A 113,895-nucleotide genomic window follows, 5' to 3' on the forward strand; every position below is an offset into this window, starting at 1 on the left:
GGTCGACCTTGATCAGGTAACTCTGAAAGCGCTGGCTGCGTTCATGGAAGGTGATGATCAGCGGATCGTGGCTGTCTTGCAGCTGGCGCAGGTTGCTGGAGATTTCCAGTGGCGTGGTGAGCACCTTTGGAGGCTGCGGAGCATCATCCGCGCTTAGGGTGTTGGACACGGTTCTTCAATCTCCAGACAAAATAAGACGACTGGCCAGTATTTTGCCAGCATGTTGCGCAAGTGGATAGTGCAGGGCCAGCGAATGGCTCATGCCTGGCTGAGCGTTCGCGGCTTGACCGGTTTGGCAAAGGTGCCGCTGGCGTCATACAGCGCTGGCGGCTCGCCGCCGGTGAGGATCTTCAGCTGATTGGCGGTGGTCGCCTGCTGGATCTGGATCGACTGGCCGTTCTTGACGTTGGCAGCCTGGCACTGGGCGATCAGCGCGGTCAGGGCATCGCCCTGGGCCAGCAACTGGTCGCCAATGCTCGACTGGCTGGCCAGTTGCTCAAGACCTGTGCGATCGGTCGGCAGGTTGAGGCTGGCGAGGATTTCGCTGCGCTTGCGGCCATGCTGCTCGAGCAGAATGATCAACGCTTGCTTGGTCGCCAGAATTTCTTCCAGCAACGGCATGTCACGACCATGCAAAGCGAGGGATTCGGTTTGCAATAACTCCAGCAATTGTTGCGCTGGAGCAAAGTCGTCGTTGATCAGTTGCAATAAGTTAGTGTCGTGCATAGCTGGCCTTGGGGTTTAAGCGTCCAAAAGCCTGGCGCCGGCAAAAGCCTAGCGCTGGGCTTCGAAGTTGAGCAGTTTGCTGGCTACACGGTTGCTGTCGACTTTATAGCTGCCATCGGCAATCGCGGCTTTCAACTCGGCCACACGGGCTTTGTCGACAGCAGGCTGATCGCGCAGCTTGTCAGTGACCTTCTGCAACTGTTGAGCCTCATTGCTGAGGTGTACCGACTCCCCGCTTTTGGCGACATTGGCCTGTTCGGCCTGGGTATTCAGCGGCGCGGAGGGGCTGTTTTCAGCGCTTTCCTTGGCGTTGCTGGTACGTGTGCTGCCGGTTAGTGACGAGGAACTGTTCAATCGGTTGAAATCGATAACCATGATAAAAAACCTCTGGGAATTTGGACGCTTGCCATGTTTTCGGCTATCCCCTGAAAAACTTTAGGCCCAATCAACCATAAGCTTGCATGCGCCGTTGCGAGACCTGCTGCGGCACAGTTTAGGGAAGCGACGGGATCGGCGCCAGTTTTCTCCACGAGGCTTTTACATGGCCACTTCGACCTGTCCCGGCGCAATCACCTGCGCCTTGATAACTCTTTGAGAATTAAGGTTTTTTACGCGAATCTGTTCTTTCATGCCGCCATTGGAGAGCGCTTCCCCCGGCATGCGTACGGCAAGGGTGCCGCTGCGCGCAGTGATCACCACCTGGTCACCCTTGCGCACCACTTCGGCCTGTTCCAGATGCACCAGGGTGATGACCTGATCGGCGACCGTTGGTCGGGTAAGTTTCTGCCCGATCGCTTCGTCGACGGAAGTCAGGAAACCCTGGTTGATCGTGCTGACGTCGCGCTCGCGCAAGGTCACATCCTGCGGCTCGATAATGCCGGCGCGTTTCAGCGGACGGGTGGTCGTCACGATCTCGCGAAACAGGCGGACTTGAGCGGGTACGAACACCGTCCAGGGCGAACTGCCTTCGCAGCGAACCTTCACCGTGACGCGGCCCAGCGGGCGTGCCGGGCTCTCCAGTGTGGCTGTCAATTCCTTGTCGCACATGGGCATGCGCATGCGCGGGTCGAGCTGGTTGACTTCGATTTCGTAGCGGCCTTCGGTTTGACTGGAAGCCAAATAGTCTTCTACGGTGAATTCAAGAAAGCCCTGAGTCACGCCGATAAGCATATCAGGCAAGGTAACCGCATCTGCATGGGCAGGACTGCCAGCAAGCAAGCAGCAAACGGCGGACACCGCGCAAAGCCCTTTGCGAAGGGAGGATGTCAGGCGTCGGGAAAATGTCGTTTGAGCGTTCATACGAGTTAAAAAGCAAGCGCCGTGCCGTTTAGCAATGAATGTGCGTCGCAACAACACTTGGCGTTGGTGTAGGAGTCTGGGCATGGCTGGTGTAATGGATTCGGTGAACCAGCGCACGCAACTGGTAGGGCAGAATCGCCTCGAGCTGCTGTTGTTCCGTCTCGACGGGCCGCAGCTCTATGGGATCAACGTGTTCAAGGTACGGGAAGTGTTGCAATGCCCGTCGCTGACGTTGATGCCCAAATCCAGTCCTGTCGTGTGCGGGGTAGCGAATATACGGGGAGCGACCATTCCGATCCTGGATCTGGCAATGGCAACGGGCTCCGGTGCGTTGAAAGACAAGAACAGTCCGTTCGTGATCATCACGGAGTACAACACCAAGACCCAGGGTTTCCTGGTCCGCTCGGTGGAGCGCATCGTCAACATGAACTGGGAAGAGATCCATCCGCCACCCAAGGGTACCGGTCGCGATCACTACCTGACCGCTGTAACCCGGGTCGACAATCAGTTGGTCGAAATCATCGACGTCGAGAAGGTGCTGGCCGAAGTGGCGCCGACGCCGGAAGCGATTTCGGTGGGCGTGGTCGATGTCGAGACGCAGACCAAGGCGTTGTCGCTGCGGGTGCTGACGGTCGATGACTCGTCGGTGGCGCGCAAGCAGGTCACGCGTTGTCTGCAGACCATCGGTGTCGAAGTGGTGGCGCTGAACGACGGCAAGCAGGCGCTGGATTACCTGCGCAAGCTGGTCGACGAGGGCAAGAAGCCGGAAGAAGAGTTCCTGATGATGATTTCCGACATCGAGATGCCGGAGATGGACGGGTACACCCTGACGGCGGAAATCCGCGGCGACGCGCGCATGCAAAAGCTCCATATCATCCTGCATACTTCGTTGTCGGGGGTATTCAATCAGGCGATGGTGAAGAAAGTCGGTGCTGATGACTTTCTGGCCAAATTCCGTCCTGATGACCTCGCATCCCGGGTAGTCGACCGGATCAAAGCAGCAGATATCAGCTAGGGACCTTCTGTCCCTGGCGGTCAACACGATTTAAGAGGCGGCATCATTGTCTACGGGTAATTTGGATTTCGAACAGTTCCGGGTCTTCCTGGAAAAAGCCTGTGGCATTCTGCTCGGTGAAAACAAGCAGTATCTGGTCTCGAGCCGTCTCAACAAACTGATGGAGCAGCAAGGCATCAAGTCCCTGGGTGAGCTGGTACAGCGCATCCAGACCCAGCCGCGCAGCGGTTTGCGCGAGCAGGTGGTCGATGCCATGACGACCAACGAAACCCTGTGGTTTCGCGACACCTATCCGTTTGAAGTCTTGAAGAACAAGGTACTGCCGGAAGCGATCAAGGCCAGCCCCAACCAGCGTCTGCGGATCTGGTCGGCGGCCTGCTCGTCGGGACAGGAACCGTACTCGCTGTCGATGTCGATCGACGAGTTCGAGCGCAGCAACCTGGGTCAGTTGAAGATGGGTGTGCAGATCGTTGCCACCGATCTGTCGGGCCTGATGCTCAACAACTGCAAGACCGGCGAGTACGACAGCCTGGCGATCGGTCGCGGTCTGTCGCCGGAACGCCTGCAACGCTACTTCGACCCGAAAGGGCCGGGGCGCTGGGTGGTCAAGGCGCCGATCAAGAGCCGGGTGGAATTCCGCTCGTTCAACCTGCTCGACAGTTACGCAGCGCTGGGCAAGTTCGACATCGTGTTCTGCCGCAACGTGTTGATCTACTTCTCTGCCGAAGTGAAGAAGGACATCCTGTTGCGCATTCACAGCACGTTGAAGCCGGGCGGGTACCTGTTCCTTGGCGCTTCGGAAGCGCTGAACGGATTGCCGGATCATTACCAGATGGTTCAGTGCAGCCCGGGGATTATCTACAAGGCGAAATAAGCGGTTTGCAGTGATACAAAAAACGGGAGGCCCGCAAAGGCTTCCCGTTTTTTTATGCCCGAATTATTTTCCACGAGCACCACAAACCCCCTGTGGGAGCGAGCCTGCTCGCGATAGCGGTCTGTCCGTAAGACAGTTGGCGCCTGACACGCCGCCTTCGCGAGCAGGCTCGCTCCCACAGGGATCTGCGCTGACCTGGCAAGGACGGCAAGCGGCAGAAAAGCGGCATCCGGCGGTAACCGGTTGCCGCTTTTCTGGCATTGCCGCTTTGCCTGTCAGGCGCAAAGCCCCGGAATACGGGGCTTTGTTCATTTGGCACGGCGCTTGCTAAAGCTCAGATACGAAAAACCGGTCACCTGAAGGTTCCCGACATGAGCATCAGCTTCGACAAAGCGCTGGGCATTCACGAAAAGGCATTGGGCTTCCGCGCTCAGCGTGCCGAAGTGCTGGCCAACAACATCGCCAACGCCGACACCCCGAACTACAAGGCGCGGGATCTGGATTTCTCCAAAGTGCTCGAAGCACAGACCGAGAAGACCAAGACCGGCGGCCACTTTGCCCTGAACATGACCAACAGCCGGCACATCGAGGCTGAAGGGCTGGGCAATGGCGACGAGTCGCTGATGTATCGCACGCCGATGCAGCCTTCGATCGACCAGAACACCGTCGACGCTCAACTGGAACAGTCCAACTACGCGGAAAACGCCGTCGGCTTCCAGGCCAGCTTCACCTTGCTCAACAGCAAATTCAAAGGGCTGGTGTCAGCCCTGCGCGGAGAATAATCCATGTCCCTGTCCAGCGTTTTCAACATTGCCGGCAGCGGCATGAGCGCGCAGACCACACGCCTGAACACCGTGGCTTCGAACATCGCCAACGCCGAAACCGTTTCGTCGAGCATCGACCAGACCTACCGCGCGCGCCATCCGGTATTCGCCACCATGTTCCAGGGCGGCCAGGCCGGCGGCAGCAATTCGCTGTTCCAGAACCAGGACGCGGCCGGGCAGGGCGTGCAGGTGCTCGGCGTCGTCGAAGACCAGAGCAATCTTGAAGCGCGCTACGAGCCGAACCATCCGGCTGCCGACGCCAAGGGCTACGTCTACTACCCGAACGTCAACGTGGTGGAAGAAATGGCTGACATGATTTCTGCGAGCCGCTCGTTCCAGACCAACGCGGAAATGATGAACACCGCCAAAACCATGATGCAGAAGGTACTGACCCTCGGTCAGTAATAAGGGGCGACTGCCATGAGCGTTACGGATACCACCAGCAGCCTGAGCATGAACGACATCCTGGCCAACTCGTCGAAGAAGGCCAGCAGCACTACGTCGGGCGGCATCGCTTCGGCGACCAACAGTGCCACCGGCGGCCAGGCGCTGGGCAAGGATGCTTTCCTGCAATTGCTGGTCACCCAGCTGAAAAACCAGAACCCGCTCGACCCGCAGGACAACAGCGCGTTCGTTGCGCAACTGGCGCAGTTCAGCAGCCTTGAAGGCATCACCACGCTGAACTCCACCGTCAGCGGCCTTGCCGGCAACTACAACTCGTCGCAAGCGCTGCAGGCTTCGTCGCTGGTCGGTCGCAACGTGATCGTGCAGACCAACACCGCGCAGCTCGATGACCCGAGCAAAGGCCTGACCGGTTCTGTCAGCGTGCCGTCGTCGATTGCCGGAGGCACCGTGACCATTACCGACAAGGACGGCAAGACCGTGCGCACCATCGACCTGGGCAGCCGCGCTGCCGGCGATGCCAGTTTCACTTGGGACGGCAAGGACACCGCCGGCACCGTGGTTCCGGTCGGCACTTACACGTTCAAGGCCAGCGCACCGATCAACGGCACCGCGACCGACCTGGCGACCTACCTGCCGGCGACCGTCAACAGCGTGACGATCAGCCAGACCGGTGGCGAGCTGATGCTCAACCTGGCCGGCAAGGGCACCGTTGCCCTGTCCAAAGTACAAACCATTGGTATATAGAGCCGACTAACCCGGCACGAAGGAGTGGAACATGTCTTTTAACATCGGCCTTAGCGGTCTCTATGCCGCCAACAAACAACTCGACGTAACCGGCAACAACATCGCCAACGTCGCCACCGCCGGTTTCAAATCCTCGCGCGCAGAATTCGAAGACGTCTATTCGTCGACTCGTCTGGGCAGCGGCAGCAAAGTGATCGGCAACGGCGTGCGCCTGGCCAACGTTTCCCAGCAGTTCACCCAAGGTGACATCAACAACACTGGCAACGTGCTGGACATGGGCATCAACGGTTCCGGCTTCTTCACCATGAGCAACAACGGCTCGATCTCGTACACCCGTGCCGGTACGTTCAAGGTCGACAACGCCGGTTACATCACCAACACCGACTACACCTCGCGTCTGCAAGGTTACGGTGTGGATGCCAACGGCAAGATCATCAACGGTGTGTTGACTGACCTCAAGATCGATACTTCGAACCTGGCGCCGAAGTCGACTTCGGCGGTGACTTCGAGCATCAACCTGAATTCGTCCGCCACTAAAATCATCGACACGGGCGCCACCCCCGTGGTGTTCGATCCGTCCAAGCCTGAGACTTACACCAAATCGTTCAGCACCCCGATCTATGACACGCAGGGCAACGCGCATGTTATGGATCAGTATGTAGTGAAGACCGGTGATAACGTCTGGAAGGTGTACACCTTGGTTGACGGCCGTAACCCGGATGCTACCGGTAGCGATCCAACCAAGACTCCACCAGTGGCTTCAACACTGACGTTCGACAGTTCCGGCAAGTTGCTTCAGGTCAGTACGCCTAATCCGGCAGACCCGACCAATCCGATTATCAGCAGTGATTTGACCCTGAACAACTGGGTGCCAGGCACCGTGACCAATGGTAATTTCACGCCTAATGGCGCTTCGGCCAACCCGAATGGCGTGACCATTTCGATGGCCAAGACCACGCAGTACAACGCTGATACCTCGCGCACGATTCCGACTCAGGATGGTTACGCCACCGGCCAGATCACCAACCTGACGATCGATGGCACCGGTACGCTGTTCGCCAACTTCAGCAACAACCAGAGCAAGGCGATTGGTCAGGTTGCACTGGCCAGCTTCACCAACGAACAGGGCTTGCAGGCTGTCGGTGGCACTAGCTGGAAAGAGACTTTCGCTTCGGGTATTCCGGGCTACGATGCGCCGAAGACTGGTACGTTGGGTGAGGTGGTGTCCAACTCGCTGGAAGAGTCGAACGTTAACCTGACCAACGAGCTGGTTGACCTGATCAAAGGTCAGAGCAACTATCAGGCGAACGCCAAGACCATTTCGACTCAGAGCACGATTATGCAGACCATTATTCAGATGACCTGATTGATCTATTGGCTCTGCATCACTAAAAACCGACGTCCTGAGGCGTCGGTTTTTTTGTGCGCGCTAGCACGCTGCGCATCGATTTTTTTACCGTTCGTCGTCTGGGGTGGTGTGGAAATTGCTGCGTCTGCGGACTAGAGCAGCCACCGTCAAACTTTCGACCGGTGTTCGTCACGGTGTGGCAGTAGGCTGCGCCGACATGGAGGTCATCAACGCTCTTAGGATGGAGTACCTGTGAACAATCTCAAAGCTGTCCGTGCGCCGATCCAGGTGCTGCAACTGACAAGCCATAGGCCCGCCGAGCAGGCAGAGCCAGTGAATCCTTCCTGCGTAATCAGATTTCGTTGCCTATCGGGCTGGTCGCTGGTGTCGCGTGTACGCACCGTTGCTCGTCGTACCGCATCGAAGGCGCTGCCTTGCCTGCTCAATACAACACGTAACAATGCCCAGTGCATGCTCAGAGAGGGGCGACCCCGAAGCGCCTGGCGTCTTAGCGCAGTTTCCGACACACACACAAGGAAGATGTAATGGCAGTTATATATGGCACCAACGCTGCGGATACCCTGTTGGGTACCGCTGGTGATGATCAGATTCGGGGCTATGCCGGGGATGACGTGTTAAATGGCGGCGCTGGTAACGATGTATTGATGGGTGGGGAAGGGGCCGACCAGATCAACGGCGGTTCGGGAGTTGATATAGCCAGTTATGAGGATGTGACTAATGTCATTTCGGTAACGCTGAATCTCAAGACAGGTGTGCACACCGGCGCCGCCAAGGGCGATACGTTCACCGATATCGAAGTGTTTCGGGGTACGAACTGGGCGGACACTTTCGTCAGTGGTTCCGGAGCCGACACCTTTGATGGTCTTCAGGGAAATGACACGCTTAGCTACGCAACATCTGACCAGGCTATCAATATTTTTTCCTCTGTCGGGGCTGCTGGCACGGGTACCGGTGGGGACGCCCAAGGCGATTCATTCACCAATGTTGAAACCATTGTCGGTTCGGCATTCAACGATACCTTCACCCTCACCGGCGGTGGGCTGACGCTTAACGGCGGGGCCGGCAACGACGTTTACATAATCAACGGCAATACCAACGCCAGCATCATCGAAGCAGCAGGCGGCGGTGACGATGAGGTTCGCACCACGCAAAACACTGCTTATCTGGCGGTAAACGTCGAGCGTCTGACCTTTACCGGCACGGGTAACTTCAAAGGCGTTGGCAACGCCGGCGACAATGTCATCACCGGAGGGGCAGGTGACGATGTCTTGACGGGTGGCGCAGGTGCCGACCAATTGTCGGGAGGGGCCGGTTTCGATATCGCAAGTTATGAAGAAGTGGTCAATGGCGTTCCCGTGACACTGAACCTCAAGACCGGGGTCAACACAGGCATTGCGCTAGGCGACAGTTACTTCGGCATCGAACTCTACAAAGGTACGAATTACGGCGATACCTTTGTCAGTGGCGCGGCAGCCGATAACTTCGACGGTCTGCAGGGCGCGGATACGCTCAGCTATTCGACGTCGGATCAGGCCGTCCACATTCTGTCCTCCGTTGGCGGTGCAGGTACCGGTACTGGCGGAGATGCACAGGGGGACTCGTTCACCAATGTTGAAACGATTGTCGGTTCAGCGTTCAACGATACCTTCACCCTCACCGGCGGCGGACTGACACTTAACGGCGGGGCGGGTAACGATGTTTACATAATCAGCGGCAACACTAACGCTGGCATCATTGAAGTGGCAGGCGGCGGCGACGATGAGGTGCGCACCACACAAAACACCGCATATCTGGCGGCAAATGTCGAACGCCTGACCTTTACGGGGGGCGGGAACTTCAAGGGCACCGGTAACGCTGGTGACAACATCATTACGGGCGGCGCGGGTGACGACGTATTGATCGGGGGGCAGGTGCAGATCAATTGAATGGTGGTGCCGGCTTCGATACCGCCAGCTATGAAGATGTTGTTAATGGCGTCGGTGTGACGCTCAATCTCAAGACCGGCAGTAATACCGGCATTGCCTTGGGAGACAGCTACTCCGGTATCGAACTCTACAAGGGAACGAACTACACAGACACGTTTGTCAGCGGTGCGGCTGCCGATGCCTTCGATGGGCTTCAGGGTAGCGACACCCTGGACTATTCGACCTCTGCCGAGGCCATAAACATTCTTTCGTCCATTGCTGGAGCCGGTACTGGCTCTGGCGGCGATGCCCAAGGTGACTCGTTCACCAATGTCGAAACCATCGTCGGCACGGTATTCAACGATACGTTCACCCTCACCGGCGGTGGACTGGTGCTCAACGGCGGTGCGGGCGACGATGTTTATGTTTTAAACAACAATGCCAACGGCGTCATCATCGAAACAGCTGGCGGTGGTATCGACCAACTCTTCACCAATAAAGTCGACATGACGCTGGCTGCCAACGTTGAACGCCTCACTTACACCGGTACCGGCAACTTCACGGGGCGGGGCAATGCCGGAGATAACGTTATTACCGGCGGCAGCGGCAACGATGTGTTGATCGGCGGAGCAGGGGCAGATCAGCTCATCGGCGGCGCCGGTCTGGACACTGCCAGCTATGAAGATGAAAGGACCGGTGCTGGTGTGACCCTAAATCTGAAGACTGGCGTGCACACGGGCATGGCTCAGGGAGACACTTTCGAGAGCATCGAGGCAATCCGGGGTTCGGCCTATGGCGATACTTTCTTCGCCGGTACTGGAGCCGACACGCTGGATGGCGCGGGTGGTCTGGACAAGCTGGATTACGCGGATTCGTCCCAAGCCATCAGCCTGTCCATTGCCAACGGTGCCGGCACTGGCTCGGGTGGTGACGCGCAAGGCGACCAGTTCAGCAATATGGAGTGGATTGGTGGCTCGGCCTATGCAGACCGGTTCTCAGCGACTGCTGGAACAATCACCGTCAGTGGCGGGGCGGGCGACGACGTTTACGTCGTCGATGCCAGCGGGGTGATCAACGCCATCGAAGTTGCGGGAGGGGGTGATGATGAGATACGTACCAGTCAGGCCAGTGGTGTGCTGGGGGCGGAAATCGAACGATTGACCTATACCGGCAGCGGCAACTTCACCGGGCGGGGCAATGCCAGTGACAACGTCATCACCGGCGGTGCGGGTAACGATGTGCTCATGGGGGGAGCGGGCGCTGACCAGTTCATCGGCGGGAGTGGTATCGACACTGTCAGCTATGAGGATGACCCCACTAAAGCAGGGGTAACCGTCGACCTGAAGAATGGCGTTCATACAGGGATAGCTGCCGGTGATACCTTCTCCGGCATTGAAGGTTTCCGTGGTTCAGCCAATGGCGATACGTTTGTCGCCAGTCTTGCGGTCGATACCCTTGATGGCGCTGGCGGCATCGACAAACTGGATTACTCCAGTTCCGCCCAGGCCATCACCCTGTCCGTTACCAATGGCGGCGGCGTTGGAGTGGGCGGCGATGCTCAGGGCGACGTGTTCAGCAACTTCGAGAACATCATCGGTACAGCTCAGGATGATCAGTTCACCCTCGCAGCGGGCTCGATGACGTTTGCCGGGGGGGCAGGTAACGATGTCTACATCGTTAACGGCACGGGTGCATTGACTGTCATCGAGACCGTCGACGGTGGCTATGATGAAGTGCGCACCAGCCAGGCCAGCGCTACATTAAGCGCTGGCGTAGAGCGCCTGACCTATACCGGAACAGGGACCGGCAACTTCACGGGGAGAGGTAACGCCAGTGATAACGTCATCACTGGCGGTAGCGGCAATGACGTACTCATGGGCGGTGGCGGTGCCGATCAATTGATCGGCGGCGCCGGTAATGACACTGTCAGTTACGAGGATGATTACAGTGGCGTCGGCGTGACGCTGAACTTCAAGACCGGCGTACACACCGGGATTGCCGCCGGAGACACCTTTTCCGGAATCGAGACGTTCCGGGGCTCCTCCTCCAACGACACTTTCGTTGCAAGTGTCCAGGCCGATGTGTTTGACGGCGCGGGCGGCACCGCTGACAAGCTGGACTATTCCGGATCTGCTCAAGGTGTCGTTTTGACGGTCGCCAACAATGCGGGGTCAGGGGTTGGCGGTGATGCGCAAGGCGATGTGTTCAGCAATTTCGAGAACATTGTCGGGACTGCTCTGGATGATCAGTTCACAGTCACTGCCAGTACGATGAACTTTACCGGCGGACAGGGCAATGACGTCTACTTTGCCACGGGCACCGGTTCGGTTCTGGTCACTGAGCTGGCGGGAGAGGGTGATGATGAGGTACGCACCAATCAAGTCAGTTACACCTTGAACGCCGAAGTAGAACGGTTGACCTATACGGGAACGGGCAACTTTACCGGCCACGGCAATGTGGGCGACAACATCATCACCGGAGGGGCAGGCAATGACGTCCTGTTTGGTGGTCTAGGAGCGGATCAATTGATTGGCGGTGCAGGTTTCGACATTGCCAGTTATGCCGATGGCGGCATGGCGATTGTCAGCACTAAAACTGGCGTTGCCAATGGAGGCTCGGCAGCAGGGGATACCTATAGCAGTATTGAGCAGATAAACGGCTCCAATGCCGGCGATATTTTCATCGGCGGCGCGGGTGCGGATCGCTTCGATGGCGGTGCCGGTGTCGACTTCCTCAGCTTTGCCTATGAAACCGAGGGTGTCACCTTCAATCTCGGCGCTCCGCCTTTGACCGGTGTGGGGGCAGGTGACGTGTACACCTCGATCGAGGCTTTCCTGGGTTCCAACTATGCGGACACCTTTACCGGCAGCACTGCAGCAGCTGAAAGCTTCGTAGGTGGAGGCGGTGCGGACGTGCTGTTCGGCGTCGGACGCGGCGATGCGGCCTGGTATGTCAACAGTTCGGCAGCCGTGCAGGTCAACCTGTTGACCGGTGCAGGCATCGGAGGTGATGCCGAGGGGGATGTGTTGAGCAACATCGACAACCTGGTCGGTTCTGCATTCAGCGATACGCTGACAGGTAACGCGCTAGCTAACATGATCGAAGGCGGAGACGGAAACGATATCATTGACGGTGGCGACGGCAACGACATTCTGTACGGCAATAGCTTCACCATCACGGGGGCGTTGACTGGCCAGCCTGCTACCGACAACCAGGCAGACATTATTCATGGTGGCAACGGTAACGACTACATTGCAGGTTACGTACTTGATGCAGGATCGCTTTACTACGGCGACGGCGGTAATGACCGGATTACTGTCGTGTCCGCGATTGCAGACGGTGGCGACGGCGATGACGAGTTAATAGCCATCGGCAATGGTTATGAACTACATGGCGGTGCAGGAAACGACAAACTCTATCTGAGCGCTTCGGGTGATGGCTATGGTGGTGAAGGAAGCGATCAGTATTTCGTCGCCTCGAAGACCATGGTGGCGATTTTCGATGACGGGGTTACCGGTACTGACACTGTTACCCTGAGGAATATTCAGACTTTCAATGATGTTGTACTCAAATCGAATGACTTGGGGGTCTACATTTTCAATCGCGCCGATGTCGAAAGTGGCAATCTCAACTCCGGTGTCTTCCTCAAAGATTGGAATGCCGGCGCCAACAACATTGAAAAGTTCTACACCAACAACGGTGAGTCCTTCACTATTCCTGTCGTAGGGCAGGCAATGACGGAGTCATTCGCAGTTTGACGAAGGCGTTGTAACCCAGATAACGGTGAAGCCTGAACTCAGGTTTCGCCGTTTTTTTCGGCTACGATATTTGCCACGGATAAAGAAAACCCCCAACAAACCAGAAGTCTGTCGGGGGTTTTCTTTTGTCTGAAGATCCCAGGCGTCTCGCAACGCCTGAAATCAGCTCAGCTTATTGGCAAGCTTCGCAATCCGGCTCGTCAATCGCGCAGGCCTTTGGCACTGGCGCAGGACCTGCCGGAGCGGCCAGGACCGAATCGTCGCCGTGGTTGCCGCCGCTAGAAACAGCGTTCAGCTTGCCGGTGTTGATGGTCGACTTCTCGGTGCTGGTCGCGGCCAGGGCACGGAGGTAGTAGGTGGTTTTCAGACCACGGTACCAGGCCATGCGGTAGGTCACGTCGAGCTTCTTGCCCGATGCGCCGGCGATGTACAGGTTCAGCGACTGGGCCTGGTCGATCCACTTCTGACGACGGCTGGCGGCGTCAACGATCCACTTGGTGTCCACTTCGAACGCGGTCGCGTAGAGCTCTTTGAGTTCTTGCGGGATGCGCTCGATCTGCTGCACCGAACCGTCGTAGTACTTCAGGTCGTTGATCATGACCGAGTCCCACAGACCGCGAGCCTTCAGGTCGCGAACCAGGTACGGGTTGATCACGGTGAATTCGCCCGACAGGTTCGATTTCACGTACAGGTTCTGGTAGGTCGGTTCGATCGACTGCGAAACGCCAGTGATGTTGGCGATGGTCGCGGTCGGTGCGATGGCCATGATGTTCGAGTTACGGATGCCTTTCTGTACACGGGCGCGAACCGGTGCCCAGTCGAGGGTTTCCTTCAGGTCGACGTCGATGTACTTCTCGCCACGCTGTTCGATCAGGATCTGTTGCGAATCCAGTGGCAGGATGCCCTTGGACCACAGCGAACCGTTGAATGTCTCGTAGGCGCCGCGCTCGTCGGCCAGGTCGCAGGAAGCCTGGATCGCGTAGTAGCTGACCGCTTCCATCGACTTGTCGGCGAACTCGACGGCAGCGTCGGAGCCGTAGGCGATGTGCTGCAGGTACAGAGCGTCCTGGAAGCCCATGATGCCCAGACCGACCGGACGGTGGCGGAAGTTGGAGTTCTTCGCTTGCGGCACCGAGTAGTAGTTGATGTCGATCACGTTATCGAGCATGCGCACGGCGGTGTTCACGGTGCGTTGCAGCTTGGCGGTATCGAGCTTGCCGTCGACGATGTGGTTCGGCAGGTTGATCGAGCCCAGGTTGCAAACGGCGATTTCGTCCTTGTTGGTGTTCAAGGTGATCTCGGTGCACAGGTTCGAGCTGTGGACCACGCCGACGTGCTGCTGCGGGCTGCGCAGGTTGCACGGGTCTTTGAACGTCAGCCATGGGTGGCCGGTTTCGAAGAGCATGGACAGCATCTTGCGCCACAGGTCTTTGGCCTGGATGGTCTTGAACAGCTTGACCTTGCCCGGGTACTCGGTCAGCGCTTCGTAGTACTCGTAGCGCTCTTCGAAGGCTTTACCGGTCAGGTCGTGCAGGTCCGGTACTTCGGATGGCGAGAACAGGGTCCACTTGCCGTCATCGAAGACACGCTTCATGAACAGGTCAGGGATCCAGTTGGCAGTGTTCATGTCGTGGGTACGACGACGATCGTCACCGGTGTTCTTGCGCAGCTCGATGAACTCTTCGATGTCCATGTGCCAGGTTTCCAGGTAGGCACACACAGCGCCTTTGCGCTTGCCACCCTGGTTCACGGCCACAGCGGTGTCGTTCACCACTTTGAGGAACGGCACCACGCCTTGCGACTTGCCGTTGGTACCCTTGATGTACGAACCCAGCGCACGAACCGGCGTCCAGTCGTTGCCCAGGCCGCCAGCAAATTTCGACAGCATGGCGTTGTCGTGGATCGCGTGATAGATGCCCGACAGGTCATCCGGCACGGTCGTCAGGTAGCAGCTCGACAGCTGTGGACGCAGGGTACCGGCGTTGAACAGGGTCGGGGTCGAAGCCATGTAGTCGAACGAGGACAGCAGGTTGTAGAACTCGATCGCACGGTCTTCTTTCTGCTTCTCTTCGATCGCAAGGCCCATGGCCACGCGCATGAAGAAGATCTGCGGCAGTTCGAAGCGCACGCCATCCTTGTGGATGAAGTAGCGGTCGTACAGGGTCTGCAGGCCCAGGTAGGTGAATTGCTGATCGCGCTCGTGGTTGATCGCCTTGCCCAGTTTTTCCAGGTCGAAGGTAGCCAGCACAGGGTTCAGCAGTTCGAACTCGATACCTTTTGCGATGTAGGCCGGCAGGGCCTTGGCGTACAGGTCGGCCATTTCGTGATGGGTGGCGCTTTCGGCGACTTCGAGGAAGTTCAGGCCTTCGGCACGCAGGGTGTCCATCAGCAGGCGGGCGGTGACGAACGAGTAGTTCGGCTCGCGCTCGACCAGGGTACGGGCGGTCATCACCAGGGCGGTGTTGACGTCGGTCAGGGCCACGCCGTCGTACAGGTTCTTCAGGGTTTCGCGCTGGATCAGGTCGCCATCGACTTCTTCCAGACCTTCGCAGGCCTCGGTGACGATGGTGTTCAGGCGGCCCATGTCCAGCGGCGCGAGGCTGCCGTCGGCGCGGGTGATGCGGATCGACGGGTGCGCGTTGACTGCTGCTTCGGCAGGAGCGTGAGCTGCGCGCTCTTTCGAACGGCCGTCACGGTAGATCACGTAGTCGCGTGCAACTTTCTGCTCGCCGGCACGCATCAGGGCCAGTTCGACCTGGTCCTGGATTTCTTCGATGTGGATGGTGCCGCCCGATGGCATGCGACGCTTGAAGGTCGCGGTGACCTGTTCGGTCAGGCGCGCAACGGTGTCGTGGATTCGCGACGAGGCGGCAGCGGTGCCGCCTTCAACTGCGAGGAACGCTTTGGTGATAGCGACGGTGATCTTGTCATCGGTGTAAGGAACGACAGTGCCATTACGCTTGATCACGCGCAGCTGGCCAGGCGCGGTGGCTGCCAGATCCGAAGTCGAATCGGCGGCCTGCGGCAAGGTGCCCTGCGGGTTCTCGCGAGTTGTGTCGGTTTGCATGGGGGGTGGTCTCCACATTCTCTATGTTTGTTTGGCACCGTCATGGTGCTCACCGTTCTGTACCGAAGCACTGCAACCGACGGGCGTCGGCATTACAAACTTCGGAACAGTAGGAAAAAGGCTGCAACGCCGCATCCTTGCCGAAGTTTTGGTTACGAGCCGAAGCTCGCCACCGGATTCCTTCGCGGGTGGCAGTCATGACTGCAACACCCATACCGTTTTGTCCGTTTCGGACCAAATAAAACGGTGCCATCCGCCAGTGCGGTTTGGGCTTGAAAAAACTCGCTTGTTCTACCGGAAACTGGCCATAAAGCACTTGAGTTTCAGGTCTGAAATGTGGTTGGGCGTTTTAGGTGAAAACCCTATATGTAGGGTCTCTGTTTTCGCCGTGCTACAAGATAATGCGTTTCAGGGGGGGATTGCAACGTACTACCTGTGGATAAGCCTGTGCGTAATTTGTGTAAGAAACAGGGAAAACGCGTGTAGGCCGCGAACCTGCTGAGCCAGACCGTTTGTCACTGTTTTTTTGCCTGGAAAAACGCTTCAGCGGTTTTTTAAGGGCGCGAACCCTATCACAGAATTCGGCCTTGTCCGAACGCATTTACCGACTTGTTTTCCGGGTGAGCGGCGTTTATACAATCGCTGGGTGCATGGGCATTTTTATCCTCCTGAAACATGACAGATGATCGGGAGGTACACGCAGGATTGTGGGAGCGAGCCTGCTCGCGAATCGGTTGACCGCTGAGCATTCAGGTTGGAGCAACAGACGCTTTCGCGAGCAGGCTCGCTCCCACAGGTTTTGTCCGTGTCAGGCGATTGTCTTTCTTCTTTTAATAAAAACAGCAAGCAGAGGTCACCGGTGGAGCAACAAACCTGGCAGGTATTGATCGTCGAGGATGACCAGCGACTGGCCGAGCTCACCCGCGATTACCTGCAAGCCAATGGCCTGCGCGTGGAGATCGAAGGCAACGGTGCGCTGGCGGCGGCGCGGATCATCAAGGAGCAACCGGATCTGGTGATCCTCGATCTGATGCTGCCCGGCGAGGATGGCCTGAGCATCTGCCGCAAGGTGCGCAGCCAGTATGACGGGCCGATCCTGATGCTCACCGCGCGCACCGATGACGCTGATCAGATCCACGGCCTTGACCTCGGTGCCGACGACTATGTGTGCAAACCGGTGCGTCCGCGCTTGTTGCTGGCGCGCATCCAGGCGTTGCTGCGACGCAGTGACACACCGGAGCCGGTCGCGGAAAAATCCCGGCGCTTGCAATTCGGTCCACTGGTGGTCGACAACGCGTTACGCGAAGCCTGGCTGAGCGACAACGGCATCGAGCTGACCAGCGCCGAGTTCGACCTGCTGTGGCTGCTGGTGTCCAACGCCGGGCGGATTCTTTCCCGGGAAGAAATCTTCACTGCATTACGCGGCATCGGCTATGACGGTCAGGACCGCTCGATCGACGTGCGCATCTCGCGTATCCGCCCGAAAATCGGCGACGACCCCGATCATCCGCGCCTGATCAAGACCATTCGCAGCAAAGGCTATCTGTTCGTCCCGGAAGCCTGCGCAGACCTGGCGCTGTGAATTCGATCTTCCTGCGCATCTACGGCGGCATGTGCGCCGCGCTGATTCTGGTGGCGGTGCTCGGCGTGCTGGCGCTGAACCTGCTCAATCAGGTGCGCAGCGAGCAATACCGCGAGCGTCTGGCCCACGGCACCTTCTCGCTGATGGCCGACAATCTGCAACCGATGAACCAGACCGAACGCCATCGCGCGTTGCTGGTGTGGGAGCGGCTGCTTGGTATACCGCTGACACTGAAGAAGTTCGCCGAAACCGACCTCGATCTGGCCCAGCGCACCCGTGTGCTGCGCGGTCAAGCGCTGGTCGAGCAAACCGGGCCACATGCGGCCAAGGTTTATCGGCTGGTCAGCGAAAAAGAGCAAATGATGCTGGTGGGCGAGGTACAGCAAATCAGCGAGCAACTGGCCCGGGCGACTATTTATCTGCTGGCCGATGAACTGGTGCGGGTGCCGGTCGGCGAACAGCCCAAACGTCTGGCACAAATAAAGAAAGAGAAGGGTTTCGGCTTCGACCTGCGGCTGGTCACGGTGAATGACGCCGACATGGACGAGGACCAGAGCCGCCGCGTGGCCGAGGGCGACACGGTGATGGCGCTGGGCAAGGGCGGCGATTCGATCCGCGTCTTCGCTGGCATGGTCGGTACGCCGTGGGTGCTGGAAATCGGCCCGCTGTATCAAATGAATCCGTACCCGCCGGAATGGCTGGTGCTGATTGCTGCGCTCGGTCTGACGCTGATCGGCCTTATCGTTTATCTGTTGGTGCGTCAGCTCGAGCGACGTTTGCGCGGCCTCGAAGCGGCGGCCACGCGGATCGCCAAGGGCAGCCTGGAAACCCGTGTGCCTGCGCGCGGTGCCGACTCGGTCGGGCGGCTGGCGTCGGCGTTCAATGGCATGGCCGAGCACTTGCAACAGTTGCTGGCGATCCAGCGTGAACTGGTGCGCGCGGTGTCTCACGAGCTGCGCACGCCGGTGGCGCGGCTGCGTTTCGGTCTGGAAATGATCGGCACGGCGACCACTCCGCAAGCGCTGGAGAAATACCGCGAAGGCATGGATCACGACATCGAGGACCTCGATAAGCTGGTCGACGAAATGCTCACCTACGCACGACTGGAGCAGGGTTCGCCGGCGCTGACCTTCCAGCGCATCGATCTGGATGCGCTGGTCAATCAGGTGATCGCAGAATTGGCGCCGCTGCGCGCCGAGGTCACGGTACAGCGCGGATTGTGTCTGTCATCGGCCGACAACGACGGCGCCTGGGTCGAGGCCGAGCCGCGTTATTTGCATCGGGCGCTGCAGAATCTGGTGGGCAACGCGATGCGTCATGCGCATTCGCAGGTGACGGTGAGTTATCAGGTCGGCCAGTTGCGTTGCCGGATCGACGTCGAGGACGACGGACCGGGCGTGCCGGAAGTGGCGTGGGAGCGGATCTTCACGCCGTTTCTGCGCTTGGACGATAGCCGCACGCGGGCCTCGGGCGGGCATGGCTTGGGGTTGTCGATTGTGCGGCGGATCATTCACTGGCACGACGGCCGCGCGATCATTGGCAAGAGCAAGAGCCTGGGTGGGGCGTGTTTCAGTCTGAGTTGGCCGAGGAATCAGGAGCGCCGCTGAGATTCGGGATACCGCCTTCGCGAGCAGGCTCGCTCCCACATTTGAAATGCAATCCCCTGGGGGAGCGAGCCATAACAGGCAATGCAAGACTTCAGGCTTGAATGCTGACCAGACTCAACAACTGCCCATCTTGCACTGCAAACTGCGCCTCCAGCTCCGATCCGTTGCGCCATTCGCTGGACAAATCAGTCAGCAACCGCAGCCTGACCTGACCCGCCGCAGTCCATTCCAGCACTTCGGCATGCTCGAAATAAAAACGCTGCTGCACGATCGGGTACAGCGCTTTGAATAAACTCTCTTTCACCGAAAACGTCAGGGTCACCCGCAGCGCCAGTTGCTCCTGAGAACCCGCCGCCATGCGCTGCATTTCCGCCGGGGTGAGAATTTCCCCGGCCAGACGTTCGGCGCGCTCGTGGCTCAACAGGTTTTCCAGATCCATGCCCAAGCCGCGCCAGTGCTGTTTGTTGGCGACAATCGCCGCCGCGCGGCCAGTGCTGTGGGTGATTGAGCCGCAGATGTGCGCCGGCCAAACCGGCGCGCGGTCTTCGCCAATCGGCGGGACGATATTCAGGCCTTCGAGTTGTTGCAGCGCGGCCCGCGCGCAGATGCGTCCAGCGAGAAACTCGGCCTGGCGCTTGGCCACCGAGCGCTGAATGCTCGGCGGCGCCGGCACAGCGCTGCGCTGGAAGTCATCGCCAAGCAGGCGTGTCGGGTCGAAGTGGGTACTGAGCAGCACGGTGTCGGCCAGGACCGTCGGCAACGGCCAGTGGCTGTCGAGCGCAGTGCAGCAGGCGGGCAGGGCGGGGGTGGTATGCATGGCGGGCATTTTGCCGGTTAGTCGGGGCGAGGTCGAGATCGGCGGTGAAGCCTTCGCGAGCAGGCTCGCTCCCACAGGGGATCTTCTGTGCGACAGGGATCCAATGTGGGAGCGAGCCTGCTCGCGAAAGCCGCGCCTCGGCGTTACTGACTCAACCGAAAATTTTCTTGAAGAACGCCTGCATATCCGCCCACGACTTCTCGTCCGCCGCCTTGTTGTAACCAATGTCCGGCCCGCCATGCTCGCCATGGCTCAGGCGATCGGCATCCGGATTGCTGAAACCATGCTTGGCGCCATCCAGACTGACGAACTGGTAGTCCGCCCCGGCCTTGTCCATCTCCGACTTGAACGCGGTGACGTGGTCCTGAGTGACCATGCTGTCCAGCGCACCGTGCTCGACGAGGATTTTCGCCTTCACACTGCCCGGAGTCGCCGGGGTCTTGGTTGCCAGCGCGCCATGGAAACTCACCACACCGGCCAGCGGCACACCCTGACGCGCCGCATTCAGCACCACGGCGCCACCGAAGCAATAACCGATGGCGGCAATCCGGTTCGGGTCGGTCTGCTTTTGCTTCTTCAATAGATCGAGCCCGGCGGCGAAGCGCTTGCTCGCCGCATCGGCGTCCTTGGTCGCTGCCTGCATGAAGGCCATGGCGTCTTTCGGGTGCTCGGTGTTTTTGCCGTCGCCGTACATATCGATGGCCAACGCGCTGTAGCCGAGTTCGGCGAGATCCCGCGCGCGGCGCTTGGCGTAATCGTTCAGCCCCCACCATTCGTGGACCACGACAACGCCGGGGCGTGGGCCTTTGATCGCGTCGTCATAGGCGTAGTAGCCGATCAGTTGGCTGCCGTCGGCGCTTTGGTAGGGAATTTCTGCAGTCTTGATCGCAGCCTGGGTGAAGCTGCTGACTGCCAGCAAAGTGAGGGCGAGGAACAGGCGCATGGTCGGGTCTCCTTATTGAAAGTGGTCAGAACAGCCTAGTCGATCCGGTTCAGGTCAGGTTCAGAGACGGTTCAGGGGCCGTACAGGGGCGGCTCAGTAACCTTGCGCCATACCCAAACAGCACTGTGAAAGAGGAAATACCCATGACTCGTTTAAACAAACTGCTGCTGGCTTTTACCCTGTTAGGCTCCAGCATCGCGGCCAACGCCGACGACACCAGCAACTTCGCCGGCCTGACATTCGGCCAGACCAGCGACAAGATCGACAAGTCCCACGCGCTCAACAACAATCTCGGCAACCCCAACGTCACCGGGGCCATCGACGGCAACAACACCTACGGCATGCGCCTCGGTCAGCAAAACAGCCAGGGCCGCTACTACGCCACCTACGACAACGTTTCCGGCTCGCACAATGGCGTTAAACTGCGCCAGGAAAATCTGCTCGGCAGCTATGACCTGTTCTACCCGGTGGGCGGCAGCACCAAACTGTTCGGTGGCGCCACGGCCGGTCTGACCAAGCTGACGCAGGATTCGCCGGGTTTCAGCCGTGACAGCGACATCGGTTACGCCATCGGTGGCCAGGTGGGTGTGTTGCAGCAAGTTTCGCAGAACACCTCGATAGAACTCGGTTACCGTTACCTGCGCAGCAACGCCAGCACCGAAATGAAAGAGAGCGGCGGCAGCAAACAGGGCTCGCTGGGCTTGACCAGCAGCGCGCAGACCTACCTGTCGGCCAACTACTATTTCTAAGCGGTTGTCGCAGTTTGAAGTGTGGGAGCGAGCCTGCTCGAAAGGGGTGTATCAGCCGACACTTGCTTGGCTGATCCACCGGATTCGCGAGCAGGCTCGCTCCCACAGGTAGTTGCCTGGAGAGTTCAAGTGATAGGGAGAAAGGCATGAAACTGTTGGTCGTCGAAGACGAGGCGCTGTTGCGTCATCACCTGCAAACCCGCCTGACGGAAAGCGGTCATGTGGTCGAGTCCGTGGCCAATGCCGAGGAGGCGCTGTACCAGACCGGCCAGTACAACTTCGATCTGGCGGTGATCGATCTCGGCCTGCCGGGCATGGGCGGCCTCGACCTGATCCGCCAGTTGCGCTCGGGCGGCAAGACCTTCCCGATCCTCATACTCACTGCGCGCGGCAACTGGCAGGACAAGGTTGAAGGACTCGCCGCCGGTGCCGACGATTACGTGGTCAAGCCGTTTCAGTTCGAAGAACTCGACGCACGCCTGAACGCATTGCTGCGCCGCTCCAGCGGTTTCACCCAGTCGACCATCGTCGCCGGGCCGTTGCTGCTCGACCTCAATCGCAAACAGGCCAGCCTCGATGAGCAACCGCTGGCGCTGACCGCTTACGAATACCGCATCCTCGAGTACCTCATGCGCCATCACCAGCAAGTGGTGCCCAAGGATCGCTTGATGGAGCAGTTGTATCCGGATGACGACGAGCGCGATCCGAATGTCATCGAAGTGCTGGTCGGCCGTCTGCGCCGCAAGCTCGAAGGCCCGGCCGGGTTCAAACCGATCGACACCGTGCGCGGCCTCGGTTACCTGTTCAATGAGCGCTGCACTTGATCCGTTCCCTTCGCGTTCGCTTGATGCTCGCCGCCACCACGTTGGCGGTATTGTTCATGCTCGCATTGTTGCCGGCGATGCAGGGCGCCTTCAGCCTTGCCTTGCAGGACTCGATCGAACAACGCCTGGCCTCCGACGTCACCACATTGATCTCCGCCGCCCGGGTGGAAAACGGTCGGCTGGTGATGCCGTCGCAATTGCCCGACGAGCGCTTCAACCTCACCGATTTCCGTTTGCTCGGCTATATCTACGACCGCGACGGCAAACTGGTGTGGCGCTCGAAAGCCACCCAGGAAGAACAGATCAACTACAAACCGCGTTACGACGGCCTCGGCAACGAGTTCGCGCGGATTCGTGAAGCCAGCGGTCAGGAGTTCTTCGTCTACGACGTCGAAGTCAAGCTGCTCGGCGGCAAAAGCGCAGCGTTCAGCATCGTCGCTCTGCAACCGGTGCGTGAATACGAAACCACCCTCGAAGGCCTGCGCGAAAATCTCTATCTGGGCTTCGGCGCGGCGTTGCTGGTGTTGCTGGCGCTGCTATGGATCGGCCTGACCTGGGGCCTTAAGGCGCTGCGCCGCTTGAGCCAGGAACTCGACGAAATCGAAGGCGGTACCCGCGAAAGCCTGACGGAAAAACACCCGCGTGAACTGCTGCGCCTGACCGGCTCGCTCAACCGCTTGCTGCTCAGCGAACGCCAGCAACGCAGCCGCTACCGCGACTCCCTCGACGACCTCGCCCACAGCCTGAAAACCCCGTTGGCGGTGCTGCAAGGCGTCAGCGAAGACATGGCCCAGCGTCCCGCAGACCGCGATCAGGCCTGGGTGCTGCAAAGTCAGATCGAACGCATGAGCCAGCAGATCAGCTACCAACTGCAACGGGCCAGCCTGCGCAAAAGCGGCCTGGTGCGTCATCAGGTGCGCCTGCAACCAGTGCTCAAAAGCCTCTGCGATACGCTGGACAAGGTCTACCGCGACAAACACGTGCGCGTGACCTTTGATCTGCCCGAGCATTGCTACGTGCCGATCGAGCAGGGCGCCTTGCTGGAAATGCTCGGCAACCTGCTGGAAAACGCCTATCGCCTGTGCCTCGGCGAAGTGCGGGTCAGCGTGCGCGAGTCCTTGGCCGGGATCGAATTGTGCGTCGAGGATGATGGCCCGGGCGTGCCCCTCGATCAGCGTGCGCGGATTCTGGAACGCGGCGAACGCCTGGACGCCCAGCATCCCGGGCAGGGCATCGGGCTGGCGGTGGTCAAGGACATCATCGAAAGCTACAACGCGCGTTTGGCTTTGGGGGATTCACCGATGGGCGGGGCGGCGTTCAGGATTCATTTTCCGGCGGTGTGAATGAAGCGGCCCTCACCCTAACCCTCTCCCAGTGGGAGAGGGAACTGACCTAAGTGTCTTGAGAAATTTATCGACCTGAGCAACTTGCAGTGGATATGGATTCACTGAATAACTGTCAGGCCGGTCCAGATCTTCAGCATCCCCAGTCAATCCCCTCTCCCTCTGGGAGAGGGTTAGGGTGAGGGGCTTTTGATCTTTCACAACTCCTGTGCCCGATAAGCCCCCGGTGTCAGCCCCGTCCATTTCTTGAATGCCCGGTGAAACGCCGAAGGCTCAGAGAACCCGAGCTGCTCGGCAATCTGTTGCAACGACAGATCCGCCCGGCCCAGATGGTAGATGGCGATATCCCGCCGCAGCTGATCCTTCAGCTCCTGAAAACTGGTGCCTTCCTCGCGCAAGTGCCGGCGCAAGGTCTGCGGGCTGATATGCAGATGCGCCGCAACCGCTTCCAGATCCGGCCAACTCGCAGCGTCGCGGCTGAGCAAGCGGCGCAGGCGGCTGCTCAGGCTGTCGCCGTCGTCCGGGCGCGAGAGCAGGTCGGCGGGGGAGCGTTCGAGAAAATGTTTGAGCGTGCGTTCGTCCTGCAACAGCGGCATGGCCAGGTAGCGACTGTGAAACAGCAGGCTGCTTTGCTCGGCATCAAAGGTCAGCGGGCAGGGGAACAGCAGATCGTATTCGCCGCCGTGCTCGGGGCGCGGATAGCTGAAAGTCGCCTGCTCGAGGCGAATGCGCTGGCCGATCAGCCAACTGCCGAGGCGGTGCCAGATCACCAACAGACTCTCGCTGAGAAAATGATCCGGGTCCCACCACTGCGCGTCGTCCAGACTCAAACGCACCCATTCGTCTTCGCGGCGCAGGGTCAGGCGTGGGGAGTCGGGGAACAGGCTGTAAAACAACAAGCCACGTTGCAGAGCCTTCTCCAGGTTGCGGCAGTGAATCGAGGCGTGGCACATCATGGCGAAGCTGCCGGGCTTGCTCGGCGCGCTGCCGAAACCCAGGTATTCGTCGTCCAGCGCCAGCCACAAACCCTGAATCAGCCGGGTGAACTGCTCCGGGGCAATCCGCGCGCGGGGCTCGTCGAGCAATTCCGGGCTGATCCCCAGTTGCTGCAACAGGCCTGAATAATCCAGGCCGCGCCGGCGTGCGCCGCCAAGAGCGGCACGGGCGAAATGGCTGGCGATGGTGCGTTCGCGCATAAGCGGCAATCCTTGTTCAGGCACCGATCGTAATGGCGGGCCGGCAACGCCACAAGGCGGATTTCCGCCAAATTGCAGGACGCTGAACGCTCAGTTGGCGGAAATCCGCCATGCCTCAAGTCACTGATTGGCGTCAGGAAAATCCCGCAGGCCCTGATATCAAAAGGCTTGCTGCCATCCGCACCAATCTGGCACGACGTTTGCGATACAAGCCACAGAAGCGTGCATTTCTCCGACCGGGAAAAATGCCGTTCCAACAACAAATCCCTCCAGTGCAGGAGGGTTCGCAATTAAGGTTCAGCGCTCGACAGATGGATGTTGCCGCTGGACGCTTGAGGAAACCTGCAATGACGACTCGTCAGCCACTGTACAAATCCCTGTATTTCCAGGTGATCGTTGCCATCGCCATCGGCATCCTGCTTGGTCACTTCTATCCGCAGACCGGTGTGGCCCTCAAGCCACTGGGTGACGGCTTCATCAAGCTGATCAAAATGGTCATCGCCCCGATCATCTTCTGTACTGTTGTCAGCGGCATCGCCGGCATGCAGAACATGAAGTCGGTGGGCAAGACCGGCGGCTACGCGCTGCTGTACTTCGAAATCGTTTCCACCATTGCCCTGCTGATCGGTCTGGTCGTGGTCAACGTTGTGCAACCGGGCGCCGGCATGCACATCGACGTCACCACCCTCGACGCCTCGAAAATCGCCACCTACGTGACGGCCAGTAAAGACCAGAGCATTGTCGGTTTCCTCCTCAATGTGATCCCGAACACCATCGTTGGCGCGTTCGCCACCGGTGACATCCTGCAAGTGCTGATGTTCTCGGTGATCTTCGGCTACGCCCTGCATCGCCTCGGCTCGTACGGTCGTCCGCTGCTGGACATGATCGATCGCTTCGCCCACGTGATGTTCAACATCATCAACATGATCATGAAACTGGCGCCACTGGGTGCGTTCGGTGCCATGGCGTTCACCATCGGTGCCTACGGTGTCGGCTCGCTGGTGCAACTGGGCCAGTTGATGATCTGCTTCTACATCACCTGCGTTCTGTTCGTCGTGCTGGTGCTGGGTGCGATCTGCCGGGCTCACGGTTTCAGCGTGTTCAAGCTGGTGCGCTACATCCGTGAAGAACTGTTGATCGTACTGGGCACGTCCTCGTCGGAATCGGCACTGCCACGCATGCTGATCAAGATGGAGCGTCTGGGCGCGAAGAAATCCGTCGTGGGTCTGGTGATCCCGACCGGTTACTCGTTCAACCTCGACGGTACTTCGATCTACCTGACCATGGCCGCCGTGTTCATCGCCCAGGCGACCGACACGCACATGGACATCACCCACCAGATCACCCTGCTGCTGGTGCTGCTGCTGTCCTCCAAAGGCGCGGCGGGTGTGACCGGTTCGGGCTTCATCGTGCTGGCCGCAACGCTGTCGGCGGTAGGTCACCTGCCGGTTGCCGGTCTGGCGCTGATCCTCGGTATCGACCGCTTCATGTCCGAAGCCCGCGCCCTGACCAACCTGGTCGGTAACGCTGTTGCGACCATCGTCGTCGCCAAGTGGGTCAAGGAACTGGACACCGATCAACTGCAGACCGAGCTGGCTTCCGGCGGTCGCGGTATCTCCGATGAGCGTGAAGAAGATGACCTGGGGGTGGCTGAAGGCCCAACCCCGAGCAATGTGAAGTAAATACAAGAACTGCGCATCAGTACGATGTGAGGTTGTAAAAAATCCCTTGTGGTGAGGGATTTACCGCCGATGGACAGCACAGCGGGCCTCTTCTTCCAATTCCAGAGAAGGGGCCGCTTCGCGACCCAACGGGGATAAATCCCCTCGCCACAGGGGTTTTTTCTTGCCCGGAATTTGAGCGCAACGGTCACACCTGCTGACATTTGCGGTGATTGCCGCATCGGCGATGGCTGCCTAGGCTGAGTACATCGCCCAAGGAGTTCGCCCATGTCTGCACCGCTGGCCTCACTGAAGATTCTCGATTTCTCGACCTTGCTGCCGGGGCCGTTCGCCTCGTTGCTGCTGGCGGACATGGGCGCCGAGGTGCTGCGCATCGAATCGCCGACGCGTATGGATCTGCTGCGGGTGCTGCCGCCGCATGATGGCGGGGTCTCGGCCAGCCACGCTTATCTGAACCGCAACAAGCGCAGTCTGGCGCTTGACCTGAAACAGCCCGAAGCGCTGCAGATCATCAAGCAACTGCTGGGCGAGTACGACATCGTGCTCGAGCAGTTTCGCCCCGGGGTGATGGAGCGCCTGGGCCTGGGTTATGAAGCGTTGAAAGCGACCAATCCCAAGCTGATTTATGTGTCGATCAGCGGTTACGGCCAGACCGGGCCGTACAAGGAACGCGCCGGGCATGACATCAACTATCTCGCGCTGGCCGGGCTTGCCAGCTATACCGGGCGCGCCGACAGCGGGCCGTTGCCGTTGGGCATGCAGGTGGCGGACGTGGCGGGCGGCTCGCTACACGGCGTGATCGGCTTGCTGGCAGCGGTGATTGCCCGCCAGCAAACCGGTCAGGGCACCCATCTGGATGTGAGCATGACCGACTGCGCGTTCAGCCTGAACGCCATGGCCGGCGCTGGCTATCTGGCCTGCGGCGCGGAACCGGGCCGGGAAGACCAGATGCTTAACGGCGGCAGTTTCTATGACTATTACCGCACCCGGGATGGGCGCTGGATGTCGGTGGGCAGTCTGGAGCCAGCGTTCATGCAGCAATTGTGCACGGCGCTGGGCCGGCCGGAACTGGCGGCGCAAGGGTTGTCGCCCAGGCCTGAGCAACAACAAGCCTTGAAAGAGGCGTTGCGGATCGAATTCGAACGGCATGATTTTGCAGAACTGTGTGAGTTGTTCGCCGGGGTCGATGCCTGTGTCGAGCCGGTACTGAGTCTGGGCGAGGCGCTGCGCCATCCGCAAATGCAGGCGCGGAAGCTGGTGACCCAGGTGCCGCGCGGCGATGGCACGACGCAGGCGCAGATGTCCTGTCCGTTGAAATTTTCTGAGGCGTTGCCGGCGCCGAGGCATGTTGGCGCGGGGTTGGGGCAGCATACGGATGAGGTGTTGGGGGAGCTGGGCTTGAGTGCTGGGCGGATCGCCGAGTTGCGTTCGGCCAAGGTGATTCTGTAGCGCCCATGCCGCCGCCTTCGCGAGCAGGCTCGCTCCCACATTGAAATGCATTCCCCTGTGGGAGCGAGCCTGCTCGCGAAGGGGCCAGTCAGGGCACCGCAGAAAGCAACTATTCCACCCGCATCTCACCACTGAACACCAGCGTACTGCGGCAGCGCCGGCACAGATACCGCCGCCCTTGCCGCACCAGGCCATGGCGCTGGGCGGTAAACGGGAAATCACTGTCGGGGCACGGGCATTTGTAGATATAGCGGGTCACGCTGCGCCGCTTGATTTCATAGGTATGGCAGCGGTCCGGCGGCAGTTCGTAGACGCCGCGCATGATCAGTTGCCACTCCTCGCCATGGGGCTGGATGCGGTCGCCGAACAGTTGATGCGCGATCAGGTGGGCGACTTCGTGAGCCACGGTCTGCTTGAGGAAGTGTTCGGTGTTCTCCCGGTACAGCTGCGGATTGAAGCGCAGCAGGTTCTCGTGCAGATGCGCGACACCGGCTTTCTGCCCGCGCAGCTTGAGGCTGACGACGGGGCGTTTGAAGGAGCGTTTGAAAAAGGATTCAGCGAGTTGGTAACAATCTTCGACGCGGGTATTGAGTTGCTCGGGCATGCTTGATGGATCTCCAGAGACGCCGAGTATGCCGCAACCCCGGCGACTTGCGAATCGCTGACCTGCCGAATGGTCGTCGCCCAACGAGAAGGCCGCCTTGCGGCGGCCTGTATTGGCAGATGTTGTTTTTCTCAGGGAGGAAACAGGTCAGTTGGTATAGACCGGGCCGACACCCAGGCCCCAGACAATCACGGTGAACGCCATGATCGCCACCAGCACCACCAGCCCAACCGCGAGCACCGAGCTGGAAAACAGGAAACCTTCATCCGAAGGGATGTTCATGAAGGTCGGCAGGCCGACATACAACAGATACACCGTGTAGCAGATGGCCGCTGTGCCGACGATCATCCCCAGCCACATGTGCGGATACAGCGCCGCCAGACCGCCGACAAACAACGGTGTCGCGGTGTATGTGGCAAAGGCTACGCAACGGGCCAGGCTTGGATTGGCGTCATAGGTTCGTGCCATCCAGTGCACGAAGGCGCCCATCACCGCGACCCCGCCGAGCATCGCCAGGTACGACATGATGGTCATCCACAAGGCGCTTTCGAACGTGAGCATCACCGGCGCGCGGTTGCCGATCACCCAACCGACCTGGGTCGTGCCGATGAACGCCGACACAGCGGGGATCGCCGCCAGAATCAGCGTATGCGTCAGGTACATGTGGCTGATACTTTCCTCTTGGTCGCCACGGATCTCCTTCCATTCCTGATCGGGGTGGGTAAACAGTCCCACTACGTGATGGATCATGCCATTCACTCCTCTTGTCATTGCCATCGCCCCCCAACGGAGCGCCTACGGGCCAAGATGGCCGAGCAAATACAGGTCTTCAGATGTGTGCGACCTTATGTCGCAGTATAGAAAGGACTCCAGCGCACCGGTATGCCGGGCTTAGAGCAAATCGCGCTGTAAACGGGATGAATAATCGCCTCGGGGTCTTGCGGGGAAGGCATTCTTGAGGTTGAAACACTTTTGTGGCGAGGGGATTTATCCCCGTTCGGCTGCGCAGCAGTCGCCAGGCCATTCAGCGCGCAGTGTCAGGCGATACGAGTTCTCAGGTTCTGGGGCTGCTTCGCAACCCAGCGGGGATGAATCCCCTCGCCACAGATGCTTCGCGCTACTGGGGTTTGTGCGTAAAATGCCGGCTTTTCGTCACACCTCACGGATTTCGCGTCATGGGCACTCTTACGGTCAACCAGAACAAACTGCAAAAGCGCCTGCGCCGCCTGGCCGGCGAAGCGGTCGCCGATTTCAACATGATCGAAGACGGCGACAAGGTCATGGTCTGCCTGTCCGGGGGCAAGGACAGCTACACCATGCTTGACGTGCTGATGCACCTGCAGAAGGTTGCACCAATCAAGTTCGACATCGTCGCGGTGAACATGGACCAGAAACAGCCGGGCTTTCCCGAGCACGTGCTGCCGGCCTACCTGAAAGAACTGGGCATCGAGTATCACATCGTCGAGAAGGACACTTACTCGGTGGTCAAGGAACTGGTGCCGGAAGGCAAGACCACCTGTTCGCTGTGCTCGCGCCTGCGTCGCGGCACGCTGTACACCTTCGCTGACGAAATCGGCGCGACGAAAATGGCCCTCGGTCATCACCGCGACGACATCGTCGAAACGTTCTTCCTCAACATGTTCTTCAACGGCACCCTGAAAGCGATGCCGCCGAAGCTGCGCGCCGACGATGGCCGCAACGTGGTGATCCGCCCGCTGGCGTACTGCAACGAGAAGGACATTCAGGCCTACTCGGACCTCAAGCAATTCCCGATCATCCCGTGCAACCTCTGCGGCTCACAGGAAAACCTGCAGCGCCAGGTGGTCAAGGAAATGCTCCAGGACTGGGACCGCAAGACCCCGGGCCGCACCGAATCGATTTTCCGCAGCCTGCAGAACGTGGTGCCGTCGCAACTGGCCGACCGCAACCTGTTCGACTTCACCAGCCTGAAGATCGACGAGACCGCGGCTTCGCGTTTCGTCAATGTCGTCAATCTGTAAACACAACCTGTAGAAGCGAGCCCTGTGGTTGAGGGGACAGCTTCTGCATGGGTTATTCATTTCCAAACCTCAGGAGAGGGCATGCGCGATTACAAGTGGCTGCACGAATACTGTCTGAACCGTTTCGGTTCGGCGGCTGAACTGGAAGCCCATCTGCCCGTTCCCAAGACCCCCGCACAACTGCGCAAGATCCGCGACGACCGCTACCTCTCGACCATGGCCCTGCGGGTTTTTCGCGCCGGGCTCAAGCACAGCCTGGTCGACGCCAAGTGGCCGGCGTTCGAAGAAGTGTTCTTCAAGTTCGATCCGGAAAAAGTCGTGCTGATGAGCGCCGAACACCTCGAGCGGCTGATGCAGGACGCACGGATCATCCGTCACCTCGGCAAACTGAAGAGCGTGCCGCGCAATGCGCAGTTCATCCTCGATGTGGAAAAGGACAAGGGCAGCTTCGGCGCGCTGATCGCCGACTGGCCAGTGACCGATATCGTCGGCCTGTGGACCTACTTGAAAAGGCACGGCCACCAACTCGGCGGGCTGTCGGCGCCGCGCTTTTTGCGCATGGTCGGCAAGGACACATTCGTGCCCAGCTACGACGTGGTTGCGGCGTTGAATGCGCAGAAGATCGTCGACAAAGTGCCGACCAGCCAGCGTGATCTGGCAACGGTGCAGAACGCGTTCAACCAGTGGCACGAACAGAGCGGCGGACGGCCGATGAGCCAGATTTCGATGATGCTCGCCTACACCGTCAACCATTAAAACCGCTGCGCTGCATTCGCGAGCAGGCTCGCTCCCACAGTGCATGCCAAATGTGGGAGCGAGCCTGCTCGCGAAAGCGGTTGTTCAGGCGACGCTGATCTCGCCTTCACCCGCCAATTTGCGATTCAACTGATAGCGCCAGCGCACATACAACAGCGCCGAGCAGAACACTGCCAGGCTCGCGGCCATTTCCAGCAGGCCGAACAGCTGCCGGTTGGGGTCGTATGCCGCCAGTGCGCCTTTGATGAAATACAGGTTCACCACAAAACACATCCACGAATGGCCACGGGCGCTGCCCATGATCATCGCCGGGGCGAGCACCAGCCACGGGATCAGCTCGACCAGCAGAATCACCCACGGCCGCGCGCCATGCAGGTCGGCGAACAGCAGGTAATAAGCGGCGAGCAACCCGGCGAGGGCGAAAAAGCTCAGCAGGCTGAGCACGCGCATCGCCTTCACTCGTGGCTCAAGCCACTCTACCGAGGGCAGGATTTTCGGCTTCTTCGCCATCAGCCCACCAGCTTCTGCGCGGTTTTCGCCAGACGCAGACCCAGTGCGCGGCACAGCGCCACTTCGTGCTGATCGAGACCGTTCTTGCCGTCGGCACCGGCGTGATGGCTGGCGCCATAAGGCGTGCCGCCACCTTCGGTTTCGAGCAGCGCCGATTCACTGTAGGGCAGGCCGGTGATCAGCATCCCGTGGTGCAACAGCGGCAACATCATCGACAGCAGCGTGGTTTCCTGACCGCCGTGCAGGCTGGCGGTGGAGGTGAACACGCCGGCCGGTTTGCCGACCAGCGCGCCGGTCAGCCAGAGGTTGCTGGTGCCGTCGAGGAAGTACTTGAGCGGCGCGGCCATGTTGCCGAAACGCGTCGGACTGCCCAAGGCGAGGCCGGCGCAGTTCTTCAAATCGTCGAGGCTGGCGTAGAGCGCGCCTTCATCGGGAATGTCTGCCGCCACCGCTTCGCACTCTGTGGAAATCGCCGGCACCGTACGCAAACGCGCCTCCATTCCGGCCTGCTCGACGCCACGGGCGATTTGCCGGGCCATCTCGTTGGTCGAACCGCTGCGGCTGTAATAAAGAACCAGAATGTACGGCGTGCTCATGGCAACAACTCCAGCACGTTTTCCGGTGGGCGACCGATGACGGCCTTGTCGCCGACTTCCAGAATCGGCCGCTCCATGAGTTTCGGGTGTGCGGCGATGGCGTCGATCAATTGCTGCTCGCTGAGGCTGGCGTCGGCCAGGTTCAGGGTTTTGTATTCCTCTTCACCGCTGCGCAGCAGCTGCCGCGCGCTGATCCCGAGCTTGCCGAGCAGGGCCTTGACTTGCGCGGCGTTCAGCGGCGTTTCCAGGTAGCGCACGATAGTCGGCTGCAAGCCGCGGGCTTCGAGCAGTTCCAGCGCGGCGCGGGATTTCGAGCAGCGCGGATTGTGATAAAGCGTCAGATCGGTCATGGCGGGTCGCTTCTGGCGTAAAGTGGCGGCTATTCTAACTGTGCGGCGCGCAATCCAGAACCGTCAGAGGCGATGGGTCGCAGGCGCTTTCGAATTTTCACAAGGAACACGACATGACACGGCGATTGGCAGCGGCATTGACGATAATCGGGGCGTTGATGCTGGGGGGCTGCGGCAATGATTACGGCATCGACCAGAACGGCCAGAAGGTTGCGTCCGAACGTCTGGACAAACAGTGGGTGGTGCTTAACTACTGGGCCGAATGGTGTGGCCCGTGCCGTACGGAAATCCCTGAGCTGAATCATTTGGCTGATGAGCTCAAGAGCAAGAATGTCGGGGTGTTCGGGGTCAACTTCGACAACGTTCAGGGCGCGGAATTAAAAGAGGCGAGTGAAAAGCTCGGCATCAAGTTCACCGTGCTGGCGCAGGATCCGGCCGAGCTGTTCGACCTGCCGCGCAGTGAGGCGCTGCCGGTGACCTTCATCATTGATGACAAGGGCAAGGTGCGTGAACAGTTGCTGGGTGAGCAGACGGCGGCGGGGGTGCTGGCGAAGCTGGAGGCGTTGCGGAACAAGTAACCTGTGGCGAGGGGATTCATCCCCGTTGGGCTGCGTAGCAGCCCTGAATTTGCAGTTCGCCTGGAACTGCGCAGGGGGCCGCTTCGCGACCCAACGGGGATGAATCCCCTCACCACAGGTAACCCCCTGCGGGCGTAGAAGGGGCTCAGCCCTCTTCCAGCCACCAGCGCAACGGTTTGCCTTGAGCCGGCCAGAAGCGTATCTGCTCGATTGGCGAAATGTCCCAGCGCTCGACTTTTTCCAGCGCCTGCAAGAAGCGTTGTTCCTGCTCCATCAACGCCGGGGCGCAGAGCTTGCGAGTCTTGCCGATCTTGCCGAAGCTCAGCTTGTCGCCGTCCTGCGTATACGGCGCGAACCAATGGTTGCAGCCGCCGTTGCCGTAGGCGCGGCCGTCATCGCCGAGGGTCACGGTCAGATGGCTGTAATCCATCAGTGGCCGCTCGCCGATCCATTCCAGAATATAGCTGCGGTTGTGCTGCAGTTGCACCGGCTCTGCGGCGCAACCAACCAGGCCGACACTGATCAGTGCGGTCAGGGCGAGGCGTTTCATCACGCAGGCTCCTGGCATTTCGGGCACAGGTGCTTGTCGCCGACGGCTTTCCAGCCCAGCTCGGCGATGCGCGCGGTGGCGGCAGGTTTCTCGGCGGTCTTGCCGAGTTTGGCATCCACGGCGAATTCGAAGCTCAGCTCTTTCGCGCAGCTGTCGCAGTTGACCTGCCAGGTGTGAATGGCCAGTTCGCCGAACACCGGGCCTGTGGTCATTGCGGTCCATTGGCCTGGCGGATTGATCAGGTGGCGCACCGTGTCGACGGTCAGGCGCATGGACAAATCCTTGCTGCCTTTGAGCGTGACCAACAGGGCATCGCCGATACGGATCGAGCCACCGTTGCCGGTCACCTGATAGCGGCCCGGAACCAGGGCGCGGCATTCGGTGAGGGTGTGTTGCGGGTTCATCAGGGTGTAGCGGAAATCGTGTTCGACCATGGGTCCTCCAAATATGCGCGACATGCTAGCACGGGCTCGATTGCAGAATGATGCACGCGTGCGACCTTCGATCCGGTTCAAATGCGCCGACAGTCATGGCAAACTGCCGGCCCCCGAATCTGAAGGAACGGAACATGGCGCTGATCGAATGTTATGAATGCAAGCGGAGCATCAGTTCCGAAGCGCTGGTGTGCATTCACTGCGGCGCGCCGATGGCCGAGCACGCCGCCATGCAGGCGCAATCGACGGCGGCACCGGTGCAAGCCTCGACGATTTCCTTCGGCAGCCTGCCACGCAACAACGCAGTGCCCGAGGCGGTTGCGCCGCCAGTGCCCGAGCCTTTACCCAAAGTGATGCCGGCAGCGGCGGGACGTCGCCGTCGTCAGCAGGCTGCGGAACAAGCACGCCAGGAACAACAACCGCTCAACGCCGATGGCAGCCGCCCGGTGGAGGGCTGGCTGAAAATCATGGTGTTTCTGCTACCGGCGTTTTTTGTCTGGTTCCTGCTGCGCAACGGCCATTCGAGCAAGCAGCGCCTGCTCGGTTTCGGCTGGCTGGGCTTGCTGATCCTGGCGTCTTCGCTGTCCAAGTAAAACGGTTCAACCCTCGACCTGGTTCTGCGGCGCACCTGCCGCCCAGGTCGCGATGTTGTGCAGGGTGGTCGCGGCAATCGCGCCCAGCGCCTCGCGGGTCAGAAACGCCTGATGCGCGGTGATGATCACGTTGGGAAACGTCAGCAGACGCGCCAGCACATCGTCCTGCAACGGCAGGTCGGAGCGATCCTCGAAAAACAGCTGCGCCTCTTCCTCGTAAACATCCAGCCCCAGATAACCGAGTTGGCCGTCCTTCAGCGCGTCGATCAGCGCTGGCGTGTCGACCAGCCCGCCGCGCCCGGTGTTGATCAGCATCGCCCCGGCCTGCATGTGCGCCAGTGAGTCGCGATTGATCAGGTGCTTGCTCTGTTCGTTGAGCGGGCAATGCAGGCTGATGATCCGTGATTGCGCGAGCAACTCCGGCAGGCTCAGATAACGTGCGCCCAAGGCCAGCACCTCGGGATTGGGATACGGATCGTAAGCGAGCAGTTCACAGCCGAAGCCGTGCATGATTTTCGCGAACGTTGCGCCGATCTGTCCGGTGCCGACGATGCCGACGGTCTTGCCGACCAGATCGAAACCGGTCAGGCCATGCAGGCTGAAATCGCCTTCGCGGGTGCGGTTGTAGGCGCGATGCAAACGACGATTGAGGGCGAGGATCAGCGCCACCGCATGTTCGGCCACGGCGTGCGGCGAGTAGGCCGGCACGCGCACGACGGCCAGGCCAAGGCGTTTCGCCGCCGGCAGGTCGACATGGTTGTAACCCGCCGAACGCAGGGCAACCAGCCGCGTGCCGCCGGCAGCGAGGCGTTCGAGCACCGGGGCGCTGAGGTCGTCATTGATGAACGCACAGACCACTTCGTGCTGCTCGGCCAATGCCGCCGTATCGAGGCTGAGCCGCGCCGCTTGAAAATGCAATTCAAGCCCGGCCGGGCAGTCGGCGCCGAGAAAGCTGTCGCGGTCGTAGGTCTGGCTGCTGAAAATGATCGTGCGCATGAATCCTCCTGGAACATCGACGCGGGCCGCAATCGCCCGCGACAACTGTAGCGCTTTGCGCGCGCCGTGCCTTGCCGTGGATCAGGCGCTGATGCGCGCCTGCGCCGCGAGTCGATTGATCGAGCGCTCCAGTTCATCCAGTGCGGCGGCGGCTTTCGGATCGTCCTGCTTGAGCAGGGTTTCGCTGCGCTGGCAGGCGGCGCGCAGTTGTGGCACGCCGCAATAACGGGTCGCGCCATGCAAGCGGTGCACGCGTTCGAGCAGGGCATTCTGGTCGTGGCTGTCACGCGCGGCGCGTATCGCTTCGCGGTCGGCTTCCAGCGACGCCAGCAGCATGGCGAGCATGTCCGCCGCCAGATCCGCCTTACCGGCCGCCAGACGCAAGCCTTCTTCGTGATCGAGCACTGGCAGTTCCTGCTGACTCGCCGTGCTGTCGCCGCTGCGCTCCGGGGCCTGATTGCGCAGGGCCAGTCCGGTCCACTTCAACACCACCTGCGCCAGTTGCCGCTCGCTGATCGGTTTGGTCAGGTAGTCGTCCATGCCGCTTTGCAGCAGCGCGCGTTTTTCATTGGCCATGGCATGGGCCGTGAGGGCGACGATCGGCAGCGGCGTGCAATGCCGCTCGCTTTCCCACTGGCGAATGGTTTCAGTGGTCTGGCGACCGTCCATGCCCGGCATCTGCACGTCCATCAACACCAGATCGAAAGATTCGCTCTGCACGGCTTTGACTGCTGCGTAACCGCTTTCCACCGCGAGCACGCGGGCGCCCATGTCTTCGAGCAGGGTCTGCACCAGCAGCAGATTCGCCGGGTTGTCGTCGACACACAGCACGCGCGGCGCACGGCTGGACAGCGGCTCGCCCGGTTCGCTGCGGGTCTGGCGCGGATTGACCAGATCGGACAGCGCCCGGCGCAATTTGCGCGTACACGCCGGTTTGGCCTGCAGCTGGCTGTGCGGGTTGGGTACCGACAGGTGAAACAGCGTCTGTTCGGTGGTCGGGCACAGCACCAGCACTTTGCAGCCCAGGTGTTCGAGGTCCCAGATGTGCTGGTTCAAACGCTCCGGGAGCATGTCGTTGCTGGTGATACCGATCACCGCCAGATCGATCGCCTGATCGGTCTGATGCGCGCCGGTGACGCCATTGCTCAGGCTCTCCAGAGTGTTGAACGGCGTCACTTGCAGTCCGCAGTCTTCCAGCTGATGTTGCAAGGCCTGACGCGCCAGTTCGTGATTTTCCAGCACCGCCACACGGCGCCCGAGCAATGGCGCGGCGGGCAGGTCTTCGGCATCGTCGCGGGTCTTGGGCAGGCTCAGGCTGATCCAGAATTCCGAACCTTCGCCCGGCGTGCTGTCGACGCCGATCTCGCCGCCCATCTGTTCGATCAGGCGCTTGGAAATCACCAGCCCCAGGCCGGTGCCGCCGGGTTGGCGCGACAGCGAATTGTCGGCCTGACTGAAAGCCTGGAACAGCGCGCGGACATCCTGACTCGACAGACCGATGCCGGTGTCCTGAATGCTGATGCGCAGTTGCACGCTGTCTTCGTGTTCGTCTTCGAGCATCGCCCGGGCGACGATGGTGCCTTCGCGGGTGAACTTGATCGCGTTGCTGACCAGATTGGTGAGGATCTGCTTCAGGCGCAGCGGATCGCCGACCAGCGACAGCGGCGTATCGCGATAGACCAGGCTGACCAGCTCAAGCTGCTTGGCGTGCGCGGCCGGAGCGAGGATGGTCAGGGTGTCCTGCAACAGGTCGCGCAGGTTGAACGGAATGTGATCGAGTACCAGTTTGCCGGCCTCGATTTTCGAGAAATCGAGAATCTCGTTGATGATTCCCAACAGGCTGTCGGCAGACTTTTCGATGGTGCCCAGATAGTCGAGCTGGCGCGGGGTCAGTTCGCTTTTCTGCAACAGGTGAGTGAAGCCGAGAATGCCGTTGAGCGGCGTGCGGATCTCGTGGCTCATGTTGGCGAGGAATTCGGATTTGATCCGGCTGGCTTCCAGCGCTTCTTTGCGCGCCAGGTCCAGCTCGATGTTCTGTATCTCGATGGTTTCCAGATTCTGCCGCACGTCCTCGGTGGCCTGATCGACGCTGTGCTGCAATTCTTCACGAGCGTTCTGCAGGGTGCCGGCCATGCGGTTGATACCCGAGGCCAGTTCATCCAGTTCCTGGCTGCCGAGGGGCGGCAAGCGGGTTTCCAGATGACCGTCCTTGAGCTGCGCAACTGCTTGTTTGATCTGGCTCAGCGGACGATTGATGGTGCGGCCCATGCGCAATGCGAGGAGGGCGGCGCCGGCAAGTCCGGCGGCGATCAGCAGCAGGCTAGCGAACAGGCTGCGATAGCCGCGCAGCAACATGCCGTTGTGCGACAGCTCCAGCTCGACCCAGCCGAGCAGGCGTTCGGATTCTTCGGGAATGATTTCGCCGGCGAGGTTGCGGTGCTTGCCGAACACCGGCATCAGGTAGCGCGTCGCGTCATTGCCGCTGCGTCGTTGCAGCAGCGCGCTGTCGCCGCTTGGCGCTTGATTGAGCATGGTCGGCCCGGCGTGGGCCAGTGGCGAGCGGTCCGCCGCGAGGAAGGTCACCGCGCGCACGTCGGGTTGTTCAAGGGACTGGGTGGCGATGCGTTCAAGCAGATCGGCGTCGCCGTGACCCATCGCCGGCGCCACCAGCGGCGCCAGTTGCTCGGCGATCATTTCGCCGCGCTGCATCAATTGGCTGTGCAGGTCGGTCTGCTGCGTCCAGGTGAAATAGCCACCCAGCACCAGCGCCATCAGGCTGGTCGGCAACAAGGTCAGCAACAGCACGCGACCTTTGATTCCCAGTTTCTTGAGCACGCCTATCTCCCGCATCCCGCTGATCTGTTGACACATGCGTGCATCCGGCACGCGACATGGGCGCAGTGTAGCGATTTGCAGGCGGGCAATCTTGCGGAAAATGCAGCGCCGCCCACGCACTCGTTCGTCCGACAGGCCAAGCTTGTGTTGCCCGCTGTCGGACAATCTTGAATAATCCGCCAACTGAGAATTACTTGCAGATACTCATGACTCCTGTTTCCGTTGGCCAGCCACGCATCCTTTCCATTGAAGACGATCCGGTCCTCGGCGCGTATGTGCACGAGCATCTGGGCCGCAGCGGTTTTCAGGTGACCTGGTGCCAGAACGGCCAGGAAGGTCTGAACATCGCCCAGCGTCAGCCTTTCGATGTCGTGCTGATGGATATTCTGCTGCCGGGGCTCGATGGTCTGCAGTTGTTGACGCAATTGCGCCAGAGCCATTCGACGCCGGTGTTGCTGATGTCGGCGCTGGGTGCCGAGGCCGATCGCATCAGCGGTTTCCGCCTCGGCGCCGATGACTATCTGCCCAAGCCGTTCAGCATGGCCGAGTTGCATGTGCGCATCGAAGCGATCCTGCGCCGGGTGGCGCTGGATCGGCGCCCGCCTGCGGTTAGCGCTGCGGTGGTCAGCGGTACCCTGCGTTTCGATGACGAACAGTGCGATGTGTTTTTCCGCGAGCAAGCCGCCGGGCTGACCCGCAGCGAATTCCGTCTGCTGGAAACCCTGCACCGCAACAACGAGGAAGTGCTGAGCAAGGCCTTCCTTTATCAGCACGTCCTGCAACGCGGCTTTGCGGCGCACGACCGCAGCCTCGACATGCACATCAGCCAGATCCGTCGCAAACTCAAAGCCATCGGTTACACCGAGCGCGAAGTGCGCACGGTGTGGGGCAAGGGCTACGTCTTGAGCGGCGCCGATGAAACTGTCTGAACTGCCGGGGCGGCATTCGCTGTTCTGGAAACTGGCGTGCCTGCTGGTGGCGTTCTGTCTGCTGATGATCTGGCTGAGCTGGTCGTGGGGCCGCTACATGGAGGAGCGCAATCAGTTTCTCTCCAGTGACGCGCGCAGCACCCTCAGCCGTTATGCCGCGCAAGCCGAACAGGCGTGGCAGCGCGGCGGGCGCAATGGCGTCGATGACTGGTTGCAGAGCATGGAATTGCGCGAGGCCAGTTGGGTCGGCGTGATCGGCGCTGATTTGCAGTCGCTGAGCAGCCAGCCGTTGAACGCCGCGGAGGTGCAGCACCTGACCTTCCTGCGCGGCCTCGACTGGCCGATCCACAAGAAGGGCCGACCTTGGCTGCGGGTACCGTTCCCGCAGGATCCGGCCGCCGGCATTCTGGTCATCGAGTTGCCCGAGCGCTTTGTTCCGGGCAAGTACCGTGTGTTCTGGCGGGTGATCACCAACGGCGTGATTCCCGGGTTGTTCACTCTGTTGCTCTGCGTCGGCTTGTACCGCCTGTTGGTGGTGCCGCTGAACAACCTGCGCGAACAGGCCAACGCCTGGCGCGCCGACCAGTTGAATGTGCGCCTGTCGAGCGGCATCACCCAGCGCCCGGATGAACTCGGTGAGCTGGCGCGGGCCTTCGATTCCATGTCCGAGCGCCTGCAAAGCACGATCGCCTTGCAGCAGCAGTTATTGCGTGACTTGTCCCACGAACTGCGCACGCCGCTGAGCCGCCTGCGCGTGGCCAGCGAAAGCGAACAGAGCCTGGCGCAACTGCGCGAACGCATCGGCCGCGAAGTCGACGGCATGCAACGTTTGGTCGAAGACACCCTGCAACTGGCCTGGCTCGACACCGACCGCTCGCCGTTACCAAATGAAGCGATCCAGATTCAGGCCCTGTGGGAAATGCTCACCGACAACGCCTGTTATGAAAGCGGCTGGCCGAGTCTGCAACTGCAATGCTCGGTCGAAGCATCGTGCTGGGTGCGCGGCAACCTCAATACCCTGGCGCAGGCGCTGGAAAACATCCTGCGCAACGCCATTCGTCACTCGCCCGAGGGCGGCATCGTGCGTCTCGATGCACGGCGCGATGGCGAGTATTGGCATTTGTGGCTGGAGGATCAGGGCGGCGGCGTGGCTGACGAAGATCTTCAGCGGATCTTTTCGCCGTTCATTCGATTGGACGGATCGAGACCCGGGGATGGTGGGTTTGGGCTGGGATTGAGCATTGCGCGCAATGCGGTGCAGCGCCAGGGCGGGTTGCTCTGGGCGGAAAATACCGGGGCGGGGCTGCGGTTGAATTTGCGCTTGTTGGCGGATGACGGCGTCGCCCATGCGGACGCCTTCGCGAGCAGGCTCGCTCCCACAATGGCTGTGCATTCGCCGCAGATCGCATAAGCAACACTCATCCCCTGTGGGAGCGAGCCTGCTCGCGAATTCCAAGCAGCACCACGAGAACTGAGTGTTGCGCAAATAAAAGTCTCACCACTGGTGAGACTTTTGTCCCTTATTCCCATAAACCATAAGCACCGCACTTTGCGTGATATGGCCTGCGCGGGTTTGCCGGTATGATAGGCGCCCCCGCACGTCTGGATTGCGAATACGCCATGACCCTGCAGTACCCAACCATCGCCGATTGCGTCGGCAACACGCCGCTGGTGCGTTTGCAGCGCCTGCCCGGCGCCACCAGCAACACCCTTTTGCTCAAGCTCGAAGGGAACAACCCGGCGGGTTCGGTCAAGGACCGCCCGGCGTTGTCGATGATCACTCGCGCCGAGTTGCGCGGGCAGATCAATCCCGGCGATACGCTGATCGAGGCGACCTCCGGCAACACCGGCATCGCGCTGGCGATGGCCGCTGCGATCAAGGGTTACAAGATGATCCTGATCATGCCGGACAACTCCAGCGCCGAGCGCAAGGCGGCGATGACCGCTTATGGCGCCGAGCTGATCCTGGTGACTCAGGAAGAGGGCATGGAAGGCGCCCGCGATCTGGCCCAGCGTATGGAAGCCGAAGGCCGTGGCAAGGTGCTCGACCAGTTCGCCAATGGCGACAACCCGGAAGCGCACTACACCACCACCGGCCCGGAAATCTGGCGTCAGACCCAGGGCAGCATCACCCATTTCGTCAGTTCGATGGGCACCACCGGCACCATCATGGGCGTGTCGCGCTACCTCAAAGAGCAGAGCGACAGCGTGCAGATCGTCGGTCTGCAACCGATGGAAGGCTCGGCCATTCCCGGCATCCGCCGCTGGCCGCAGGAATACCTGCCGAAGATTTATCAGGCTGACCGCGTCGATCGCATCGTCGACATGGCGCAAAGCGAAGCCGAAGACGTCACCCGGCGCTTGGCCCGCGAAGAAGGCATCTTCTGCGGCGTGTCCTCGGGCGGTGCGGTGGCAGCGATGCTGCGCTTGTCCAAAGAAGTTGAAAACGCGGTGATCGTCGCGATCATCTGCGACCGTGGCGACCGTTACCTGTCGACCGGCATTTTCGACGCGCCGAACTGATGGCCAAACACGAGAGAGGCCTGCGCTTCCAGCCCACCGGCGGCAGCAAGGCGCCACAGATCCCGACCGGCAAAAAGCAGCGCTTGAGTATCGAGCGCCTGGCCAATGACGGTCGCGGTATCGCGTTTTTCGAAGGCAAAACCTGGTTCGTCCTCGGCGCCCTTGCCGGTGAAGAGGTCGAAGCACGGGTGCTCGGCGCCCACGGCAAAGTGGTCGAGGCGCGTACCGAACGGGTATTCATTGCCAGCGAATTGCGTCGTCCGGCAGCGTGCGCGCACTTTGGTCGCTGTGGCGGTTGCAGCGTTCAGCACTTGCCCCACGACGAACAGCTCGCCCTGAAACAGCGCATGCTCGCCGAGCAATTGTCGCGGGTGGCCGCTGTCGAACCTGAAGAATGGGCGGCGCCGCTGACCGGCCCGGAATTCGGTTACCGTCGGCGCGCGCGGATCGCCGTGCGCTGGGACATGAAGGCAAAGAAACTCGAAGTAGGTTTCCGCGCCGCCGGCAGTCAGGACATCGTCGCGATCAGCGAATGCCCGGTGCTGGTACAGCCCTTGCAGCCGATCATGACCCGCTTGCCGGAGATGCTGCGGCGCCTGAGCAAACCGCAAGCGTTGGGCCATGTCGAGTTGTTCAGCGGCTCATCACTGGCGGTATTGCTGCGACACATGGCGCCGTTGTCCGAAGCGGATCTGAGCATCCTCAAGGATTTCTGCCGGTTTCATGAAGCGCAGTTGTGGTTGCATGGCGAAGGTGAACCGCAACCGGTCGAGGCCGGTCAGAGCCTCGGTTATCGCCTGGAACAGTGGAATCTCGAGCTGGCTTATCGGCCGGGAGATTTTGTTCAGGTCAACGCCGGGGTCAACGAAGCGATGATCGCCCAGGCGCTGGACTGGCTGAAACCGACGGCTGAAGAACGCGTGCTCGACCTGTTTTGCGGGTTGGGAAATTTTGCGCTACCGCTGGCCAAAAGCGTCCGTGAAGTGGTGGCTGTGGAGGGCGTGCAGACCATGGTCGAGCGGGCCGCTGCCAACGCCGTCAGTAACAATTTGCATAACACAAAGTTTTTTCAAGCCGATTTATCCCAGCCTTTGAGCGATGCCCAGTGGATCGGAAACGGCTTTTCTGCGGTACTCTTGGACCCACCGCGTGACGGTGCTTTCGAGGTGGTGCGCAAGCTCGCGACCCTGGGTGCCAAGCGGTTGGTATACGTGTCGTGCAACCCGGCCACGCTGGCGCGCGACACGCAGGAATTGATCAAGCAGGGCTACCGGTTAAAACGTGCCGGGATTCTCGATATGTTTCCTCAGACGGCACATGTCGAGGCCATGGCGTTATTTGAAGCGAGCCAGGACGGCTCGTCTGAATCCGTCTGATCTGTCCGCGCAGCGCTCGCCTGAGCCCCGCGAGCGCGAACGGACACTGAGGATCAGCGATTTGACGCATTGAATCTGCGTCGTAGGGAAGGTAAAGCAGCATGGTACAGGTGAGAGCACACCAGCCGATCAACACCGACGGCAGTATCAATCTCGAGGCCTGGCTCGATCACGCGGTCAGTGTCGATCTGGCACTGGATCGCGAGGCCTTGAAAGAAGCCTGCGAGTTCGCTCGCGAGGCCGAACAGCAGTCCAATGCGAAAAAGAACCTGTGGGCCGAAGGCTCCGGCAGTTTCAGCACGGGCCTTGAGATCGCCGAGATCCTCGCCGACCTCAAGCTCGATCAGGATTCACTGGTCGCCGCCGTTTTGTATCGCGGCGTGCGCGAAGGCCAGATCGAGCTGGCGGCCATCGGCCAGCGCTTCGGTCCGGTAGTGGCCAAGCTGATCGACGGCGTGCAGCGCATGGCGGCCATCAGCGCCAGTCTCAGCCCACGGCAATCGATGGTCATGGGCACGCAAGGGCAGGTCGAGAACCTGCGCAAAATGCTCGTGGCCATGGTCGATGACGTGCGCGTTGCGCTGATCAAACTGGCCGAACGCACCTGCGCCATCCGTGCGGTGAAAACCGCCGACGATGAAAAGCGCAACCGCGTCGCTCGCGAAGTCTTCGACATCTATGCGCCACTAGCCCATCGCCTCGGCATCGGGCACATCAAATGGGAACTGGAGGACTTGTCCTTCCGCTATCTCGAACCCGATCAATACAAGCAGATTGCCAAGTTGCTCCACGAGCGGCGGCTGGACCGCGAGCGCTTCATCAGCGACGTGATGACCCAGCTCAAGGACGAACTGCAGGCCACCGGCGTCGACGCCGACATCAGCGGCCGGGCCAAACACATCTACTCGATCTGGCGCAAAATGCAGCGCAAGGGTCTGGAATTCAGCCAGATCTACGACGTTCGCGCGGTGCGCGTGCTGGTGCCGGAAATGCGCGACTGCTACACCGCGCTCGGCATCGTCCACACACTGTGGCGGCACATCCCGAAAGAATTCGACGACTACATCGCCAACCCGAAAGAGAACGGCTACCGCTCGCTGCATACGGCGGTGATCGGCCCGGAAGGCAAGGTCCTCGAGGTGCAGATCCGCACCCACTCCATGCACGAAGAAGCCGAACTCGGCGTCTGCGCGCACTGGCGCTACAAGGGCACCGACGTCAAATCCGGCTCGAACCATTACGAAGAGAAGATTTCCTGGCTGCGTCAGGTCCTCGAATGGCATGAAGAGCTGGGTGATATCGGCGGTCTGGCCGAGCAACTGCGCGTCGACATCGAGCCTGATCGGGTTTACATCTTCACTCCTGACGGTCACGCCATCGACTTGCCGAAAGGCGCAACGCCGCTGGATTTCGCCTATCGGGTACACACCGAAATCGGCCACAACTGCCGGGGCGCGAAGATCAACGGCCGTATCGTGCCGCTGAACTACAGCCTGCAGACCGGCGAGCAGGTCGAGATCATCACCAGCAAGCACGGCACGCCGAGCCGCGACTGGCTGAACCCGAACCTCGGTTACGTCACCACCTCGCGGGCGCGGGCGAAGATCGTTCACTGGTTCAAGTTGCAGGCTCGCGATCAGAACGTTGCGGCCGGTAAAACCCTGATCGAGCGCGAACTCAATCGCCTCGGCCTGCCGGCGGTGGATTTCGACAAGCTGGCCGAAAAGGCCAACATGAAAACCGCCGAAGACATGTTCGCCGCCCTCGGCGCCGGCGACCTGCGTCAGGCGCATCTGGTCAACCTTGCGCAGCAACTGGTCGAACCGGAGCGCGGCAACGAGCAACTGGAGCTGATCCCGCGCAAGGCCACCGGTTACAAGCCGGGCAAGCGCGGCGATATCCAGATCCAGGGCGTCGGCAACCTGATGACGCAAATGGCCGGTTGCTGCCAGCCACTGCCGGGCGATGCGATTGTCGGTTACATCACCCAGGGCCGTGGCGTGAGCATTCACCGCCAGGACTGCGCCTCGGTGCTGCAACTGGGCGGGCGCGAACCGGAGCGGATCATCCAGGTCAGTTGGGGGCCGGTGCCGGTGCTCACCTATCCGGTGGACATCATCATCCGCGCCTACGACCGTTCCGGGCTGCTGCGTGACGTCTCGCAGGTGCTGCTCAACGAGCGCATCAACGTGCTGGCGGTCAACACCCGCTCGAACAAGGAAGACAACACTGCGCTGATGTCGCTGACCATCGAGATCCCCGGACTGGATGCGCTGGGACGGCTGCTGGGGCGGATTTCGCAATTGCCGAACATCATCGAAACCCGGCGTAACCGCACCCCGTGATGCAATTGATTGTTCCCTGTGGGAGCGAGCCTGCTCGCGAAGAGGGCGTGTCAGTCGACATCTTTGTTGCAGACACAGCGCCTTCGCGAGCAGGCTCGCTCCCACAATGGTTTTGTGGTGAGACAGAAAAATGATGTACAGCCTCGAAGACCTGCTCCACCTGATGTCCCGTCTGCGCGATCCGCAGTTCGGCTGTCCGTGGGACATCAAGCAAACCTACGCGACCATCGTCCCGCACACCCTCGAAGAAGCCTACGAAGTGGCCGATGCCATCGAACGTGGCGATCTCGACCATTTGCAGGGCGAGTTGGGCGATCTGTTGTTTCAGGTGGTGTATTACAGCCAGTTGGCCAAGGAAGAGGGGCGGTTCGAATTTGCCGGGGTGATCGACAGCATCACGCGCAAACTGATCCGCCGTCATCCGCATGTGTTCCCGACGGGCGATCTGTACGCGCCGCTCGACGTGCCGCGCTTGAGCGAAGAGCAGGTCAAGCAGCGCTGGGAAGAGATCAAGGCCGAAGAGCGCGCCGAGAAAGCCTCGGCGCCCGAGCAGTTGTCCTTGCTCGACGACGTGCCGGCCACGTTGCCGGCATTGTCGCGCTCAGCCAAGTTGCAAAAACGCGCCGCGCAGGTCGGTTTCGACTGGCCGGATGCTTTGCCGGTGCTCGACAAGGTGCGCGAAGAGCTCGATGAAGTGCTCGAAGCCATGTCGGAAAATGATCCGGTGGCGGTGGCCGACGAGATCGGCGATCTGCTGTTTTCCGTGGTCAATCTGGCCCGGCATTTGAAAGTCGATCCGGAAACCGCCCTGCGCGGCGCCAATGGCAAGTTTGAACGACGTTTCCGTTTTATCGAACAGGCATTGCGCGACACCCACCGTCCCATGGAAGATTGCACCCTCGAAGAGTTGGACGCCCTGTGGGGCGAAGCCAAACGCCAGGAAAAGAATGAGCCCAGCTGCGGCTGAGCCGTTGCCCAAGTGAGTAAGCATTGATGAGCCTTTCCCTTCGCGACCAGTTGCTCAAAGCAGGCCTGGTCAACCAAAAGCAGGCCAAGCAGGTCAGCAAAGACAAGCAGAAGCAACAGCGCCTGGCCCACAAAGGCCAGGCCGAGCTGGACGATTCGCAGCAGCGCGCCGCCCAGGAAGCCATGGCCGAGAAGGTCAAGCGCGACCAGGAGCTGAACCGTCAGCAGCAGGAGAAGGCCGAGGCCAAGGCCCGCGCTGCGCAGGTCAAGCAGTTGATCGAAGTCTCGCGTCTGCCCAAGCTGACCACCGAGGACTACTACAACTTCGTCGATGACAAGAAGGTCAAGCGCATCTCGGTCAACACGCTGATGCGCAACAAGCTCAGCAGCGGTTCGCTGGCGATCGTGCACCACAATGGCGGTTATGAAGTGATTCCCCGTGAAGCAGCGCTGAAGATCCAGGAGCGCGACCCGCAGCGCATCGTCCAGCTCAACGTGCAGACCGAAGAGGTCAACGCCGAGGACGATCCGTACGCGGCGTACCAGATCCCTGACGATCTGATGTGGTAAATCCACGGCTGTAACAACGACGAACCCCGCTCATGGCGGGGTTTGTCGTTTTCAAATGCTGTGTTGTTTCAGGCGGACTTCAGTTCTCTTTGTTGCTCCTGCACTTCCAGTTCAGCCTTGTAGTTATGCGCATCGATCTCGTTGTGGAACATGCCGACAAGCAAGTCTTGTTGATGCACATCCCAGATACGGATGCCGGCGGCCAGGCCTTCGTGGGACATGTGTGAATCGTCGCGTTCAGTTACTTTTACAGTCATCTGCTAGCTCCAGATCTCAAGTTACTGCACCAAGGCGTGTGCAGGACTCTGTTATAGGATTTGTTAGTCAGCTAAGTAAACCGCCAATTGGCGCAAGGTGTTGTTGCGGATTTCGCAACAGTGCTGGAGGCCGCGTAAACCGCGACATTCGGTCGCAGGGTGGTAAGTTTCATGACAGAAGTTTCATCTCCCGAGCCCCCCGGAAACCCACTGTGGGAGCGAGCCTGCTCGCGAATTCGGTGAGTCAGACGACGATAGGGTGACTGGAGTATCGCCTTCGCGAGCAGGCTCGCTCCCACAGGGTTTTGCGGTGAACCTGCTATTTTCTGCAGACGAAAAAAAACGCCCCGAACCAGTCGGGGCGTTTTCATGTGTGGCTCAGCGGTGGGGAATTACTTGCCTTCCCAGCGCTTCAGTACCAGCGTGGCGTTGGTGCCGCCAAAGCCGAAGCTGTTGCTCATCACGGTGTTGATGGTGGCGTTCTCGCGGGTCTTGGTCAGCACCGGCAGATCGGCCACTTCCGGGTCGAGCTCGTCGATGTTGGCGGAGCCGGCAATGAAGTTGCCTTCCATCATCAGCATGCAGTAGATCGCTTCGTGTACGCCGGCGGCGCCCAAGGAGTGACCGGACAGGCTCTTGGTCGAGCTGATCGCTGGAGCCTTGTCGCCGAACACTTCACGCACACCTTTCATTTCCGCAACGTCGCCGACCGGAGTCGAAGTGCCATGGGTGTTCAGGTAGTCGATCGGGGTGTCGACGGTGGACAGCGCCTGCTGCATGCAGCGGATCGCGCCTTCGCCGCTCGGGGCGACCATGTCGTAGCCATCGGACGTTGCGCCGTAGCCAACGATCTCGGCGTAGATCTTCGCGCCACGGGCCAGAGCGTGTTCCAGCTCTTCGACGACAACCATGCCGCCGCCGCCAGCAATGACGAAACCGTCGCGGTCCTTGTCGTAGGCGCGGGAAGCTTGTTCCGGGGTGTCGTTGCGCTTGCTGGACAGAGCGCCCATCGCGTCGAACAGGAACGACTGGCTCCAGTGCTCTTCTTCACCGCCACCGGCGAAGACGATGTCCTGCTTGCCCATCTGGATCTGTTCCATGGCAGTACCGATGCAGTGAGCACTGGTGGCGCAGGCAGAAGCGATGGAGTAGTTCAGGCCCTTGATCTTGAACGGCGTGGCCAGGCAAGCGGAAACGGTGCTGCTCATGGTCCGCGTGACGCGGTACGGGCCGACGCGCTTCACGCCTTTCTCGCGCAGGATGTCCAGCGCTTCCATCTGGTTCAGCGTGGAAGCACCACCGGAACCAGCGATCAGGCCGGTACGCGGATTGGACACCTGCTCTTCGGTCAGGCCGGAGTCAGTGATGGCGTCTTTCATGGCCAGGTAGGCGTAAGCCGCTGCATGGCCGACGAAGCGATAGATCTTGCGATCGATCAGCTCTTCAAGGTTGAGGTCGATGGAGCCGGAAACCTGGCTACGCAGACCCATTTCAGCATATTCCGGGTTGAACCGGATGCCAGGGCGGCTTGCACGCAGGTTAGCGGAGACGGTCTCTTTGTCATTGCCCAGGCACGAAACGATGCCCAGACCAGTGATAACGACGCGGCGCATGCGAATAACCCTTAGAAGTTGTCAGTGGAGGTGAACACGCCGACGCGCAGGCCTTCGGCGGTATAGATTTCGCGTCCGTCGACACTGACCGAACCATCGGCGATGGCCATGTTCAGCTTGCCCTTGAGGACGCGTTTGATATGAATGTTGTAAGTGACTTTCTTGGCGGTCGGCAGCACCTGACCGAAGAATTTCACTTCGCCCGAACCCAGCGCACGGCCGCGGCCCGGCAGGCCTTGCCAGCCCAGGAAGAAACCGACCAGTTGCCACATGGCATCCAGACCCAGGCAGCCCGGCATTACCGGATCGCCTTCGAAATGGCAGGCGAAGAACCACAGGTCAGGGGTGATATCCAGCTCGGCGACCAATTCACCTTTGCCGTACTTGCCGCCTTCTTCGCTGATATGGGTGATGCGATCCACCATCAGCATGTTCGGGGCGGGCAGTTGCGCGTTACCTGGGCCGAACAGCTCACCGCGACTGCAGCGCAGCAGGTCTTCCCGAGTAAAGGCGTTTTGTTTGGTCATGCGAGCTCCTCAATAATCCCATGCGGCAGGTGGGGCAGATCTTCCCGACCGTTCAAGGCGTTCATGCCTCGAACCGGCAGCCTACTCATAGACTATTGCGTTGTGGTGAAAGTCACAGCACCAAGGACATGAATGTACACTTGTGCACTGAAATTTTTAATCAAGCCCCTTTTGGGGCTCGTTCGGGTGCCTAAGACTGCCGCACTTTCGCTTTTCACGCCAGTCGCAGATGGTCGAAAGGCCCACACTACGACACCCAGCGCTGCAAAATCTGCTGCAGGTCATTGCGTTTGAACGGCTTGGCCAGGTAATCGTTCATCCCCGCTGCCAGACAGGTTTCGCGATCGCCCTGCAAGGCGTTGGCGGTCAGCGCGATGATCGGCACATCGCGGCGTCCGGGCAGGTCGCGGATCTGCCGCGTGGCCTCGTAGCCGTCGATGATCGGCAGCCGGCAATCCATCAGAATCACTTCGAATTCGCCACCCTCGGCACTGCGCACCGCTTGCGCGCCATCGGTCGCCACGCTGACCGCAAAGCCGAGGCTGCGCAGCATCGCTTCGATCACGGTCTGGTTGACCGGGTTGTCTTCGACCAGCAACACATGGCGTCCTTCGCCCTGACCACTGCCGTTCAGGGTGCGCGGCGCGGCCAGCGCTGGCATTGCCTGCTTATACAGCGCCAATGGAATTTCCAGAGTGAATACCGAACCGCGTCCTTCCTCACTCTGTGCGCGCAAGGTGCCGCCCATGCGTTCGGCCAAAGTCCGTGCGATCGGCAGACCAAGACCGGTGCCACCGTAGCGACGGGAGATCGAACTGTCGGCCTGCTGGAAGGCATTGAACATCAGCTCCAGACTTTCCGAAGAAATGCCGATGCCGCTGTCGCGCACCGAGCAGGTGAACCACAGCAGTTCATGATCCAGCGATTGCCATTGCGCTTCGATGCTGACCCGGCCCTGCTCGGTGAACTTCAAGGCGTTGCCAACCAGATTGACCAGAATCTGCCGGATCCGCGTCGGATCGCCCTGCACCTGCAAGCCGCGCATGTCGTCGGGAATGCGCAGATTCAGCGCCAGGCCTCGCTGCACTGCGCTGTGCTGGAACGATTGCGCGCAGGCGCCGATCAGCTCGGCGAGATTGAACGGGATGTGCTCCAGCTCCAGCTCCGAACGCTCGATTCGCGAGAAGTCGAGAATGTCATTGATGACCTTGAGCAGATGTTCGGTCGACTCCGAGGCGAGCGCGGCGTATTCGACCTGCTCCTCGGTCATCTCGGTGGTTTCGAGCAATTGCAACATGCCCAGCACGCCGTTCATGGGCGTGCGCAGTTCATGGCTCATCATCGCCAGGAAATCCGATTTGGCGTTGTTGGCCTTTTCTGCTTCCTCGCGGGTCTGGATCAGTTGCGCCATCGCCTGCTGCTGTTCGCGACTGGCCTGCTCCAGCGCCTGGGCGAGGTTATTGATGTGCTGCGACAGCGCACCCAATTCAGTGTCATCGACAATCGGCAGCGGGGTTTTGTAATCGCCTTCCTGAATCGCCTTGACCGCATCGCCGATGTCACGGATCGGCTGCGACAGACTGCCGGCCAAACGACGGGCGACGACGAAAGTGAAGAGCAGGGCGAACAGCGCGAGAATCCCGGCCTTGAACAGGATCTCCTGCTGGCGCTGACTGAACGCATCGTTGGACAGGCCGACGATCACTCGCCCCAGATAATCCTCGCCGGCGGCGCTGTTGCTGACCTTGCCGTCCTGGAAGAAGTCGTTGTGCAAGGCGATCCGCTGCAAACGCACCGGTGCCTGGAACACTTCGACCTGATGCGGGCGGCTGTGGCTATCAGCCGGTTGTTCGACATACACCAGAATCCGGTTGGCGCTGTCCTGCACTTCGAGAAAACGCACGTTGGGCGTGGCCAGTGTCGCCTTGAGCAGGCTTTCCAGCACTTCGTTGTTGCCGGAGATCACCCCGTATTCCGTGGCCGGGGCGAGTTGGTTGGCGATCAGTTGGCCGGTGTGGTTCAGCTCCTGGCGCAAATCCTGGATGCGCACGAAGGTAAAGAAGCTGATCAACAGCAACGTCAGCAACAGCGCCGGGCCGAGGCTGATCAGCTGCGTGCGGGTGTTGATGTCCCAACGGCGACGAAAACTCATGGGCGGCGCTCTCCTTCGGCCAAGGCACTGGCGACAGATGCTTCATTCAGCGGTTCGATGCCTAAGGAACGAGCCACCTGCGCATTACTTGAGACTTTGAAACGAGCGGGGTAAAGCGTTCGCGGCCATGCGCTGGTCGGCTGATCGAGCAGATGGTCGAGAATCGCCAGCCAGTCGCTCTGGTCGCTGTAGGTGCTGGCGAGGCTGCCAGCGCGAACGAATGCAATGTTGGGGCCGATCAGCGCAACCTGCCGCGAGTAGCTGCTGAGCAGGAGGTTTTTCGCCGTTTGCGAGTTGTACAGATCGGGGTCATCCAGGCCGAGCAAGACGTCGCTGCTTTTCAGCACCGCTTGCAGCGGACGGCTGTCGTGAATGTTGTCCCAGCGCTGGCTGACAATCTCCAGATTCAACGGCCGTGCAGCCGCGCGCAATTCGTCAATGAGGAATTCGCCGTGCTCATCGAACAGCACGCCGACCCGCCGCGCCTGCGGCAAGATCCGCCGGATGAGTTGCAGTTGCCGGCTCAGCGGTGGGTCGCTCCAGAGCAGGCTCAGGCGCGCCGGTTGGGCATCGGCGAAACGCTGGCGCGCCTGCAAGCGGCTGATGCGCAACACCAGCGTCGACGGGCCTTGTGAGTCTTGCAGACGCCAGTCGAGGCTGGGCAGGTCTAGGAGGATCAAGCGCAGACTGGCCGGCAGTTTGCCCGGTGCCGGCAAACTGGCCAGCGGCTGGAACCGCACATTGTCGGTCGGGCGCAGTTCACTCAGCGCTTGTACGAAGGCCTGCACGCCGGGGCTTTCCTCGGCGCCGGTCAACAGAATGTCTGCCGCTTGCACCGCGACACCGTGCAACCACGCGGTCAAGAACAGGCAGAGCCCGGCCAGCCAGTGGCCCAGGGTGGGCGTCTTCCGTGACGGGCCGGTGCGCATCCTAGAACTCCAGCTCGGCACTGAAATACATCACCCGGCGTTCATCGTAATTATTGTCGACGAAAGTATTCGGCTGATGGTCGAGGCGCTGTTGCAGCACGCCGGCCAATTGCAGCTGAGCTTTGCCAATGGCGATGCGTTTGGCGATGCGCGTGTCGACGCGTTCGAAGCGATAGCCGTTGAGCGCGTTGTCGCCGTAATAGAAGAGGGCGCTGTTCCAGCCATGGCCCCAATTGCGCAGCCAACCGGCGGAACCGCTGTTGCGCGAGGTGAACTGTTGGTCCAGCGGATTGCTCGCCTCGGCGTCGATGAAGGCGTAGGTCAAACGCAAGCGATCGGCGCTGCTGAGGCGCCAGTCGAGTTGCGTTTCGGTGCCACGAAAGCGCGAGCTGTTGGCGTTGCTGGCGATGTACTGGTTGTTGCGCAGCGGCTCGCTGATCATCCCGGTGATTTCGTCGTAGAACAGCTTCACGTCCACGGCCAGTCCGAGTTCGGCGAAGTAGCCGTTGTAGCCCAATTCCCGCGAGCGCATGTGTTCCTGATCGAGATCACCGGGGCCGCGTGTCTTGACGAAATAACGCGCCGACGACTGGCCGTAGGCCGAGGGTCGCAGGTTGCTGACCTGATAGCTCCAGTTGACGTTGTTCTCGAACATGTCCGGCGAACGGATCGCCTCCGAGTACACCGCGCGCAGGCCATGACGCGGGTTGATCAGGTAGTTGACCGCGAAGCGCGGGGTCAGCGAACTGCCGATCAGTTGCGTGTCTTCGAACATCGCTCCGCCCTGCACCAGCCAGTGCTCGGTGGCGCGCCATTCCAGTTGGCCGAAAGCGCGCCAGGTGGTGTCGTCGAGGGTGCCGTTGAAATAGGTTTCGGAATCGGCGCGGTCGTAGCGGTAATTCAGGCCGCTGACCAGGCGCAGGCTGTCGGCCAGGCTGAGGGTGTCCTGCAGCTCGAGGTCGTAGCGCGATTCGCGGGCGCTCTGGTCGATATCGCCGCACAAGGTCTGGCTAGCGCCGTTGCGCCATTGCTCGAGCACCTGATTGGCCAGCGCCATTTCCTGCGGCGTGCCGGGTGCCGCGCCGGGGCCGGTGAACTGGGTGATGTTGCGCGCCAGCCGTTCGGTGTAATTCGGGTTGAGCTGCCACAGCTGCGCCAGCTCGGGGCTGAACGATACCTCGGCATCGCAGGCGCGCCAGACTTGCTGGCGATCCCAGTGCTGCGCCGAACCTTGCACATAAAGGCTGTGTTCGGGGTTGATATCGAGGTTCCAGCGCACCGAACCGGCGTAATCCTTGGCCACCACGTCGGAATTGTTCCCGGCGTCGGTAATCCCCGAGAACACCGGGCGGTAGGTATAAGGTCGCTGATTGCTGCCGTCCTTGGCGTTGAGCTGCCAGTCGAGGCTTTGCCCTTCATTGAGGTCGTGGCTGACCGCCAGGCTCAGACGATTCAAGCGCCGACTGTCGCGATAATCGGCGCCGTTGCGGTCGCTGTCGAAACCGTCGTCTTCCTGACCGGACAGCGACAGGCGCAGATCGCCGCCATCCCAACCAGTGCCCTGGCTGGCATAAAAGTCGTTGATGCCACGCTGGCCGCGAGTGATCTTCAAACGCGTGCCGTGGCCGTCGGCCGGGTGGCGAGTGATGATGTTGATCACTGCCATCAACGCGTTGGCGCCGTAGCTGACGGTGTTCGGGCCGCGAAACACCTCGATCCGTTCGATGTCTTCCATCGCTACCGGAATATCGCTCCAGTCCACCGTCGCCAGGCCGGCGCGGTACACCGAGCGGCCATCGATCAACACCTGCATGCGCCGTGCTTCGCTGGCGTTGGTGCCGTGGTAATTCACCGCCGGCTGATTGCCGTTGATGCTGCCGACCATCATCCCTGGCACCAGTCGCAGTAGCTCGCTGATGTCGCGGGCACCGCTGGCGCTGATCAATTCGCTGTCGAGAACGGTCATGCTCCCGGGCACTTCCGCTGGCGTCTGTTTCAGCCGCGTGGCTGTGAGTACCTGCGGCAGCGTCTGGCTGTCGACGAACAGGTCGTCCGCCAGCACCAGCGGGCTGAACAGCAGCGCCAGTAGCAGCGGCGAGCGCGGGGGAGGAGGGCCAGAAAACACGACACAGCCTGCAGAGAGAAGAATTGGCGCGCATGTTAACCGAGGGCGGCGACTTTTCCAGTGACGTTGCAGGCATTTTCCTAGGTTTTATTGGTCTTCTTCCTACAAATGTCGGTAATTGTTGCTGGGGCTGGCCGCGACGGGGTCGCGCCGTATAATGCCCGGCATCGCCACTGGTATGGATTAACGGATTGCATATGACTGAACAGCGCCCGATTGCGGTCCTGGGAGGCGGAAGTTTTGGTACCGCCGTGGCCAATCTGCTGGCCGAGAACGGCCATCAAGTCCTTCAGTGGATGCGTGACCCCGAGCAGGCCGAGGCCATCCGGGTCAACCGCGAAAACCCGCGTTACCTCAAAGGCATCAAGATTCTGCCGGGGGTGACTGCTGTCACCGACCTGCAAGCCACTCTCGATGCCTGCGATCTGTGCTTTGTCGCGCTGCCATCCAGCGCCTTGCGCACGGTACTCGCCGCCCACGCCGAGCGTTTGAGCGGCAAGATGCTGGTCAGCCTGACCAAAGGCATCGAAGCGCAGACCTTCAAACTGATGAGCCAGATTCTCGAAGAGATCGCCCCGCAGGCGCGCATCGGCGTTTTGTCCGGTCCGAACCTGGCACGGGAAATCGCCGAGCACGCGCTGACCGCCACGGTGGTCGCCAGTGAAGACGAAGAACTGTGCAAAGCGGTGCAAGCCGCCCTGCACGGGCGCACCTTCCGCGTCTACGCCAGCGCCGACCGTTTCGGTGTCGAGCTGGGCGGGGCGTTGAAAAACGTTTACGCGATCATCGCCGGCATGGCGGTGGCATTGGAAATGGGCGAGAACACCAAGAGCATGCTGATCACTCGCGCCTTGGCCGAGATGACCCGCTTCGCCGTGAATCAGGGCGCCAACCCGATGACCTTCCTTGGTCTGGCCGGGGTTGGCGATCTGATCGTCACCTGTTCATCGCCCAAAAGCCGCAACTACCAGGTCGGCTTCGCCCTCGGTCAGGGCTTGAGCCTCGACGAAGCGGTGTCGCGTCTTGGCGAGGTCGCCGAAGGGGTCAACACCCTCAAAGTGCTCAAGGCCAAGTCCCAGGAAGTCGGCGTGTACATGCCGCTGGTCGCCGGGCTGCACGCGATCCTGTTCGAGGGACGCACGCTGGAGCAGGTGATCGGTCTACTGATGCGTGCCGAGCCGAAAACCGACGTCGACTTTATTTCCACCAGCGGTTTCAACTGATTCAGCTGTTACACGGACAGGAAGCAAGCCATGAACGATCCGAAAAGCGAAACCCAGTACGAATCCATCCTCCTGCGGGTGTTGTGGATGATCGTTTATCTGCTGGTCTGGCAAGTCGCGCAATTCATCCTCGGCGCGGTGGTATTGGTGCAACTGATCTACCGCCTGATTTACGGCGCACCGAGCGCCAGCCTGATGAATTTCGGCGACAGCCTCAGCCAGTTCCTCGCGCAGATTGGCCGCTTCGGCACGTTCCACAGTGACCAGAAGCCCTGGCCGTTCGCCGACTGGCCAGCGCCGCGCACCCCGGAAGGGGAAGCGCCGCACACCGTCGCCCCGGCCGCGCACCCGGTGCGCGATGAGGAGCCCAAACTATGAAACTGTGGGTATTGCGTCATGGTGAGGCGGTGCCTCACGGCTCGAAAATCGATTCCGAGCGCGAGCTGACCGAGCATGGTCGTAACGAAGTCCTGCGCAGCGCCGCGCATCTGATCGGGCAGCCGCTGACGGCGATTTACGCCAGCCCTTATCTGCGCGCGCAGCAAACCGCGCAGATCGTGCGCGAGGCACTGGGGTTCGAGCCGGAGATCCGTACGGTCGAGTGGCTGACGCCGGAGAGCGATCCGGACAAGGTCGCCGAGCAATTGGTCGCGGTGAGCAATGTGCTGCTGGTCAGCCACAACCCGTTGGTGGGCAATCTGCTCAGCTATCTGCAGCATGGTGCCGGGCATCCGCCGGAGCGGGTGAGTACGGCGGGGCTGGCGGAGCTTGAGCACAGCGAGCTGCTGATTGGCTCGATGAAGCTCAATAGCCTCAAGCACCCTTAAAAGCAAAGATCGCAGCCTTCGGCAGCTCCTACAGAGGAATGCATTCCAATGTAGGAGCTGCCGAAGGCTGCGATCTTTTGATCTTGTTTCTTTTGGTAAAAAATTCAACCAAGCACTTGCTTGGTTGACTACGCTTGCTCCAGACCAAAAAAACAGGAGCGAGTCGCATGTCTGCCGCCTTCCGTTTGCCGCTGGACGTGTTCTACGAACGGGAAGCCCGGCATCCGCGCCAGCGCTTTCTCGTGCAGCCCATCGGTGGCGGTCAGGTCGAGACGCTGACATGGGCCGATGTCGGCCATCAGGCCCGCTGCGCCGCGCACTGGTTGCGCGCACGGGAGCTGCCGCCCGGCAGCCACATTGCGCTGATCTCGAAAAACTGCGCGCACTGGATCATCGCCGATCTGGCGATCTGGATGGCCGGACATGTGTCGGTGCCGCTGTACCCCAATCTCACCGCTGAATCCGTTGCGCAAGTGCTGACTCACTCGGAAAGTGCGCTGGCGTTCATCGGTAAGCTCGATGACTGGGCAGGCATGGCGCAAGGCGTGCCGACGGGTTTGCCGACCATCAGCCTGCCGCTGCATCCGCCCGGCGAGTTCGATTACAGCTGGGCGGACCTGCAGAGCTGTTCGCCAATCCAGGACGATCCACGCCCCGCCGCCGGACAATTGGCGACGATCATCTACACCTCCGGCACCACCGGCCTGCCCAAAGGCGTGATGCACAGTTTCGCCAATCTCGGTTTCGCCACCAGTCGCGGCACGCAGCTGTTCGGGCTCAACGAGAACGATCGGCTGCTGTCGTATCTACCGCTGTGCCACGTTGCCGAGCGCATGTTTGTCGAATTGGCCTCGATCTATACCGGGCAGACAGTGTTCTTCGCCGAAAGACTCGAGACTTTCATCACCGATCTGCAGCGCGCGCGGCCTACGGCAATGTTCGGCGTGCCGCGTATCTGGACCAAATTCCAGATGGGTGTTTACAGCAAGATCCCGGCGCAGCGCCTGGATTTTCTCCTCGGGCTGCCCTTCATCGGCAAGCGGGTCGGGCACAAAGTGCTCGCCGGGCTCGGCCTGGATGCCTTGCGCGTGGCGTTGTCCGGCGCTGCGCCGGTACCGCAGACCTTGCTCGCCTGGTATCAGAAACTTGGCCTCGATGTGCTGGAGGTGTACGGCATGACCGAGGGCTGCGGTTATTCGCATATCTGCCTGCCGGGGCAGTACAAACAGGGTTGGATTGGTCAGCCGTGCCCGGAAGTCGAGGTGCGCATCGATGAGTTCGGCGAAGTGCAGGTGCGCAGCCAGGCCAACATGCTCGGCTATTTCAAAGAACCGCAGAAAACTGCTGAGACGCTGACTGCCGACGGCTTTCTGCGCACCGGCGACAAGGGCGAGCAGGACAGCGAAGGGCGCCTGCGCCTGACCGGGCGACTCAAGGAAATCTTCAAGACCAGCAAGGGCAAATACGTCGCACCGGCGCCGATCGAAAATCGCCTGGCCGTGCATTCACGCATCGAACAAGTGTGCGTGGTCGGCGATGGCCTGAGTGCACCGCTGGGGTTGTGCGTGCTGTCCACCGTCAATCAGCAAGAGCCTCGTGCCAGTCTGCACGCGAGCCTGGAAAAGCTGCTGGAAGAGGTCAACGCCGCCCTCGACAAGCACGAACGCCTGCACCGACTGGTAGTGGTCAAGGACAGTTGGGCGGTGGATAACGGCTTCCTCACGCCGACCCTGAAAATCAAACGCAACGTCATCGAAGACCGCTACGGCGCACGCTTCGAAGAATGGAGCGCGCGCAGCGAGGCGGTGCTGTGGCAGGATTGAGCATCGATTACAACAACAAAGGAAGTCTGCGATGAGCTTGTGGCGTACTACTCCCGACATCGAACAGTTGAATGCGATCCAGAAGAACACCATTGGCGAAGTGCTGGATATTCGTTTCGAAGCCTTCGACGAACAGTCGCTGACCGCGAGCATGGTCATCGACCATCGCACCCACCAGCCTTACGGTCTGCTGCATGGCGGCGCATCGGTGGTACTGGCGGAAACCGTCGGCTCGATGGCCAGTTATCTGTGCATCGATGCCAGCAAGTTCTATTGCGTCGGCCTGGAGATCAACGCCAACCACTTGCGCGGCTTGCGCAGTGGGCGGGTGACGGCGGTGGCCACGCCGATTCATATCGGGCGCACCACGCATGTCTGGGACATCCGTTTGACCAGCGATGAAGGCAAGGCCAGTTGCGTATCGCGCCTGACCATGGCGGTGGTGCCGCTGGGGGAACAGCCGCCGCTGCGTTGACAGGTTGTAGATCAAAAGATCGCAGCCTTCGGTGTTGTGGTCTTTTGCTTGCGAAGCGTCTCCACCACCATTTCTGGCAGTTATGGTCATTGCTGCGACGCCGGCTCTTGCGGACAATCAACGCCACGATTCCCGCTCATGGATTTGCCCGCATGTCGCAACCGATCTTTTTCGCCCACGCCAACGGCTTCCCTTCGGGGACCTATGGCAAGTTGTTCGCGGCGCTGGCGCCGGAGTATCGGGTCGTGCATCTGGAGCAGCACGCCCATGACCCGCGTTTTCCGGCGGACGACAACTGGTACAACCTGGTCGATGAACTGATCCATCACCTGGAGCAGCAGGAACAGCCGGTATGGGGCGTCGGCCACTCCTTTGGCGGTCTGCTGCACTTGCACGCGGCGTTGCGCTGTCCCGAGCTGTATCGCGGCGTGGTGATGCTCGACTCACCGGTGCTGACCCGCACCGATCAGTGGGTGATTCGCGCGGCCAAGCGCTTTGGTTTCATCGACCGGCTGACCCCGGCCGGACGCACCCTCGGGCGCCGTGAAGAGTTCGCCGATCTCGACAGTGCACGCAGTTACTTTTCCGGCAAAACCCTGTTTCGCGGCTTCGACCCGGAATGCTTCGATGCCTACCTGCAACATGGTTTGCATCAGGTCGACGACAAGCTTCGTCTGCGTTTTGACCCAGCCACGGAAATCAGCATTTATCGCGGCGTGCCGCACACCAGTCCGGGGCGCACCCGCCAGTTGCAGGTGCCGCTGGCCATCGTGCGCGGGCACAAGAGCCGGGTGGTCATGCGCCATCACACACGTTTCGTCTCGCGCCTGCCCCAGGGCGAGGCGCTGAGCATGCCCGGCGGGCACATGTTTCCGCTGGAGCGCCCGCAGGACACGGCTCGGCTGCTCAAGAATCTGTTCATGCGCTGGGAACAGCGGCAGAACAAGGATTGCGCATGAGCCCGACCTGCGAAGAAGTGCGCCTGAACCTGCCGCATATCGAGTTGGCCGCGCATCTGTTCGGCCCCGAGGACGGCCTGCCGGTGATCGCGTTGCACGGCTGGCTCGACAACGCCAACAGCTTCGCGCGGCTGGCGCCGAAGCTCCACGGTTTGCGTATCGTCGCGCTGGACATGGCCGGCCACGGTCATTCCGCGCATCGGCCGAACGGCGCCGGTTATGCCCTGTGGGACTACGCCCATGATGTGCTGCAAGTCGCCGAGCAGCTGGGCTGGAAGCGTTTCGGCCTGCTCGGACATTCAATGGGCGCGATTGTCTCGATGGTGCTGGCCGGTTCGCTGCCTGAACGCATCAGCCATCTGGCGCTCATCGATGGCGTGATTCCTCCGACAGACAAAGGCGAAAACGCCGCAGAGCGCATGGGCATGGCCCTGCAAGCGCAACTTGATCTGCGCGAAAAGCGCAAACCGGTCTATACCACCCTCGAGCGTGCCATCGAGGCGCGGATGAAGGGCCTGGTGGCAGTCAGTCGCGAGGCCGCCGAACTGTTGGCCCAGCGCGGTTTGATGCCGGTCCCCGGCGGTTACACCTGGCGCACCGACAATCGCCTGACCCTGCCATCGCCGCTGCGCCTGACGGAAGAACAGGCAATGGCGTTTGCCTCGCGCGTCAGTTGCCCGGCGCATCTGGTAGTCGCGGCGGATGGCATGCTGGCCAGGCATCCTGAGTTGCTGCAGCGTCTACCCTTCAGTCACGAACAGTTGCCGGGCGGGCATCATCTGCACCTGAATGACGAGGCTGGCGCAGGTCTTGTAGCAGACTGTTTCAATCGCTTCTTCGCCATGCCTTGACTTGCTACCGGCAACTGCCGAGGCTGGGCGGGTTGAAACAGGAGACAAACTTGATGGATTTCTATACCGCTGCGACCCCGACCCGCCCAGCCATGACCGTCCGGTGAGCCTGACTATGCGGCCACTCAGTCTTTTCGCGCTGTGCTGCTTCAGCTCCTTGTCCTTCGCTGCCGATGTGCCGGGCAGCCAGGATCTGCAAATCGTGCCGCGTCTGGCCGACGCACAGATCGTCGACTATCGCCCGGCGGCCGAGCTGGAGCGCATCTACCCGCTGGGCTCGATCCGCAAGATCAGCGGCCAGTTGCGCTTCGACGGCCAGGTCACCGCCCGCGGCCAGACCACCTCGGTAACCTACGAGTTGCCGCCGGAACATTCCGCCACCGAAGCCTTTACTGCCGCCCGCGAAGCCCTGCAACAGCAGGATGCCGAATTGCTGTTCTGGTGCCAGGCCCGCGATTGCGGCGAAAGCAGCCTGTGGGCCAACGAGGTGTTCGGCAACGCCAAGCTGTATGGCTCTGACGAACAACAGGCCTATCTGTTGCTCAGGCTGGCGGCGCCAAAGGACAACACGCTGGTGGCGCTCTACAGCATCACCCGCGGCAATCGCAAAGCCTATCTGCATGTCGAGCAGTTCGAGGCGACTGCGCCGTTGGGCGAGTTGTTGCCGACCTCGGCGACCCTGCTGCGCCAGTTGAAAAGCACCGGCGAGCTGGATTTCCCGAAACTCGCTGATGAGCCGGATGCCACCTGGCTGCGCCTGATTTCCCGTGGCCTGAATCTCGACACGACCTTGCGGGTCACGGTTTCCGGGCCCAAGGCCGAAGCCTGGCGCCAGGCGTTGATCACTCAGGGTGTGCGGGCGACCCGGATGGAAACCGGCAATCTCGAAGGCTCTGGCCTGCGCATCGACCTGTTGCGATAAGCTGTGCCGGGCGAGCACGCACGCGGTGTTCGCCTACTCTTTCGCTGACTGACTTTGCCGGGACTTTCCATGCTCAATAACGATCGCCTGCTGGTGCAGATTCTGCTGCTGGTGTTGTTTGGTGCCAGCCTGTGGGTGATGGCGCCGTTCTGGTCGGCGCTGTTCTGGGGCGCGGTGCTGGCGTTCGCCAGTTGGCCGCTGATGCGTTTGTTGACCCGCGCGCTCAATGGCCGCGAATCGCTGGCCGCGTTGATCCTGACACTGGGCTGGATGTTGCTGGTGGCGGCGCCGCTGGTGTGGCTGGGTTTCAATCTTGCCGATCATGTGCGCGATGCCACGGCATTCATCAAGGATGTGCAGGTCGACGGTTTGCCGGAAGCGCCCACCTGGCTTGGCAGCGTGCCATTGGTTGGTGAGCGACTGGTGGCGATGTGGGACAGCATCGATCAGCAGGGCGCGGCGTTGATGGTCTCGATCAAGCCGTATCTGGGCCAGGTCGGTAACTGGCTGCTGGCGCGCAGTGCGCAGATCGGCGGCGGGATTCTCGAGCTGACGCTGAGCCTGGTGTTCGTGTTCTTTTTCTACCGTGACGGGCCGCGACTGGCGGCGTTTGTGCACAGTCTGTTGCAGCGCTTGATTGGCGATCGTGCCGGTTATTACATCGAATTGGTGGCGGGCACGGTGCAGCGGGTGGTCAACGGCGTGATTGGTACGGCGGCGGCGCAGGCGGTGCTGGCGTTGATCGGCTTTTTGATTGCCGGGGTGCCGGGGGCGCTGGTGCTGGGGATCGTCACGTTTATGCTGAGTCTGATTCCGATGGGGCCACCGCTGGTGTGGGTGCCGGCCACGGCTTGGCTGGTGTGGAAGGGTGAGTACGGGATGGCGATCTTCCTCGGGATCTGGGGGACGTTCATCATCAGTGGCGTGGACAATGTGCTCAAGCCGTATCTGATCAGCCGTGGCGGCAATCTGCCGTTGGTGATTGTGTTGCTCGGGGTGTTTGGCGGGTTGATTGCGTTTGGCTTTATCGGGTTGTTTATTGGGCCTACGTTGTTGGCGGTGGCTTATAGTCTTTTGACGGATTGGAGTAAGAGTCAGGCTCGGGTCTAGGGGGGGCTTGGCGGCCTTTGGGCCGACCATGCTTGGGTTTGTCTGGTGTGAATATCCGAATGTTTCGCTGCGGCGGCTGGCGGTTTCGCCTGACGGCGACTTACTTTTTTACAAGCGCCAAAAAAAGTAAGCAAAAAACGCTAGCTCCTGCGTTCGGCCCTCGCAGGCTCGGGTTCCTTCGCTGCGGGACTGATCCGGGCGCAGCGGCTACGGTTTGCTTCGCTGCACCTCCTTCCGCTGTGTCTGGCTGCGCCAGACGGTCGCTGCGCTCCCACGCCCGGATCAATCCCTCCACTCAGCCTTCCGACGTCGCCGGTGGATCAAGATCAAGAGCACTCGAGCTTGCGCTCATTGTTGAGTGGGGCGGCTTCGCCGCGGGCAGCGGCGCTGCTTTGCTTTGGCTTTTGATTTTGTGGGAGCGAGCCTGCTCGCGAAGGCGGCCTGGCAGCCACCCATATCTCTCTGAAACCACTCGATCCCTGTGGGAGCTGGCTTGCCAGCGATAGCGCCCTCACATCCAACCAATATCTGCCGAATACACTCAGTTTCATTGTGGGAGCGAGCCTGCTCGCGAAGAGGCCGATACATTCAACCAAGGCATTGAATCATCAGACGCTTTCGCGAGCAGGCTCGCTCCCTCTTCAAGTCGGCTGAGCCTCAGCCCCGTGGCAAGCGGACAATGGCGGTCAGCCCGCCACCCGGTGTTTCTTCCAGATCCAACCGCCCACCCAGCCGCTGCGCGGCTTCGCGGGCGATGGTCATGCCCAGTCCCACGCCGCCGGAGTTGCGGTTGCGCGAGCCTTCCAGTCGGTAGAACGGTTCAAACACGGCTTCACGCTGGTCCTCAGCAATCCCCGGCCCGTGATCAATCACCCGAATCAGCAATTCTTCGCGCTGTTCCAGCAGTTCAATCCGTGCCTGTCCGGCGTAACGCAGGGCGTTGTCCAGCAGGTTGTTGATGCACGAGCGCAGCGCCATCGGTTGTACTGGCAAAGGCGTGCAGTGGCCGCTGACCTGTACATCGGCGCCCTGGTCCTGAGCGTTTTCGCACAGCGATTCGACCAGCGCCTGCACGTCCAGCAACTGCAAGGCTTCGCTGGTGCGTTGTTCGTGCAGATAGGTGAGGGTGGCGTCGAGCATGCCGATCATGTCGTCCAGGTCCTGGCGCATCTGGCTTTGCAGTTTGTCGTCGCTGATGTTTTCCAGACGCAGTTTCAGCCGTGACAGTGGCGTGCGCAGGTCGTGGGAGACGGCGCCGAGCATGCGCGCGCGTTGCTGGACCTGTTCGCGGATGCGCCGTTGCATGAGATTGAAGGTGTACGCCGCTTGCCGGGCTTCGCGCGGGCCGGATTCGTCGAGGGGGTCGCTGTCGAGGTCTTCGCTCAGGCGCTCGGCGGCGTCGCTCAGGCGCTGGATCGGCCGGCTGAGCAGCTTTGCGCCGTACCATGCGGCAATCATCAGGGTGATGAACTGGAAGGTCAGCGGCACCACCGGCCCACCGAACCAGGGGCGTGTTTGCCTCGGTGGGTAAGCAGCGGTGTGCATGGGCGGTTGGCCGTCGATGTGCGTTGAGAACTCGGGCGGCGGTGGGGGCGGAGGAGGGCCGTAGAGTCTGAACCAGGCGAAGGCCAGCAGGTGCGCCAGGACAATCGCCACAAACAGCACCCCGAACAGGCGACCGAACAGGGTGTCGAAGCGCGCCTTCATCAACCGATGTCCCGTGCGTCGAACAGGTAACCCTCGCCGCGCACGGTCTTGATCAGTTGCGGGGCTTTCGGGTCGTCGCCGAGTTTCTGTCGCAGGCGCGAGACCAGCAGGTCGATGCTGCGGTCGAAAGCCTCGATCGAGCGACCACGAGCGGCGTCGAGCAGTTGTTCGCGGCTGAGCACGCGGCGCGGGCGTTCGATGAAGACCCAGAGCAGGCGGAATTCGGCGTTGGACAAGGGCACTACCAGGCCATTGTCGGCGACCACTTGGCGCAGGACGCTGTTCAGGCGCCAGTTGTCGAAGCGAATGTTCGCGCGCTGTTCGCTGCGGTCGTCGCGCACGCGGCGCAGGATGGTCTGGATGCGGGCGACCAGTTCGCGTGGTTCGAACGGTTTGGCCATGTAATCGTCGGCGCCCAGTTCGAGGCCGATGATGCGGTCGGTGGGTTCGCAGCGGGCGGTGAGCATCAGGATCGGGATGTCCGATTCGGCGCGCAGCCAGCGGCACAGCGACAGGCCGTCTTCGCCGGGCAGCATCAGGTCGAGGACGATGACGTCGAAATGTTCGCCCTGCAGCGCCTGGCGCATCGCCGCGCCGTCGGTGACGCCGCTGGCGTGAATGTTGAAACGGGCGAGGTAATCGATCATCAGCTCGCGGATCGGCACGTCATCGTCGACGATCAGCGCGCGGATGCTCCAGCGCTTGTCGTCTTTGCTTTCATCCGTCACGGTTGTCGGGGTGCTGTGCATGGGGCTGTTCACTACCAGGGGTGGTTTCAGCATAGGCGTCCGGCCGAGAGGCGGGAAGTGCTGTTGTAAGGGCGTATTGCGCAGGGCGAGGCTAACCCGGGTGCGTGTTGCCGGCGTGTCGGCTGTGTATCGAAGTCGACACAATAGCCGTGCGGGCTAAGCTGATAACCGCCAGCGCGACGATTTACCGATCATCGGGTGCCGCGCCGCCGCCGGTTCCGCTACAATGCGCGCCGTTTTCGACCAGCCTGAGAGCCCATCCATGTCCGCCTGCCAGACTCCTATCATCGTCGCCCTGGATTTCCCCACCCGTGACGCCGCACTGAAGCTGGCCGACCAGTTGGACCCGAAACTTTGCCGGGTCAAAGTGGGCAAGGAACTGTTCACCAGCTGCGCGGCGGAAATCGTCGGCACCCTGCGTGACAAGGGTTTTGAAGTGTTTCTGGACCTGAAATTCCACGACATCCCCAACACCACCGCGATGGCTGTGAAAGCCGCTGCCGAGATGGGCGTGTGGATGGTCAACGTGCACTGCTCCGGTGGCCTGCGCATGATGGCTGCCTGCCGTGAAGAGCTGGACAAGCGCAGTGGTCCGCAACCGTTGCTGATCGGCGTGACCGTACTGACCAGTATGGAGCGCGAGGATCTGGCCGGTATTGGTCTGGATATCGAGCCGCAGGAACAAGTGCTGCGTCTGGCGGCGCTGGCCGAGAAGGCCGGGATGGACGGTCTGGTGTGTTCGGCGCTGGAAGCGTCGGCGCTGAAAACCGCGCACCCGTCGCTGCAACTGGTGACCCCGGGGATTCGCCCGGCGGGCAGCGCGCAGGACGACCAACGGCGCATTCTGACCCCGCGTCAGGCGCTGGATGCCGGTTCCGATTACTTGGTAATCGGCCGTCCGATCAGCCAGGCAGCAGATCCGGCGCAGGCGTTGGCCGCAGTCGTAGCCGAAATTTCCTAAAGCTTATTGAAGATCCGACTGTGGGAGCGAGCCTGCTCGCGAAGAGGGAGTGTCAGTCGGCATCATTATCGACTGATCCACCGCTTCGCGAGCAGGCTCGCGCCCACATTGGTTTCAGGCGGGCCTTAAACCTTCAACACCAACTTGCCAAAGTTCTCGCCGTTGAACAGTTTCATCAGCGTCTCCGGGAACGTCTCCAGTCCCTCAACCACATCTTCCTTGCTCTTGAGCTGCCCGTTGGCCATCCAGCCGGCCATCTCCTGGGCGGCGCTGGCGAACTGCCCGGCGTAGTCCATCACCACAAAACCTTCCATCCGCGCGCGATTGACCAGCAGTGACAGGTAATTGGCCGGGCCTTTGACCGCTTCTTTATTGTTGTACTGGCTGATCGCGCCGCAGATCACCACGCGCGCCTTCATGTTCAAGCGGCTCAGCACCGCGTCGAGAATGTCGCCACCGACGTTATCGAAGTACACGTCCACGCCTTTCTGGCATTCGCGCTTCAGACCGGCCACGACGTCTTCGGCCTTGTAATCGATGGCGCCGTCAAAACCCAATTCGTCGATGAGGAATTTGCACTTGTCGGCCCCGCCGGCGATGCCGACGACGCGGCAGCCTTTGATTTTGGCGATCTGCCCGGCCACGCTGCCCACCGCACCGGCCGCGCCGGACAGCACCACGGTGTCACCGGCTTTCGGGGCGCCGACGTCGAGCAGGGCGAAGTAGGCGGTCATGCCGGTCATGCCCAGTGCAGACAGATAGCGTGGCAATGGCGCGAGTTTCGGGTCGACCTTGTAGAAGCCGCGCGGCTCGCCGAGGAAATAATCCTGCACACCGAGGGCGCCATTGACGTAATCGCCGACGGCGAAGCCAGGATTGTTCGAAGCGATGACTTTTCCCACGCCCAGTGCGCGCATGACCTCACCGAGACCGACCGGCGGGATGTAGGACTTGCCTTCGTTCATCCAGCCGCGCATGGCCGGGTCGAGGGACAGGTATTCGTTTTTCACCAGAATCTGTCCCGCCTGTGGCTCGCCGACCGGTACTTCCTGATAAGTGAAAGTCTCGCGGGTCGCGGCGCCCACCGGGCGTTTGGCGAGCAGGAACTGGCGATTGGTCTGGTTGGTCATGACAGGCACTCGAATGGAATGAAGCCTTGTTGATAGCTCTTCAACGGCGATGTCGCAAGGTTGGCTGATACGGCGAATGCGAGTCGATCCAGTGCAGTGATGGTGACGGGGCGGGTTTCATCACTGCGGCGCATGCGCCGGTAAACAGCGATTGCATAGTGCTGACGTGCTTTCGCTGCCCTTGGCTATGCTGCGACGCCAACATCTCTCAGTTTTTTTGCATTCGAGGACATACCCATGAGCATGACGTTTTCCGGTCAGGTGGTTGTAATCACGGGAGCCGCCTACGGCATCGGTCGCGCGACAGCCCTGGCGTTTGCCGCCGAAGGCCTGAAAGTGGTGGTGGCTGACCTCGACGCGGCTGGAGGCGAAGGCACGGTTGCGCTGATTCGTACCGCCGGTGGCGAAGCGTCCTTCGTGCGCTGCGACGTGACGGTGGAAAGCGATGTAAAAAATCTGATGGATGAGGTGATCAATACCTACGGTCGTCTCGACTATGCCTTCAACAACGCCGGGATCGAAATCGAGAAGGGCAAACTGGCCGACGGTACGCTGGACGAGTTCGACGCGATCATGGGTGTCAACGTCAAAGGCGTCTGGCTGTGCATGAAGTATCAGTTGCCGTTGCTGTTGGCGCAGGGAGGTGGCGCGATCGTCAACACGGCGTCGGTAGCCGGGCTGGGCGCAGCGCCGAAAATGAGCATCTACGCGGCATCGAAACATGCGGTGATCGGCCTGACCAAGTCGGCGGCGATCGAATACGCGAAAAAGAAAATCCGCGTCAACGCAGTGTGCCCGGCAGTGATCGATACGGACATGTTCCGCCGTGCCTACGAAGCCGACCCGAAGAAGGGCGAATTCGCCAACGCCATGCACCCGGTCGGGCGCATTGGCAAGGTCGAGGAAATCGCCAGCGCGGTGCTGTATCTGTGCAGCGATGGCGCAGCGTTCACCACTGGGCATTCGCTGGCGGTGGATGGCGGCGTGACAGCGTTCTGAAAGTTGCCGTAATTTTAAGAACCCGCCTGCGTGCGGGTTTTTTGTACCTCGCGGTTGGTCCGTGTGAATACCGCTAAACAATGTGTATCAAACCGTTAGAACTGCCGCATTTGGCGGTGTTGTCGCACAGCCTCGGCGGCGCGGCTGTGATTTACTGCTGCCAGCAAAACTGACAGGAGTTTGCGAGCTCATGGAACTGAGAATTGATCGACAGGCAATGGTGCCGGTCGTGCAGCAGATCGTCGACGGAATGACTGACTGGATTGTGCAAAGCGGTATCCCGCCGGCCACCCGGTTGCCCTCCGTACGGCAAATCGCCCGGGGTAATCTGCTCAGCCAGTCGTGTGTCGTCGAAGCCTGCGAGCGCCTGGTTTCGCAGGGCGTATTGAGCACGCGTCAGGGCGCGGGATTCATCGTCGCGGCCTCGCCGCCGTTGCGCGAAACGGACTCGGAACTGGCAGTGTTCGAGGGCCGCCATGCGTGGTGTGATGAGGTGAGCGCTTCGACGGGCCGCTTGATCTTGGGGCAAGGAGGCTTGCCGCCGAGCTGGCGTGAGCCCGACGACCTCAGCTACGCATTACGCGAGGTGGCGCGCACCGACATGGCCAGCCTGTTCAACTACAGCTCGCCGCTGGGCCTGCCAGCGTTGCGCGAGCAAATTGCCAAGCGCCTGAAACTGCTGCATATCGACGCCTGCAGTGCTCGGCTCATGAGTACCAGCGGTGCCAGTCATGCGCTGGATCTGATCGTGCGCACCCTGTTCAAGGCCGGCGACTGCGTGGTGGTGGAAACGCCTGGTTATGCACCGTTGTTTGACCTGCTGCGCCTGCACGGCGTACAGATGCTCGAAGTGCGTCGGACACCGAGCGGGCCGGACATCGACATGCTCGAGTCAGTGCTGCGTCAGTTTCGTCCCACTGCCTTGTTCATCGGCAGCCATCACCACAATCCCACCGGCAGCTGCCTGACGCCTGCGGTCGCCCAGCGTATCGTGCAGTTGAGCCAGACCTACGACCTGCGCGTGATCGAAGATGACGTCTACGCAGATCTGCACACCGGCAGCGGTACGCGGTTGGCGGCGCTGGACCATGGCGGCCGGGTCATTTATGTCGGCAGCTTCTCCAAGACACTGAGCAGTTCGTTGCGGGTCGGCTTTGTTCTGGGCGACAGCGAACTGCTGAAGCGCCTGGCCGAGGTCAAGATGATCAGCAGCCTGGGTTGCTCGAGGCTGGCCGAGGCGGTGCTGGCCAGGCTGATGGCGACCGGTGCGTATCGCAAACTGGTGCAGCGCCAGCGCCAGCGCTTGAATGCCGATCGCGCGGCGGCCTTGCAGGCCCTGGAAGATGCCGAGTGGGAAGTGTTCGGCAAGCCGGTTGGCGGCCTGTTCATCTGGGCGCGCGCACGGTCGAGCGATCAGGCGTCGGTACGCAGGCAGGCCCAGCGTTGCGGGCTGGAGTTATCGGCAGCGGATGCTTTCAGTCTAAGCGGTGAGTGCGGTGACTGGCAGCGCATCAATGTCGCCTGCGCCTGCGACCCGCGCGCCCGGCAGTTTTTTCGCAATACTTGCGCGGATCGACCTCCAGCATTCTGAAAACGACGCGGGCGTAGCTTTTTGCCATTATTCCGACGCCAGAGTCTTGTGCTGGTTCGAGCCCGTTGCGAATCTTCGGCAACAGACTTTGGCAGGGGACTACGCGCAATGATTTCGGCCGTGCAAGGACGTTTTGCCAACCTCGGTATGGCGAAAAAACTGGGTATCGGATTTGTGCTGGTCTTGCTGCTGACTGCATTGGTCGCGGCGATCGGTGTCTGGTCTCTGCAAACCATCAGCCTGCGTTTCGACGGCTTGAAGCAGATGTCCGCGCTCAACAGCGGCCTGCTCAAGGTGCGCCTGCTCGAGCAGGAATACGCCCTGCGCGGCAATCCGAAAACCGCCGATGCCTTGCGCGAAGGCGTCGATGGGCTGATCGCTCTTGCCGGCGAGCTCAAGGCACATTCCCCGGCCAATGTGCCGGTGATGAGCGATGTCGAGCAAGCCCTGGGCGCGTATCGCAAGGCCTTCGATGAGTTCGTCTCGCTGAGCCAGGCCAAGGACCTTGCGCTGGAGATGGCCAGTTGGTCGGTGTCCAGCGTGGCCAATAACCTCGACGTGTTGCAGAGCGGGCTGGCCGATGATGGCGCTTATACGTTGAAAGACACCGAGGGCAAGGACGGCGCGCAGTTCATCGAACAGGCCAATCAGGTCAGTCAGGTCTCGCGACTGATGCTGCAGGCGATGAACGAAGCGCGGGTGCGTCTGGATCAGAGCCGCAAGGGCGATGCCGACAATGCCAGCCAGGGCAACATCGAACAGGCCGCGCAAGCACAGGAGCAGGCCGAGGCGCTGAAAACCACGGTCAAGGACGAGGGCTATCTGACGGTGCTCAACGAAGTGTCGGGGCATATCGCCGGATTCAACGAGAAACTGGCTGAGTACACCGGTTTGCTGGCGCAAGAAAAAACGGTTTACGACCAACTGCATCAGCGCGCGGCGCAGGTGGTGGACCGGGTCAATCAGGCCTATGTCGCCGAAGATGCTTCGATGCAGGCAGAGCTGAAAAAGAATACGGTGTTGATCATTGGCTCTTCGGCGCTGGCCTTGTTGGTCGGATTACTCGCCGCGTGGCTGATCACGCGCCTGATCGTTGCGCCGCTGCGCAGTGTCATTCGTGTGGCGCAACAGATTGCTGCGGGTGATCTGACGGCGAAGGTCGAGGTGACGCGCCGCGATGAAATGGGTCAGCTGATGTTGGCGATGCAGCAGATGGCTGCCGGCCTCGGCACGATTGTCAGCGGCTTGCAGGCCGGGATCGAGCGCTTGGCCGGTTCCGCGCAATCGCTGTCGGCGGTGACCGAGCAGACCAATCTGGAGGTCAACAGCCAGAAGGAGGAAACCGAGCAGGTCGCCACCGCCATGAACCAGATGACCGCCACCGTGCATGACGTTGCGCGCAATGCCGAAGAGGCGGCGCTGGCGGCGCAGACGGCGGATGACAAGGTCGAGAGCGGCCAGCAGGTGGTGCGCCAGAGCATGGCGCGGATCGAGCAGTTGGCGGATTCAGCGACCTCGGCCAGTTCCAGCATCGAGAGCCTCAGTGCCGAGATCCAGAATATCGGCACGGTGCTTGAGGTGATCAAGAGCGTGGCCGAGCAGACCAATCTGTTGGCGCTGAACGCGGCGATCGAAGCAGCGCGGGCCGGCGAGCAGGGCAGGGGGTTTGCGGTGGTGGCCGATGAAGTGCGTGCACTGGCGCGGCGCACGCAGCAATCGACCGAGGAGATCGAGCGCTTGGTCAGCGCCTTGCGAGCGGCGGCGCAGTCGTCGGTGCAGCAGATTCGCAGCAGTGGCGAGCTGGTGAAGCTGGCGGTCAGTGATGCGTTGCAGACCGAGAGTGCGCTGGGGAGTATTGCGGCGGCGGTGTCGTTGATTCAGCAGATGAATCAGCAGATCGCGGCGGCGGCGGAGGAGCAGAGTTCAGTGGCGGAGGAGATCAATCGCAGTGTTACGCAGATTCGTGCGAGCGCGGATCACTCTTCCGTGGCCATGCGTGGGAATGCGGCTTCGAGTGTTGAGCTGGCGCAGTTGGGCGGGGAGTTGCGCTCGATGGTTGGGCATTTTCGGCTTTGAGTCTTGGCGGCCTTTGGGCTGACCAGGCTCTTGGGGTTTGGGTGAATATCCGCTTTTGCTTTTCTGTGGGAGCTGGCTTGCCAGCGAAGGCGGCCTGACAGCCGACCGATTTTTAGCTGAGAACACTGCTTCCCAATGTGGGAGCGAGCCTGCTCGCGAAAGCGGTCTTCAAGTCACATCCTCTTTCAAGTCGGCCACAAAAAAGCCACCTGTAACGGTGGCTTCTTTACCAGTATTCGCGCTTCAGTCGTAAATCACTTTCTTCTTCCAGTCCGCATCGGCTTCGACATCCTTCAAGCCGGCGGTCAGTTGGTTTTCTTCACCTTCCACCGGGGCAATCTTGTCCATGACCTGGGCGTTGGCTCGGGCGAGGAGTTTTTCCAGGTATTGCAGTTGCTCGGCATACATCTGCGGGTCCTGCTGTTTGCGCAGGTATTGCACGCCGCGTTCGAAGGCGAGGCGGGCCTGGCCGGGTTGGTTTTGTTGCAGTGACTGTTGGCCGAGGTTGTTGAAGAACTCGATGTGCAGCAGCACGAGGATGTGGCGCACTTCGCGAATCCATTGTTTGGCTTCGTTCGGTGGCAGGAAACCGTCGTGGGCGGCGCGGGTGATCTGGCCGTGCAGGGCTTCGAGGAGGAAGCGCACGTCTTTGGCTTTGGCTTCGGTCAGGATCGGCGCGGGCGGGTTGTTCACCGGGATCGATTCGCCTTGGGCAACGAGGGCGCTGAGTTCGGTGATGCGGGCCTTGGTGGTTGCGCTGGTCTTTTCCAGATTGAGCAGGCGCTGGCAGACGTTGAGTTCCAGGCGGGTCAGCAGCAGTTTCAGCGCCGGGGTCATGAACTGGCCGGGGAAGGTTTCGGTCAGTTCGCCGCAGCGGCGCAGGCGGTCGTTGAGTTCGACTTTGGTGCGGGCCTTCTCCAGTTTGTTGTTTTCCACCACATGGTTCATGTAGCCAATGGCGATCAGAATTGCGATCCCGGCTACGACTAGCAGGGTGATCATGAGTGGTGTCACCGGTAAGACCTCTTCATAGGGTTCGCATGCGAGTGTAGTGGCTGGGCATTTAGGCGCCTAGCGCCGATCGACGGGTTTGATCGGCTGCTGCAATCTGTATCGGCCGCCAGCTGTATAGATGAATGCTGGCGCTTGATGTGCAGATTGCCATCATGTGCGGTGACTATAACGTCTTGGCGAGTGGCGGAATATAGGCGTCAGGTTTCGGACGACGGAAAAGCCCTACGCGGCCCGTAATCCAGGTCGAAGTCATTGATTTAAATAAATTTATATCAGGGGGTTGACGACCCCTCAATCCATCCATAGAATGCGCGCCACTTGCAGCGTAAAGCACACAGCGAAACGCGGCAGGGAGTGAATGTTGTAGTGTGTCCCCTTCGTCTAGTGGCCTAGGACACCGCCCTTTCACGGCGGTAACAGGGGTTCGAGTCCCCTAGGGGACGCCAATGCGGGAATAGCTCAGTTGGTAGAGCACGACCTTGCCAAGGTCGGGGTCGCGAGTTCGAGTCTCGTTTCCCGCTCCAATTTTAAACAGCAGTGCTTTCGGGCGGTGCTGAGTGAAACCAGAACCAAATCTTCGGATGCGGATCTGGACACCGAAACACACACCATGTGTTCCGGGTAGCGTGTCCCCTTCGTCTAGTGGCCTAGGACACCGCCCTTTCACGGCGGTAACAGGGGTTCGAGTCCCCTAGGGGACGCCATTTGCGGGAATAGCTCAGTTGGTAGAGCACGACCTTGCCAAGGTCGGGGTCGCGAGTTCGAGTCTCGTTTCCCGCTCCAATTTCACAAAAACGCCGATCAGTAATGATCGGCGTTTTTGTTTGTGCGCGTTTTGTGGCGGCAATAAAAAAGGACCTTTTCACAGGTCCTTTTTTAATTTGAGCCCGGTCATCAATGATCGGGCTCAGGCAGGGCTTTACAGCTTCGGCAACTGCCCGACACGCCCCATCATTTCCGTGACGATCTGCAGATCCAGCAGGAACTGCTCGACGGTCTTGAATTCGCCATCGGTGTGGCCGGTGTACTTGGCCTCAGGTCGCGCCAGGCCGAATTGCACGCCGTTCGGCAATTCGTGAACCGACGTCGCACCAGCGGAAGTACCGAATTCCGATTTCATACCGAGGTTTTCGCTGGCTACGGCAAGCAGCGCCTTGACCCACTCACCCTCGGGGTTGCGATACATCGGCTCGGCCACGGAATAGTCGAACGCTACAGCGACATGAGTCTTCTTGCTCCAGGCGTCCAGTTTCTCAGCGATCTCAGCCTTGAGCTTTTCCGGAGACTTGCCCTTCGGTACGCGCAGATTCACCGCCAGCTTGAATGTTTTGTCATCCTCACCGACGTAGGTCGGCGAGGTGGTCAGTGGCCCCATGAACGAGTCAGAGAAACCGACGCCAAGTTTTTTGCCCAGATAATCCAGGCCCCAGTTGTCATCGGCATAACGCGCGGCATCGGTGAACTGGTTGTGCTTGAGCGCGACTTTGCCGTCCAGGCTGTTGATGAAACTCAGCATCCGCGCGACCGGGTTGACGCCGGACTCTGGTTCGGAGGAGTGCGCAGAAACCCCCGTCACGGTCAGTTTGACGTCTTTACCATCAACCTTTGCCGCGACTTCGAAATCGCCGCCGTTGGCCTTGGCATAAGCGTCGCCGGCCTTTTGCAGACTGGCGGCGAGCTCGGCTGGCTTGTCGGTTACAAGTGTGACCACCGAAGCGGACGGAATCTGGTTGGTCGCTTTGCCGCCAGTCATCGAAACGATTTCCGCACCGTTGCCCTCGGCTTTGCGCTTGGCGAAGTTGGCCATGACGGTGCCGTAGCCTTTCTCGGCAATCACCACCGGATAACCGCCGTCCAGCGCCATGTTGTAGGTTGGCGTGGGATTGCGTTCGAAGTAATAAGGAATGGCGTCGCCACTGGTTTCTTCGGTGGTGTCGACCAGCAGCTTGAAGTTACGCGCCAGGGGCAGCTTCTCGTCCTTGATCACTTTCATGGCGTACAGCGCGACGACGATAGCGTTCTTGTCATCCTCGGTGCCGCGACCGTACATGCGATCGCCAATCAGCGTGACTTTGAACGGGTCGAGTTTGGTGCCGTCCTTCAGCACCCAGTTTTCCGGCGTTACCGGCACCACATCGGCGTGGGCATGAATGCCAACGACTTCGTCGCCTTTGCCGTCCAGAGAAATTTCGTAGACACGGTTATCGACATTGCGGAACTTCAAACCGAAGGATTCGGCGAGTTTCTGGATCTCGCCGGCAATCTTGATGAATTCCGGGTTGTCGTGTTGCTCCACGCCGTCCTTGCGGAAGGTCGGGATCTCGACGAGTTGGCGCAGGGTTTCCAGTGCAGCCTTGCCATATTTCACGCGGGTATAAATGCCCAGCAGACGGTGAATTTCATTCTGCTGTTCGGCGTTCAGGGTCTTGTTGTCGAGGAAGGCGCGGATGGACGGGTTGAGATTATCCGTCTTGGCCAGGTCGCTTTTCGCCAGGCTGCCGAGGAAGCTGCGGAAGTCCGTCAGGTTCTTGCCGTCGAAGGATTTCAGGATCGCTGCGCTTTGCTCGGCAGTGATGTTGGCTTGTGCGGCGCTGGTAAACGCTGTGAGGCTGGCCATGACGAGCGTGGCAGCGGCCAGTTTTTTCAGGGAAAAGACCATGTAACAGGCATTCCTTTGCTAGAGATTGGGAAAAAATGTCTGACGCTTGCGGCAGAAACATTTTGCAACCTACCACCATGAGCAGGTGAAGAGGGAGTCACAAACTTGATCTGTCGCACAGAAATGCAAAAGAGGCGCACAAATGAAAAAGTCCCGGCAGCTGATGCAGGGACTTTTTTTGTGCGAGTTACATCGACAGCATCAGGCGTCCGGCAAACAGAATGAGGATGACGCCCATGCTGCGCTCGAACCAGTGTCCAAGGCGCATGAACAGCAGGCGCACTTTGTTGCTGGAGAAAAACAGCGCGACGATCACGAACCACAGCGCGTTGACGAAGCACATCCACAAGCCATAGAACGCCTGGATCTGCAGCGGTGTGCTGGCGCTGATGATCGTGGTGAAGATGGCCAGGAAAAACAGCGTGGCCTTGGGGTTGGTCGCGTTGGTCAGAAAACCGGTGCTGAATGCCTTGAACAGTGACTGTTCAACCAGCGGCTCATCGGCGGTTTTTTCGCCTTCGACGCTGCTCTTCGGTTTGCTGCGAATCAGGCTGACGCCCAGATAGAGGATGTAAGCCCCACCGACCACTTTGGCCACAGTCAGCAGCCACGGCGTGGTGTGCATCAAGGCGCCGACGCCGAGCAAGGTATATAGCACGTGCACGGAAATCCCCGCGCCGATGCCCAGCGCAGTGCAGATGCCGACGAGGCGACCGAAGCGCACGCTTTGGCGGATGGTCACGGCGAAGTCCGGACCGGGCGCAACCACGGCGAGAAAGTGGATGGTGGCCAATGCGAGAAACTCGCCCAGGTAATTGGAAAGCATGTCAGCTCCAGAAAGTCAGAGGGGAGGCATTGCCGCGATAGCCGACAAAGAACGACAGGCTCAAACGCGGATCGGCCACGCCCGGAGTCACCGAGTGCATGCGCCGCGAATTGAACATGATGAAATCGCCGGGCTGCGGTCGTACTTCGAGGGCGGGCGGCCCCAGCAGCGACGGCTCGATGCCATAACTGTCGCCGCGCATTTCGTCGAATTGATCCGGGGTGATGTGGTCGTTCCACATCTGCAAGGCGCCACCCTCGGTGGGCATATTCAGGTAGACGTTGCAGGCAAATTGCGCCTCGAGGCTGCGCGCCTGAAAACTGTCCGGGGCGTCCTTGGCGAAGATGTCGTGATGAGCAAGAAAGCACACGCCGGGTTTGACCACGCGCGACAAGCCGACATACATCTTGCGCCCGTAGAGATTTTCCAGATGCGCGCCAGCGGGCCAGGATTCGTCGAGCATGCAGCGCAACGTGTCGATCGGCGAAGAGTAGGGCGCGCAGCGCTGGCGCAGTTCGTCGATGTTGCGGGTGGCGCGTTCGAAGTAATCCTCGATCAGCAGCGGCTGGTTTTCCGCCTCGTAAAAGGCCATGCCGATGCGGCCGATACTCGGCGCGTTGATGTAGCCTTCAAAGCCTGGGGCGAGGATCTTGTCACCGATCTCAATCGCCAGCGGCTCGGGCAGAAAGCGTTTGACGCGGATGGCGAGGACTTCTTCGTTGGCCAGTTTTTTTATGCACGTCTCATCGAGACGCTCGACGTCTAGCATCATTTGTTTTAGGTCCATCTATCGATAGTCAACGGAACCGGCGAGTGCGGTTCCCCGGCGTCGGACGCTGCGCGACGGCAACGTCCGAAATGCTCAATCCACGCTGTAGTGGACGGACAGCGTGCCTTTCTTCTGTGAAAGGGACGCGATCGTGACTGTGCCCAGATCCTTCAGGCTGCGTACGTGGGTGCCACCGCAGCCATAGGCTGGCAGCTCACCGAAACTGATTTCCCGCGCGCCCTCGCGCAGTGAAGTCAGACGCGGCAGATCGTGTTCGATCCACTGCTCGATACCGGTTTGCACGGTTGGCGCATCGACTTCTTCCGCGCCATCGCCCGGTTTGAATTGCACCCGGCCTTCGTCCGGCCAGTGGTGCGCTTTGATCGGCATCCAGCCCATGGCCTGAATGAAATGACCGATCAGGTGCCCGGCCGAATGCATGCGCGTGTTGAAGCGGCGGCGTTCTTCATCAATGCGGATGACGGTCATGCCCAGCGGCAGCGGGCGGTCGACGAAATGCACAATGCACTCCGCTTCCTGCACCACGCGCGACACCCGGCTTTCACCGATCCAGCCGGTGTCGCAAGGCTGACCGCCGCCCTGGGGGTGAAACAGAGTAGCGCGCAGCACTACGGCGAATTCGTTCTCGTGGGGTGTGCAGTCGAGGACTTCGACATTCGCCTTGAGGTCGTCACTGTGAAAAAACAGGCGAAGCGTCATATTCCATGCCCTGATCGAAGTTCTGTTTTTATTATATGAATCGTGCAATAACGTGATAATCCATTCGAACATCAAAGGACTTGTGCGTCGTGAGCATCAATCTTCCGCTGCCGCTGCTGGGTGAAATGGCGATTTTCGTCAAGGTTGTCGAGACCGGCAGCTTCTCTGAAGCGGCGCGGCAGATGGGTTCCTCACCCTCGGCGGTCAGTCGCAGTATTTCCCGCTTGGAAAAGGCGTTGGCCACGCGCCTGCTGCAACGCACCACGCGCAAACTGCGCTTGAGCGATGGCGGCGAAGAGGTGTTCAAGCGTTGCCAGGAAATGGTCAGCGCGGCCAGATCGGTGATGGAAATCAGCGGCCAGTTCACCCACGAAGCCGAAGGTCTGGTGCGGGTCAGCGTGCCGAAAGCGGTGGGGCGCTTTGTGATTCATCCGCACATGCCGGAGTTTCTGCGCCGCTATCCCAAGGTTGATGTGGAGTTGCTGCTGGAAGATCGTCAGGTCGATCTGATCGATGATCATGTCGATCTGGCGATTCGCATCACTGATCGTCCGCCGGCGGGTCTGGTCGGGCGGCAGTTGCTGACCATCGATCATTTGCTTTGCGCCACGCCGCAATACCTGGCCGAACATGGCACGCCGACGCATCCTCACGATTTGCTCAACCACAGTTGTATTTATCTGGGCGAAACGCCGAGCGATGCGCGCTGGAAGTTCAAGAAGGGCAGTAAAGCTGTCACGGTCGGGGTGCGTGGGCGTTATGCCGCCAATCACACGGGTGTGCGCTTGGGGGCGGTGTTGCAGCACATCGGGATTGGCAGTCTGCCGTATTTCACGGCGCGTTATGCGCTGGAACAGAAGTTGATTGTGCAGGTGTTGCCGGACTGGACGTTTCTTGCTTCCTATCATGGCGGGTTGTGGTTGCTGCATTCGCCGACGCGTTATCTGCCGCCGAAGTTGCGGGTGTTTATTGATTATCTGGTGGAGTGTTTGCAGAAGGAGCCGACGTTGGGTAGGCCCGGGAAATCTGCCGGTGGGAGCAATGCGGCTGTGGCGTATGAGCTGCCGGAGAGTGAGGGGTTGCTTTGAGGTTTTTTTGGTGGGACTTGGCGGCCTTGGGGCCGACCAGGTTCTTGGGGTTTTGGGTGAATATCCGTTTCTGCGGGTGTTGCGGCTGGCGGTTTCGCCCTTACGGCGAGTCACTTTTTCAGACGCCAAAAAGTAACCAAAACGCTAGCTCCTGCGTTCGGCCCTCGCAGGCTCGGGTTCCTTCGCTGCGGGATCGATCCGGGCGCAGCGGCTACGGTTTGCTTCGCTGCACCTCCTTCCGCTGTGTACGACTGCGTCGTACGGTCGCTGCGCTCCCACGCCCGGATCAATCCCTACGCTCAGCCTTCCGACGTCGCTTATGGATCAAGATCAAGAGCGGTACTCGAGCTTGCGCTCATTGTTTTGAGTGGTGAAAAGCGTGTGGTCTGCTTTGGATCTTTGTTGGATTCGCCTCTCACCCCAGCCCTCTCCCCGAGGAGAGGGAGCTGATTTGTGTGCTTTTCAAATTCTGAGTTCAACTCGGACTTTCACATCGACGTAACTCGCCCAAACACCTCGGTCAGTCCCCTCTCCCCTCCGGGAGAGGGCTAGGGTGAGGGTGTTTTTGATCTAGAAAAAAAGGCCCGCATGGAATCACCAGTGCGGGCCTTTCGATTACCTGTCGATATCAGTGCTTGCTGTCCTGCGCCGACATGGCCAGCAGTTGTTTTTCCTGGTTCCAGTCAAACGGTTCGTCGTTCTGTTCGGCTTCGTAGCGGCGTTCTTCGAGGGCCTGGTAGAGGTCGATTTCTTCGTCGGAGAGGTAGTGCAGGCAGTCGCCGGCGAAGAACCACAGCAGGTCGCGCGGGATCAGGTGGGCGATTTGCGGGTAGCGGCTGATGACTTGGGTGAGGATGTCCTGGCCCAGGTATTGGCTTTCGATAGGGTCGATCGGCAGGGAGGCCAGCAGTTCGTCGAAGCGCTCGAGGAACAGGGCATGGCTTTCTTCGGGCACTTGTTCGGCCTCACCTACGGCGACCAGGATACTGCGCAGGTGGTCGAGCAACACGAGATGATCGGCAACGACGTTGGACACGAGATAAGTCCTCAAGAGCAAAACGGGCGCGGGAGTATAAAGCCCTCGCGCCGTTTTTTCACATAAACCGGGATCAGCGGACTTTGCCCGCTGCCTGGGTCAGTTCCTCTTTGGCGAAATCATCGACGTCGATCACCTTGCGGCGGGCCGCTTCGGCGTCGCGCAGGCTTTGCGCTTCGACGGCTTGCAGTACGCCGGCTTCCAGTGCGGCATCGATGGCGTGTTCGCCGGCTGCCGGTTTGACCTGGCCGCTCTTCAGTGCGGTGTGCAGTTTCTTGTGCAGCGGTTGCGCGGCGTTAAGCAGGTCGCTGGCGTGTTGCAGCGCGCCCACGGCATCGTCCGCCGATTGCGGGCGGTAGCAGCCGGCGAGCAGTTCTTCCAGGGCCGGATCGCCTTTGGCGCGACCGATGACCGCAGCGACTTCGGCGCCGAGTTTGTCCGATGGGCCTTTGTGACGGCGCCCGAACGGGAAGACGATGACCCGCAGCAGGCAGCCGAAGACTTTGTTCGGGAAGTTGCTCAGCAGTTCATCCAGCGCACGCTCCGACTGGCCGAGGCTTTCTTCCATGGCCCAGCGGAACAGCGGCTCCATGTACGCCGGCGAATCCAGGTCGTGATAACGCTTGAGCGCGGCGGAGGCCAGATACAGGTTGCTCAGTACATCGCCGAGGCGTGCCGACAGACGTTCGCGGCGTTTCAGTTCGCCGCCCAGGAGCATCATGCTGAAGTCGGCGAGCATGGCAAATGCGGCGGCCTGACGGTTCAGCGCGCGGAAGTAGCCCTGACTGATCCTGTCGCCCGGCGCATGTTCGAAATGACCGAGCCCGAGGTTCAGCACCAGTGTGCTGGCGGCATTGCTGACGGCAAAACCGATGTGCTTGAGCAATAGGCCGTCGAATTCCTTGAGTGCCTGATCCTTGTCCTCGCGACCGGCCAGGGCCATTTCCTTGAGCACAAATGGATGGCAGCGGATCGCGCCCTGACCGAAGATCATCAGGTTGCGCGACAGGATGTTCGCGCCTTCGACGGTGATGAAGATCGGCGCGCCGTTCCAGCTGCGGCCCAAGTAGTTGTTCGGCCCCATGATGATCGCTTTACCACCATGCACATCCATGGCGTGGCTGATGCATTCGCGGCCGCGTTCGGTGAGGTGATATTTGAGGATCGCCGACAGCACCGATGGTTTTTCACCCAGGTCCACCGCGTTGGCGGTGAGCATGCGGGCGGCGTCCATCATCCACGCGTTGCCGCCGATGCGCGCCATGGCTTCCTGAATGCCTTCGAACGCGGACAGCGGTACATTGAATTGCTCGCGAATCTGCGCGTACTGGCCGGTGACCAGACTGGTGAACTTGGCCGCACCGGTACCGACGGCTGGCAGCGAGATCGAACGCCCGACTGACAGGCAGTTCATCAGCATCATCCAGCCCTTGCCGAGCATTTCCTGACCACCGATGAGGTAGTCAAGCGGAATGAACACGTCCTTGCCGGAGTTCGGGCCGTTCATGAACGCGGCGCCCAGCGGCAGGTGTCGACGACCGATTTCCACTCCTGCGGTATCGGTCGGGATCAGCGCCAGACTGATGCCGAGGTCCTCTTCCTCACCGAGCAGGTGATCCGGGTCATAAGCCTTGAATGCCAGGCCAAGCAGGGTAGCGACCGGGCCGAGGGTGATGTAGCGCTTTTCCCAGTTCAGGCGCAGGCCGATGACTTCCTGTCCTTCCCACTGGCCTTTGCAGATGATCCCGGTGTCGGGCATCGCGCCGGCGTCGGAACCCGCCAGCGGGCCGGTGAGGGCGAAGCACGGGATATCGTCGCCACGCGCCAGGCGCGGCAGGTAGTGATTACGTTGTTCATCGGTGCCGTAATGCAGCAATAGTTCGGCCGGGCCGAGGGAGTTGGGCACCATCACGGTAGAGGCGAGGTCGCCGCTGCGAGTGGCGAGTTTCATTGCCACTTGGGAGTGAGCGTAGGCCGAGAAGCCTTTGCCGCCGTATTCCTTGGGAATGATCAGGGCGAAAAAGCCATGTTCCTTGATGTGCGTCCAGGCCTCGGGCGGCAGGTCCATGGACTGGCCGATCTGCCAGTCGCTGACCATCGCGCAGAGTTCTTCGGTCGGGCCATCGATGAAAGCCTGTTCTTCTTCAGTCAGTTGCACCTTGGGATAGGACAGCAGTTTGTCCCAGTCCGGACGGCCGCTGAACAGCTCGCCGTCCCACCACACGGTGCCGGCATCGATCGCGTCGCGTTCGGTCTGCGACATCGGTGGCAGGGTTTTCTGGAACCAGTTGAACAGCGGCGCGGTGAAGTGCTTGCGGCGCAGGTCAGGCAGCAACAATGGCGCGGCGACCACTGCCAACAGGACCCAGAAGACAAACAGCAGCCAGCCCGGCGCGTGACTGAAAATCCCCATGGCGACCAGATAGGCCGCAACGATGCCCAATGCGGGCAGCGGGGCGATGCGTCGATGGGCGAGATACGCCACGCCGACGATCAAAACCAGTATCCACAACAACAGCATATTCAGTCCTCCGTGAACCAAGGCAAATCGACCCTCCAGAGCTTAGACGGCATCTGCAAATAAGGGTGGTCAGAGCATGGTGATTGAAATCGTGGGAAACCCCGGATGGTTTTCGTAGGTTCGGTGGGCAACACGTGTGGGAAATCGTTCGTTGCTGCGCAGCTTTGCTTTCAGGTTTGGCCGAAATGTCGTTATCTCTGTGCTCAGGCTGTCGCTAGACTCGTGACTCATCCAGGAGATTGCCGTCATGCACGAGTATCTGAGCCCCGGCCGCTTCATCGATAGTGACCACCCGGCGGTGGTGGAGTTCGCCGAGCAGCATCGCGGTGCCAGTAATGATCCGCGTGAGCAGGCGATCAGTCTGTATTACGCCGTGCGCGAGGCGGTGCGCTACAACCCGTACACCTTCAGCCGTGATCCGCAAACCCTGCGCGGCAGTTACGCACTCGCAGCAGGGGAGAGTTACTGCGTGCCGAAAGCCACGCTGCTCGCCGGTTGTGCACGGCATTGCGGGATCCCGGCGCGCATCGGTCTGGCCGATGTGCGCAATCATCTGTCGACGCCACGTCTGCTCGAGTTGCTGAAAAGCGATGTGTTCGCCATGCATGGCTACACCGAGCTGTTTCTCGATGGTCGCTGGGTCAAGGCGACGCCAGCGTTCAACCAGCAACTGTGCGAGTTGTTCAACGTCGCAGCGCTGGAATTCGACGGCATCAATGACAGCGTTTTCCATCCGTTCAACCGTGACGGCGCGCAGTTGATGGAGTATCTGCTCGATCACGGCCAATTCACCGATGTGCCGGAAACCTTCTTCTTCGAGCACCTGCAAAAGTGCTATCCGCATCTGTTCAGTGAGCAACTGCCGGTGCTGCTGGGCGATATGCAGGCCGATTTGAGTCGCACCTGATCCGGCGTATGCTGGCCGTCCACTCACTTGCAAAGAGGCGGTCATGCTGAAGATCTGGGGACGGAAAAATTCATCGAACGTCAGAAAGCCCTTGTGGGCTGCCGAAGAGCTGGGCCTGGCGTACGAGGCCATCGATGCCGGCGGCGCGTTCGGTGTGGTCGACACGCCCGAGTACCGCGCGATGAACCCGAATGGCCGGGTGCCGGTGATCGAGGATGACGGTTTCGTGCTGTGGGAATCCAACGCCATCGTTCGCTATCTGCTGGCCAAACACGCCCCGGACAGCGCCTGGTATCCGGCGGATGCGCAAGCCCGCGCCACGGCGGACAAATGGATGGACTGGACCACGTCGAGTTTCGCCGGGCCGTTTCGCACGGTGTTCTGGGGTGTGCTGCGTACGCCTGCGGAGAAGCAGGACTGGAAGGCGATCAACGCCGCGATCAAGGAATGCGATGAATTGCTGAACATGGCCGACCATGCCTTGATCAGCCAGCCTTATCTCTCCGGCAATGACATCGGCATGGGCGACATTCCGCTGGGCAGCTTCATTTACGCCTGGTTCGAAATGCCCATCGAGCGCGCTCCGCAACCGCATCTGCAAGCCTGGTATGAACGTTTGAAGCAGCGTGCGGCCTATCAGAAGGCGGTCATGACCGCGTTGACTTGATAATTACTATCGACAGACTTGACTGTACTTGTGCGGCGGCGGCAAGCACCATTGCGAACTTGCGCCGCGGTTGTTTCCCTCGCCGCCCGCCCTTATTTACTTCTTTCCTTCCTTCTTGGTGCGTAAATCCGATATGAGTTCCGCTCTGTCCATCCGGCAGCTAACCAAAACCTACGGCAACGGGTTCCAGGCCTTGAGTGGTATCGATCTGGACGTCGCCGAAGGTGACTTTTTCGCCTTGCTCGGCCCCAACGGCGCCGGCAAATCCACCACCATCGGCATCCTCTCGACCCTGGTCAACAAGACCAGCGGCACCGTGAATATTTTCGGCAATGACCTGGACAAGAACCCGGCGGCGCTCAAGCGCTCGATCGGCGTGGTGCCGCAGGAATTCAACTTCAACCAGTTCGAAAAGACCTTCGACATCGTCGTGACCCAGGCCGGTTACTACGGCATTCCGGCGAAAGTCGCCAAGGAACGCGCCGAGCAGTACCTGACCCAGCTCGGCCTGTGGGACAAGCGTGATGTGCCGTCGCGTTCGCTGTCCGGCGGCATGAAACGGCGTCTGATGATTGCCCGTGCACTGGTGCATGAACCGCGCCTGCTGATCCTCGATGAGCCGACTGCGGGCGTCGATATCGAACTGCGCCGTTCGATGTGGACCTTCCTCACCGAGCTGAACCAGAAAGGCATCACCATCATCCTGACCACGCATTACCTGGAAGAGGCCGAGCAGCTGTGCCGCAACATCGGCATCATCGACCACGGCACCATCGTCGAAAACACCAGCATGAAACAGTTGCTGGGCCAGTTGCACGTGGAAACCTTTTTGCTCGACCTGAAACACGACTTGCACGTTGCGCCGCAATTGCTCGGCTACCCGGCCCGATTGCTCGACGGCCACACCCTGGAAGTGCAGGTCGACAAATCCATGGGCATCACGGCGTTGTTCACCCAGTTGGCGCAGCAGAACATCGAAGTGCTGAGCCTGCGTAACAAAACCAATCGCCTCGAGGAGTTGTTCGTGTCCCTGGTGGAGAAAAATCTGTCGAAGGTGGCGGTATGAGTTCCGAGTTCGGTCCCAACCTCGTCGCCCTGCAAACCATCGTCTACCGCGAGGTCAAACGCTTCATGCGGATCTGGCCGCAGACCCTGCTGCCGCCGGCGATCACCATGGTTCTGTACTTCGTGATCTTCGGCAACCTGATCGGCCGGCAGATCGGCGACATGGGTGGCTTCACCTACATGGAGTACATCGTGCCGGGTCTGATCATGATGTCGGTGATCACCAACTCCTACGGCAACGTGGTCTCGAGCTTCTTCGGCAGCAAGTTCCAGCGCTCGATCGAAGAGCTGATGGTTTCGCCGGTGTCACCGCACACGATCCTGATCGGCTTCACCATTGGTGGCGTATTGCGCGGTCTGGCGGTGGGGCTGATCGTGACGATTCTGTCGCTGTTCTTCACAGATTTGCAGGTGCATCATCTCGGCGTGACCATCCTGGTGGTGGTGCTGACCGCGACAATCTTCTCGCTGCTGGGCTTCATCAACGCGGTGTTTGCGCGCAACTTCGACGATATTTCGATCATCCCGACATTTGTGCTGACCCCGCTGACTTACCTTGGCGGCGTGTTCTACTCGATCACCTTGCTGCCGCCGTTCTGGCAGACCGTGTCGCTGGCCAACCCGGTGCTGCACATGGTCAACGCCTTCCGCTACGGCATCCTTGGTGTCTCGGATATCCGCATCGGTATCGCCATTACCTTCATGCTGGTGGCAACGGTGGTGCTGTATCTCGGCTGTGCGCGGTTGCTGGTGAGCGGGCGCGGGATGCGTACCTGATCCCGACCGCAGCGCTACCTTCGCGAGCAGGCTCGCTCCCACACTGGAATGATGTTCTCTGTGGGAGCGAGCCTGCTCGCGAAGGGGCCAGCCCAGACACAACAAAAAACGGCCTCCCATCGCGGAGGCCGTTTTGCATTCATTTCTGCCGGCTTTTCTTGCGCCGCCGCCATTGCCGCGCCACCCACCAGCGCCAGTACAGCATCACCAGAAAGTAGGCGAGGACGCCCAGCACCAGGCCGACGACCACCGAGCCGAGCAGAAACGGCTGCCACAGCGTCGACAGCTCACCGCTGATCCATTCCCAGGTCAACTCGTCCGGCAGATGCCGCGCCGGCACATCCATCAGGAACGCCCCGGCCTGGTAGGTGCAGAAAAACACCGCCGGCATGGTGATCGGATTGGTCAGCCAGACCAGACTCACCGCGATCGGCATATTGCCGCGCACCATCACCGCCAATGCCGCCGCGACCAGCATCTGCGCGGGTATCGGCAGGAATGCCGCAAACAGGCCGACCGCCATCGCCCGGGCGACCGAGTGGCGGTTGAGATGCCAGAGGTTCGGGTCATGCAGCAACGTGCCGAGAAAGCGTAAGGATTTGTGTTCCCTGATGCTCGTCGGGTCGGGCATGTAACGTTTGAATAAGCGCCGGGGCATAAGGCTTCTCGGTCGGTTAAGGCGGCAAGTATGTCTGGATTCTACGAACCGCCCATTCAGACTTTGTGACAATTGTTGACGACGGTGGTGCCGCACACCCGCTATGCCTAAGGAGCGAACTCTCAAGGACGGGCATATGCGCACAGGGATGATGGCGCTGGCAGTCGGTCTGCTGGCCCCGGTTTTTTTGCCGGCCTTGCCGCCGGTCGGCTTGCTGGTAGTGCTGCCAGTGGTGGCGCTGATGCTGCTGCCGTTTCGCAGCTATCCATTGGCTTCTTTGCTGTTTGGTTTCACGTGGGCTTGTTTCAGTGCGCAGTGGGCGCTGACTGATCGCTTGCCACCGGGCCTGGACGGCGAAACCCGTTGGCTTGAAGGGCGTGTGGTCGGCTTGCCGCAACACAACGATGGCGTGGTGCGTTTCGAGCTGGCTGATGCGCGTTCACGCCACGAAAAGCTGCCATCGCTGCTGCGCCTGGCGTGGTACGCCGGGCCGGCGGTGAATAGTGGTGAGCGTTGGCGTCTGGCGGTGAAATTGAAGCGCCCGAGTGGCTTGCTCAACCCGGACGCCTTCGATTACGAGGCCTGGCTGCTGGCGCAACGGATCGGGGCGACCGGCACGATCAAGGATGGCCAGCGCCTGGCTGAGGCCCGGTATGCATGGCGCGACGGCGTTCGCCAGCGCCTGCTGGCGGCCGATGCGCAAGGACGAGAAGGCGCACTGGCGGCGCTGGTGCTTGGTGACGGTTCAGGCCTCAGTCGCGAGGATTGGCAGGTACTGCAAGACACCGGGACCGTGCATTTGCTGGTGATCTCCGGCCAGCACATCGGTTTGCTGGCGGCTGTGATGTATCTGCTGGTCGCCGGGCTGGCGCGTTTCGGAATCTGGCCATTGCGCTGGCCATGGTTGCCGTGGGCGTGTGGCCTGGCCTTCGCGGCGGCGCTGGGTTACGGCTTGCTCGCCGGCTTCGATGTGCCGGTGCAGCGCGCCTGCGTGATGGTGGCGCTGGTGCTGCTGTGGCGCCTGCGTTTTCGCCATCTCGGCGCATGGTGGCCGTTGCTGCTGGCATTCAATGGCGTGCTGCTGCTTGATCCACTGGCCAGTTTGCGTCCCGGCTTCTGGCTGTCCTTCGCCGCAGTGGCGGTGTTGATCTTCACCTTCGGCGGGAGGCTGGGCGCTTGGCGTTGGTGGCAGACCTGGACTCGCGCGCAGTGGCTGATCGCGATCGGTTTGTGCCCGGTGCTGCTGGCGCTGAGCCTGCCGATCAGCGTCAGCGGGCCGGTAGCCAATCTGCTGGCCGTTCCGTGGGTCAGCCTCGTGGTGCTGCCGCCGGCATTGCTTGGCACGCTATTGCTGCCCGTGCCTTATGTCGGCGAAGGGCTGTTGTGGCTGGCCGGTGGTTTGATCGACTGGCTGTTTATCGGGCTGGCGCTGATTGCCGGGCAATGGCCGGCGTGGATACCTGCCGCCATTCCATTGTGGGCGCTGGTCTTGGGCAGCCTCGGCGCGTTGTTATTGCTGCTGCCCCGTGGCGTGCCGCTGCGTCCGTTGGGCTGGCCGCTGCTGTTGCTTCTGGCATTGCCGCCTCGAGAGCAAACAGAAGAAGGGCGGGCCGATGTCTGGCAACTCGATGTTGGCCAGGGCCTGGCCATTCTCATCCGCACCCGCCATCACGCGCTTCTCTATGACGCCGGCCCGCGTTTCGGCGAGTTCGATCTCGGCGAGCGGGTGGTGCTGCCAGCGTTACGTAAACTCAATGTGCAAGCGCTCGACCTGATGCTGCTCAGCCACGCTGACGCCGATCACGCTGGCGGCGCTCGGGCGGTAATGCAGGGATTGAAGGTGCACCGCGTGGTCAGCGGCGATGTGCCAAACCTGCCGCCGGAGCTGAACGCCGAAGCCTGCGCAAGTGGCGAACAATGGCAGTGGGACGGCGTGCAGTTCCAGCTCTGGCAGTGGTCGGCGGCCGATGACAGCAACCAGCGCTCCTGTGTCTTGCAGATCGAGGCCAACGGCGAACGCCTGCTGCTCACCGGCGACATCGACACTCACGCCGAGCGCGTTCTGCTCGACAGCCCACTGGCCGTGCCGACGCAGTGGCTGCAATCGCCACATCACGGCAGTCGCAGTTCATCATCGATGGCGCTGTTGAAAGCCTTGCAGCCGGAATCAGTGCTGATCTCCCGCGGTCACGGCAACTCGTTCGGTCATCCGCATCCAACCGTGCTTGCGCGCTACCGCAAGCAAGGCCTGCGCATCTACGACAGCGCCGGGCACGGTGCCATTCATCTGCAACTGGGCAGCTTCAAACCGCCGTGGACGATGCGTCAACAGCGGCGTTTCTGGCGCGATCCGCCCGTCCCGGGCCGTTGATCGGTGCCAGCATGGGTGCCACCTCACGGTCGTCGGGGCGGCGGGTCTTAATCGCGGATCGGTATGGTAAAGTGGCGCACTTTTTCGAGGGGACTGTCACTGTGTGGGAATTGGTCAAATCCGGCGGCTGGATGATGTTGCCGATCATTCTGAGTTCCATCGCGGCCATGGCGATCGTCGCCGAGCGCCTGTGGACACTGCGCGCCAGTCGCGTCACCCCCGAGCATCTGCTGGGTCAAGTCTGGGTCTGGATCAAGGACAAGCAGCTCAACAAGGAAAAACTCAAGGAGTTGCGCGCCAACTCGCCGCTGGGGGAAATCCTCGCCGCAGGCCTGGCCAATTCCAAGCATGGTCGCGAGATCATGAAAGAGTGCATCGAAGAGGCCGCCGCGCGGGTCATTCATGAACTCGAACGCTACATCAACGCGCTCGGCACCATCGCCGCCATGGCGCCGCTGCTCGGCCTGCTCGGTACCGTGCTGGGCATGATCGACATTTTCAGTGCCTTTACCGGCTCCGGCATGACCACCAATGCTTCGGTACTGGCCGGCGGTATTTCCAAAGCACTGATCACTACCGCAGCGGGCCTGATGGTCGGGATTCCAGCGGTGTTCTTCCACCGCTTCCTGCAGCGCCGCATCGACGAGCTGGTGGTCGGTATGGAGCAGGAAGCAATCAAACTGGTGGAAGTGGTGCAGGGCGACCGCGATGTCGATCTGGCCGAGGGCAAAGCGTGAAATTCCGTCGCAAGCCCCGGGAAACCGTAGACATCAACCTCGCGTCGCTGATTGACGTGGTGTTCATTCTGCTGCTGTTTTTCGTGGTCACTACCACTTTCACCCGCGAAACCCAGCTGCGCGTCGACTTGCCCGAAGCGGTCAGCGGTTCGCCTGCCGAAGATCAGCAGGTCAAACAGCTGGACGTCGCCATCAGTGCCGAAGGCGTGTTCTCGGTGAACAACAAGATTCTGCCGAAGAATGATCTGGCGACGCTGATGGAAGCCATGCAGAAAGAATCCAACGGCGACACCAATATGCCGCTGTCGATCAGTGCCGATGGCAAGGCCCAGCATCAATCGGTGATCACCGCCATGGACGCGGCCGGCAAGCTCGGTTTCAGCCATCTGCGCATGACCACGGTCGAGGCGGCGCCGAAATCCTGATGAGCCTGTCCGATCGCCTGCTCGCCGCGTGGTATCAGGGGCATCCGGCCCTGACGCTGCTGCGGCCACTGGAAATGCTGTATCGCCGCGTGGTGATCAACAAGCGTCAGCGCTTTCTCGACGGCGAAGGTGAAATCTACCAATCGCCGGTTCCGTTGATCGTGGTCGGCAATATCACCGTTGGCGGTACCGGCAAGACGCCGATGATTCTCTGGCTGATCGATCATTGCCGACGCCGTGGACTGCGCGTTGGTGTGGTCAGTCGCGGTTATGGCGCCAAACCGCCGCAACTGCCGTGGCGGGTTGAGGCCGAGCACAGCGCCGAGATTGCCGGTGACGAGCCGCTGCTGATCGTCCAGCGCACCGGCGTGCCGCTGATGATTGATCCCGATCGCAGCGCCGCCGTCAAAGCCTTGATTGCCAGTGAGCCACTGGACCTGATTCTGTCTGACGACGGCATGCAGCATTATCGTCTGGCGCGGGATCTGGAACTGGTGCTGATCGATGCCGCACGGGGCTTGGGCAACCAGCGCTGTCTGCCGGCCGGGCCGTTGCGTGAGCCGGTCGAGCGCCTGCAAAGTGTGGATGGCGTGCTGTTCAACGGTGCCCTTGATGATCGCGACGATGGTTTCGCCTTCCGCCTGCAACCCACCGCACTGGTCAATCTGCGCAGCGGCGAGCGTCAGTCGCTCGAGCATTTCCCGCCCGGGCAAGCGCTGCACGCGGTGGCCGGGATCGGCAATCCGCAACGTTTCTTCAATACCCTCGAAGCGCTAGACTGGCGCCCGGTTCCGCATGCGTTTGCCGACCACGCCGAGTACAGCGTGCAGGCCCTGAATTTCACCCCGTCATTGCCCTTGGTAATGACCGAAAAGGACGCGGTGAAGTGCCGTGCCTTTGCTGCTGCCGACTGGTGGTATCTGGCGGTCGACGCCGTGCCGTCGCCGGCCTTCGTGGCTTGGTTCGACACCCAGCTGATGCGCCTGTTGCCGGATCGTCTGCTGCCTTAACTCTTTTATTTCTGGGAATGTTCATGGACACCAAACTGCTCGACATCCTCGCTTGCCCCGTGTGCAAAGGCCCGCTCAAGCTCAGTGCCGACAAGACCGAACTGATCAGCAAGGGCGCCGGCCTGGCCTATCCGATCCGCGACGGCATCCCGGTGATGCTGGAAAGCGAAGCGCGCACCCTGACCACCGACGAGCGTCTGGATAAATGACCACAGCCTTCACCGTTGTCATCCCGTCGCGGTTCGCCTCGACCCGTCTGCCGGGCAAGCCGTTGCTGGATATTGCCGGCAAACCGATGATCCAGCATGTCTGGGAACAGGCGAGCAAAAGCAGCGCGACCCGCGTCGTTGTTGCAACTGACGATGCACGCATCGTCGAGGCATGCAAAAGCTTTGGCGCCGAAGTGGTGCTGACCCGTGAAGATCACAACTCCGGCACCGATCGTCTGGCCGAGGTCGCAGCGAAACTTGGCCTTGCGCCTGATGCGATCGTGGTCAACGTCCAGGGCGATGAGCCGCTGATTCCGCCAAGCGTGATCGATCAGGTCGCCGCTAACCTTGCTGCCCATACCGAAGCGCGCATGGCCACGCTGGCCGAGCCGATCGAAGACGTGGAAACCCTGTTCAATCCCAACGTGGTCAAGGTCGCCAGCGATATCAACGGCCTCGCGCTGACCTTCAGTCGAGCAACCTTGCCCTGGGCTCGCGATGCATTTGCCAAGAGTCGCGAACAACTGCCGGAGGGCGTGCCCTATCGCCGCCACATCGGCATCTACGCCTACCGCGCCGGGTTCCTTCAGGATTTCGTCAACTGGGGCCCATGCTGGCTGGAAAACACCGAATCCCTCGAACAACTGCGTGCCTTGTGGCATGGCGTGCGCATCCATGTTGCCGACGCGCTGATCGCGCCGCCGACCGGTGTCGACACCGTTGAAGACCTGGAGCGGGTTCGTCGCCTGCTGGGGGCTTGATGCGCGTTCTGTTTGTGTGTCTGGGCAACATCTGCCGTTCGCCCACCGCTGAAGGCGTGTTGCGCCACAAGTTGCGTGAAGCCGGGCTGGCGGATGTGGTCGAAGTGGCCTCCGCGGGCACCGGTGACTGGCACGTCGGCAACCCGCCGGACAAGCGCAGCCAGGCGGCGGCGAAACTGCGCGGTTATGACTTGTCGACGCAACGCGCGCAGCAGGTCAGCCGGGCCGATTTCGCCAGCTACGACCTGATTCTCGCCATGGACAACAGCAACCTGCGCAACCTCAAGGCCCTGCAGCCGTCCACCGGCAGAGCCGAGCTGGATCTGTTTTTGCGTCGTTATTCCGGGCTGCTCGATGAAGTGCCGGACCCGTATTACGACGGTGATCAGGGTTTCGAGCAGGTGCTCGATCTGATCGAAGCGGCCTGCGACCAGTTGCTGATCGAAGTGAAGGGCCGTTTATGAGTTTGCAGGTCCAACCGCAAGTATCTTTGCAGGCCTTCAATACGTTTGGCGTCGATGTGCGCGCGCAGCTGTTTGCCGAAGCCCACAGTGATGACGATGTCCGCGAAGCGCTGGCCTATGCCGCTTCCCATGACGTGCCGTTGCTGGTGATCGGCGGCGGCAGCAACTTGCTGCTGACGGCGGATATTCCAGCGTTGGTATTGCGCATGGCCACGCGCGGCATCCGCGTGCTCAGCGACGATGGCAGTCGCGTGGTGGTCGAGGCGGAAGCCGGCGAAGCTTGGCATCCGTTCGTGCAGCACACGCTGGCCCAGGGATTTGCCGGTCTGGAAAACCTCAGCCTGATTCCCGGCACCGTCGGCGCCGCGCCGATGCAGAACATCGGCGCCTATGGTGTCGAGATCAAGGACGTGTTTGCCGGCCTGACTGCGCTGGACCGCGAGAGCGGCGAGCTGCGGGATTTCAGCCTGGAGCAGTGCAATTTCGGCTACCGCGACAGCCTGTTCAAGCAGCAGCCGGGACGTTGGCTGATCCTGCGGGTGCGCTTCACGCTTGATCGCGCCGCGCACCTGCATCTGGAATACGGCCCGGTGCGCCAGCGCCTGAGCGAGCAGGGCATCGAGCAGCCGACGCCCAGCGACGTCAGCCGCGCCATCTGCAGCATCCGCAGTGAAAAACTGCCGGACCCGGCGGTGCTCGGCAATGCCGGCAGCTTTTTCAAGAATCCGCTGGTGCCTGCCGCTGTGGTCACGCAGATCAAGGCGCAGCACCCGGATCTGGTGGCTTACCCGCAAGCGGATGGGCAGATGAAACTGGCCGCTGGCTGGCTGATCGAACGCGCCGGCTGGAAAGGCTTCCGCGACGGCGATGCCGGCGTGCACAAGTTGCAGGCGCTGGTGCTGGTCAACTACGGCACGGCCACCGGCCTGCAACTGCTCGACCTGGCGCAACGTATCCAGAAAGACATCGCCGAGCGCTTCCATGTCGAACTGGAAATGGAGCCCAATCGGTATTGAAGCAGCTGCAAGTTTCAAGCTTCGAGCGGCAAGCTGCACTGCGTCATGAGCTATCAGCCGCTCTTGCTTGCAGCTTGTAGCTAGAAACTTGCAGCTAAAAAGCCCTGTATAAGCAGGGCTTTTTTGTTAATGCTGGGTTAACTTAGCCGCCTAACGATACCAATCATTTGCTTCACCCAAGGCGCGGTTGCGAGCTGCAATCTGCGAGCGAATCAGACGCGCCTTCACTTTGAGCTTGCAGCTTGCAGCTTGCAGCTTGTCGCTAAGATGTAACCCATAACCACTAAAAAATATGCGGGCGTGCCCATGATTACCCTGAAACTCAACGGTCAAGACCACTCCCTCGATGTCACCGAAGACATGCCGCTGTTGTGGGCGATTCGTGACGTCGCCGGATACAACGGCACCAAATTCGGTTGCGGCATGGGCCTGTGCGGCGCCTGCACCATCCATATCGACGGTTTGCCGGCACGCAGTTGCATCACGCCGATCGGCTCGGTAATCGGCCAGAACGTCACCACCATCGACAATCTCCACGCCGACCCGGTAGGCAAGGTCGTGCAGCAAGCCTGGCTCGACAGCGCCGTGGCTCAATGCGGTTATTGCCAAGGCGGGCAGATCATGTCGGCCACCGCTCTGCTGAAAACCAACCCCAACCCGAGCGACGAGCAGATCGAAGAAGCCATGGTCGGCAACATCTGCCGCTGCGGCACCTACAACCGGATCAAAACCGCGATCCGCCAGGCCTCCACCCACCTGAAGGAGGTGAAGGCATGAGCCGCGTCCCGAATGATTTCGCCCTGAGCAACCTCAGCCGCCGTGGTTTTCTCAAAGGCGTCGGCGCCACCAGCGCGCTGGTCCTCGCCGCGAGCTGGGGCTGGCAGGATGCGTTGGCCGATGACGCTGCGAAGAAATTTGGCGCCGACGGCATGCCCAATGGCTGGATCGACGATCCCAAGGTCTACGTGAGCATTGCTGCCGATGGCAGCGTCACCGTGGTGTGCAACCGTTCGGAAATGGGCCAGGGCGTGCGCACAAGCCTGAGCATGGTAGTGGCCGATGAACTCGAGGCCGATTGGGCGCAGGTCAAAGTGCAGCAGGCGCCGGGCGACGAAGTGCGCTTCGGCAACCAGGACACCGATGGTTCGCGCAGCATGCGTCACTGGTACGAGCCGATGCGGCGTTGTGGCGCCGCCGCGCGGACCATGCTCGAACAGGCCGCCGCTGCGCGGTGGAAAGTGCCGGTTGGCGAATGCCATGCGCAACTGCACAAGGTCATTCACAAACCGTCCGGCCGTGAATTGGGTTACGGCGAACTCGCCGCTGCCGCCAGTGCGCTGGCAGTGCCGGCGCGTGACAGCCTGCGACTCAAGCAGCCGTCGGAATTTCGCTACATCGGCAAGGAAGGCACCAAGGCCATCGACGGTGCCGACATCGTCAATGGCCGCGCAGTGTACGGCGCCGACGTGCATTTCTACGGCATGCTCTACGCCACTATCGCTCGCCCGGCAGTGTACGGCGGCAAGGTCAAAAGCCTCGATGACAGCGCCGCGCTGAAAGTCCCCGGCGTGCTAAAAGTCATGCAGATCGAAGGCCGGCCATTGCCGTCGGAGTTCCAGCCACTGGGCGGCGTCGCGGTTGTGGCCAGCAACACCTGGGCGGCGATCAAGGGTCGCGAGGCGCTGAAGATCGAGTGGGACGACGGCCCGAATGCCAGTTATGACTCGATTGCCTATCGCAAGGAACTCGAAGCCGCGTCGCTGAAGGCCGGCAAAGTGGTGCGCAATACCGGTGATATCGACAAGGCCTTGAGCGGCGCTGCCAGCACTCTCGAAGCGTCGTATTACCTGCCGCATCTGGCGCAGGCACCGATGGAACCGATGGTTGCCATCGCCCGTTACAAGGACGGCGTCTGCGAAGCCTGGGCGCCGAGTCAGGCACCGCAGGTCACCCGTGAGCGCATCGCCGAACGCCTGGGCGTGCCGTTCGAAAAGGTCACCTTCAATGTGACATTGCTGGGCGGTGGTTTCGGGCGCAAGTCGAAACCGGACTTCGTCGTTGAAGCCGCGATCCTCGCCAAGGAGTTTCCGGGCAAGGCTGTACGGGTGCAGTGGACCCGCGAAGACGACATCCACAATTCGTATTTCCACACCGTGTCGGCGGAATATCTCAAGGCCGGCATCGACAAGAACGGCATGCCGTCCGGGTGGCTGCATCGCACCGTAGCGCCGAGCATCACCGCCTTGTTTGCGCCGGACATGAACCACGAAGCGGCGTTCGAGCTGGGCATGGGCTTTACCAACATGGCCTATGCGATTCCCAACGTCCGCCTGGAAAACCCCGAAGCCAAGGTACACACCCGCGTCGGCTGGTATCGCTCGGTGTCGAACATTCCCCACGGCTTCGCGATTCAGAGTTTCGTCGACGAACTGGCGCACAAGGCCGGGGAAGATCCGCTCAAGTACCAGATCAAATTGCTCGGCCCGGACCGGCAGATTGATCCTCGCACCTTGAGCGAAGAGTGGAACTACGGCGAATCGCCCGAGCGTTATCCGATCGACACCGGGCGCATGCGCACCGTGCTGGAAACCGCCGCCAAGGCAGCCGGATGGGGACGCAAACTGCCCAAGGGCCGTGGCCTCGGTCTGGCAGTGCATTACAGCTTCGTCACCTATGTCGCGGCGGTGATCGAAGTCGAGGTCAAGGACGATGGTTCGCTGATCGTGCACAAGGCCGACATCGCCGTGGACTGCGGGCCGCAGATCAACCCTGAGCGCATCCGTTCGCAGTTCGAAGGTGCGTGCGTCATGGGCCTGGGCAACGCCGTGCTCGGTGAGATCAGCTTCAAGGACGGTAAGGTCCAGCAGGACAACTTCCATATGTACGAGGTCGCGCGCATGTCGCTGGCGCCCAAGGAAGTCGCGGTGCATCTGGTGACGCCGCCGGGTGACGTGCCGTTGGGTGGCGTTGGTGAGCCGGGTGTGCCGCCGATTGCCCCGGCGCTGTGCAATGCGATCTTCGCCGCCACCGGCAAGCGCATCCGCAATCTGCCGGTGCGGTATCAGTTGCAGGGCTGGCAGAAGGCGCAAGCGTAATGGACAGCGTCGATCTCAACGTCCTGCGCAGCGTCCTCGAGTGGCGCCGCGCCGGACAGCGGGTGGTGCTGTTCAGCGTGGTGCAGACGTGGGGCACCGCGCCGCGCTCGCCCGGTGCCATGCTCGCCTTGCGCGAGGACGGCGTGGTGATCGGCTCGGTGTCGGGCGGCTGTGTCGAGGATGACTTGATCGCGCGGCTGCACGACGGCCGCATCGCCACCGACGGCCCGCCGGTGCAGATGATCACTTATGGCGTGACCCGCGAGGAGGCCGCGCGTTTCGGTCTGCCTTGCGGTGGCACCCTGCGCCTGACCGAAGAGCGCGTCGGTGACCCCGCGTGGGTGGCCGAGCTGCTGCAGCGGTGCGAAAACCACGAAATCGTTGCTCGGGAACTGAACATCGAAACCGGCGAGGTGCTGCTGGTTCCGGCGAGCAAGTCCGATTCGCTGGTGTTCGACGGCAAGATTCTGCGGGCGATTTACGGCCCGCGCTGGCGCTTGTTGCTGATCGGTGCCGGGCAGTTGTCGCGCTACGTCGCCGACATGGCGCGGCTGCTGGATTTCGAAGTGCTGATCTGCGATCCGCGCAGCGAGTTCGTTTACGGCTGGGAAGAGCAGCATGGCCGTTTCGTCGCCGGCATGCCGGATGAGGCTGTGCTGAACATTCAGACCGACGAGCGCACGGCGATTGTCGCCTTGACTCACGATCCGCGCCTGGACGACATGGCTTTGCTCACCGCGCTCGATTCGCCGGCGTTCTATGTCGGCGCGCTCGGCTCGCGGGTCAACAGCCAGAAGCGCCGGGAAAATCTGGCTCAGCTAGGCTTGTCGCAAGCATCGATTGATCGCTTGCACGGGCCGATCGGCCTGCACATCGGCAGTCATTCGCCGGCAGAGATCGCCTTGTCGTTGCTGGCGGAAATTGTCGCGATCAAGAACGGTGTGGAGCTGAAACAGAAAAAACCGCTGGAGGGTGCATGAGCCAATCCATCGCAGTGATTGTGCTGGCGGCGGGCGAGGGCAAACGCTTTCGCCAGATCGCCGGCCCCGACAAAGACAAATTGCTCGCTGACTGTACCGGGCGTGACGGCGCCGTGCGCTCGGTCATCGAGCAGGTGCTGGTGAACCTGCCGGCCAGTCTCGACAAACGTGTACTGGTCACCACCGAGGCTCGACCGCAGGCGATGCGCATGGCTCAGGCTTACGGCTGCGACGTGGTGTCGATCGAATCGACCGGCATGGGCGACAGCATTGCCGCAGGTGTTGCCGCTTGCCCGGACGCTGATGGCTGGTTGATTGTGCTCGGCGATATGCCGTTTATTTTGCCCTCGAGTATCGAGCGAGTGCTCGCGGCGATGGCTGATGACGCGGTGAGCGTGCCGGTGCTGGGTGGCGAATTTGGCCATCCGGTGGGGTTTGGTCGTTCGTTTGGCGCGCAATTGCAGGCGCTGACCGGTGACCGTGGTGCACGGCCGTTGTTTGCGCAGGGACGGGTGGTGGAAGTGGCGGTGGATGATCCGGGGGTGTTGTGGGATATCGATGTGCCTGAATCTTTGGTATCTCCTCAGTCCTGAGCCGTGTTGAAATCCCTTGTGGGAGCGAGCCTGCTCGCGAATGTGATGGTTCAGTTACATGAATATTGTCTGACCCAGCGCTTTCGCGAGCAGTCTCGCTCCCACAAAGATTCCGGATGATGCTGGAATTTCAGGCATAAAAAAGCCCCGCCAGGCTTTCACCAGGCGGGGCTTTTTAATGGCTTCAGGAATTACACGAGTGGTTTAGGCTCGTGCTCTTTTTCCTGAGCTTCTTCGCGCTGTTCAACCGCGTCCTGAACGGAGCGTGGTGCTTCAGCGATGACCGCTTCAACCGATGCTTCTTCAGCGACCGGGGCAGGAGCTGCCTCGGTCACTTCAGCTGCAGGGGCCGGTTCGGCAGCCACAGGGGCCGCAGCGGCAGCCAGTTCGGCTTCCTTCTGCAGACGCTCGGCTTCACGCTTGCGACGACGCACTTCACGCGGGTCGTTTGGCGCGCGGCCGTTCGGCGTCAGGGCGCTGACCGGAGCCGGCGCTTCAACCACTGGCGCTGGCGCTTCGACTGCGGCTGGTGCTTCTTCAACCTGAGCTTCGGCAACCGGAGCTTCAACTACTGGTGTCGGCGCCGGCTCTGCTGCTGCAACTACTGGCTCGGAAACCATGGCTTGCGGCACTTCGGCTTCAGCGACTGGCGCTGGGGCTTCGGTGACGGCTGGCTCGGCAACCCAGTTGAACGCAGTCTGCTCTTCGCGAACTTCACGCACGGTTTTGGTCACGTTTTCGCTGACGGTTTCTACCGCTGGCTCAGTGATGGCCGTTGGTGCTTCGACGACAGCTTCCGGTTCGGCAGCCGCTTCAACCTGAGGTTGAGCTTCGCGGACCGGAGCGACTTCGATTTCCGGTGCAGCAGTCACTTCCACTGGTGTCGTGGCTTCGACAACCGGCGCTTCGACTGGAGCGGTTTCCAGTGTGGCGGCGGTGGCGCGTTCAGCCTGCTCGTGGGCTTGGGCTTCTGCCGGAGCGCTGATGGTGCTGCTGGCAACGGCGGCGGTGACGGCCAGGCCAGCGGCCAGATCGGCAGTGCTTGGCTCGCCAGCGTTTTCAGCGGACTCGGACTCTTCCGAACCTTCGATCACGTTGCCGTTGGCATCACGTTGACGCTCGCGACGGTTGCTGCGACGACGCTGGCCACGGGAGCGACGACGTGGACGATCGCCTTCGGCGTTGTCCTGACCGTCTTCCGGCAGTTGCTCTTCGTTGTTGCTGTTCACTTCTTCTTCAGCGACGGCAGCAGCGGCCTGCTCGGCACGCGGTTGACGCTCTTCACGCGGCGGACGCGGAGCGCGTTCTTCGCGTGGCTGACGGGCCGGACGCTCTTCAGCGGTCACGGCAGCAACGGCTGCGGCTGGCGCGGCGTCCAGTGGCTCGCGCAGTTCACGCACGCGTTCTTCACGCTCGCCACGCGGCTTGCGATCTTCACGTGGGGCACGCGGTGCACGTTCTTCACGCGGGGCACGTGGTGCGCGCTCTTCGCGGGCTACCGGCGCTTCGCTGCGGGTTTCACGCGGCTCGCGGGCTTCACGTGGCTGGCGCTCTTCGCGCGGCTCGCGTGGTGCGCGCTCTTCACGTGGAGCACGTTCTTCGCGCGGCTTGCGTTCTTCATCGCGACGACCGTTACGGTTGCGGCTCTGCTGGCGACCGTTGCGACGCTCTTCGTTGCGGGCAGGACGCTCGGTGGCAGCCGGTTTCGCAACCGCGACCGGTGCGGCTGGCTCTTCCTTGGTGGCGAACAGGCTGACCAGCGACTTCACCAGACCCTTGAACAGGCTTGGCTCAGGCGCGGCAACCGGTGCAGGAGCAGGTGCGGCAGGGGCAACTTCAGTCGGCACCGGTGCGTTGGCACGGGCCGGCGCAGTCTTCACTGCAGCTTCCTGGCGAACCAGAGTGCGAGTCGCAGCGGCTGGCTGGACTTCTTCGACTTCGGCAGCGGCGGCAGCGATTTCGTAGCTGGACTGGTTGGTCGCGGCTTCCGGGCTGTCGTCACGCAGGCGCTGAACTTCAAAGTGCGGCGTCTCGAGGTGATCGTTCGGCAGAATGACGATACGGGCACGGGTGCGCAGTTCGATCTTGGTGATCGAGTTGCGTTTTTCATTGAGCAGGAACGCAGCGACCGGGATCGGCACTTGCGCGCGAACTTCGGCGGTGCGGTCTTTCAGGGCTTCTTCTTCGATCAGGCGCAGAATGGCCAGCGACAGCGATTCAACGTCACGGATGATGCCGGTGCCGTTGCAACGCGGGCAGACGATGCCGCTGCTTTCGCCCAGCGACGGACGCAGGCGCTGACGGGACATTTCCAGCAGGCCGAAACGCGAGATGCGACCGATCTGCACGCGGGCGCGGTCAGCTTCCAGGCATTCGCGGACTTTCTCTTCCACGGCGCGCTGGTTCTTGGCCGGGGTCATGTCGATGAAGTCGATGACGATCAGGCCGCCGATGTCGCGCAGGCGCAACTGACGGGCGATTTCTTCGGCGGCTTCAAGGTTGGTCTGCAGGGCGGTTTCTTCGATGTCGCTGCCTTTGGTGGCACGCGCCGAGTTGATGTCGATCGACACCAGGGCTTCGGTCGGATCGATGACGATGGAGCCGCCGGAAGGAAGTTCGACGACGCGCTGGAATGCGGTCTCGATCTGGCTTTCGATCTGGAAACGGTTGAACAGCGGCACGCTGTCTTCGTACAGCTTGATCTTGCTGGCGTACTGCGGCATTACCTGGCGGATGAAGGTCAGGGCTTCGTCCTGGGCTTCAACGCTGTCGATCAGCACTTCGCCGATGTCCTGGCGCAGGTAATCGCGGATGGCGCGGATGATCACGTTGCTTTCCTGGTAGATCAGGAATGGCGCGGAGCGATCCAGCGAGGCTTCTTTGATGGCGGTCCACAGTTGCAGCAGGTAGTCGAGGTCCCACTGCATTTCTTCGCTGCTGCGGCCCAGGCCGGCAGTGCGCACGATCAGACCCATGTCGGCCGGAGCAACCAGACCGTTCAGCGCTTCACGCAGTTCGTTGCGCTCTTCGCCTTCGATGCGACGGGAGATGCCGCCGGCACGCGGGTTGTTCGGCATCAGTACGAGGTAACGACCGGCGAGGCTGATGAAGGTGGTCAGGGCGGCGCCCTTGTTGCCACGTTCTTCTTTCTCGACCTGAACGATGACTTCCTGGCCTTCGCTCAGGACGTCCTTGATGTTGACGCGGCCTTCGGGGGCTTTCTTGAAGTATTCGCGGGAGATTTCTTTGAGGGGCAGGAAGCCGTGGCGCTCGGAGCCGAAATCGACAAAGGCAGCCTCAAGGCTTGGTTCGATGCGAGTGATACGGCCTTTATAGATGTTGGCCTTCTTCTGCTCGCGTGCACCGGATTCGATGTCCAGGTCGTAGAGGCGCTGGCCATCTACCAGTGCAACACGCAACTCTTCGGGTTGAGTTGCGTTAATCAGCATTCTTTTCATGTAGTACCGTCGGTTTCCGGGCTGCCGGAAACGGCGTTCGGCACACACGACTTCTCACGGTCGGTGTCAGGTGCGTCGGGAGTGGTTGGCCATTCCCGTGTCCAGCGATGTGCGGCCAATTGGGCCGATACCGCGACGTACGCGTCCTGCTTGCTGTGGCTACTTAAGCACTCAGTCAGGAGGAGGAATCAACCAGCGGCTGTGGACGAGATGAAGCGTCTTGATCAAAGCTTGTTGCTACACAGTCCGGCGGTTGTGCATCTCCACCCTACACGTATCCCTGATAATTCGGGTGCTGCCGCGCGCAGAATCCGCAGCGGGTTGGCATTTACCGTGAGCTCCGAAAGGGGAGGTCACGCATCATGGCTAATTCAGGCGATGTTTCCGAAGCAATCGCTCGGGGTCATTTGCAGTCGACTGCACTTTGTGAACTGGCCTTGAATGTTGCCTGCCGGGCGAGTGAGAACTCTGCTCGGCGGTGTAATTCAGGCCTCATGTCACCTGCGCTCGTTACAACCGCAAACTCCACCGTTACGTAGCGAAAGCCCCGTAGGACGGCCTCGCGCCCTGGTGAATTGCGTTGGTCAGGGCCGGTCTTTGACCGTGGTTCCGCTGTCCAGGCCGCTTTTGGCGGCGTTCGCGACTATAGCAGCAATGATTAAGTGCTTCAATTCCATAAAAATTGTTATCATCCGCGGCATGACAACTACTGCCCCTTCGACTCCAGGCGTTCAACTGCTTGAAGTCTCGCCGGAGTATGCCGGCCAACGAATCGACAACTTTCTCCTCGCCCGGCTCAAAGGCGTGCCCAAGACCTTGATTTACCGCATTTTGCGCAAAGGCGAAGTGCGCGTGAACAAAGGTCGGATCAAGCCCGAATACAAGCTGCAGGCCGGCGACATCGTGCGCGTGCCGCCGGTTCGCGTGCCTGAGCGCGACGAACCGGTGCCGCTGGCCCAAGGGCTGTTGCAGCGCCTGGAAGCCTCGATCGTCTTCGAAGACAAGGCCCTGATCGTGATCAACAAGCCCGCCGGCATTGCGGTTCATGGCGGCAGCGGGCTGAATTTCGGCGTGATCGAAGCCTTTCGTCAGCTGCGTCCCGATGCCAAGGAGCTGGAGCTGGTTCACCGTCTCGACCGTGACACCTCCGGCCTGCTGATGATCGCCAAAAAACGCAGCATGTTGCGCCATCTGCACGAGCAACTGCGTGGCGATGGCGTCGACAAGCGCTACATGGCGCTGGTGCGTGGCAACTGGGCAACCTCGATCAAGCAGGTGCGCGCACCGTTGCTCAAGAGCAATCTGCGCTCCGGCGAGCGCATGGTTGAGGTCAATGACGAGGGCAAGGAAGCCCTGACGCTGTTCAAGGTGCTGCGCCGCTTCGGCGATTTTGCCACCATGGTCGAGGCGAAACCGGTTACCGGTCGTACCCACCAGATTCGCGTGCACACCTTGCATGCTGGCCATTGCATTGCCGGTGACAGCAAGTATGGCGACGAGGATTTCACCAAGGAAATCCGCGATCTGGGTGGTAAGCGCCTGTTCCTGCACGCCTACATGCTGACCGTGCCGCTGCCCGACGGCGGCAAGCTGAATCTGCAAGCGCCCGTCGACGAAATGTGGGCCAAGACCGTGGAGCGATTGAGTGCGCCCATCTGATTACAAAGTGCTGATTTTCGACTGGGACGGCACCCTTGCCGATTCCATTCATCGGATCGTCGAGGCGATGCACTCGGCGTCCGGGCGTTCCGGTTTCGAGCTGCGCGATGACTTCGCCGTCAAAGGCATCATCGGTCTTGGCTTGCCGGAAGCGATTCGCACCCTGTATCCCGAAATTAGCGACGCAGAGATGCTCGCGTTTCGCGAGTACTACGCCGATCACTACATCGCTGCCGAAGCCGTGCCTTCGCCGCTATTCGAGGGCGTGGTCGAGTCGATGGCATCGTTTCGCGAGCAGGGTTATCACCTGGCGGTAGCGACGGGCAAAAATCGTCGCGGTCTGGATCGGGTGCTCAAGGCCAATGGCTGGGAAGATTATTTCGATATCACCCGCGCTGCCGATGAAACTGCCAGCAAGCCACACCCTCTGATGCTTGAGCAGATTGTCAGCCACTGCGGCGTACGCCCGGAGCAGGCGTTGATGGTCGGTGATTCGTCGTTCGATCTGCTGATGGCACGCAACGCGGGGATGGATTCGGTGGCGGTCAGTTATGGCGCGCAATCGATCGAGTCCCTGCAACAGTTCGAGCCGCGCCTGTCGATCGACCGTTTTTCTCAATTGCACGCCTGGCTGGGTCAGCGGGCTTAATACGTTTTTGCTGGGGTAGATGGCATGACCGACGAATGGAAAGCACCGGCCAAGGCAAGTGCCGACGACGGTGACGCGAAAAGCTGGAAGCTGTTGGAAAAGACTTTGCTGGCCGGTGTCCAGGAGCAGCGTCGGTCGCGGCGTTGGGGGATTTTCTTCAAGCTGCTGACGTTTGTTTATCTGTTTGTTGCTCTGCTGTTGTTCACGCCGCTGATGGACATGGAAAAAAGCGCCACCCGCGGTCCGAACTACACGGCGTTGATCGAGATCGACGGAGTGATCGCCGACAAGGAGCCGGCCAGCGCTGACAATATCGTTGGCAGCCTGCGCGCGGCGTTCGAAGACAAAAAGGTCAAGGGCGTAGTCCTGCGCATCAACAGTCCGGGCGGCAGTCCGGTGCAGTCCGGTTATGTCTATGACGAGATCAAGCGTCTGCGTGGCCTGCACCCAGAGATCAAGCTCTACGCAGTGATTTCCGATCTTGGTGCTTCGGGCGCCTATTACATCGCCAGTGCGGCGGATCAGATCTACGCTGACAAGGCCAGTCTGGTCGGCTCGATCGGCGTGACGGCGGCGGGTTACGGTTTCGTCGGCACCATGGAGAAACTCGGCGTTGAGCGTCGCACCTACACCTCGGGCGAGCACAAGGCATTCCTGGATCCGTTCCAGCCGCAAAAGCCTGAAGAAACCGCATTCTGGCAAAGCGTGCTCGACACCACGCACAAGCAGTTCATCAACAGCGTCAAGCAGGGTCGTGGTGATCGCCTGAAGGACAAAGAGCATCCGGAGCTGTTTTCCGGGCTGGTCTGGTCGGGTGAGCAGGCGCTGCCGCTGGGTCTGATCGATGGCTTGGGCAGTGCCAGTTCGGTGGCGCGTGATGTGATTGGCGAGAAGGAGCTGGTGGACTTCACCGTGCAGGAATCGCCGTTTGATCGCTTCTCGAAAAAGCTCGGCGCCAGCGTGGCCGAGCAGTTGGCGATGTGGATGGGGTTCCACGGGCCGTCGTTGCGGTAAGACGTTTGAAGGTCGAAAGATCGCAGTCGGCGGCAACTCTTGCACGGATCGGTGTAGGAGCTGCCGAAGGCTGCGATCTTTTGCTTTTAAGGGATTTGCACGCCTTCGACCAATAACATATCGGTCAGGCGAATCAGCGGCAGGCCGATCAGGCTGGTGGCATCCGGGCCTTCGGTCGATTGAAACAGGCTCACGCCCAGTCCCTCGGCCTTGAAGCTGCCGGCGCAGTCGTACGGTTGCTCGATGCGCAGGTAACGTTCGATGCGCGCCGGATCCAGCTGACGCATGTGCACGGTAAACGGCACGCAGTCGACCTGGCATTGCCCGGTCTGGCTGTTGAGCAGCGCCAGACCGGTCAGGAAGGTCACGCTCGCGCCGCTCGCCGCCATCAATTGCTTGCGAGCCTTCTCGAAGGTGTGCGGCTTGCCGATGATCTGTTCGCCGAGGACGGCGACCTGATCCGAGCCAATGATCAGATGAGCAGGGTGGCTGTCCGCCAGGGCGCGGGCTTTTTCCTCGGCGAGGCGTTTGACCAGATCGATCGCGGACTCGCCCGGGCGGTGGCTTTCGTCGATGTCCGGCGAGCTGCAGACGAACGGCAGGTGCAGGCGGGCGAGCAATTCACGGCGATAAGTCGAGCTTGAAGCGAGTAATAAAGGCAGCATGGACGTCTCCTGAGGCAGGTGCGGATTCTAGCGGAGGCGCGCAAGTGACGGACAGGGCACAATTTCCTTTGACATGGGTGGGTGCATCCCTATAATGCTGCGCCTATGTTGAATGACCCGATTCCACCTCACGTTGACCCGCGCAAATTGGCTGACCGTGGCACCACCCTTCAAGGTGAACTGCTGCTGGCCGATTTGAAGAGACTTTGCGACCCGCTTTCCGACGATGTCGGTACGGTGCAGGCCAAATTCGTTTTTGAACGAGATGAACGTAAGTCTGTGGTCATCCACAGCTTTATCGACACCGAAGTCAAAATGGTTTGCCAGCGTTGTCTTGAGCTGGTCACCCTGCCGATCCACAGCGAATGCAGTTACGCGGTGGTGAAGGAGGGTGCGAATACCCAGTCGTTGCCGAAAGGTTATGACGTGCTGGAACTGGGCGAAGATCCATTGGATCTGCAGTCACTGATCGAGGAGGAGCTTCTGCTCGCCTTGCCCATTGTGCCTGCTCATCATCCGGAAGAATGCCAGCAGCCGGCGGGAGCAGATGAGCCCGAACCGAGCGAGGACGAGGTAACGCGGTCCAACCCGTTCAGTGTATTGGCGCAGTTAAAGCGTGACCCAAACGTTTAGGAGTTAATCAATTATGGCTGTTCAGCAGAACAAAAAATCCCGCTCTGCCCGTGACATGCGCCGTTCGCACGACGCTCTCGAGGCTAGCACCCTGTCTGTAGAAAAAACCACTGGTGAAGTTCACCTGCGTCACCACGTATCGCCAGAAGGCGTATACCGTGGCCGTAAAGTGATCGACAAGGGCGCTGACGAGTAATCACTTGTCTGCTCAAGTCATCGCGATTGACGCAATGGGCGGGGACTTCGGTCCCCGCAGCATTGTTCAGGCCAGTCTCGCTTGCCTGTCTGCTACACCCTCGCTGCACCTGACCCTCGTCGGTCAACCCTCCCTTCTTGAAGAACTGATCCACGGCCAGTCGGCTGCCGATCGCGCGCGCCTGACGATTGTTGCGGCGAGCGAAGTCATCACCATGGATGAAAAACCCGCTCAGGCCCTGCGTGGCAAGCCGGATTCGTCGATGCGTGTGGCCCTCGAACTGCTGCGCGATGGCAAGGTGCAGGCCTGTGTCAGTGCCGGCAATACCGGTGCGTTGATGGCCTTGTCGCGTTTCGTGTTGAAGACATTGCCCGGCATTGATCGGCCGGCCATGGTCGCGGCGATTCCGACGCAGACCGGTTATTGCCAGCTGCTCGATCTGGGCGCCAACGTCGATTGCAGTGCCGAGCACCTGTTGCAGTTCGCGGTGATGGGTTCGGTGGCCGCGCAGACCTTGGGTATCGCCCGTCCGCGTGTGGCACTGCTGAACATCGGCACTGAAGACATCAAGGGTAATCAGCAGGTCAAACTGGCCGCCACGCTGTTGCAGGCGGCGCGCGGGATCAACTACATCGGCTTTATCGAAGGCGACGGCTTGTACCGCGGTGAGGCCGACGTGGTGGTGTGTGACGGCTTCGTCGGCAACATCCTGCTCAAGTCCAGCGAAGGTCTGGCGACGATGATTGCCGCGCGCATCGAGGCCCTGTTCAAGAAAAACCTGGCGTCTCGCGCAGTGGGTGCCTTGGCACTGCCGTTGATGAAACGTCTGCAGGCTGATCTGGCCCCGGCGCGACATAATGGCGCAAGCTTTCTCGGCTTGCAGGGCATCGTTGTGAAAAGCCACGGATCGGCCGGGGTACAGGGCTTTCAGAGTGCCATTCAACGGGCGCTGATCGAGATTCAGGAGAACCTGCCCGAGCGTCTCCACGGTCGTCTGGAGGAACTGTTGTCTTAGGCGTTTTCGTCGGACAATGCTTAAATGTGACCGCCCGGTTCAAAGGGCCATCCAAACTGTCAGTTTCTGGCGTCCCGAACAGGGCGTTATTTTCCGACGACAAGATCATTAGGGGCTTGTTACATGTCTGCTTCCCTCGCATTCGTCTTTCCAGGACAGGGTTCGCAGTCCCTCGGCATGCTGGCCGAGCTGGGCGCGCAACATCCGCTGATCCTCGAAACCTTTCAAGAAGCCTCTGCTGCGCTGGGCTACGACCTGTGGGCACTGACCCAGCAGGGCCCGGAAGAGCTGCTCAATCAAACCGATAAAACCCAACCGGCCATTCTGACCGCTTCGATCGCCCTATGGCGTCTGTGGCTGGCCGAAGGCGGCGCGCGTCCGGCATTCGTCGCCGGTCATAGCCTGGGTGAATACAGTGCGCTGGTCGCCGCTGGCAGCCTGACCCTGGCTGATGCGGTCAAGCTCGTCGAGCGCCGTGGCCAGTTGATGCAGGAAGCGGTGCCGGCCGGGCAGGGCGGCATGGCCGCGATCCTCGGCCTGCAAGATGCCGACGTGCTGGCTGCCTGCGCCGAAGCGGCGCAAGGCGAAGTCGTCAGCGCGGTGAACTTCAACTCGCCGGGCCAAGTGGTGATCGCCGGTGCCAAGGCGGCTGTCGAGCGCGCCATCGAAGGTTGCAAGGCCCGTGGTGCCAAACGCGCCATGCCGTTGCCGGTGAGCGTGCCGTCGCACTGCGAGCTGATGCGTCCGGCTGCCGAGCGTTTCGCCGAATCCATTGCCGCCATCGACTGGCAGGCGCCGCAGATCCCGGTGGTGCAGAACGTCAGCGCGCAAGTGCCGGCCGATCTGGAAACCCTCAAGCGTGATCTGCTCGAACAGCTCTACAAGCCAGTGCGCTGGGTTGAGTCGGTGCAGACTTTGGCCGCCAAGGGCGCGACCAATCTGGTCGAATGCGGCCCGGGCAAAGTCCTCGCTGGCCTGAACAAACGTTGCGCCGAAGGCGTTTCGACTTCCAATCTCAATACCCCAGACGCCTTCGCTGCCGCTCGCGCAGCGCAGGCCTGAATCAGGAGAAACTTGCATGAGTCTGCAAGGTAAAGTTGCACTGGTCACCGGTGCAAGCCGCGGTATCGGCCAGGCCATCGCGCTGGAACTGGGTCGTCAGGGCGCCATCGTTGTCGGCACCGCGACCTCCGCGTCGGGCGCCGAGCGGATTGCCGCGACCCTGAAGGAAAACGGTATCCAGGGCGCCGGTTTCGAACTCAATGTCACCAGCGACGAATCGGTCAGCGCCGTGCTGGCAGGCATTCAGGAGCAGTTCGGTGCCCCGGTGGCGATTCTGGTCAATAATGCCGGCATCACCCGCGATAACCTGATGATGCGCATGAAAGACGACGAGTGGTACGACGTGATCGATACCAACCTGAACAGTCTGTATCGCCTGTCCAAGGGCGTTTTGCGTGGCATGACCAAGGCGCGCTGGGGTCGAATTATCAGTATTGGCTCGGTGGTGGGTGCCATGGGCAACGCTGGCCAAGTAAACTATGCAGCCGCCAAGGCCGGTCTGGAAGGTTTCAGCCGGGCGATGGCGCGTGAAGTCGGTTCGCGTTCGATTACGGTCAACTCGGTAACCCCAGGGTTCATCGACACCGATATGACCCGCGAGCTGCCTGAAGCACAGCGTGAAGCCTTGCAGACGCAGATTCCGCTGGGTCGTCTGGGGCAAGCTCAAGAGATCGCGTCCGTGGTCGCTTTTCTTGCATCCGACGGTGCGGCATACGTTACCGGGGCTACAATCCCGGTGAACGGTGGGATGTACATGTAAGTAAAATGTGACGGATTGCTTCAAAAAAATGTCATACGAGCTGTCTAAAATCCGTTATAAAGCTGCAATCTATTTATAGGCAGAGGGCCGCAGGGTTTGAGGAGTGAAGCTTTCAGTTGAAAAACTGAAAAGGCTTTCTATACACTTACCCACTGGCCAGCTGCCTGAATTTGTCCATTAGGAGTGAAAACAAGGTATGAGCACCATCGAAGAGCGCGTCAAGAAAATCGTTGCCGAGCAACTGGGTGTTAAAGAAGAAGAAGTGGTCAACACCGCTTCCTTCGTAGAAGACCTGGGTGCCGACTCCCTTGACACCGTTGAGCTGGTGATGGCTCTGGAAGAGGAATTCGAGACCGAAATCCCTGACGAAGAAGCTGAAAAGATCACTACTGTACAAGCTGCAATCGACTACGTTACCAGCCACCAGGCGTAACAGTTTGTAATCGTTGCTTGCTGTCATGGAAAAACCGCACTGCCATCATGGCGTGCGGTTTTTTCTTTAGGCCTGATGCAAAGTCGTCATTTGAAAAAGGAGAGTGCTGTGTCGCGTAGACGCGTCGTAGTCACCGGTATGGGTATGTTGTCGCCACTGGGCACGGATGTGCCGAGCAGTTGGCAGGGCATTCTGGCTGGCCGCAGTGGCATTGGTCTGATCGAACACACCGACCTTTCTGCCTATTCGACCCGCTTCGGCGGTTCGGTCAAAGGCTTCAATGTCGAGGAATACCTGTCGGTCAAGGAAGCGCGCAAGCTCGACCTGTTCATTCAGTACGGCCTCGCCGCAGGCTTTCAAGCCGTGCGCAATGCCGGTCTGGAAGTCACCGATGCCAACCGTGAACGCATTGGCGTGGCCATGGGTTCGGGGATTGGCGGTCTGACCAACATCGAAGAGACCAGCCGCACCCTGCACGAGACCGGTCCGCGACGGATCTCGCCGTTCTTTGTGCCTGGCTCGATCATCAATATGATTTCCGGCTTCCTGTCGATCCATCTGGGCGCACAGGGACCCAACTACGCCATCGCCACCGCGTGCACCACCGGTACGCACTGCATCGGCATGGCGGCGCGCAACATCATGTACGACGAAGCCGATGTGATGATTGCCGGCGGTGCGGAAATGGCTGCCTGCGGTCTGGGCATGGGCGGCTTCGGCGCGTCCCGTGCGCTGTCGACGCGCAACGACGAGCCGACCCGCGCCAGTCGTCCATGGGACAAGGGCCGTGACGGCTTCGTCCTGTCCGACGGTGCTGGCGCTCTGGTTCTTGAAGAACTGGAACACGCCAAGGCCCGTGGCGCGACGATCTACGCCGAGCTGATCGGTTTCGGCACCAGTGGCGATGCGTTCCACATGACCTCGCCACCCGCCGATGGCGCCGGTGCCGCGCGCTGCATCACCAATGCCCTGCGCGATGCGAAAATCAACGTCGACCAAGTGCAGTACATCAACGCCCACGGCACCTCCACCCCGGCCGGCGACCTTGCCGAAGCCAATGCGATCAAGTCGGTGTTCGGCGATCACGCCTACAAGCTGGCGGTCAGCTCGACCAAGTCGATGACCGGCCACCTGTTGGGTGCGGCGGGCGCGGTCGAAGCGATTTTCAGCGTGCTGGCGATCAACAGCCAGGTGGCACCGCCGACCATCAACCTTGATGAACCGGACGAAGGCTGCGATCTCGATTTCGTTGCGCACACCGCGCGTAACATGGACATCGATGTCGTGCTGTCCAACTCCTTCGGTTTTGGCGGCACCAACGGCACGCTGGCGTTCCGTCGGTTCGCGGGCTGATGGACAGCTGGGTCGACGGTCAACCGGCTGACGCGCTGTCGCTGAAAGATCGCGGCCTGGCTTACGGCGATGGTCTGTTCGAGACCATTGCCGTGCGCGGTGGTCAGCCCGTCCTGCTGGATCGACACCTGACGCGCCTGGCCGATGGCTGCGCGCGTCTGGCCATTGCGACCGACCTCGAGCTGGTTCGCCATGAGCTGCTCAGCTATGCCGCTGCGATGGGCGAGGGCGTGCTCAAGCTCATCCTCACGCGTGGCGACGGCTTGCGCGGTTATGCGCCCGATCCTGCGGCGCAGGGCCGACGCATTCTGCAAGGCAATCCGCCGGCGGCTTATCCCGCTGCCCATGCCGAGCACGGCATCCGCCTGTATCCCTGCAACACGCGTTTATCTACGCAGCCGTTGTTGTCCGGATTGAAACATCTGAATCGACTGGAACAGGTGCTCGCCCGCGCCGAATGGCAGGACAGCGAACATGCCGAAGGCTTGATGCTTGATCAGGCCGGGCGCGTCGTTGAGGGCGTGTTCAGCAATATTTTCCTGGTGCGCGACGGTGGTCTGATCACGCCCGACTTGAAGCGCTGCGGTGTCGCTGGGGTGATGCGCGCGGAAATTTTGTTTCAGGCCGAGTCGCTGGCCATCCCCACGCAAATCGCCGATATCAGCCTCGAACAGCTGCAATGGGCTGATGAAGTGTTTGTCTGCAACAGCGTTTATGGCATCTGGCCGGTACGCGCCTGTGCTGCACTGAGCTGGCCGGTTGGCCCGCTCACCCGTAAACTGCAAACCATTGCCCGCGCGCTACTGGATGCTTGATTCGTGAGACGTAAACTTTTGCTGCTGCTGGAAACCGGACTGGTTCTGGCAGGGCTGCTGTTGGGCGCCAGCGCCTGGAAAATTCATTCGGCGCTGGAACAGCCCCTGAACATCCCGCAGGAACAACTGTTGGATGTGCCGAAAGGCTCTACACCGACCCGTACTTTCCTTGAACTCGAAACCGATGGCGTCATCAAGGACGCGTTCTGGCTGCGCGTCTACTGGCGCTTCAATCTTGCCGGCACGCCGATTCATAGCGGCGAGTACCGCATGCAGCCGGGCATGACCGTCAACGGTCTGATCGATTCGTGGAAGCGCGGCGACGTGGTTCAGTACAGCCTGACCCTGGTCGAAGGCTGGACTTTCCATCAAGTGCGCGCCGCCCTGGCCAAGGATGACAAGCTCGAGCAGACCCTCACCGGTCTGAGCGACAGCGACGTGATGGCGAAGATCGGCCACAAAGGCTTGTTCCCTGAAGGTCGGTTTTTCCCGGACACCTATCGCTTCGTGCGCGGCATGTCCGATGCCGAGCTGTTGAAGAAAGCCTTTGATCGTCTCGATGAGGTGCTCGCCAAAGAGTGGGCGCAGCGTTCTGCCGATGTGCCTTACAGCGAACCTTATCAAGCGCTGATCATGGCCTCGCTAGTCGAGAAAGAGACCGGCGTTCCGCAGGAGCGCGGGCAGATTGCCGGCGTCTTTGTACGGCGCATGGCGCTGGGCATGCAGTTGCAGACCGATCCGACAGTGATCTATGGCCTCGGCGATCGTTACACCGGCAAGCTGACCCGCGCGCATCTGAAAGAACCGACGCCCTATAACACTTACGTGATTCCCGGTTTGCCACCGACGCCGATTGCGATGGTCGGGCGCGAAGCGATTCATGCTGCGCTCAATCCGGTGGAAGGCAGCAGCCTGTATTTCGTCGCCCGTGGCGATGGCAGCCATGTGTTCTCCGATGATCTGGATGCGCACAACAACGCAGTGCGCGAATACCAGCTCAAGCGCCGTGCCGATTACCGTTCCAGCCCGGCACCAGTAACCGCGCCGGCCACCGATGAGGCCATTCCGGCGGCCTCGCCGAACACCGCGCCCGAGGTGCTGCCCGAAGTGCCATCGAAAGC

The 113,895-nt window shown here is 60.7% G+C and carries 104 protein-coding genes, 4 tRNA genes and 1 pseudogene (2 of these 109 running past the window's edge); 73 read left to right on the plus strand and 36 right to left on the minus strand.

Going from position 1 to position 113,895, the window contains the following annotated elements; translation table 11 throughout:
* The 4 genes from AB4N47_RS03655 to flgA form a co-directional block, all read right to left on the minus strand.
* Positions 1–169 carry the 5' portion of a flagellar brake protein gene (locus AB4N47_RS03655; RefSeq protein WP_137213935.1) on the minus strand. 578 nt of this gene lie to the left of the window's left edge, so the window shows 169 of its 747 coding nt (coding positions 1–169); it begins with the start codon at positions 167–169; the stop codon falls past the left edge of the window.
* A gap of 89 nt (positions 170–258) precedes the next feature.
* Positions 259–726, minus strand: coding sequence for a flagella synthesis protein FlgN (locus tag AB4N47_RS03660; protein WP_039757859.1), 468 nt, complete (start codon positions 724–726; stop codon positions 259–261).
* 48 nt (positions 727–774) lie between these two features.
* Positions 775–1,101, minus strand: coding sequence for a flagellar biosynthesis anti-sigma factor FlgM (gene flgM / locus AB4N47_RS03665; RefSeq protein ID WP_016773609.1), 327 nt, complete (start codon positions 1,099–1,101; stop codon positions 775–777).
* 162 nt (positions 1,102–1,263) lie between these two features.
* Positions 1,264–2,025 carry a flagellar basal body P-ring formation chaperone FlgA gene (gene flgA, locus AB4N47_RS03670; RefSeq protein ID WP_073472167.1) on the minus strand — a complete coding sequence of 254 codons (762 nt, stop codon included), beginning with the start codon at positions 2,023–2,025 and terminating at the stop codon, positions 1,264–1,266.
* 82 nt (positions 2,026–2,107) lie between these two features.
* Here flgA and AB4N47_RS03675 point away from each other — a divergent pair, with 82 nt between their 5' ends.
* The 8 genes from AB4N47_RS03675 to AB4N47_RS03710 all read left to right on the plus strand — a co-directional run bounded on the left by AB4N47_RS03675 (position 2,108) and on the right by AB4N47_RS03710 (position 12,918).
* Entirely contained in the window at positions 2,108–3,040 is a 933-nt protein-coding gene (locus AB4N47_RS03675; protein WP_016773611.1) for a chemotaxis protein CheV, read from the plus strand.
* Between the two features lie 46 nt (positions 3,041–3,086).
* Positions 3,087–3,914, plus strand: a complete 828-nt coding sequence (cheR, locus tag AB4N47_RS03680) for a protein-glutamate O-methyltransferase CheR (protein WP_016773612.1) — start codon at positions 3,087–3,089, stop codon at positions 3,912–3,914.
* A gap of 371 nt (positions 3,915–4,285) precedes the next feature.
* Entirely contained in the window at positions 4,286–4,696 is a 411-nt protein-coding gene (flgB, locus tag AB4N47_RS03685) for a flagellar basal body rod protein FlgB (protein WP_016773613.1), read from the plus strand.
* A gap of 3 nt (positions 4,697–4,699) precedes the next feature.
* Positions 4,700–5,143 (plus strand): flagellar basal body rod protein FlgC, encoded by a 444-nt coding sequence (gene flgC / locus AB4N47_RS03690; RefSeq protein ID WP_016773614.1) that lies wholly within the window; start codon positions 4,700–4,702, stop codon positions 5,141–5,143.
* A 15-nt stretch (positions 5,144–5,158) separates the two neighbouring features.
* Positions 5,159–5,887 (plus strand): flagellar hook assembly protein FlgD, encoded by a 729-nt coding sequence (flgD, locus tag AB4N47_RS03695; protein WP_341638992.1) that lies wholly within the window; start codon positions 5,159–5,161, stop codon positions 5,885–5,887.
* 31 nt (positions 5,888–5,918) lie between these two features.
* Positions 5,919–7,253, plus strand: coding sequence for a flagellar hook protein FlgE (flgE, locus tag AB4N47_RS03700; protein WP_341638993.1), 1,335 nt, complete (start codon positions 5,919–5,921; stop codon positions 7,251–7,253).
* Between the two features lie 527 nt (positions 7,254–7,780).
* Positions 7,781–9,181, plus strand: coding sequence for a hypothetical protein (locus tag AB4N47_RS03705; protein ID WP_460154420.1), 1,401 nt, complete (start codon positions 7,781–7,783; stop codon positions 9,179–9,181).
* Positions 9,178–12,918 carry a beta strand repeat-containing protein gene (locus AB4N47_RS03710; protein ID WP_460154421.1) on the plus strand — a complete coding sequence of 1,247 codons (3,741 nt, stop codon included), beginning with the start codon at positions 9,178–9,180 and terminating at the stop codon, positions 12,916–12,918. Before AB4N47_RS03705 ends, AB4N47_RS03710 begins: the two co-directional genes overlap by 4 nt.
* A 172-nt stretch (positions 12,919–13,090) precedes the next feature.
* Here AB4N47_RS03710 and AB4N47_RS03715 read toward each other — a convergent pair whose 3' ends face one another.
* On the minus strand, positions 13,091–15,985 hold the full coding sequence (locus tag AB4N47_RS03715) for a ribonucleoside-diphosphate reductase subunit alpha (protein WP_024013986.1): 2,895 nt from the start codon (positions 15,983–15,985) through the stop codon (positions 13,091–13,093).
* A gap of 859 nt (positions 15,986–16,844) precedes the next feature.
* Between AB4N47_RS03715 and AB4N47_RS03720 the strand changes: the two genes are divergently transcribed.
* Together AB4N47_RS03720 and AB4N47_RS03725 are read left to right on the plus strand one after the other, a co-directional pair.
* On the plus strand, positions 16,845–17,567 hold the full coding sequence (locus AB4N47_RS03720; protein WP_056788095.1) for a response regulator: 723 nt from the start codon (positions 16,845–16,847) through the stop codon (positions 17,565–17,567).
* Positions 17,564–19,174: an ATP-binding protein gene (locus AB4N47_RS03725; protein WP_341638995.1), complete on the plus strand. Its 1,611-nt coding sequence runs from the start codon at positions 17,564–17,566 to the stop codon at positions 19,172–19,174. The genes AB4N47_RS03720 and AB4N47_RS03725 overlap by 4 nt, the downstream gene beginning before the upstream one ends.
* Before the next feature lie 91 nt (positions 19,175–19,265).
* Here the strand turns inward: AB4N47_RS03725 and AB4N47_RS03730 are convergent, their stop codons facing one another.
* Together AB4N47_RS03730 and AB4N47_RS03735 are read right to left on the minus strand one after the other, a co-directional pair.
* Complete coding sequence (locus AB4N47_RS03730; protein WP_341638996.1) at positions 19,266–19,991, minus strand: 4'-phosphopantetheinyl transferase family protein; 726 nt, start codon at positions 19,989–19,991, stop codon at positions 19,266–19,268.
* A 151-nt stretch (positions 19,992–20,142) separates the two neighbouring features.
* Positions 20,143–20,934, minus strand: a complete 792-nt coding sequence (locus tag AB4N47_RS03735) for a dienelactone hydrolase family protein (RefSeq protein WP_341638997.1) — start codon at positions 20,932–20,934, stop codon at positions 20,143–20,145.
* Between the two features lie 143 nt (positions 20,935–21,077).
* Here AB4N47_RS03735 and AB4N47_RS03740 point away from each other — a divergent pair, with 143 nt between their 5' ends.
* The 3 genes from AB4N47_RS03740 (at position 21,078) to AB4N47_RS03750 (ending at position 23,850) form a co-directional block, all read left to right on the plus strand.
* Entirely contained in the window at positions 21,078–21,683 is a 606-nt protein-coding gene (locus AB4N47_RS03740; RefSeq protein WP_016773622.1) for a membrane protein, read from the plus strand.
* 146 nt (positions 21,684–21,829) lie between these two features.
* Entirely contained in the window at positions 21,830–22,507 is a 678-nt protein-coding gene (locus AB4N47_RS03745) for a response regulator transcription factor (RefSeq protein ID WP_016773623.1), read from the plus strand.
* Entirely contained in the window at positions 22,504–23,850 is a 1,347-nt protein-coding gene (locus AB4N47_RS03750) for an ATP-binding protein (RefSeq protein WP_073472181.1), read from the plus strand. The genes AB4N47_RS03745 and AB4N47_RS03750 overlap by 4 nt, the downstream gene beginning before the upstream one ends.
* A gap of 197 nt (positions 23,851–24,047) precedes the next feature.
* On the opposite strand, the gene AB4N47_RS03755 is transcribed toward AB4N47_RS03750, so the two are convergent.
* Positions 24,048–25,046 (minus strand): AraC family transcriptional regulator, encoded by a 999-nt coding sequence (locus tag AB4N47_RS03755; RefSeq protein ID WP_341638998.1) that lies wholly within the window; start codon positions 25,044–25,046, stop codon positions 24,048–24,050.
* A gap of 347 nt (positions 25,047–25,393) precedes the next feature.
* Between AB4N47_RS03755 and AB4N47_RS03760 the strand changes: the two genes are divergently transcribed.
* The gene (locus tag AB4N47_RS03760) at positions 25,394–26,728 is read left to right on the plus strand and encodes a dicarboxylate/amino acid:cation symporter (protein ID WP_024013978.1); all 1,335 of its coding nucleotides are present in this window, start codon (positions 25,394–25,396) and stop codon (positions 26,726–26,728) included.
* A 267-nt stretch (positions 26,729–26,995) separates the two neighbouring features.
* Positions 26,996–28,177 carry a CaiB/BaiF CoA transferase family protein gene (locus AB4N47_RS03765; protein WP_341638999.1) on the plus strand — a complete coding sequence of 394 codons (1,182 nt, stop codon included), beginning with the start codon at positions 26,996–26,998 and terminating at the stop codon, positions 28,175–28,177.
* Between the two features lie 109 nt (positions 28,178–28,286).
* On the opposite strand, the gene AB4N47_RS03770 is transcribed toward AB4N47_RS03765, so the two are convergent.
* Both AB4N47_RS03770 and AB4N47_RS03775 read right to left on the minus strand, forming a co-directional pair.
* Entirely contained in the window at positions 28,287–28,781 is a 495-nt protein-coding gene (locus tag AB4N47_RS03770; protein WP_024013976.1) for a SprT family zinc-dependent metalloprotease, read from the minus strand.
* A gap of 147 nt (positions 28,782–28,928) precedes the next feature.
* On the minus strand, positions 28,929–29,531 hold the full coding sequence (locus AB4N47_RS03775) for a Yip1 family protein (RefSeq protein ID WP_016773629.1): 603 nt from the start codon (positions 29,529–29,531) through the stop codon (positions 28,929–28,931).
* 425 nt (positions 29,532–29,956) lie between these two features.
* Here AB4N47_RS03775 and ttcA point away from each other — a divergent pair, with 425 nt between their 5' ends.
* Entirely contained in the window at positions 29,957–30,781 is an 825-nt protein-coding gene (gene ttcA, locus AB4N47_RS03780) for a tRNA 2-thiocytidine(32) synthetase TtcA (RefSeq protein ID WP_024013975.1), read from the plus strand.
* A gap of 81 nt (positions 30,782–30,862) precedes the next feature.
* Entirely contained in the window at positions 30,863–31,537 is a 675-nt protein-coding gene (locus tag AB4N47_RS03785; protein ID WP_341639000.1) for a DNA-3-methyladenine glycosylase I, read from the plus strand.
* 84 nt (positions 31,538–31,621) lie between these two features.
* Here AB4N47_RS03785 and AB4N47_RS03790 read toward each other — a convergent pair whose 3' ends face one another.
* Genes AB4N47_RS03790 through arsC form a run of 3 tightly spaced genes read right to left on the minus strand, consistent with a single transcriptional unit; the run spans position 31,622 to position 32,993 of the window.
* Positions 31,622–32,047 (minus strand): DUF2069 domain-containing protein, encoded by a 426-nt coding sequence (locus AB4N47_RS03790; protein WP_341639001.1) that lies wholly within the window; start codon positions 32,045–32,047, stop codon positions 31,622–31,624.
* Positions 32,047–32,643, minus strand: coding sequence for an NAD(P)H:quinone oxidoreductase (gene wrbA / locus AB4N47_RS03795; RefSeq protein ID WP_137213924.1), 597 nt, complete (start codon positions 32,641–32,643; stop codon positions 32,047–32,049). The genes AB4N47_RS03790 and wrbA overlap by 1 nt, the downstream gene beginning before the upstream one ends.
* The gene (gene arsC, locus AB4N47_RS03800; RefSeq protein ID WP_341639002.1) at positions 32,640–32,993 is read right to left on the minus strand and encodes an arsenate reductase (glutaredoxin); all 354 of its coding nucleotides are present in this window, start codon (positions 32,991–32,993) and stop codon (positions 32,640–32,642) included. Before arsC ends, wrbA begins: the two co-directional genes overlap by 4 nt.
* A gap of 113 nt (positions 32,994–33,106) precedes the next feature.
* On the opposite strand from arsC, the gene AB4N47_RS03805 reads away from it, so the two are divergent.
* On the plus strand, positions 33,107–33,571 hold the full coding sequence (locus tag AB4N47_RS03805) for a TlpA disulfide reductase family protein (RefSeq protein ID WP_123443635.1): 465 nt from the start codon (positions 33,107–33,109) through the stop codon (positions 33,569–33,571).
* A 145-nt stretch (positions 33,572–33,716) separates the two neighbouring features.
* On the opposite strand, the gene AB4N47_RS03810 is transcribed toward AB4N47_RS03805, so the two are convergent.
* Both AB4N47_RS03810 and AB4N47_RS03815 read right to left on the minus strand, forming a co-directional pair.
* Complete coding sequence (locus tag AB4N47_RS03810) at positions 33,717–34,121, minus strand: META domain-containing protein (protein ID WP_341639003.1); 405 nt, start codon at positions 34,119–34,121, stop codon at positions 33,717–33,719.
* A complete protein-coding gene (locus AB4N47_RS03815; protein WP_039757838.1) occupies positions 34,121–34,555 on the minus strand; it encodes a hypothetical protein in 435 nt (144 codons plus the stop codon). Before AB4N47_RS03815 ends, AB4N47_RS03810 begins: the two co-directional genes overlap by 1 nt.
* A gap of 134 nt (positions 34,556–34,689) precedes the next feature.
* On the opposite strand from AB4N47_RS03815, the gene AB4N47_RS03820 reads away from it, so the two are divergent.
* On the plus strand, positions 34,690–35,148 hold the full coding sequence (locus tag AB4N47_RS03820; RefSeq protein WP_341639004.1) for a hypothetical protein: 459 nt from the start codon (positions 34,690–34,692) through the stop codon (positions 35,146–35,148).
* Between the two features lie 6 nt (positions 35,149–35,154).
* On the opposite strand, the gene AB4N47_RS03825 is transcribed toward AB4N47_RS03820, so the two are convergent.
* Together AB4N47_RS03825 and AB4N47_RS03830 are read right to left on the minus strand one after the other, a co-directional pair.
* On the minus strand, positions 35,155–36,144 hold the full coding sequence (locus tag AB4N47_RS03825; RefSeq protein ID WP_341639005.1) for a 2-hydroxyacid dehydrogenase: 990 nt from the start codon (positions 36,142–36,144) through the stop codon (positions 35,155–35,157).
* 81 nt (positions 36,145–36,225) lie between these two features.
* Positions 36,226–38,979, minus strand: a complete 2,754-nt coding sequence (locus tag AB4N47_RS03830; protein WP_122707654.1) for a response regulator — start codon at positions 38,977–38,979, stop codon at positions 36,226–36,228.
* A gap of 206 nt (positions 38,980–39,185) precedes the next feature.
* Here AB4N47_RS03830 and AB4N47_RS03835 point away from each other — a divergent pair, with 206 nt between their 5' ends.
* The 7 genes from AB4N47_RS03835 to AB4N47_RS03865 all read left to right on the plus strand — a co-directional run bounded on the left by AB4N47_RS03835 (position 39,186) and on the right by AB4N47_RS03865 (position 47,688).
* Entirely contained in the window at positions 39,186–39,908 is a 723-nt protein-coding gene (locus tag AB4N47_RS03835; protein ID WP_460154422.1) for a response regulator transcription factor, read from the plus strand.
* A complete protein-coding gene (locus tag AB4N47_RS03840) occupies positions 39,895–41,319 on the plus strand; it encodes a sensor histidine kinase (RefSeq protein ID WP_341639007.1) in 1,425 nt (474 codons plus the stop codon). Before AB4N47_RS03835 ends, AB4N47_RS03840 begins: the two co-directional genes overlap by 14 nt.
* Before the next feature lie 209 nt (positions 41,320–41,528).
* The gene (gene cysM / locus AB4N47_RS03845; protein ID WP_039757833.1) at positions 41,529–42,431 is read left to right on the plus strand and encodes a cysteine synthase CysM; all 903 of its coding nucleotides are present in this window, start codon (positions 41,529–41,531) and stop codon (positions 42,429–42,431) included.
* Positions 42,431–43,807 (plus strand): 23S rRNA (uracil(1939)-C(5))-methyltransferase RlmD, encoded by a 1,377-nt coding sequence (rlmD, locus tag AB4N47_RS03850; RefSeq protein ID WP_341639008.1) that lies wholly within the window; start codon positions 42,431–42,433, stop codon positions 43,805–43,807. The genes cysM and rlmD overlap by 1 nt, the downstream gene beginning before the upstream one ends.
* 101 nt (positions 43,808–43,908) lie before the next feature.
* On the plus strand, positions 43,909–46,152 hold the full coding sequence (gene relA / locus AB4N47_RS03855; protein WP_041479585.1) for a GTP diphosphokinase: 2,244 nt from the start codon (positions 43,909–43,911) through the stop codon (positions 46,150–46,152).
* A gap of 133 nt (positions 46,153–46,285) precedes the next feature.
* Complete coding sequence (gene mazG, locus AB4N47_RS03860; RefSeq protein WP_341639009.1) at positions 46,286–47,119, plus strand: nucleoside triphosphate pyrophosphohydrolase; 834 nt, start codon at positions 46,286–46,288, stop codon at positions 47,117–47,119.
* A gap of 26 nt (positions 47,120–47,145) precedes the next feature.
* Positions 47,146–47,688 (plus strand): DUF2058 domain-containing protein, encoded by a 543-nt coding sequence (locus AB4N47_RS03865; RefSeq protein ID WP_016773645.1) that lies wholly within the window; start codon positions 47,146–47,148, stop codon positions 47,686–47,688.
* A gap of 68 nt (positions 47,689–47,756) precedes the next feature.
* Here the strand turns inward: AB4N47_RS03865 and AB4N47_RS03870 are convergent, their stop codons facing one another.
* The 6 genes from AB4N47_RS03870 to AB4N47_RS03895 form a co-directional block, all read right to left on the minus strand.
* Entirely contained in the window at positions 47,757–47,945 is a 189-nt protein-coding gene (locus tag AB4N47_RS03870; protein ID WP_016773646.1) for a hypothetical protein, read from the minus strand.
* Between the two features lie 392 nt (positions 47,946–48,337).
* Positions 48,338–49,558 carry a beta-ketoacyl-ACP synthase I gene (fabB, locus tag AB4N47_RS03875; protein ID WP_016773647.1) on the minus strand — a complete coding sequence of 407 codons (1,221 nt, stop codon included), beginning with the start codon at positions 49,556–49,558 and terminating at the stop codon, positions 48,338–48,340.
* An 11-nt stretch (positions 49,559–49,569) separates the two neighbouring features.
* Entirely contained in the window at positions 49,570–50,085 is a 516-nt protein-coding gene (fabA, locus tag AB4N47_RS03880) for a 3-hydroxyacyl-[acyl-carrier-protein] dehydratase FabA (RefSeq protein WP_011060067.1), read from the minus strand.
* Positions 50,086–50,332: 247 nt separating this feature from the next.
* Entirely contained in the window at positions 50,333–52,237 is a 1,905-nt protein-coding gene (locus tag AB4N47_RS03885) for an ATP-binding protein (RefSeq protein ID WP_016773649.1), read from the minus strand.
* Positions 52,234–53,166: an ABC transporter substrate-binding protein gene (locus tag AB4N47_RS03890; RefSeq protein WP_341639010.1), complete on the minus strand. Its 933-nt coding sequence runs from the start codon at positions 53,164–53,166 to the stop codon at positions 52,234–52,236. Before AB4N47_RS03890 ends, AB4N47_RS03885 begins: the two co-directional genes overlap by 4 nt.
* Position 53,167: 1 nt before the next feature.
* A complete protein-coding gene (locus AB4N47_RS03895; protein WP_341639011.1) occupies positions 53,168–55,291 on the minus strand; it encodes a TonB-dependent receptor plug domain-containing protein in 2,124 nt (707 codons plus the stop codon).
* 197 nt (positions 55,292–55,488) lie between these two features.
* Between AB4N47_RS03895 and AB4N47_RS03900 the strand changes: the two genes are divergently transcribed.
* The 9 genes from AB4N47_RS03900 to AB4N47_RS03940 all read left to right on the plus strand — a co-directional run bounded on the left by AB4N47_RS03900 (position 55,489) and on the right by AB4N47_RS03940 (position 63,481).
* Positions 55,489–56,514: an NAD(P)H-dependent glycerol-3-phosphate dehydrogenase gene (locus AB4N47_RS03900; RefSeq protein WP_024013958.1), complete on the plus strand. Its 1,026-nt coding sequence runs from the start codon at positions 55,489–55,491 to the stop codon at positions 56,512–56,514.
* A gap of 30 nt (positions 56,515–56,544) precedes the next feature.
* A complete protein-coding gene (locus AB4N47_RS03905; RefSeq protein WP_016773653.1) occupies positions 56,545–56,892 on the plus strand; it encodes a DUF4389 domain-containing protein in 348 nt (115 codons plus the stop codon).
* Entirely contained in the window at positions 56,889–57,341 is a 453-nt protein-coding gene (gene sixA, locus AB4N47_RS03910; RefSeq protein ID WP_341639012.1) for a phosphohistidine phosphatase SixA, read from the plus strand. Before AB4N47_RS03905 ends, sixA begins: the two co-directional genes overlap by 4 nt.
* Positions 57,342–57,508: 167 nt before the next feature.
* Positions 57,509–59,164 carry an AMP-binding protein gene (locus AB4N47_RS03915; protein WP_341639013.1) on the plus strand — a complete coding sequence of 552 codons (1,656 nt, stop codon included), beginning with the start codon at positions 57,509–57,511 and terminating at the stop codon, positions 59,162–59,164.
* 31 nt (positions 59,165–59,195) lie between these two features.
* Entirely contained in the window at positions 59,196–59,639 is a 444-nt protein-coding gene (locus AB4N47_RS03920; RefSeq protein WP_016773655.1) for a hotdog fold thioesterase, read from the plus strand.
* 152 nt (positions 59,640–59,791) lie between these two features.
* The gene (locus AB4N47_RS03925) at positions 59,792–60,598 is read left to right on the plus strand and encodes an alpha/beta fold hydrolase (protein ID WP_122700221.1); all 807 of its coding nucleotides are present in this window, start codon (positions 59,792–59,794) and stop codon (positions 60,596–60,598) included.
* The gene (locus AB4N47_RS03930; protein ID WP_122880427.1) at positions 60,595–61,449 is read left to right on the plus strand and encodes an alpha/beta hydrolase; all 855 of its coding nucleotides are present in this window, start codon (positions 60,595–60,597) and stop codon (positions 61,447–61,449) included. Before AB4N47_RS03925 ends, AB4N47_RS03930 begins: the two co-directional genes overlap by 4 nt.
* A gap of 115 nt (positions 61,450–61,564) precedes the next feature.
* Positions 61,565–62,371 carry a DUF4892 domain-containing protein gene (locus AB4N47_RS03935; RefSeq protein ID WP_341639017.1) on the plus strand — a complete coding sequence of 269 codons (807 nt, stop codon included), beginning with the start codon at positions 61,565–61,567 and terminating at the stop codon, positions 62,369–62,371.
* 69 nt (positions 62,372–62,440) lie between these two features.
* Complete coding sequence (locus AB4N47_RS03940) at positions 62,441–63,481, plus strand: AI-2E family transporter (protein ID WP_071173244.1); 1,041 nt, start codon at positions 62,441–62,443, stop codon at positions 63,479–63,481.
* Positions 63,482–64,138: 657 nt separating this feature from the next.
* Here AB4N47_RS03940 and AB4N47_RS03945 read toward each other — a convergent pair.
* Both AB4N47_RS03945 and AB4N47_RS03950 read right to left on the minus strand, forming a co-directional pair.
* Complete coding sequence (locus AB4N47_RS03945) at positions 64,139–65,188, minus strand: sensor histidine kinase (protein WP_341639297.1); 1,050 nt, start codon at positions 65,186–65,188, stop codon at positions 64,139–64,141.
* Entirely contained in the window at positions 65,188–65,937 is a 750-nt protein-coding gene (locus AB4N47_RS03950; RefSeq protein ID WP_110601738.1) for a response regulator, read from the minus strand. The genes AB4N47_RS03945 and AB4N47_RS03950 overlap by 1 nt, the downstream gene beginning before the upstream one ends.
* A 262-nt stretch (positions 65,938–66,199) precedes the next feature.
* Here AB4N47_RS03950 and pyrF point away from each other — a divergent pair, with 262 nt between their 5' ends.
* On the plus strand, positions 66,200–66,898 hold the full coding sequence (gene pyrF / locus AB4N47_RS03955; protein WP_122880424.1) for an orotidine-5'-phosphate decarboxylase: 699 nt from the start codon (positions 66,200–66,202) through the stop codon (positions 66,896–66,898).
* Between the two features lie 125 nt (positions 66,899–67,023).
* Here pyrF and AB4N47_RS03960 read toward each other — a convergent pair whose 3' ends face one another.
* Positions 67,024–68,028: an NADP-dependent oxidoreductase gene (locus tag AB4N47_RS03960; RefSeq protein ID WP_341639298.1), complete on the minus strand. Its 1,005-nt coding sequence runs from the start codon at positions 68,026–68,028 to the stop codon at positions 67,024–67,026.
* Positions 68,029–68,265: 237 nt separating this feature from the next.
* Between AB4N47_RS03960 and AB4N47_RS03965 the strand changes: the two genes are divergently transcribed.
* From AB4N47_RS03965 to AB4N47_RS03980, 4 genes and pseudogenes are all read left to right on the plus strand, one after another.
* The gene (locus AB4N47_RS03965) at positions 68,266–69,027 is read left to right on the plus strand and encodes an SDR family oxidoreductase (RefSeq protein ID WP_016773663.1); all 762 of its coding nucleotides are present in this window, start codon (positions 68,266–68,268) and stop codon (positions 69,025–69,027) included.
* Positions 69,028–69,217: 190 nt separating this feature from the next.
* Positions 69,218–70,618, plus strand: coding sequence for an aminotransferase-like domain-containing protein (locus tag AB4N47_RS03970; RefSeq protein WP_341639299.1), 1,401 nt, complete (start codon positions 69,218–69,220; stop codon positions 70,616–70,618).
* Positions 70,619–71,608: 990 nt separating this feature from the next.
* Positions 71,609–71,833 (plus strand): annotated as a pseudogene (locus AB4N47_RS03975) (HAMP domain-containing protein); the annotation flags it as partial.
* Entirely contained in the window at positions 71,831–72,694 is an 864-nt protein-coding gene (locus AB4N47_RS03980; protein WP_371699606.1) for a methyl-accepting chemotaxis protein, read from the plus strand. The pseudogene AB4N47_RS03975 and the gene AB4N47_RS03980, both read left to right, overlap by 3 nt.
* A 243-nt stretch (positions 72,695–72,937) precedes the next feature.
* On the opposite strand, the gene AB4N47_RS03985 is transcribed toward AB4N47_RS03980, so the two are convergent.
* Complete coding sequence (locus tag AB4N47_RS03985) at positions 72,938–73,696, minus strand: hypothetical protein (RefSeq protein WP_039764159.1); 759 nt, start codon at positions 73,694–73,696, stop codon at positions 72,938–72,940.
* 382 nt (positions 73,697–74,078) lie between these two features.
* Between AB4N47_RS03985 and AB4N47_RS03990 the strand changes: the two genes are divergently transcribed.
* The 4 genes from AB4N47_RS03990 (at position 74,079) to AB4N47_RS04005 (ending at position 74,491) form a co-directional block, all read left to right on the plus strand.
* Positions 74,079–74,154 (plus strand) — tRNA-Glu (locus AB4N47_RS03990).
* A 2-nt stretch (positions 74,155–74,156) separates the two neighbouring features.
* A tRNA-Gly gene (locus AB4N47_RS03995) sits at positions 74,157–74,232 on the plus strand.
* Between the two features lie 104 nt (positions 74,233–74,336).
* A tRNA-Glu gene (locus AB4N47_RS04000) sits at positions 74,337–74,412 on the plus strand.
* Positions 74,413–74,415: 3 nt separating this feature from the next.
* A tRNA-Gly gene (locus AB4N47_RS04005) sits at positions 74,416–74,491 on the plus strand.
* A 136-nt stretch (positions 74,492–74,627) separates the two neighbouring features.
* On the opposite strand, the gene AB4N47_RS04010 is transcribed toward AB4N47_RS04005, so the two are convergent.
* The 4 genes from AB4N47_RS04010 to AB4N47_RS04025 all read right to left on the minus strand — a co-directional run bounded on the left by AB4N47_RS04010 (position 74,628) and on the right by AB4N47_RS04025 (position 78,682).
* A complete protein-coding gene (locus AB4N47_RS04010; RefSeq protein ID WP_341639300.1) occupies positions 74,628–76,367 on the minus strand; it encodes a dipeptidase in 1,740 nt (579 codons plus the stop codon).
* Positions 76,368–76,554: 187 nt separating this feature from the next.
* Positions 76,555–77,193, minus strand: coding sequence for a LysE family translocator (locus AB4N47_RS04015; protein ID WP_016773667.1), 639 nt, complete (start codon positions 77,191–77,193; stop codon positions 76,555–76,557).
* Between the two features lies 1 nt (position 77,194).
* Complete coding sequence (locus AB4N47_RS04020; RefSeq protein WP_122700212.1) at positions 77,195–77,965, minus strand: 2OG-Fe(II) oxygenase; 771 nt, start codon at positions 77,963–77,965, stop codon at positions 77,195–77,197.
* Between the two features lie 90 nt (positions 77,966–78,055).
* Positions 78,056–78,682, minus strand: a complete 627-nt coding sequence (locus tag AB4N47_RS04025) for an alanyl-tRNA editing protein (protein ID WP_073472234.1) — start codon at positions 78,680–78,682, stop codon at positions 78,056–78,058.
* 89 nt (positions 78,683–78,771) lie between these two features.
* Between AB4N47_RS04025 and AB4N47_RS04030 the strand changes: the two genes are divergently transcribed.
* Entirely contained in the window at positions 78,772–79,770 is a 999-nt protein-coding gene (locus AB4N47_RS04030) for a LysR family transcriptional regulator (RefSeq protein WP_024013940.1), read from the plus strand.
* 628 nt (positions 79,771–80,398) lie between these two features.
* On the opposite strand, the gene AB4N47_RS04035 is transcribed toward AB4N47_RS04030, so the two are convergent.
* A complete protein-coding gene (locus AB4N47_RS04035; protein WP_039760212.1) occupies positions 80,399–80,806 on the minus strand; it encodes a PA2817 family protein in 408 nt (135 codons plus the stop codon).
* Between the two features lie 73 nt (positions 80,807–80,879).
* Entirely contained in the window at positions 80,880–83,327 is a 2,448-nt protein-coding gene (locus AB4N47_RS04040) for an acyl-CoA dehydrogenase (RefSeq protein ID WP_136492921.1), read from the minus strand.
* Between the two features lie 247 nt (positions 83,328–83,574).
* Between AB4N47_RS04040 and AB4N47_RS04045 the strand changes: the two genes are divergently transcribed.
* The 4 genes from AB4N47_RS04045 (at position 83,575) to AB4N47_RS04060 (ending at position 86,743) form a co-directional block, all read left to right on the plus strand.
* Positions 83,575–84,234 (plus strand): transglutaminase-like domain-containing protein, encoded by a 660-nt coding sequence (locus tag AB4N47_RS04045; RefSeq protein WP_071173232.1) that lies wholly within the window; start codon positions 83,575–83,577, stop codon positions 84,232–84,234.
* Between the two features lie 43 nt (positions 84,235–84,277).
* A complete protein-coding gene (locus tag AB4N47_RS04050; RefSeq protein ID WP_016771011.1) occupies positions 84,278–84,901 on the plus strand; it encodes a glutathione S-transferase family protein in 624 nt (207 codons plus the stop codon).
* 133 nt (positions 84,902–85,034) lie between these two features.
* Positions 85,035–85,967 carry an ABC transporter ATP-binding protein gene (locus tag AB4N47_RS04055; protein WP_095181611.1) on the plus strand — a complete coding sequence of 311 codons (933 nt, stop codon included), beginning with the start codon at positions 85,035–85,037 and terminating at the stop codon, positions 85,965–85,967.
* On the plus strand, positions 85,964–86,743 hold the full coding sequence (locus tag AB4N47_RS04060; RefSeq protein WP_039760202.1) for an ABC transporter permease: 780 nt from the start codon (positions 85,964–85,966) through the stop codon (positions 86,741–86,743). Before AB4N47_RS04055 ends, AB4N47_RS04060 begins: the two co-directional genes overlap by 4 nt.
* A 139-nt stretch (positions 86,744–86,882) precedes the next feature.
* Here AB4N47_RS04060 and AB4N47_RS04065 read toward each other — a convergent pair whose 3' ends face one another.
* Positions 86,883–87,401 (minus strand): DUF2062 domain-containing protein, encoded by a 519-nt coding sequence (locus AB4N47_RS04065; RefSeq protein ID WP_016770668.1) that lies wholly within the window; start codon positions 87,399–87,401, stop codon positions 86,883–86,885.
* A gap of 136 nt (positions 87,402–87,537) precedes the next feature.
* Between AB4N47_RS04065 and AB4N47_RS04070 the strand changes: the two genes are divergently transcribed.
* The 12 genes from AB4N47_RS04070 (at position 87,538) to AB4N47_RS04125 (ending at position 99,062) form a co-directional block, all read left to right on the plus strand.
* Positions 87,538–89,772 (plus strand): DNA internalization-related competence protein ComEC/Rec2, encoded by a 2,235-nt coding sequence (locus AB4N47_RS04070; protein ID WP_341639302.1) that lies wholly within the window; start codon positions 87,538–87,540, stop codon positions 89,770–89,772.
* A gap of 101 nt (positions 89,773–89,873) precedes the next feature.
* Positions 89,874–90,509 (plus strand): MotA/TolQ/ExbB proton channel family protein, encoded by a 636-nt coding sequence (locus AB4N47_RS04075; protein ID WP_016771007.1) that lies wholly within the window; start codon positions 89,874–89,876, stop codon positions 90,507–90,509.
* On the plus strand, positions 90,506–90,934 hold the full coding sequence (locus AB4N47_RS04080; RefSeq protein WP_016771006.1) for an ExbD/TolR family protein: 429 nt from the start codon (positions 90,506–90,508) through the stop codon (positions 90,932–90,934). The genes AB4N47_RS04075 and AB4N47_RS04080 overlap by 4 nt, the downstream gene beginning before the upstream one ends.
* Positions 90,934–91,944, plus strand: coding sequence for a tetraacyldisaccharide 4'-kinase (lpxK, locus tag AB4N47_RS04085; protein ID WP_341639303.1), 1,011 nt, complete (start codon positions 90,934–90,936; stop codon positions 91,942–91,944). The genes AB4N47_RS04080 and lpxK overlap by 1 nt, the downstream gene beginning before the upstream one ends.
* A gap of 23 nt (positions 91,945–91,967) precedes the next feature.
* A complete protein-coding gene (locus AB4N47_RS04090) occupies positions 91,968–92,153 on the plus strand; it encodes a Trm112 family protein (protein WP_003179363.1) in 186 nt (61 codons plus the stop codon).
* The gene (gene kdsB / locus AB4N47_RS04095; RefSeq protein ID WP_341639304.1) at positions 92,150–92,914 is read left to right on the plus strand and encodes a 3-deoxy-manno-octulosonate cytidylyltransferase; all 765 of its coding nucleotides are present in this window, start codon (positions 92,150–92,152) and stop codon (positions 92,912–92,914) included. Before AB4N47_RS04090 ends, kdsB begins: the two co-directional genes overlap by 4 nt.
* Positions 92,914–93,378: a low molecular weight protein-tyrosine-phosphatase gene (locus AB4N47_RS04100; RefSeq protein WP_282386548.1), complete on the plus strand. Its 465-nt coding sequence runs from the start codon at positions 92,914–92,916 to the stop codon at positions 93,376–93,378. Before kdsB ends, AB4N47_RS04100 begins: the two co-directional genes overlap by 1 nt.
* On the plus strand, positions 93,375–94,394 hold the full coding sequence (gene murB / locus AB4N47_RS04105) for a UDP-N-acetylmuramate dehydrogenase (protein ID WP_341639305.1): 1,020 nt from the start codon (positions 93,375–93,377) through the stop codon (positions 94,392–94,394). Before AB4N47_RS04100 ends, murB begins: the two co-directional genes overlap by 4 nt.
* A 306-nt stretch (positions 94,395–94,700) precedes the next feature.
* A complete protein-coding gene (locus AB4N47_RS04110; protein WP_016771000.1) occupies positions 94,701–95,171 on the plus strand; it encodes a (2Fe-2S)-binding protein in 471 nt (156 codons plus the stop codon).
* A complete protein-coding gene (locus tag AB4N47_RS04115) occupies positions 95,168–97,489 on the plus strand; it encodes a xanthine dehydrogenase family protein molybdopterin-binding subunit (RefSeq protein WP_341639306.1) in 2,322 nt (773 codons plus the stop codon). The genes AB4N47_RS04110 and AB4N47_RS04115 overlap by 4 nt, the downstream gene beginning before the upstream one ends.
* Positions 97,489–98,469, plus strand: coding sequence for an XdhC family protein (locus AB4N47_RS04120; RefSeq protein WP_122611447.1), 981 nt, complete (start codon positions 97,489–97,491; stop codon positions 98,467–98,469). Before AB4N47_RS04115 ends, AB4N47_RS04120 begins: the two co-directional genes overlap by 1 nt.
* A complete protein-coding gene (locus AB4N47_RS04125) occupies positions 98,466–99,062 on the plus strand; it encodes a nucleotidyltransferase family protein (RefSeq protein WP_341639307.1) in 597 nt (198 codons plus the stop codon). The genes AB4N47_RS04120 and AB4N47_RS04125 overlap by 4 nt, the downstream gene beginning before the upstream one ends.
* A gap of 191 nt (positions 99,063–99,253) precedes the next feature.
* Here AB4N47_RS04125 and rne read toward each other — a convergent pair whose 3' ends face one another.
* Entirely contained in the window at positions 99,254–102,520 is a 3,267-nt protein-coding gene (rne, locus tag AB4N47_RS04130) for a ribonuclease E (RefSeq protein WP_341639308.1), read from the minus strand.
* A 699-nt stretch (positions 102,521–103,219) separates the two neighbouring features.
* Here rne and rluC point away from each other — a divergent pair.
* From rluC to sppA, 3 genes are read left to right on the plus strand one after another with little or no spacing between them, the layout of a single operon-like run.
* On the plus strand, positions 103,220–104,179 hold the full coding sequence (gene rluC / locus AB4N47_RS04135) for a 23S rRNA pseudouridine(955/2504/2580) synthase RluC (RefSeq protein ID WP_016770994.1): 960 nt from the start codon (positions 103,220–103,222) through the stop codon (positions 104,177–104,179).
* A complete protein-coding gene (locus AB4N47_RS04140) occupies positions 104,166–104,828 on the plus strand; it encodes an HAD-IA family hydrolase (protein ID WP_262136249.1) in 663 nt (220 codons plus the stop codon). Before rluC ends, AB4N47_RS04140 begins: the two co-directional genes overlap by 14 nt.
* Positions 104,829–104,852: 24 nt before the next feature.
* Entirely contained in the window at positions 104,853–105,842 is a 990-nt protein-coding gene (gene sppA / locus AB4N47_RS04145; RefSeq protein WP_071173216.1) for a signal peptide peptidase SppA, read from the plus strand.
* Positions 105,843–105,928: 86 nt separating this feature from the next.
* Here the strand turns inward: sppA and AB4N47_RS04150 are convergent, their stop codons facing one another.
* Positions 105,929–106,507 carry a Maf family protein gene (locus tag AB4N47_RS04150; RefSeq protein ID WP_262136248.1) on the minus strand — a complete coding sequence of 193 codons (579 nt, stop codon included), beginning with the start codon at positions 106,505–106,507 and terminating at the stop codon, positions 105,929–105,931.
* Positions 106,508–106,612: 105 nt separating this feature from the next.
* Here AB4N47_RS04150 and AB4N47_RS04155 point away from each other — a divergent pair, with 105 nt between their 5' ends.
* The 9 genes from AB4N47_RS04155 to mltG form a co-directional block, all read left to right on the plus strand.
* A complete protein-coding gene (locus AB4N47_RS04155; protein ID WP_003204262.1) occupies positions 106,613–107,140 on the plus strand; it encodes a YceD family protein in 528 nt (175 codons plus the stop codon).
* A gap of 13 nt (positions 107,141–107,153) precedes the next feature.
* Positions 107,154–107,336, plus strand: a complete 183-nt coding sequence (gene rpmF, locus AB4N47_RS04160; protein WP_003179396.1) for a 50S ribosomal protein L32 — start codon at positions 107,154–107,156, stop codon at positions 107,334–107,336.
* Between the two features lie 4 nt (positions 107,337–107,340).
* Positions 107,341–108,351 carry a phosphate acyltransferase PlsX gene (gene plsX, locus AB4N47_RS04165; protein WP_083387041.1) on the plus strand — a complete coding sequence of 337 codons (1,011 nt, stop codon included), beginning with the start codon at positions 107,341–107,343 and terminating at the stop codon, positions 108,349–108,351.
* Positions 108,352–108,474: 123 nt separating this feature from the next.
* Positions 108,475–109,413: an ACP S-malonyltransferase gene (fabD, locus tag AB4N47_RS04170; protein ID WP_341639309.1), complete on the plus strand. Its 939-nt coding sequence runs from the start codon at positions 108,475–108,477 to the stop codon at positions 109,411–109,413.
* Between the two features lie 16 nt (positions 109,414–109,429).
* A complete protein-coding gene (gene fabG / locus AB4N47_RS04175; RefSeq protein ID WP_016770989.1) occupies positions 109,430–110,173 on the plus strand; it encodes a 3-oxoacyl-ACP reductase FabG in 744 nt (247 codons plus the stop codon).
* A gap of 196 nt (positions 110,174–110,369) precedes the next feature.
* The gene (acpP, locus tag AB4N47_RS04180; RefSeq protein ID WP_003175607.1) at positions 110,370–110,606 is read left to right on the plus strand and encodes an acyl carrier protein; all 237 of its coding nucleotides are present in this window, start codon (positions 110,370–110,372) and stop codon (positions 110,604–110,606) included.
* Positions 110,607–110,714: 108 nt separating this feature from the next.
* The gene (gene fabF, locus AB4N47_RS04185; RefSeq protein ID WP_038860467.1) at positions 110,715–111,959 is read left to right on the plus strand and encodes a beta-ketoacyl-ACP synthase II; all 1,245 of its coding nucleotides are present in this window, start codon (positions 110,715–110,717) and stop codon (positions 111,957–111,959) included.
* Positions 111,959–112,774: an aminodeoxychorismate lyase gene (gene pabC / locus AB4N47_RS04190; protein WP_341639310.1), complete on the plus strand. Its 816-nt coding sequence runs from the start codon at positions 111,959–111,961 to the stop codon at positions 112,772–112,774. Before fabF ends, pabC begins: the two co-directional genes overlap by 1 nt.
* Before the next feature lie 3 nt (positions 112,775–112,777).
* Positions 112,778–113,895, plus strand: the 5' portion of a protein-coding gene (gene mltG, locus AB4N47_RS04195; protein ID WP_016770986.1) for an endolytic transglycosylase MltG. Its footprint extends 64 nt past the window's final position; 1,118 of the gene's 1,182 nt are visible here — the first part of the coding sequence; it begins with the start codon at positions 112,778–112,780; the stop codon falls past the right edge of the window.

Source organism: Pseudomonas sp. S3_G06 (assembly GCF_054667565.1).

Excerpts from the sequence above, each read along its gene's own strand:
- AB4N47_RS03705 (WP_460154420.1), top strand. The coding sequence starts at position 7,781 with ATGGCAGTTATATATGGCACCAACGCTGCGGATACCCTGTTGGGTACC.
- AB4N47_RS04110 (WP_016771000.1), top strand. The coding sequence starts at position 94,701 with ATGATTACCCTGAAACTCAACGGTCAAGACCACTCCCTCGATGTCACC.
- AB4N47_RS04055 (WP_095181611.1), top strand. The coding sequence starts at position 85,035 with ATGAGTTCCGCTCTGTCCATCCGGCAGCTAACCAAAACCTACGGCAAC.
- AB4N47_RS03965 (WP_016773663.1), top strand. The coding sequence starts at position 68,266 with ATGAGCATGACGTTTTCCGGTCAGGTGGTTGTAATCACGGGAGCCGCC.
- AB4N47_RS04150 (WP_262136248.1), bottom strand. The coding sequence starts at position 106,507 with ATGCTGCCTTTATTACTCGCTTCAAGCTCGACTTATCGCCGTGAATTG.
- AB4N47_RS03810 (WP_341639003.1), bottom strand. The coding sequence starts at position 34,121 with ATGAAACGCCTCGCCCTGACCGCACTGATCAGTGTCGGCCTGGTTGGT.
- rne (WP_341639308.1), bottom strand. The coding sequence starts at position 102,520 with ATGAAAAGAATGCTGATTAACGCAACTCAACCCGAAGAGTTGCGTGTT.
- rlmD (WP_341639008.1), top strand. The coding sequence starts at position 42,431 with ATGGCCAAACACGAGAGAGGCCTGCGCTTCCAGCCCACCGGCGGCAGC.
- AB4N47_RS03715 (WP_024013986.1), bottom strand. The coding sequence starts at position 15,985 with ATGCAAACCGACACAACTCGCGAGAACCCGCAGGGCACCTTGCCGCAG.
- AB4N47_RS03765 (WP_341638999.1), top strand. The coding sequence starts at position 26,996 with ATGTCTGCACCGCTGGCCTCACTGAAGATTCTCGATTTCTCGACCTTG.
- mazG (WP_341639009.1), top strand. The coding sequence starts at position 46,286 with ATGTACAGCCTCGAAGACCTGCTCCACCTGATGTCCCGTCTGCGCGAT.
- AB4N47_RS03755 (WP_341638998.1), bottom strand. The coding sequence starts at position 25,046 with ATGCGCGAACGCACCATCGCCAGCCATTTCGCCCGTGCCGCTCTTGGC.
- flgD (WP_341638992.1), top strand. The coding sequence starts at position 5,159 with ATGAGCGTTACGGATACCACCAGCAGCCTGAGCATGAACGACATCCTG.
- ttcA (WP_024013975.1), top strand. The coding sequence starts at position 29,957 with ATGGGCACTCTTACGGTCAACCAGAACAAACTGCAAAAGCGCCTGCGC.
- AB4N47_RS03775 (WP_016773629.1), bottom strand. The coding sequence starts at position 29,531 with ATGATCCATCACGTAGTGGGACTGTTTACCCACCCCGATCAGGAATGG.
- AB4N47_RS03730 (WP_341638996.1), bottom strand. The coding sequence starts at position 19,991 with ATGCATACCACCCCCGCCCTGCCCGCCTGCTGCACTGCGCTCGACAGC.
- fabB (WP_016773647.1), bottom strand. The coding sequence starts at position 49,558 with ATGCGCCGCGTCGTTATCACTGGTCTGGGCATCGTTTCGTGCCTGGGC.
- AB4N47_RS04050 (WP_016771011.1), top strand. The coding sequence starts at position 84,278 with ATGCTGAAGATCTGGGGACGGAAAAATTCATCGAACGTCAGAAAGCCC.
- AB4N47_RS03905 (WP_016773653.1), top strand. The coding sequence starts at position 56,545 with ATGAACGATCCGAAAAGCGAAACCCAGTACGAATCCATCCTCCTGCGG.
- sppA (WP_071173216.1), top strand. The coding sequence starts at position 104,853 with ATGACCGACGAATGGAAAGCACCGGCCAAGGCAAGTGCCGACGACGGT.
- AB4N47_RS03915 (WP_341639013.1), top strand. The coding sequence starts at position 57,509 with ATGTCTGCCGCCTTCCGTTTGCCGCTGGACGTGTTCTACGAACGGGAA.
- AB4N47_RS03885 (WP_016773649.1), bottom strand. The coding sequence starts at position 52,237 with ATGAGTTTTCGTCGCCGTTGGGACATCAACACCCGCACGCAGCTGATC.
- AB4N47_RS03970 (WP_341639299.1), top strand. The coding sequence starts at position 69,218 with ATGGAACTGAGAATTGATCGACAGGCAATGGTGCCGGTCGTGCAGCAG.
- AB4N47_RS03745 (WP_016773623.1), top strand. The coding sequence starts at position 21,830 with ATGAAACTGTTGGTCGTCGAAGACGAGGCGCTGTTGCGTCATCACCTG.
- AB4N47_RS04010 (WP_341639300.1), bottom strand. The coding sequence starts at position 76,367 with ATGGTCTTTTCCCTGAAAAAACTGGCCGCTGCCACGCTCGTCATGGCC.
- AB4N47_RS04070 (WP_341639302.1), top strand. The coding sequence starts at position 87,538 with ATGCGCACAGGGATGATGGCGCTGGCAGTCGGTCTGCTGGCCCCGGTT.
- AB4N47_RS04155 (WP_003204262.1), top strand. The coding sequence starts at position 106,613 with ATGTTGAATGACCCGATTCCACCTCACGTTGACCCGCGCAAATTGGCT.
- fabD (WP_341639309.1), top strand. The coding sequence starts at position 108,475 with ATGTCTGCTTCCCTCGCATTCGTCTTTCCAGGACAGGGTTCGCAGTCC.
- fabA (WP_011060067.1), bottom strand. The coding sequence starts at position 50,085 with ATGACCAAACAAAACGCCTTTACTCGGGAAGACCTGCTGCGCTGCAGT.
- flgM (WP_016773609.1), bottom strand. The coding sequence starts at position 1,101 with ATGGTTATCGATTTCAACCGATTGAACAGTTCCTCGTCACTAACCGGC.
- AB4N47_RS03770 (WP_024013976.1), bottom strand. The coding sequence starts at position 28,781 with ATGCCCGAGCAACTCAATACCCGCGTCGAAGATTGTTACCAACTCGCT.
- pabC (WP_341639310.1), top strand. The coding sequence starts at position 111,959 with ATGGACAGCTGGGTCGACGGTCAACCGGCTGACGCGCTGTCGCTGAAA.
- AB4N47_RS04090 (WP_003179363.1), top strand. The coding sequence starts at position 91,968 with ATGGACACCAAACTGCTCGACATCCTCGCTTGCCCCGTGTGCAAAGGC.
- pyrF (WP_122880424.1), top strand. The coding sequence starts at position 66,200 with ATGTCCGCCTGCCAGACTCCTATCATCGTCGCCCTGGATTTCCCCACC.
- AB4N47_RS04025 (WP_073472234.1), bottom strand. The coding sequence starts at position 78,682 with ATGACGCTTCGCCTGTTTTTTCACAGTGACGACCTCAAGGCGAATGTC.
- AB4N47_RS03935 (WP_341639017.1), top strand. The coding sequence starts at position 61,565 with ATGCGGCCACTCAGTCTTTTCGCGCTGTGCTGCTTCAGCTCCTTGTCC.
- AB4N47_RS04125 (WP_341639307.1), top strand. The coding sequence starts at position 98,466 with ATGAGCCAATCCATCGCAGTGATTGTGCTGGCGGCGGGCGAGGGCAAA.
- acpP (WP_003175607.1), top strand. The coding sequence starts at position 110,370 with ATGAGCACCATCGAAGAGCGCGTCAAGAAAATCGTTGCCGAGCAACTG.
- AB4N47_RS03840 (WP_341639007.1), top strand. The coding sequence starts at position 39,895 with ATGAAACTGTCTGAACTGCCGGGGCGGCATTCGCTGTTCTGGAAACTG.
- AB4N47_RS03835 (WP_460154422.1), top strand. The coding sequence starts at position 39,186 with ATGACTCCTGTTTCCGTTGGCCAGCCACGCATCCTTTCCATTGAAGAC.
- AB4N47_RS03870 (WP_016773646.1), bottom strand. The coding sequence starts at position 47,945 with ATGACTGTAAAAGTAACTGAACGCGACGATTCACACATGTCCCACGAA.
- wrbA (WP_137213924.1), bottom strand. The coding sequence starts at position 32,643 with ATGAGCACGCCGTACATTCTGGTTCTTTATTACAGCCGCAGCGGTTCG.
- fabG (WP_016770989.1), top strand. The coding sequence starts at position 109,430 with ATGAGTCTGCAAGGTAAAGTTGCACTGGTCACCGGTGCAAGCCGCGGT.
- AB4N47_RS03660 (WP_039757859.1), bottom strand. The coding sequence starts at position 726 with ATGCACGACACTAACTTATTGCAACTGATCAACGACGACTTTGCTCCA.
- murB (WP_341639305.1), top strand. The coding sequence starts at position 93,375 with ATGAGTTTGCAGGTCCAACCGCAAGTATCTTTGCAGGCCTTCAATACG.
- kdsB (WP_341639304.1), top strand. The coding sequence starts at position 92,150 with ATGACCACAGCCTTCACCGTTGTCATCCCGTCGCGGTTCGCCTCGACC.
- AB4N47_RS03740 (WP_016773622.1), top strand. The coding sequence starts at position 21,078 with ATGACTCGTTTAAACAAACTGCTGCTGGCTTTTACCCTGTTAGGCTCC.
- AB4N47_RS03785 (WP_341639000.1), top strand. The coding sequence starts at position 30,863 with ATGCGCGATTACAAGTGGCTGCACGAATACTGTCTGAACCGTTTCGGT.
- lpxK (WP_341639303.1), top strand. The coding sequence starts at position 90,934 with ATGAGCCTGTCCGATCGCCTGCTCGCCGCGTGGTATCAGGGGCATCCG.
- AB4N47_RS03920 (WP_016773655.1), top strand. The coding sequence starts at position 59,196 with ATGAGCTTGTGGCGTACTACTCCCGACATCGAACAGTTGAATGCGATC.
- AB4N47_RS03825 (WP_341639005.1), bottom strand. The coding sequence starts at position 36,144 with ATGCGCACGATCATTTTCAGCAGCCAGACCTACGACCGCGACAGCTTT.
- AB4N47_RS03985 (WP_039764159.1), bottom strand. The coding sequence starts at position 73,696 with ATGATCACCCTGCTAGTCGTAGCCGGGATCGCAATTCTGATCGCCATT.
- AB4N47_RS04120 (WP_122611447.1), top strand. The coding sequence starts at position 97,489 with ATGGACAGCGTCGATCTCAACGTCCTGCGCAGCGTCCTCGAGTGGCGC.
- AB4N47_RS03945 (WP_341639297.1), bottom strand. The coding sequence starts at position 65,188 with ATGAAGGCGCGCTTCGACACCCTGTTCGGTCGCCTGTTCGGGGTGCTG.
- AB4N47_RS03865 (WP_016773645.1), top strand. The coding sequence starts at position 47,146 with ATGAGCCTTTCCCTTCGCGACCAGTTGCTCAAAGCAGGCCTGGTCAAC.
- AB4N47_RS03820 (WP_341639004.1), top strand. The coding sequence starts at position 34,690 with ATGGCGCTGATCGAATGTTATGAATGCAAGCGGAGCATCAGTTCCGAA.
- arsC (WP_341639002.1), bottom strand. The coding sequence starts at position 32,993 with ATGACCGATCTGACGCTTTATCACAATCCGCGCTGCTCGAAATCCCGC.
- AB4N47_RS03735 (WP_341638997.1), bottom strand. The coding sequence starts at position 20,934 with ATGCGCCTGTTCCTCGCCCTCACTTTGCTGGCAGTCAGCAGCTTCACC.
- AB4N47_RS03890 (WP_341639010.1), bottom strand. The coding sequence starts at position 53,166 with ATGCGCACCGGCCCGTCACGGAAGACGCCCACCCTGGGCCACTGGCTG.
- AB4N47_RS03760 (WP_024013978.1), top strand. The coding sequence starts at position 25,394 with ATGACGACTCGTCAGCCACTGTACAAATCCCTGTATTTCCAGGTGATC.
- AB4N47_RS03940 (WP_071173244.1), top strand. The coding sequence starts at position 62,441 with ATGCTCAATAACGATCGCCTGCTGGTGCAGATTCTGCTGCTGGTGTTG.
- AB4N47_RS03805 (WP_123443635.1), top strand. The coding sequence starts at position 33,107 with ATGACACGGCGATTGGCAGCGGCATTGACGATAATCGGGGCGTTGATG.
- AB4N47_RS04020 (WP_122700212.1), bottom strand. The coding sequence starts at position 77,965 with ATGATGCTAGACGTCGAGCGTCTCGATGAGACGTGCATAAAAAAACTG.
- AB4N47_RS03790 (WP_341639001.1), bottom strand. The coding sequence starts at position 32,047 with ATGGCGAAGAAGCCGAAAATCCTGCCCTCGGTAGAGTGGCTTGAGCCA.
- AB4N47_RS04045 (WP_071173232.1), top strand. The coding sequence starts at position 83,575 with ATGCACGAGTATCTGAGCCCCGGCCGCTTCATCGATAGTGACCACCCG.
- cysM (WP_039757833.1), top strand. The coding sequence starts at position 41,529 with ATGACCCTGCAGTACCCAACCATCGCCGATTGCGTCGGCAACACGCCG.
- AB4N47_RS03900 (WP_024013958.1), top strand. The coding sequence starts at position 55,489 with ATGACTGAACAGCGCCCGATTGCGGTCCTGGGAGGCGGAAGTTTTGGT.
- AB4N47_RS03950 (WP_110601738.1), bottom strand. The coding sequence starts at position 65,937 with ATGCACAGCACCCCGACAACCGTGACGGATGAAAGCAAAGACGACAAG.
- relA (WP_041479585.1), top strand. The coding sequence starts at position 43,909 with ATGGTACAGGTGAGAGCACACCAGCCGATCAACACCGACGGCAGTATC.
- AB4N47_RS03960 (WP_341639298.1), bottom strand. The coding sequence starts at position 68,028 with ATGACCAACCAGACCAATCGCCAGTTCCTGCTCGCCAAACGCCCGGTG.
- AB4N47_RS03675 (WP_016773611.1), top strand. The coding sequence starts at position 2,108 with ATGGCTGGTGTAATGGATTCGGTGAACCAGCGCACGCAACTGGTAGGG.
- flgA (WP_073472167.1), bottom strand. The coding sequence starts at position 2,025 with ATGAACGCTCAAACGACATTTTCCCGACGCCTGACATCCTCCCTTCGC.
- AB4N47_RS04065 (WP_016770668.1), bottom strand. The coding sequence starts at position 87,401 with ATGCCCCGGCGCTTATTCAAACGTTACATGCCCGACCCGACGAGCATC.
- AB4N47_RS03925 (WP_122700221.1), top strand. The coding sequence starts at position 59,792 with ATGTCGCAACCGATCTTTTTCGCCCACGCCAACGGCTTCCCTTCGGGG.
- AB4N47_RS03930 (WP_122880427.1), top strand. The coding sequence starts at position 60,595 with ATGAGCCCGACCTGCGAAGAAGTGCGCCTGAACCTGCCGCATATCGAG.
- sixA (WP_341639012.1), top strand. The coding sequence starts at position 56,889 with ATGAAACTGTGGGTATTGCGTCATGGTGAGGCGGTGCCTCACGGCTCG.
- AB4N47_RS03815 (WP_039757838.1), bottom strand. The coding sequence starts at position 34,555 with ATGGTCGAACACGATTTCCGCTACACCCTGATGAACCCGCAACACACC.
- AB4N47_RS04115 (WP_341639306.1), top strand. The coding sequence starts at position 95,168 with ATGAGCCGCGTCCCGAATGATTTCGCCCTGAGCAACCTCAGCCGCCGT.
- rpmF (WP_003179396.1), top strand. The coding sequence starts at position 107,154 with ATGGCTGTTCAGCAGAACAAAAAATCCCGCTCTGCCCGTGACATGCGC.
- AB4N47_RS04100 (WP_282386548.1), top strand. The coding sequence starts at position 92,914 with ATGCGCGTTCTGTTTGTGTGTCTGGGCAACATCTGCCGTTCGCCCACC.
- AB4N47_RS04015 (WP_016773667.1), bottom strand. The coding sequence starts at position 77,193 with ATGCTTTCCAATTACCTGGGCGAGTTTCTCGCATTGGCCACCATCCAC.
- rluC (WP_016770994.1), top strand. The coding sequence starts at position 103,220 with ATGACAACTACTGCCCCTTCGACTCCAGGCGTTCAACTGCTTGAAGTC.
- AB4N47_RS04060 (WP_039760202.1), top strand. The coding sequence starts at position 85,964 with ATGAGTTCCGAGTTCGGTCCCAACCTCGTCGCCCTGCAAACCATCGTC.
- AB4N47_RS03980 (WP_371699606.1), top strand. The coding sequence starts at position 71,831 with ATGGCTGCCGGCCTCGGCACGATTGTCAGCGGCTTGCAGGCCGGGATC.
- flgC (WP_016773614.1), top strand. The coding sequence starts at position 4,700 with ATGTCCCTGTCCAGCGTTTTCAACATTGCCGGCAGCGGCATGAGCGCG.
- flgE (WP_341638993.1), top strand. The coding sequence starts at position 5,919 with ATGTCTTTTAACATCGGCCTTAGCGGTCTCTATGCCGCCAACAAACAA.
- flgB (WP_016773613.1), top strand. The coding sequence starts at position 4,286 with ATGAGCATCAGCTTCGACAAAGCGCTGGGCATTCACGAAAAGGCATTG.
- AB4N47_RS04040 (WP_136492921.1), bottom strand. The coding sequence starts at position 83,327 with ATGCTGTTGTTGTGGATACTGGTTTTGATCGTCGGCGTGGCGTATCTC.